Raw genomic sequence first — 111337 nt, forward strand, 5'->3', positions numbered from 1 at the left:
CCAGGACCTCCTGCCGGCCGTCGTGGACCTGTCGCAGAAGGTGAAGGACGCCAAGATGCGCAGCCTCAGCTTCGTGCCGCCGCTGATCAGCACCTCCGACCCCGACTGGTACCTCATCCGCCGCAAGGTCCGCGAGGCCCTGGACGAGGACTCCGCCTCGACGAAGACCGCCGCCGCGCACGCCCCGTCCGCGACCGAGAGCACCGACACCCCGGTCAGCCTCGACTCCACCTGCGGATGACCCCCACCGCGACAGTTCGCGGCCTCTTGCTGCCGATTTCCCTCCCCGGCACACCCGCTGTGGCATGATGGTGATCGTCCAACGGAAACGATTTTCATCCTCACCTGGAGTAGGCAGTGAGAGTGGCGTTCGTCGGAAAGGGCGGCAGCGGCAAGACCACCATGTCGGCCCTGTTCGCCAGGCACGTGGCCGGCCAGGGCGGCCCGGTGGTCGCCATCGACGCCGACATCAACCAGCACCTGGCTCTCGTGCTCGGCCTCGACCGGCAGCCGGAGCCCCTCGGAGCCCACCTGACCGAGATCAAGGACCGCCTGCGCGGCACCAACCCCCGCATCATCTCCGCCGAGACCATGGTCAAGACGACCCCGCCCGGCCGCGGCTCCACGCTGCTGAGCTTCCAGGACCTGGCCGCCGACCCCTACGCCGTGACCACCCCCGACGGCCTGCGCCTGCTGGCCACGGGCCCGTTCAGCGAGGACGACCTCGGCGTGGCCTGCTACCACTCGAAGGTCGGCGCGGTGGAGCTGCTGCTCAACCACCTGATCGACGGCGCGGGCGAATACGTCGTGGTCGACATGACCGCGGGCGCCGACTCCTTCGCCTCCGGCCTGTTCACCCGCTTCGACCTGACCTTCCTCGTCGCCGAGCCGACCAGGCAGGGCGTGAGCGTCTACCGGCAATACCGCGAGTACGCCGCCAAGTACGACGTCGCCCTCGCCGTGATCGGCAACAAGGTGCACGGCCAGTCCGACGTCGACTTCCTGCGCGAGCACGTCGGCGACGACCTGCTCACCTGGATGGAGCACTCGGCCGTCGTCCGCGCCATGGAGCAGGGCCGCCACTTCACGCTGGACGACCTGGAGCCGGTCAACGCCGACGCGCTCACGGTGCTCCGCAAGACCCTCGACGAGCAGGTCAAGGACTGGGCCCGCTTCGGCCGCCAGACCGTGGAGTTCCACCTGCGCAACGCGCGGGCGTGGGCCAACGAGCGGACCGGCGCCGACCTGGCCGAGCAGGTGGACCCCGGCTTCGTCTATGGCCCCTGATCACATGAGTGTCCCCGCCGGGACTCTGGAGCGTTTCCCTTTTGCGACCTAGCGTCAGATTTGACCCCCCTTCGAGAGGAGACAGCATGTCGCTGACCGTTCCGAACGATCTGCTCGACCAGGCAAAAGCCGGTGACGTGGACGACGCGGCGTTCCTCGCCTGCGTCCGCGACTCGCTTCCCTACGCGTGGTCGCTGATCAGCGAGCTGGTCAAGCAGCGTGAGCACACCGGGGCCGAGTTCGCCGACAACCACGTGCCGCCGCCGTCCGAGGAGGCCCGCGGCCAGCTCCTGAGGTGCCTGGCGAGCGACTCGATGCGTGGCGCGCTCGAGCGCCACTATGGAGTGCGCCTGGCCTTCCAGAACTGCCACCGGGTGGCCGTCTTCGACCCGACGGCGACGAAGGCCCTGGCCGACTTCGTCACCCCGAGGGCCCAGCTCCTCAACCAGAGCCCGGAGCTGGTGGACTGCTGACCCCACGTCCGGCGGGCCGGGGCACCGGCCCGCCGGTCACCTCGCCAGCAGCGGCAGCACCTCGGCCCCGAACCGCCGGATGTTCTCCAGCGTCCGCCGGTGCTCCCCCAGCCCCTCGACCATCAGGATGAAGTGCTCGATCCCGGTGGCCTCCGACGTACGCAGCAGCGTCTCCGCGCAGTGCCCGGCCGAGCCCACCGGATGGATCCGGGTCAGCAGATCCACATATCCCGGAACGTCCCGCGACGCCCGCGGCCGCCCGTCCACCGGCACGTAGCCGGCCAGCCCCGGCCCGAGCCACCCCGGCATCGAGGCCTTCAGCTCCCGCACCGCCCGCGCCGTCGAGTCCGCCACGTGGCCGACCGCCGCCGCGACGTGCCCCTTCGCCGTGCCACCGCGCGCGGCGTAGCCGGCGACCAGGTCCGCCTTCTCGGCGTCCCCGACGTGCATCCCGAGCAACATCGGCAGCCCGCGCCCGGCCGCCAGCCCCACGGTGGCCTCCGAGGTGCACGCCACCACGGGCCGCAGCCGGGCGGGCGGCACCATCGCGACCTCCCTGAACCGGAAGAACTCCCCGTCGGCCGCCACCGGCCCGCCGGACAGCGCGCCGAGCAGCACGTCGAGCGACTCCCCGAAGCCCCGCTCGAACCGCTCGACCCCGGTCCCGAACACCTCCAGGTCCACCCACGGCCCGCCTCGGCCCACGCCCAGCGTGAACCGCCCGCCGGACAGGTGGTGCAGCATGGCCGCCTGCTCGGCCAGGGCCACGGGGTGGTGGTTGGACAACACGCTCACGGCCGTGCCCAGCCCGATCCGGGAGGTCCGGCCGACGGCGACCGCGGCCAGCGTCGTGGCGGACGGGCACACGCCGTATGACATGAAGTGGTGCTCGGCGATCCACGCGTCGTCGAACCCGGCCTCCTCGGCCGCCACGATCAGTTCGACCGAATCGGCGAGCACCCGCCCCGGCTCCTGCCCGGGAAACAGCGCCGCGATGATGAAGACCCCGATGCGCACCCGTCGATGATGGCCGATGACCTGGGCGTCCCGGGTCCGTTCAGCCGAAGAGGCTTGCCTGCCCCTCGCCCACGAGCGGATCACGGTGTTGTTTGAGATGCCGCCACTGTGGCAGGTCATCCAGATATGACCACGAGAGCCGATGGTGAGCTGTGGGGCCCAGGCGGGCGAGCGCCTCCTGGTGCGAGGGCGAGGGATAGCCGGCGTTCTCCGCGAAGCCGTACTCCTCGCAGCCGATCGTCGCCATGTACGCATCACGCCGCACCTTGGCCAGGACGGACGCCGCGGCGACCGAGATGCTCGCCGCGTCTCCCTTGACCTCCAGGCGCACCGGCCAGGGGGCACCGATGTAGTCATGCTTGCCGTCCAGGATCACCGCGTCCGGCCGGACCGGCAGCGACTCCAGCGCCCGGCGCGCGGCCCTGCGCAGGGCCTCCGTCATGCCCAGCGAGTCGATCTCCTGGTGCGTGGCCTCGCCGAAGCCGACACCCGCCGCCCACGTGGACAGCTCCGCGGCCAGCGGCGCGCGCCTGACCTCGGAGACCTGCTTGGAGTCGGTCAGCCCCGGCGGCGGCTCGGACAGATCGGTGACCACCGCACACACCGTGACCGGCCCGGCCCACGCGCCGCGGCCCACCTCGTCGACGCCCGCGACCGTGCGGACGCTGGGCTGGGAGAGCAGGAGGTGCTCGATGTCGTACGTCGGCGCCATAGGCGCAGACGTTATCGCGTCGGCGGGCCAGCACGTGCCCGCCGGACGACCATCCCATCACGTCACTCGCCGAACGACCGCCCCACCACGTTGCCCGCCGACCGCACCGGCTCGTCCTCGCCCGGCTCATCGAGCAGGTCGTCCGGCCTGCCGTCCCGCGACGGCTCCGCCGGGCTCACCGGCTCCAGGTCGGCCGCGATGTAGCGGGCGGCCACGTGGATGGCGCGCAGCGTCACGGACACCGACGGCCGGTGCACGCTGGATCCGCGCGCCACGGCGTGCACCTCGCGCCCCACCGGGTTGCCGGGGAACTGCCTGACGGCCAGCCCCCGCACCCCGGCGGCCAGTGCCAGCGCGGGGACGGCGGCTATGCCGATGCCCTTGGCGACCAGCGACAGGATGGTCCCCAGCCCCTCGAACTCCCACGGAGTCGGCCGGGTGCCACCCACGTCCACCAGCAGGCGGTCCACCGCCAGCCGGGAGGGCTCGCCGTCGGGTGTGGCCATCCACGGCTCGTCCCGCAGCTCCCGCAGGTCCAGAGGCACCTCGGGATCGGCCAGGCGGTGCTTGCGCGGCACCACCAGCACGAGGGGATCGCTGAGCAGGGGGAAGACGCGCAGGCTCTCGCTGTCGCGCACCCGCCCGTACCAGTCGTCCACGAGCGCGATGTCCACCTCGCCCGACTGCACCTCGCGCATGCCCCGCCCCGACCTGCTCTGCCCCAGGCGGAGCGTCAGCTCGGTGTGGCGGCGCAGCGAGCGCGCGAGCGCCGGCGCGAACGCCACCGCCGCCGTCGGGAAGGCGGTCACCACGACCCGCCCCGAAGGGGTGCCGGCGTGCGCCGACAGGTCGGACTCGGCCTCCTCCACCATCGACAGGATGCGCTCGGCGTGCATGACGAGCCGGCGCCCCGCGTCGGTCAGCTCGGCGCTGCGCGCCGTCCGGTCGATCAGGGCCGTTCCGGTCTCGCGTTCGAGCGCGACCAGTTGTTGCGAGACGGCCGAGGGACTGTACCCGAGCGACTCCGCGGTCGCCGCGATACTTCCCTTTCTGGCGAACTCGCAGATCAGGACCAAACGCCGCAATTCGAGCATCGGAATTCCTTATGCCTACCCACAAAAAGCCTCGCTTGTGCTGATGCCTTCATCCAACCACCCTGGGAACGTGACAAACATGACCGTAACCCTGTCCGCCACCTTGGCGGCCAACGAGGACATCGAACGAAGACGACGCGCCGGGGAACGTGTGCTGCACCTGGCCTTCGGCGAGGCCGGTCTGCCCGTCCACCCGGCGCTGCGCGACAAGCTGGCCGCCGCGTCAGAGCGCAACGGCTACGGGCCGGTCGCGGGGGCGTCCGGGCTGCGGGCCGCGGCGGCGGGCTACTGGACACGACGGGGGCTCGCCACCGACCCCGAGCTGGTCGTCTGCGGACCGGGCAGCAAGTCACTGCTGTACGGCCTGCTCCTGGCGATCGGCGGGGACATCGTCCTGCCCATGCCCAGCTGGGTCAGCTACGCCGCGCAGGCCGATCTGGTCGGCTCGCGTCCTATCCTGGTGCCCGCACCGCCAGGAGAGGGCGGAGTGCCCGACCCCGATCGCGTCGCCGCCGAAGTACGCCGTGCCAGGGCGCACGGCAGGACGGTCACCTCGGTGCTGGTCACCCTGCCCGACAACCCGACGGGACGGCTGGCCACGCCGGCGACCGTCGCCCGCCTGGTGGAGGTCGCCCGCGAGCTCGACCTGACGATCATCTCCGACGAGATCTACCGTGATCTCCTGCACGACCCGGCCCTGCCGTACACCTCTCCGGCCGACCTCGCGCCCGAGCGCACGATCATCACCACCGGGCTGAGCAAGAGCCTGGCGCTGGGCGGCTGGCGGATCGGCGTGGCCAGGCTGCCCGCCAACGGGCACGCGCTGCGCAGGCGCCTGCTCGCGGTGGCCAGCGAGATCTGGTCGGCGCCCGCGGCGCCCGTCCAGGAGGCCGCGGCCTACGCCTTCGGCGATCCCGCCGAGCTGACCGACCGCATCGTGCGCAGCCGCCGGCTGCACGGCGTGGTGGCGCGGGCCGTACACGAGAGGTTCGCGGAGATCGGGGCCCGCGTGCCCGTCCCGCAGGGCGGCTTCTACCTCTATCCCGACCTGAGCCACCTGAGACTCGGCGGCTCCGCCGAGATCACCAAGATCCTGCTGGAGGAGCACGGCATCGGAGTCCTGCCCGGACACGCCTTCGGCGACGACCCCTCGGCCGCCAGGGTGCGGGTCGCGGTGAGCCTGCTCTACGGCGACACCGCCGAGGAGCGGCTGGCCGCTCTGAGCAGCCCGGATCCCCTCCAGCTCCCGTGGATCGCGGCCAATCTCGACCAGCTCTCGATGGGCCTGAAAGAGCTGTCATTGGTCCGGCACGGCGCGGTGCGCGAACGGCATCCCGCGCTCGTCCCGGCGCCATGTCACGGTTAGGCGAATTTCTTCCCAAGAGCGGGTTTACCATCCCCCAAAAGGGGCCTCCGACCTGCGGAAACACCACGGCCGCGAATCGGTCGGGAAGATGGGCCCAACTGCCTGGTTACGTGCACGCCACGCACCCCCCATCATGTGCTCATGCCCGCTCTTGTCACCCTGTCCGGGCGCCTCGTGCGCCTGGAACCTCTCAGCCTCGCGGCGGTCGATGACCTGGTCGCCGCGGCGGATGAAGACCGTTCCACTTACGGCTTCACTCGCGTCCCGCATGGCCGGGACGAGGTTGTCTCCTACGTGGAGGCCGCCATGGCTGAGCAGGCGGAGGGCCGCACATTGCCCTTCGCCATCCGGTGGCTGCACACCGACCGCGTGGTCGGTGCCACCCGTCTCATGCACCTGGAGTATTGGCAGGGCCCCATGCCCTGGCCTCCGGGTACACGCGGCGCGGTGGGCGACATTCCGTCCGTGGCCGACATCGGTTACACCTGGCTGGGCGCCAGCGCCCAGGGCACAGGTGTCAACCGGGAGAGCAAGTTCCTCATGCTCTCGCTCGCCTTCGAGACCTGGAACGTCCACCGCATCACCCTCAAGGCAGACGTACGCAACACCAGATCCCGGGCCGCCATCGAGGCCCTCGGCGCACACTTCGACGGGGTGCGGCGAGCGGACAGCCGAGGCGCCGACAACACGGTCCGAGATACCGCCTTCTACTCGATCCTGAACTCCGAATGGCCGCTCGTACGCGAGCGTCTGACCATGCGGCTGGGATTGGTCGAGGCAGCCTGAGAACCCGTCCACCACGGCCCCGCCCGAATTCACCGGGCGGGGCCGGTATTTTTTCCTGCCTCGATTCGCTCTACATGACACACGCCCCCGCGATGTGTGTCACGCCTGGCGACACGCCCAGCATCCAAGGGCGGACTCAACACCTGATCAAAGGCGGATCAACGGCTCGGTTAACGATCAGTCTGCATCTAGGTGACGAGCGACGATGGATCTATCATTTGGTAATAAATCATTCCATTGGCTTGGAGACAGACGGCATGGCTGGTCAGAGCGTTGAGGGCGGGCTGCGGTTCGCCGTGCTCGGTCCTGTCCGCGCGTGGCGCGATGGCCAGGAGCTCGACCTGGGCACCCCGCTGCAGCGTTCCATTCTCGGCATGCTGCTCCTTCGGGAAGGTCACGCGGTCACCCCCAACGAGATGATCGACGCGGTCTGGGGAGAGGACGCGCCGCCGCGGGCCCTGGGCGCGCTGCGCACGTACGTCTCCAGGCTCCGCACCGTGCTGGAGCCCGACCGGCCCGCGCGCTCCCGCCCCGAGCTGCTCACCTCCATCGGCAGGGGCTACGCGCTGCGGCTGCCGGACGACGCGCTCGACCTGACCCGCTTCGAACGCGGCATCCACCAGGCCGAGGCCGCGCGCAAGGCCGGCAGGCTCGCCGACGCCGCCCGGGCCCTGCGGGCCGCGCTGGCGCTGTTCGAGGGCGAGCCGCTGGCCGGCACCGTCGGCCCCTACTCCGAGCACCAGCGCGACCGGCTGATCGAGCGGCGCATCAGCGTCATCGAGACGCTCATGGACGTGGACCTGGAGCTCGGCAACCACGCCAGGATCGTCTCCGAGCTGATCGCGCTGACGGCCGACCACCCGCTGCGCGAGCGGCTGCGCGCCCAGCTCATGCTGGCCTACTACCGCTGCGGCCGGCAGGGTGACGCGCTCAACGTCTTCACCGAGACCCGCGAGGCGCTCGTCGACGAGCTGGGCATCGAGCCCGGGCCCGAGCTGACCGCCCTGCACCAGCGCATCCTGGCCGCCGACCCCACGCTGGCCGCCCCCGCGCAGGCCGACGCGGAAGCACCCCAGGAGGACGAGCCCGCGGCAGCCGAGGAGCAGCCGCCGGCGCTGGAGCTGCCGCGCCCCGCGCAGCTCCCGGCCGCCGTCACCGACTTCACCGGCCGCAAGGAGATCGCGGTACGCCTGCGCACGCTGCTGTCGGGCCACTCGTCCGCCCAGCCGCGGTCGGCCCCCGAGGGCGTGCCGGTGGCGGCCATCTCCGGCATCGGCGGCGTCGGCAAGACCGCGCTGGCCGTGCACGTGGCCCATCTGGTCGACGACGTCTTCCCCGACGGCCAGCTCTACGCCGACCTGCGCGGCTACACCGACGAGGCGACCGCGCCCGAGTCGGCGCTCGGCGGCTTCCTGCGCGCGCTCGGCATCCCGCCGGACGTCATCCCCGACGGGCTCGCGGAACGTTCCGCCCTCTACCGCTCCATCCTCGCCGAACGCCGCATCCTCGTCCTGCTGGACAACGCCCGGGACGCCGAGCAGGTCAGCCCGCTGCTGCCCGGCTCCCCCGGCTGCGCGGCCATCGTCACCAGCCGCGGCAAGCTGGCCGACCTGCCCTCGGCCCGGCTCATCGACCTGGACGTGATGGAGCCGAGCGAGGCGCTGCAGCTGTTCGCCGCGGTGGCCGGGGCCGAGCGGGTCTCGGCCGAGCACGGGGCCGCCATGGACGTGGTGGCCGCGTGCGGGTTCCTGCCGCTGGCCGTGCGGATCGTGGCCGCCAGGCTGGCCGCGCGGCCCTCCTGGACCGTGGCCTCGCTGGTGCCCCGGCTGGCCGACGAGCAGCGCCGCCTCGACGAGCTGCGCGTGGGCAACCTGGCCGTGGAGGCCACGTTCGCGCTCGGGTACGGGCAGCTCACCTCCCTCCAGGCTCGCGCCTTCCGGCTGCTCTCCCTGCCCAACGGCCCCGACATCTCCTCCGGCGCCGCGGCCGCCGTGCTGTCGATGAGCGCGTTCGAGGCCGAGGAGGTGCTGGAGTCCCTCGTGGACGCCAGCCTCCTGGAGGCCCCCGCGCCCGGCCGCTACCGCTTCCACGACCTGCTCAAGCTGTTCGCCCGGCGCGCGCTGGAGAAGGGCGAGCGCCCCCAGGCCCGTACGATGGCGCTGCGCCGCCTGCTCGGCTTCTACCTGGCCTCCGCCCAGTCGGCGCACACGCTGGCCTACGAGGGCAGCATGATCCCCGCCAACCTCGTGGTGGTCGGCAGCGGGCGCGTCTTCACCTCCGCCGACGAGGCCGTGGCCTGGCTGATCTCCGAGGGCGACTCGCTGTTCGCGACCATCAACCAGGCCGCCGTGGCGGCGCGTACCGCCGAGCAGCTGCTGCCCGCCGCCGACCTGCTGGTCGCGATGGAGCCGCTGCTGGAGTCGGGCACGCACACGCGCGAGTTCGACCACGGCACCCGCGCCGTGCTGGCGTCGGCGCAGGAGATCGGCGACCAGGCCGGCGAGCTGCGGGCCCGCTACGTGCTGGGCCGGGTGCTGTTCGCGGGCAATCGGCTCAAGGAGGCCGAGGCGCAGTTCAGGATCGTGCACGAGCTGTCCCGGGCCCGCGAGGAGAAGATCGTCACCGGCGAGGTGCTGAACGCCCTGGCCGTCGTCGTCGGCAGGCAGCGCCGCCACACCGAGGCGCTGTCCCTGTTCGACGCGGCGATGCGCTTCTACCGCGAGAACGGCGTGCCGGCCGGCGAGGCGCTGGTCCTCAGCTACTCGGCCCGCGACCACCTGGGGCTGAGCCGGCCCGAGGACGCGATCGCGGCGGCGGAGAAGGGCCTGGCCATCTTCACCGAGATCGGCAGCGGCGCCGGCACCGCCCGGGCCCGCTATCACCTGGGCATCGTGCTGTCCCGCGTCGGCCGCCTCACCGAGGCCGTCCACCACCACGCGGAGTGCCTGGCCTTCTTCCGGGCCGGCAAGCAGCGGGTCTGGGAGCAGCGGGTGTGCTCCAGGCTGGCCGAGACGTTCATCGCCGCCGAGCGCTATCCCGACGCCGTACGCCACGCCGAGGAGGCCCTGACGGTCTCCCGCGAGATCGGCCACCCCTACGGGGAGGCGCTCTCGCTCACCGTACTCGGCAAGGCGCTGCGCGGACTCGGCAGCACGACGAGGAGCCTCGACTGCCTACGCCGGGCCTTCGAGATCTTCTCCCGGCTCGGAGCCCCCGAGGCCGGTGATCTCAAGGTCCTGCTCGACAGCATCCCCGCCGCCGAACCCGTCGGTGACGCCGCCGGGTCCGTCGTCGAGTCCTGAGTACAGCTCGTCGTCCAGACGTGTCATCCACACATGGTTGATCAAGGCTGTCCTTACGGAGTCACGAGATCTTCGTGATCGATGGAGGTTCAGCCCGGCCGGTCATCCTCGCCACCACGCGTCGCTAGGGGGCCCGGTTATCCGGATGCTCCGCGTAGTGGCTAGCCGCCTCACTAAGACGACCGGCCGGACCTGACACGGCCCTCGAACCCCCCAGGTCCGTGTCCTGGCCCAAAGCCTCCACCCTCGGTGTCAACGTCCGATCAACACCGAATCAAAGGAGGAAGTAACCCTCGGCTATGAGGGGTCTGACCGAGTCGGAATTGGCGATCTCGCCGTCGCCGACCAGCTCGGCGATCACGTTGAGCAGCGGCCCGAGCGCCAGCTCGCCGTCGCACACGCCGGCCAGCGCGGCCTCGACCGTGCCGACCTCGCGGCTGCGGCGCAGCCCCTGGGTCTGGCGCAGGACGATGCGGATGGGGTCCTCCGCGCCCGGCAGGCTGATGCGCTCGTCGAGCAGCCCGTCGGCGGTACGCAGCAGCGCGGCGTCCAGCCCCTCGGTCCGGTGCGCGGCGGCGATGGCGTCGATGACGGAGTCGACGTAGTCGCCGACCGGGAGCGAGACCTGGTGCGCCAGGTGCTCCACGCGGACGACCGGGTCGAGCGTGCCGGAGTTGCGCATGGTGATCCAGCCGAACCCGACGCCCTCGACCCTGCGCTCGTCGAACCAGGCCAGCCACCGGTCGTAGTGCTCGGCGTAGCTCCTGGTGCCCTGCTCGGCCGCGTCCTTGAGCCACAGCTCGACGTATTCGGCCGGGTCCTGCACGTCACGCTGGACCACCCACGCGTCGCAGCCGGTCTCGCGCAGCCAGCCGCCCACGCGGTCGTGCCAGTCCTCCCCCTCGACGTGCAGCCAGTTGGCCAGGAAGTGGGCCTGGCCGCCGGGGTTGAGATGGCGGGGCGTCCGGCGTACGAGGTCGCGGCAGAAGTCGTCACCTTCGAGGCCCGACTCGCGATAGGTCAGCTTCCCCGCCCGCGCCGGCGCGACGACGAACGGCGGGTTGCTCACGACCAGGTCGAACAGCTCGTCCTCGACCGGCTCGAACATCGAACCCACACGCGCGTCCACCCCCTCGACGCCGGACAGCTCCCAGCTCAGCGCGGCCAGCTCCAGGGCCCGGGGGTTGAGGTCGGTGGCCACGACGTGCTCGGCCCGGCCGTCCAGGTGGAGCACCTGAACCCCGCAGCCGGTGCCCAGGTCGAGCGCGCGCTCAACCGGGCGGCGGCTGACGAGCTGGGCCAGGTTGGCCGAGGCGCCGCCGGCCCCCACCACGTGGTCGGGCCGCAGCGCGGGGTCGCCGGGGCGTACTTTGCGGTCGGAGACGAGGTAGCCGCCGGTCTCCCAGGGCTGGAGGTGCACGGTGGCGCCGACCTGGTCACCGTCGGCCTTGACCAGCCCGGACTCGAGCACCTCCGGCGCGACGGCCTTGGCGGGGACGGGGACGCCGAGCCACCACAGCCTGATCAGCGTCGCCAGCGGGTCACCGTCCGCGGTGGCGCGAAGGGCCGGCACCAGCTCCTCGCGGGCCAGGGCCGAGGCGGCCATGCTGCCCAGGCGCTCGCGTACGCCGTCGATCGTGTATCCGGTCTCGAGGAGGTGATGGCGCAGTCGTTCCACGAGGCCATCCTTTCACCGCGGGCTCCCTCGCATGATCTGATACCGACAGTGCTCATACTGTTACTTAAGTACCCAAGCATTCTGCAAGCGGCGGACAAGTGCCCAGCGGTATCTCTATGGGTGCCACCACATCTTTATGGGTGCCACCACGTCATCCCGAGGAGCGGACCGTCATGCTGATCCCTTGCTTGGCTTGCGAGTCCCGCTTCGGCCCCGACGAATACTTCAACGCCTGCTCCGACTACAACCGCGGCCTGGACCTGGTCTCGTGGACCTGCCCGCGCTGCGGCAACCGTGACGACCTGCGCGTGTTGCCGGGCGAGCTCGGGTTCGGATATCCGCATCGGGGCAGGTTCGACGTGCACGACCGCGTACGCGTGCCCGGCCTGCGCAGGCAGCGTGGCGACCTGCGGCTGGACATCTCGCTCGACCGGGCGAGCTGGCGGGTGCCGACCCGGATCCGCCAGCCCGCCTGACCCGCGTCACGCCGTGATCGGCGCGTACGCGTGGGCCGGCTCCTCCCCGCGCAGCAGCCGCGCGATGTCCTCCACCAGCGTCTCCGCCAGCTCCTCCAGGCTCTCCCCGGTGGCCTCGCCCAGCCGGGGCGTGAGCACCACGTTCGGCAGCCGGGTCAGGGGATGGGCCCGGTCGAGCCACTCGCCTTCGAAGTGGTCGAGCCCGGCGCCGCCCACCCGGCCCCAGCGCAGCGCGTCGACCAGCGCTCTCAGGTCGTGCAGCGCGCCGCGCGAGGTGTTGAGGTAGATCGATCCCGGGCGCATCGCGCCGAACTCGGTGTAGCCGAAGAACCCCCGCGTCTCCTCGGTCAGCGGCACGTGCAGCGAGACCACGTCGGCCTCCTCCAGCAGCGCCGGCAGCGTGTGGGTGGCCTCGGCCACGAACGGGTCACAGACGATCACCCGCATGCCCAGCCCCTCGCACCGCCAGCGCAGGGCCCTGCCCACGCGGCCGAGGCCCACGATGCCGAACGTCCTGCCGGTCAGCCGGCGGCCGCGGTGGCGCTGCGCGGGAGGCACCCTCCCGTGGTAGACGCGCCCCCTGCGCACCTCTCGATCGGCGCTGACGATGTTCCTGCTCACCGCGAACAGCAGCGCGAGCGTCAGCTCGGCCACCGCCTCCGGGTCGCGGTCGGCCGCGTGCAGGACGGGCACCCCGCGCTCGGCCGCCAGTGCCAGATCCACGTTCGCAGGCGGCCCCATGGTGGCCACGACGTCCAGGTGCAGCCCGAGCACCGACGTGCGCACCTGGTCGCCGTCGGTGATGAGCACGGTCGCGCCGGTCTCGATGACCAGGTCGGCCAGCTGCTCGTCGGTGAAGCCGAGGTTCGGTCGTGCGGGAACCTCGGTCAGGTCGGCGACCTCGCCCAGTCGGGCGAGCGCGCTCTCCGGCAAGGTGGGCAGTACCAGCGCCCGAGGTCGTCTCACATTTGGACAATAACACCACAGACGGTGCTCAGATCATTGCTCCCCGCGCAGGTCAGGCCCGCTCACTCTGCGCTCATTCGGAGCGCTGGCGGAGGCTCTGCCAGGCCGCCTCGCCCAGTCCCTTGATCTCCTCGTCCGTGGGCGTGTGCGCGCCGGCGAACCACAGCCGGCACATCTCCTGCGCCGGCCCCAGCCACAGCACGTAGCACATGGTCGCGTGGACCGGCTGGAGCAGGCCGTTCTTCATGTGCGGCCGCCACCAGTCGGAGACCTTGCGGAAGAACGCGCGCCGGGCCTCGGCCACCTCGGCGCCGCCGGGCTCCTGCTTGCGCGGTGGCCGCTCGCTGATCAGCAGCCTGGCCCGCTCGGGGTGCTCGCCCGCCCACCGCATGTGGAAGGCGACGACGGCCTCGATGCCGTCGCGGGCCTCCTGGTGGCTGACCAGCTCGGCGAGGAAGGCGCTTTGGTACGCGTCGAGGATCTCGGAGTACAGCACGCCGAAGACGTGCTCCTTGCTGGCGAAGTGGTGGTAGAAGCTGCCGACGCTGACGCCGCTTTCTTCACGCAGGCTGGCCAGGGTGGTGGCCGAGACCCCGTCCTGGCTGAAACGGCGGAGGGCGCCCTCGATGATCCGGGTCCGGCCGTCGCGTCCGTTCTTGACACTCTTCACACTGTCAATGGTGTGCTACCAGAACCTTGTTCCGCAAATAGGCCAGCCTGATCGATCATAGCGGTCACTTCCACCGATCCGGAACTGACCTTCATCCGGGCGTGCGGCCAGACCCGCCTGATGAGCCGGAGCACGCGCCGGTTCTCGCCCAGGACGTCCATCCCCACGGACCTGGCTCCGCGCACGAAGGCCCTGAGCAGCAGCGTGTCGATCAGCTTGGGACCCAGACCGCGCCCCTGCCACTCGTCGGTCACGACCACGGCGATCTCCACGTCGGTGCAGCCGCCCCTGAAGCTCATGGCGTGACCGACGATCTCACCCCCGTCCGTGGTGGCGACGATCGCGTCGCGGCGCTCGTCGACCGCCAGCAGCACGCGGACGAGCGCGGGCGCGGGGGCGCTGACGCCGGTGAAGAACCTCAGCGTCTGCGTGTGCAGCGACAGCCCGGAGAGGAAGCGCCTGATCCGCTCCTCGTCGTCCGGGCGGGCCGGGCGGATCTGAGTTCCTTGCATAGACCCAGCGTGCCTGTCACTGCTGAGTCTGTCAACTGAACTCAGGTATAATGCGAAAATGAACGAGCCGTCCCGCATGGGTTTCCGGGTGGACAACTGCTCGATCGAGCGCACCCTGGACATCGTCGGGGAGAAGTGGACCTTCCTGGTGCTGCGCGAGGCGTTCGGCGGCGTCCGGCGGTTCGCCGACATGCAGGCGATCACCGGTGCCCCCCGGCAGGTGCTCAGCGCGCGCCTGGCCCGGCTGGTCGACGAGGGGCTGCTGCGCAAGGTGCCCTACCGCGAGCCGGGGCAGCGGCAGCGCGACGAATACCGGCTCACTGAGAAGGGCCGCGACCTCTATCCCCTGCTCGTCGCCCTCATGCACTGGGGCGACCGATATCTGGCCGAGGAGGGGCCGCCCGTGCTGCTCACCCACCGCGACTGCGGCGCACCCATCGAGCTGCGCTTCCGCTGCGCGGCGGGCCACGAGGTGAGCGGGCCGCGCGAGGTGACGCCGCTCCCCGGGCCCGGCGCCGACCTCAAGAGCGCCTGAACGGGGCGCGTGGGGGAGCACCGCTGCCGGTCCTTAACCTTAGAGGCGTGTACCGGTTCCTGCTGACGCCCCGATGGCTCGCGCTCCACGTGGTGGTGCTGCTGGTCATCCCCGCCTTCGTGTTCCTCGGGCGATGGCAGTTCGGGCGGTTCGAGGAGCGGTCGGCCAACAGCGAGCGGGTGACCGCCAACATCGAGGCCGCGCCCGTGCCCCTGGAGCGGCTGGCCGCCCCCGGGCGGCAGGTCCGGGAGGACGACCGGTTCAGGAAGGTCACCGTCGCCGGCACGTACGACCAGACTCACGCCCTCCTCGTACGCCGCCGCCCCCAGGACGGCCGCAACGGCTACTACGTCCTGACCCCTCTGGTCACCGGCGGCGGCACCGCCGTGATCGTGAACCGGGGCTGGGTCCCCGCCGCCGCCACCGCCGACGCCGCGCCCGAGGTGCCCGCTCCGCCCGCCGGGCAGGTAACTGTAACGGGGCGGCTACGCCTCAGCGAGACCGAGGAATCCAGCGGGATCCAGGAGCGGTCCGGGCTGCCGGCCGGCCAGGTGCTGCTGATCAACGCCGACAAGATCGGGAAGGGCCTGCCGTACCGGCTCGTGGGCGGCTACGTCGAGCTGACCGAGCAGCAGCCCAAGCCCGCCGCGGCCCCCGCGCCGGTGCCCGAGCCCGACGTCGGTGCCGGGGGCGGGCTCAACCTGGCGTACGGCGTCCAGTGGTGGTTGTTCATCGGGATCGCGATCGGCGGGTGGATCCTGCTGATCCGGCGCGAGGTGGCCGAGCGCAGGTCTCGGGAGACTTCAGAGGCGCCCGTGGCCTCGGATGCGAAGACCGCCGCCAATTAATGTGTTGAGGGTGATCCGCCACATTGAGTTCACGAATCTCTGCAACTTCCGCGACGTAGGTGGATATGCCGCCAAGGACGGGCGCACCGTCAGGTGGCAGCGGCTCTACCGGGCCGACTCCCTCGGCTGGCTGGCCGGAGACGACCTGACGGCCTTCCGGGCGCTGCGCGTGCGCAACGTCATCGACCTGCGTCACCCGTTCGAGGTCGAGCGGGCCGGACGGGTCCCCGAGAGCGAGGGGCAGCGCTACCAGAACCTGCCGATCGAGGGCCGCCGCTGGGAAACCGCCGCCTACAGCGAGGAGCTCGGCGTCGCCCGCTACCTCGCCGACCGCTACCTGGAGGTGACCGAGGACGGCGTCGCGAACCTCAGGACCGCCCTGGAGACGATCGCCCTCGCCGACAACGCCCCCGTGGTCATCCACTGCGCCGCGGGCAAGGACCGTACCGGGGTGCTGGCCGCGCTGGTGCTGTCGCTGGCGGGCGTGGGCGAGGACGACATCGTGGCGGACTACGCGCTGACCGGCCTGGCCACCGAGCGCTTCGTCGCCGACTGGAGCAGGAGGCATCCGGGCGCGCCCCTGTGGCCGGGCTTCGGCCTCGCGCCCGCCGAGACGATGCGGCTCTTCCTCGCCGACCTCACGTCCCGGCACGGCTCCGTCGAGGCGTACGTCACCCAGGTGCTCCAGCTTTCCCCCGCCGCGATCGACGAACTTCGCCGGCATTTGCTGACTGAATCGATCTCAGAGGGGTAGTGGCCGACCGGGCCCGCCCCTGCGCGAGCGGGCCTGTCAGTCCCGGGATCGCCAGCCATCCCCCTCCCGGCGGTCCCGGGTCAGAAAATCTCGGATACCCAACGGATACGTCGCAGCTTGTTCGACGTTATCCCGTCGTCGTACGGTTACGTGCGTGACTACGCCGCTGCTCCCCGACCCTGACCCCAGGCGGCGCGACTATGTGATCATCTCAGCCGACGATCACCTGATCGAGCCTCCCGACCTGTTCGAGGACCGCTTGCCGGAGAAATACGCGGAGGTCGCGCCCAAGGTCGTGGAGACGGAGGCGGGTCACCAGGTGTGGCGCTACGGCGGCGCCACCTACCCGTGCGCCGGCATCGACGTGGGCGCGGGGCTGCCGCGCGAGCAATGGACGCTCGAGCCCGTCCGGTTCGAGCAGATGCGCCCCGGCTGCCACGACATCGAGGCCCGCATCCAGGACATGGACGTGGCGGGCATCTGGGCCGCGCTCTGCTTCCCCGGCATGCTGGCCGGGCAGTCGGGCATGCCGTTCGCCAGGACCCGCGACCAGGAGCTGGGCCTGGCCCTGGTGAAGGCCTGGAACGACTGGCACATCGACGTCTGGGCGGGCACCTACCCCGAGCGGATCATCGGCCTGCAACTGCCGTGGCTGCCCGATCCCGACGTGGCCGCCAAGGAGATCCGGGCCAACGCGGCCAGGGGCTTCAAGGCCGTCGTCTTCCCCGAGTTCCCCACCCGGCTGCGGCTGCCCTCGATCCACACCGGCCACTGGGACCCGTTCTTCGCCGCCTGCGAGGAGACCGGCACCGTCGTCTGCCTGCACACCGGCGACTCCTCCTGGTCGCCCGTGCCCTCTCCCGACACGCCCATCGAGGCCATCACCACGTTGATGCCGACCAGCGCCATGTTCGCCTGCGCCGACTGGCTCTGGTCCGGGGTGCCGCTGCGCTTCCCCTCGCTGCGCATCCTCATCGTCGAGGGCGGCGTGGGCTGGCTGCCGATGCTGGCCGAGCGCGCCGACTACGCCCTCGACCACCCCGTCGCCGGAGAGGCGTCGTGGGAGGGCGGGCTCAAGCCCAGCGAGGTGCTGCGCCGCAACTTCTTCTTCGGCACGCTCGACGACCACGCCCTGTCAGGGGTGCGGCTCGCCGTCGGCCTCGACCACGTCCTGCAGGAGAGCGGCTACCCGCACTCGGACTCGACGTGGCCCGACACCCAGAAGTCGGTGGCGCGCAACCTCGGAACGCTCCCGCCCGCCGACATCGCCCGGGTCGCCTACGGCAACGCGGCGCGCCTGTTCGGCCACCCGCTGCCCTCGCGGGCGTGGTTGCGGATGGAGGAGATCTAACCCTCTTCGAGGCGGGCCTGGATGACGTGGCGCTCGTGCTGCACATAGCGCCCGCTCTCGCCGAGCAGCGAGGCCAGGAGCCACAGGAACACGCCGAAGTCGTCGGCCACGCCGATCAGCATGAGGAAGTCGGGCACGACGTCGATCGGTGAGATGAGGTAGACCACGCCGAGGCCGAGCAGGGCGAGCTTGCTCCTGCCCATGCCCGCGTACTGCCCGCGCATGACCGCGCCGATCATCCGCGGGATCGCCCGGACCCTGGTCATCAGTTTGGGCGACCCGGGCCGGGTCACCTCGCGGTAGGTCCGCCATGCCGCCGCCGCCCGTGTTGCCTTCGCCATCATGTGATCCCCCTACCCCCGGCTTTTCACGACATAACGCGTCACCGGGGGTACGAGTTCCCTTCCGTCAGGGCAGGGCCGCGTGCTCGAAGGGCCTGACCTGCTCGATCTGTGCCGCCACCCGTACCAACAGGTCCTCGCGCCCGGGCGCGGCCACGAGCTGGATGCCCACCGGCAGGCCCGCCGCGTTCCTGTGCAGCGGGAGCGACACGGCGGGCTGCCCGCTCGCGTTGACCGGCGAGGTGTAGGCCACGGCGTGCGCGGTCCGCCCCAGGGCGATGCTGAGGTCCCCCGGCGGGATCCAGCCCAGCGGGAACGGCGCCACGCCCAGCGACGGGACCAGCAGCAGGTCGTGTCCCGCCGCCCACCAGGCGGTCATGCGGCGCCGGAAGCCGTCCACCCACTGCGTGGCCAGGATGTGGTCGGCCGCGCTGTGCTCGCGCGCCGCGCTCACCATGGCGGCGTTGCGCGGCTCCAGCTCCTCCAGCTGTACGGGCTTGCCGCGCAGCTCGCCCAGCCCGGCGACCTGCGCGGCCAGGTTGTTGGCCACGATGGCGCCGAAGTGGCGGGGGAAGTGGGGATCGCCCAGCGCCTCGGGACCGCCGGGGGCGACGTCGTGGCCGAGCGACTCCAGCAGCGCGGCGGCGCCGGTCACGGCCTCGGTCACCTCGGGCACCTCCGGCACGTCGCCCCTGGGATGCGCGGCGAGGAACCCGATCCGCAGCCTGCCGGGATCCCGGCCCACCTCGCCGGCGAGGCTCCCGGGGAGGGCCGGGGCGTCGTACGGGTCGCCGGGGTACCGGCCGGAGACGAGGTCGAGCGCCGCCGCCGTGTCCCGCACGGTCCTGGTGACGAACCCGGGGCAGGAGAAGCCGCTCCACCCCTCCCCCATGGCCGGTCCCAGGCTCACGCGCCCGCGCGACGGCTTGAGCCCCACCAGGCCGCACAGGGACGCCGGGATGCGGATCGACCCGCCGCCGTCGCTGGCCGTGGCCAGCGCGACCATCCCGGCCGCCACCGCCGCCGCGGAGCCGCCGCTCGACCCGCCCGCCGAGTACGCCGGGTCGTACGGGTTCCTGGTGGGCCCGAACGCCACCGGCTCCGTGGTGATCGTGCTGCCGAACTCGGGGGTGTTCGTGCGCCCGAGCAGGACGAAGCCGGCCTCGCGCAGCCGCAGGACGCCGTAGGAGTCCTCGGCGTCGTCCAGGCCGTCACGCACGTTCGAGCCCGCGCTGTACGGCTCCCCCGCCTCCCGCCAGCCCAGGTCCTTGAGCAGGATCGGCACCCCGCGGAACGGCGCCTCCGCCGGGATGGCGTCGATCTCGGCCAGCGCCCGCTCGAAGCGGCGGTGGATGACGGCGTTCAGCTCGCCGTCGGCCGCCTCGATGCGCGCGATCGCGGCCTCGGTCAGCTCCCGCGCCGACACCTGGCCGTCCCTGACCGCCCGCGCCTGGCCGACGGCGTCCAGTCCCAGCAACTCGTCCATGCCTACCCTTCCGGAGCCAGATCGCGAACCGCCTGGTCGATGGAGACGTCGCCGCCCGGGATGGGGGCGAGGACGGGGGTGTCGAGGCCGTTGGCGACGTACTCCTGGATCCTCGCCCGGCAGGTGGCGGCGTCGCCGTGCACGATCAGGGCGTCCACCACCTCGTCGGGGATGGCCTTGAGCGCGGCCTGCCGGTCGCCGGCCGCCCACGCCTCGTGCATCGGGCGCAGCACCTCGCCGCGGCCCAGCCAGTCGTGGAAGGCCGCGTACACCGGGACGGTCAGGTAGCTCGCCAGCATCCACCTGGCCATCTCGCGTACGCGGTCGGTGTCCTCGCTGACGCAGACGAACAGGCGGGCGATCAGCTCGGTGTCCGGCCCGATCTCCGCCCGCACCTTCCGCACGTCCTGGGGCGAGAGCCAGTTCGTGATGGCGCCGTCGGCCTCCTCGGCGGCCAGGCGCAACATCCTGGGGCGCAGCGCGGCCAGCACGATCTTCGGCGGCACCTTCGGCGCCCGCTCCAGCTTGAAGCCCTTGACCTCGAACGTCTCGTACTTCTCCGAGACCTTCTCCCCCGCCAGCGCCTTCCGCAGGAAGCGCAGCGTGTCGCGGGTCCGCGCGTACGGCTTGCCGAACGTGCCCGCGTTCCACCGCTCGACGATGGCCGGCGAGGAGGCCCCGATACCCAGCACGAACCGCTCCGGCGCCAGGTCGGCCAGCGTGGCCGCGGACATGGCCAGCAGCCCCGGGCCCCGGGTCGAGACGGGCACGATGGCGCTGCCCAGCCTGACCCCCGGAGCCCGCTGCGCGGCCAGGGCCAGCGGCACGAACCCGTCGACCCCGTTGACCTCCGCCGACCACACGTCGGTGTACCCGAGCGCGGGCAGCTCGGCGATCAGGTCCAGCGAGTTCGCCAGTGAGCGGTCGTAAAAGGGGATCGTCATGCCCCAGTTCTGCGTCATGACGAACAACGTACCAACCGCTCGGTATGTAGCTCTAGGCTCGCAGCTCGTGCACCGCCGCGATGAAGTCCTTCGTGATGCCCCGCAGGCCGGGCAGGTGTGACAGCCCCACCAGCCGGTCCACCAGCGGCACCGTCACGTCGATCAGCCGGTAGGTCCGCTCGCACCCCGGCGACGTGTCGTGCACCCAGAACAGCACCATGCCCATGGACAGCAGCCACAGCAGCTCGGGCAGCTCCTCGCGCAGCTCGGCGTTCATCCGGTCGCGCGATCCCTCCACGACCTGGCGGTAGATGGCGATGGACGCCTCCCGCGCGGGCGAGGACTGCTTGCTGAAGGGGCTCAGCGGGTTGGTCGGCTCGGCGGCGTGCTTGAAGAACTTGACGGCGAACTCGTGGTACGGCTCCGAGACGCGTACCCACTCGCGCAGCACCCCGCTCAGCCTGGCCGCGAACGAGCTCTCCGTGGCCAGGAACGCCCGGCAGGCCGCCTCGTGCTCGGCCTGGGCGCGGTCGTAGTACGCCTGGATCAACGCCTCTTTGCCCTCGAAGTAGTAGTAGGCGTTGCCCACGGAAACCCCCGCCTCGGCGGCGATGGCCCGCATGGTGGTCGCGTCGAAGCCGCGCTCCCGGAACAGTCGCAAGGCCGTCTCGACGATGACCTCTCGGGTGCTCTCCGATCCTCGGTTTCGGGCTTCGGACACGTTCGTCACTTTACGTCGTGCAACGGGGTTAGGTCATGGAGCCGCACGGTGATCACCGCCACAAGGCAAAGTTGCACTCGCGGCATGAGTTATCTCCTGTGAAAGGTGGGATTGTCGTTTCAGGCGGAAGGGCTATTTCCGCGAAAAGGCATCGACATGTGGATACGTGGAACAGTGCGCCTCCTGGTAGTCGCGCTCCTCGGCATTGAGATCACCATAATCGCGCTGGCCTCGGCCGCCTCCGCCGCCACCCACCCCGAAGGGTCGCCGGCTCAGGGCAGCCTGTACGAGGCCGGGCCCTACGGCTGGGAGGACGCCCCGGCGCAGTGGACGCGGGCAGCCATGGACGCGGCCCTCTCCGACGCGTACGAGGTGGAACCGGACATGGCCTACGAACGGCTCATGGCGGCCGGCAGGGAACTCGAGCAGATCAGCGACTGGCCGGCGCTCGACACCCGGTGGCCGCTGGAGCAGGTGGAGCGGGCGCGCGAGGCGCGCGACCGGGCCTCCACCGCAGCCGAGTCCGCCACCCGGTCCGCCACCCGGTCCGCCACCCGGTCCGCCACCCGGTCCGCCTCGGAGGCGCAGGAGGATCTGGCCTGGGCCCAGAAGCCCAAGGCGCGGCGAGAGGCCACGAAGGCGGCGAAGAGCCCCGTACGCACCGGAGTGGCCAAGATGCCCCGGGCGCGGGCGCACGCCGCTCACAGGCGCGCTCAGGTCGATCTGACGCGGGTCCTGCCCAGGAAGGCCGCCATGCAGGTGTCCCACGCGACCGCCACGGGATGGCTGAAGAGCGCGGGGCTGCGGACGAAGTCGACCGGGAACTGCGTCAGCAAGCACATGCACCACTGCACGTCGCTCGACTCGGTGCGGACCGGGACGATCGCCAAGGCCATCGCGCTGAAGCAGCGCAGCGGCTGCCCGATCATGGTCACCGGCGGCACGGAGCGGGGCCACGCCCCCGGCCACTTCAGCCACGGGAACGGCTACAAGCTCGACATCTCCCACAACGCCTGCATCGACCGGCACATCACCAAGAACCATGACAAGGCGGGGATCCGCAGCGACGGGGCCCGGCTGTACAAGTCAGGCTCGGGCACGACGTTCGCCGACGAGGGCGACCACTGGGACATCCTCTTCCGGTGACAGGGCCCCGGCGACACGCCCCGGACATGGGTGTGACGCCGCACGAGACGCACGGCGTCACCCTGATGATCAGAACTTCGGTCAGAACTCGGCAGCGACCAGCTCGGCGATCTCCGCCGCGTTGAGCGCCGCCCCCTTGCGCAGGTTGTCACCGCACACGAACAGGTCGAGCGTGTTGGGGAAGTCCATCGCCTGGCGGATGCGGCCCACGTAGGTCGGGTCGTTGCCCACCACGTCGAGAGGCGTCGGGTAGACCCCGTTGGCCGGGTCGTCCATGAGGACCACCGTCGGCGCCGCCTCCAGGACGCGGTGCGCGTCGGCGACCGTGATCTCGCGCTCGAACCGCGCGTGCACGGCCAGCGAGTGCGTCGTGACCACCGGCACGCGGACGCAGGTCGCGGAGACCTTCAGGTCGGGGATGCCGAGGATCTTCCGGGACTCGTTGCGGAGCTTGATCTCCTCCGAGGCCCAGCCGCCGTCCTTCAGCGAGCCCGCCCACGGCACCACGTTGAACGCGATGGGCGCGGGGAACGGCGACTCCTCCGGCAGCTTGTTCGCCAGCACCTTGCGTACGTCACCGGCGGCCTGCCCGATCGTACGGTCACCGGCCAGCGCCTCGACCTCGTCGTAGAGCCGCGCGGAACCGGCCACGCCCGCGCCGGACACCGCCTGGTAGGAGGCGACGACCAGCTCCGTGAGCGTGAACTCGGCGTGCAGCGCCCCCATGGCCGCCATCATCGACAGCGTCGTGCAGTTGGGGGTCGAGATGATGTTGCGCGGCCTGTCGCGCGCGTCGAGCGGGTTGACCTCGGGCACGACCAGCGGCACGTCGGGCTCCATGCGGAACGTGCCCGACTTGTCGATGACGATCGCGCCACGCTCGGCCGCGATCGGCACCCACACGGCCGACACCTCGTCCGGCACGTCGAAGATGGCCACGTCGACGCCGTCGAACACCTCGGGCGCGAGGGCCTGCACCACGACGTCCTCGCCGCGTACCTGGAGCACCTTGCCCGCCGAGCGCGGGGAGGCGACGAGACGGATCTCGCCCCAGATGTCCTCGCGCGTCGACACGATGTCGCGCATGACGGTGCCCACCGCACCGGTCGCCCCGATCAGGGCCAGACTCGGCCTCTTGCTCATCGTCCTGAACCTCCGTACACCACGGCTTCGACCTGGTCGGCGTCGAGATCGAAGGCACGGTGGGCGGCCGCCACGGCCGCGTCGACACCGTCCTGCTCGACGATCACAGAGATGCGGATCTCCGAGGTGGAGATCATCTCGATGTTGACCCCCGCGTCGGCGAGGGCCGCGAAGAACGTCGCGGTGACGCCCGGGTGCGAGCGCATGCCCGCGCCGATCAGCGACACCTTCCCGATCTGGTCGTCGAACAGCAGCGACTCGAAACCGATCTGGGGCTGGATCTTCTTCAGCGACGTCAGCGCCGTCTGGCTGTCGGCCGTGGGCAGCGTGAACGAGATGTCCGTGCGCCCGGTGGCCGCGGCCGAGACGTTCTGCACGATCATGTCAATGTTGATCTCGGCGTCGGCCAGCGTTTTGAAGATCGAGGCAGCCTCGCCGACCTTGTCGGGGACCCCGACAACGGTGATCTTGGCCTCGCTCCGGTCGTGTGCGACGCCGGAGATGATCGGCTGCTCCATCTCGGTTCCTTCGGTGTAAGGGTCGGAGACGACCCACGTGCCTTCCTTGGTGCTGAAAGAGCTGCGTACGTGAATCGGCAGGCTGAAACGGCGAGCATATTCGACGCACCGCAGATGCAGGATCTTCGCGCCGCAGGCCGCCATCTCCATCATCTCGTCATACGAGATCCTGGGGATCTGGCGCGCCGCGGGCACGATGCGCGGGTCGGCGGTGAAGATGCCGTCGACGTCGGTGTAGATCTCGCACACATCGGCGCTGAGCGCCGCCGCCAGCGCGACTGCGGTGGTGTCGGAGCCGCCGCGGCCGAGCGTGGTGATGTCCTTGGTGTCCTGCGAGACGCCCTGGAAACCGGCCACGATCGCGATGTGGCCCTGGTCGATCGCCTCCTGGATGCGGCTGGGCGTCACGTCGATGATGCGCGCCTTGCCGTGCGTGGAGTCGGTGATCACACCTGCCTGCGAGCCGGTGAACGAGCGGGCCTCGTGACCGAGGTTGGCGATCGCCATCGCCAGGAGTGCCATCGAGATGCGCTCGCCGGAGGTCAGCAGCATGTCGAGCTCGCGGCCCGGAGGCAGCGGCGACACCTGCTCGGCCAGGTCGAGCAGCTCGTCCGTCGTGTCGCCCATCGCGGAGACGATCACGACCACGTCGTTGCCGGCTTTTTTCGTCGCGACGATCCGCTGCGCGACCCGCTTGATGCAGGACGCGTCGGCGACGGACGAACCACCGTACTTTTGCACAACGAGCGCCACGAGAGTCTCCCGGTCTGGACTGTGAGCTGCCAGTCTACTGGGGGCCTCTCATGGGCCTGATGGTTCGTACCACTATGTGGATGATCAGACCGTGGTGGTTTCCTCCGCCACGTCGAGGCGCGAATGCGCCGCCAGGGCCTGCAGCGCGCGCATCGCGGCGCCCGCGTGGTTGCCCCAGGTGTTGAAGTAGGAGTATTGCCACCACCACAGCGCCTCGTGCGGGCGGCCGGCGTGATAGTGGCGCAGCCCGTGGATGAGGTCGGCGGCGACGGCGGTCAGGTCGTCGGACAGCCGGTAGGGGGTGACGCCCGTGTCCTTGTACGGGTCGAACACCTCGGCGTAGTCGTCGACGGCCTCCAGCCGCTCGGCCAGCGCCGTGCGGACCCCGTCGATGTCGGGATCCTCGCTCATCGGCGGCTCGTAGTTGCCGGCGAGAATGACGTCCCGGTTCGCGCCCAGCTTGGCCCCGGCCAAGCTCACCTGGGCGACCTCCACCAGCAGGATCGACCAGATGGCGTCGCCACCCTCGCCGCCCGCCACCCTGGTCAGGCCGTCCACGTAGTTCTGCGCGTGCCCGGAGATCTCTTCCGCCAGCGCGCTCCACTGGTCAGACATCCAGCAGCCTCCGTCCTTCGAACGCGCGGCCCAAGGTCACCTCGTCGGCGTATTCGAGGTCACCGCCCACAGGCAGACCGCTGGCCAGTCGTGTCACTTTGATGCCCATCGGCTTGACCAGACGGGCGAGGTAGGTTGCCGTGGCCTCGCCCTCGAGATTGGGGTCGGTGGCGAGGATGAGCTCGGTGACGCGGCCGTCGGCCAGGCGTGTCATGAGCTCTCGGATGCGCAGGTCGTCGGGGCCGACGCCGTCGATCGGGCTGATCGCGCCGCCGAGCACGTGATAGGTGCCGCGGAACTCGCGCGTCTTCTCGATCGCGACGACGTCCTTGGACTCCTCGACCACGCAGATGACGTGCGTGTCGCGGCGGGAGTCGCGGCAGATGCGGCACTCCTCCTCGGCCGCCACGTTGCCGCAGACCCGGCAGAACCGGACCTTCTCCTTGACCTCCAGCAACGCGTGCGCCAGCCGCTTGACGTCGGCTGGATCGGCCGCCAGCAGGTGGAACGCGATCCGCTGCGCGCTCTTGGGACCGACGCCGGGCAGCAGGCCCAGCTCGTCGATCAGATTCTGGACGACCCCTTCGTACATGCCTAGAACCCTGGCAACTGTCCGAGGCCGCCGCCACCCAGACCCTGGGCCAGCGGGCCGAGTTTCTCCTGCTGCAGGTCGGCCGCCGCGCGCACGGCGTCGCGGACGGCCGCGATCACCAGGTCGGCGATCGTGTCGGCGGTGTCCTGCGCGTCGCCGGCGTCGATCACGCTCGGGTCGATCTTGAGCTCGAGCAGCTCGCCCGAGCCGTTGACGACGGCCGTGACCAGGCCGCCGCCTGATGAGCCCTCGATCTGCGCGTCGTTGAGCTCCTGCTGGGCGCTCACAAGCTGCTGCTGCATGAGCTGGGCCTGCTCCAGCAGCTGCTGCAGGTTGACATCCCCTGGGTTCACCGTCGTGCGCTCCTCGTGGCTCCGCGTTCTTGACTGCCACGAGCCTACGGTGTTTGGGCGGCGTCATGTACTGGGGGGCGTCCCCATGTTTCGCGCCCCGACCCTCGCGCGGGACGGTTGTCCCGCTCACGTGTGCCGCCTGGGGCGGGCGTTTCCTGTTCGACGCCCGTTGTCCTGGCCTGGCATCCGTGTCCGGCACCGGCGTGTTTTGGCCGGGTCTCGGCCCCCCTCCAGCGTCCGAGACCCGGCCAATCACGTCGGCGGAGCGGCCGCACCACGCCGACGCGTTGAACAGGGACGCTAGTCAGCGGAACGTTGCACACACGTTGCGTTCATTCAATCACCCTCTGCAATCCCCCTGAACGGGTTGCGCTATCGAGCGGTAGGACGGATGCTCTAGTTGACTACTTGGAGTGACCGATGAGTTACGCCCATCTCGACGCGTACTCCCGCCTTCTACGCGGAGCGCACGAAGCCGCCGCGACGGGCCGGCCCTGGCCAGAGTCGCCCCGCCGGCTGATCAAGGCGTCCTGGCTCCGTTCGCTGGATGCCGGTATCGACCCGGAAGGCAAGAGTGCCCCACTCGTCTACGACCCATCACGCATCAGGGACATACGTCAGGCACATCCGTTGCAGCCCCTGTTGCCCCTGCTCGCCGGCACTCTATCCGGTCTGGCCGACGAGACCGGACATGTCATGATCGTCACAGACCGTGACGGCCGGGTGTTGTGGCGCGAGGGTAATCGCACAATCATGCGGCGCGCCGACCAGATCGGTCTGGCCGACGGACACCAGTGGGGCGAGCACAACGTCGGAACCAACGGCATAGGCACCGCCCTGGCCACCGGCCGGCCCGTGCACGTCTACTCGGAGGAGCACCTGATGCGCATCCTGCACATCTGGTCGTGCAGCGCCGCCCCGATCACCGACCCCGACTCCGGCCGGGTCATCGGCTGCGTCGACGTCAGCGGCACCGCCCGCTCCCTGCACCCCGCCACGGTCGCCCTGGTCGCCACGACGGCCAAGCTCGCCGAGAAGCAACTCGCGCTGTGCATGCACGAGCGCGACGAGCGCCTGCGCCGCCGATACGAGTCCCTGCGCGGCCACCCCGGCGTCCTGCTGTCGTCCACGGGCCGCGTCATCTCCGGCGACCCGGCCGGCGACCTGGGCGGGCGCGTGCACCTCGGCGAGCGGGCGGGGCAGTTCGCCGGTCAGCGCATGATCCTCAGGGACGGGAGCGTCGCCCTGCTGGAGCCCTTCTCCGACGGCTTCCTCCTGCGCCCCTCGTCGGCCGCCGCGCCGCCGGTCCTGGCCCTGTCGTTCCTCGGCGAGGGCACCCCCTCGGCCGCGTTCGGAGAGGGCGACCGGTCGCTGTCGCTGCGGCACGCGGAGATCCTCACCCTCCTGGCCCTGCACCCGCACGGTTTGACGGCCGAGCAGCTCTCCTTCCACCTGTACGGGGACGCCGGCAACCCGGTGACCATCAGGGCGGAGATCCACCGGCTGCGGGCCCAGCTCGGGGAGGCGATCGCGGCCAAGCCGTACCGCCTGACGTGCCCGGTGGAGGCCGACTTCCTGTCCCTCACCCGGCTGCTGTCGGCGAACGACCCCACGTCGCTGGCGCGGGCGTACCCGGGGCCGCTGCTGCCGCGCTCGGAGTCGCCGGAGATCCGGCGGGAACGGGACGAGCTCGAGGCCCAGGTGCGTGCTTGCCTGTTGCGGCAGGGGTCGCCGGACGATCTGTGGACGTACGCGCAGACGAGCGGCGGGCGGGACGACTACGAGGTCCTGGAGCGCCTGGCCGCCCTCCCACCGACCGACCCCCGCTCAGCCGCCGCCCGCTCCCGCCTCCTCTCCTGACCCTCTGGCCAGGAGGGCGGCGGCCCGCCCCGCCCTTACGGCCGCGCACCCCTTGGGGGCCTACGGCTGCCCTTCTCGATGTGCCGGACTCCCACGATCCGCGCCGCCTTGGGGGCCGCCGGCTGCCCAGCGCGACCTGCCCGACACCCACGATCGGCGCTCCCTTGGGCGCCTCCGGCTGCCCGACGGGGTTGCCCGGCAGCCCAACGCGGCGGCCTGACGCAACTGCCCGGCGGCCCAACGCGCTGCCCCGCGGCCCAACGCAACTGCCCGGCTGCCCGACTCCCGCTTGCACGGCTCCCACGGGACGCACGGCGGTGGGTGCCTCCACTGCCCAGCGTGACCCGGACGGACTTCCACGCCTGGGCGCGGAGGGGTGGGTCAGGTGTGGTCGATCTCGCCGATCACCTGGGCGCCGAGCTCCCGCTCCAGCAGGGCCATGCCCGAGATGGCGTCCACATCCGCGTCCGCGTCGTTGAGCGGGTCCACGTCGTCGGACTCGGGACCCTTGTTACGGCCCGGGACCGTCTCCGGCCACGCGGCAGCGCCACCGCGGGCAGCCGGGACCCCACCGCGGGCGGCCGGGACACGCGGGCCCGCCTGGGCGGCCGCCTTCGCCGCCGATCTGGCGGCGGCCAGGCCCGCGCCCGGGACACCCCCGCCCCCGGAGGCGCCGACCGAAGCACCCGCCGGAGTGCCCGCCGGAGTGCCCGCCGGCGCAGCCGCCGGGGCGCTGACCGTGTGCTGGGCGGCGGTGACGGTACGCGTGGGATCCGGGCTGGGCGGGGAGCCGGGGCTGATGTCGTCAGGGGCGTCGGGCCAGGACTCGTCCGTGGTCTGACGCCCCGGAGAGGCGGCAGCCGGAGGCTGGTCGGGATCCTGACCGCCCTGGTCCTCGTTGGCCGCCCCATGCGACGCCGTACGTCCCTGGGAGCCTTGAGACCCCGGCGTGCTCTGCGAACCTGACATGCCCTGAGCGGCCTGCGCGGCTCCGGGCGCTCCCTGGGCACCGGCCGGTCCCTGACCTTGCGGAGCCGGGTTGTGGGCCGGGGGCCGGGCGGGGCCACGGGAGGACTGCGGGGCGGGCGAACCGCCCACGACCGCCTCCACCCGCCAGGTGCCGCCGAGCACGTCGCCCAGCGCACCGGCCACCACGGCGTCCTTGCCGCCACCCGTGAAGTTCTTCATCGCGCCGACCTGGGTGAAGCCGAGCGTGACCAGGTTGCCTTCCACGCCCACCACCTGGGCGTTGGTGCTCACGTTGGCCCAGACGACGATGCTGCGCTGCTTGAGCGAGGCCAGCACGGCGGCCCACTGGCTCTGCACGGCGCCCGCTCCACCCGCCGCGGGAGCGCCCCCCGATGCCGGGGCGAACCCTCCGCTCGGGGCAGCGGCCTGCGGAGCCTGCTGGTGGGCACTGCCATCGGCCACGTGTTCCCCGCCGCCGGGCGAGGACGCTGCCGGAGCACCGGGACGAGCGGCCTCGGGCCAGTCGTCCCCGCCCTTGCCCGCAGCCGCCGGTGCAGCATGGGACGGCGCGACCGAGGCGGAAGCACCCAGCACGTCACCGCCCGGCGCCGCTCCCGTACCGTGATGACCGCCCGCCTGGCCGGAGCCATGAACACCGCCCTGGCCCCCGCCCTGACCCCCGGCCTGCGCACCCGCGGAAGCGGCACCCGGGCGCGGGATGGTCACCGCGCCGGAACCTGCGGGCGGTGTCCCGGCGGAGGAGGCTCGGGCGGCCATCTGGGCGACGGCGCCGCCGCGTTCGAGGCGCTCCAGGCGGGCCAGCAGCGCGTCCTCGCCCTGCGAGGCCCCCGGGAGCAGGACGCGCGCGCACATCAGCTCGAGCAGCAGGCGCGGCGAGGTGGCGCCGCGCATCTCGGTGAGGCCGGCGTTGAAGATCTCGGCGGCGCGCGTGAGCTCGGCGGGCCCCATCGAGGCCGCCTGCTGGACGAGGCGCTCCAGCTCGTCGGCGGGACGGTCGAGCAGGCCGCTGGAGGCCGCCTCGGGGACGTTCGCCAGGATCACCAGGTCGCGGAAGCGTTCGAGCAGGTCGGAGGCGAAGCGGCGGGGGTCGTGGCCGCCCTCGATCACCCGGTTGACCGTGTGGAAGACCTGGCCGCCGTCACGGGCGGCGAACGCTGCGACGACCTCGTCGAGCAGGTCCCCGTCGGTGTAGCCGAGCAGGGAGACGGCCTTGGCGTAGGTGATGCCGTCGTCCTCCGCCCCGGCGAGGAGCTGGTCGAGGATGGACAGCGAGTCACGGGCGGAGCCTGCGCCGGCGCGTACGACCAGGGGCAGCGCGTTCGGCTCGAAGGGCACGTTCTCGGAGGTGAGGATCTCCTCCAGCAGCGCCCGGAGCGTCGCGGGCGGCATCAGCCGGAACGGGTAGTGGTGCGTGCGCGACTTGATGGTGCCGATGACCTTTTCCGGCTCCGTCGTCGCGAAGATGAACTTCAGGTGCGGCGGGGGCTCCTCGACGAGCTTGAGCAGCGCGTTGAAACCCTCGCGGGTCACCATGTGCGCCTCGTCGATGATGTAGATCTTGTAGCGCGCGGAGACGGGGGCGAAGAAGGCCCGCTCGCGCAGGTCGCGCGCGTCGTCCACACCGCCGTGCGAGGCGGCGTCGATCTCGATGACGTCGAGGTGGCCGGGACCGGTGGGGGCCAGCGCGACGCACGACTCGCACTCGCCGCACGGGTCGGGCGTGGGGCCCTGCTCACAGTTGAGAGAACGCGCCAGAATGCGGGCGCTGGAGGTCTTGCCACATCCGCGGGGGCCGCTGAACAGGTAGGCGTGGTTGATACGGCGCGTCCGCAACGCCTGCCGCAGCGGGTCAGTGACATGTTCCTGACCCTTGACCTCGGCGAAGGTCCCGGGTCGGTACTTGCGGTAAAGCGCAAGGCTCATACGACCATCCCGCCTGCGAGGGGGCTCTCAACGAAGAGACCCCCCGCACACCCGCCAGAGCCCGCTTATCCTTGCTGCCTTCCGGCCCTGGGGAGGTTCACAGGATGACGCCGCGCGAGGGGTCCCTGGACAGTCTAGCCGGACGCCGCAGTGCTCGTGTCACCCTCGGGAACCTCGCGAAAAACATGGTCTGCGGACCCTCTGAAGTCAGGTAAGCTCGTCGACGGAGGATTCGCCTAGTGGCCGAGGGCGCACGCTTGGAAAGCGTGTAAAGGGCAACCTTTCGGGGGTTCAAATCCCCCATCCTCCGCCAGCTCAGAGGGGTTGTGCCGTGATCAGCGGCACAACCCCTCTTGCTTTGGGTCTCAGCCGGCCTTCTCAAGACCTCTTTCCGACGGAATCCGGCAGACCGTGGCAAGGCAAGTCGGGGTCTCATCTGGGAGGCGCGGAGGCCTTGAGCAGGAGGCGGATCTCGTCCCTGTCGTAGGGCTCGATTTCGGTGTCCGTGAGCACCGGGGCCTTCGCCGGCGTCGCCACGTCAGGCATTCAGCGATCTTTGCACGGCGGCGTCCACCAGCTCGTGGATCTCCTGCTCGGTGAAGATGTCGGGCAGTGTCAGCCGCTCCACGATGAGCCAGTTCAGAGCGAGGTAGAGGAGAACCACCGAGGTCGAGTCGCCGGGCAGACCGGAGGCGGCGTGGTGGCCGAGGTTGGCGTCGATGTCCTCTCGGATGCGCTTGGTCAGCACGGCGCGCAGCTCGGGGCGCCGAGTGGACTCAAGCCGGAGCTCGAGCAGGGCCAGGTAGCCGGAGTTGAAGGCGGAGACCCGATCCACCAGTTCGTGCATGAGCTCGGCATAGCGAGTCTGGTCCTGCACGCCCTCCCGGCTGCGGGCGATCGTGGCCTCGTCGGGCAGCAACCGCTCGTAGATACGCCCGCCGACCTGGGTGAACAGGTCGTCGCGGTTGGCGAAGTAGTTGGAGGCCGTGCCCGGGGGGACGGCCGCCTCCGCATCGACGGCCCGGAAGGTCAGCCCCCGCGCTCCTTCCCTGGCCAACACCTCGATGGCCGCGTCGATCAGCGCCTGCCGCCGCTCGGGATTTCTCCGCACTTGACACCACTCCATCTGTAGTACTACGTTCTTACCACTCCACACAGAGTACTACATCGGGAGTTGATCGATATGCGAAAGCTCGTCTACTACGTCGGTGTCTCGCTTGACGGCTACATCGCGGGCCCCAACGCCGAGTTCGACTTCTACCCCCTGTCGGACCAGATGGCCGCCTGGATCAACGACCGCTACCCCGAGACGCTCCCCACCCACGTCCGCAAGCTTGTCGGCCTCGAGGGCGTGCCCAACAAGGTCTTCGACACGCTGGTGATGGGACGCGGCACCTACGAGCCGGCCCTGGACGTCCCCACCACCAGCCCGTACTCCCATCTGCGCCAGTACGTCATGTCCAGCACGCTGACGATCGACGACCCCACGGTGCAGGTGGAGACCGGCGACCCGATCGAGCTCATCCGGCGGCTGAAGGCCGAGGACACCGGCATGGACATCTACCTCTGCGGCGGCGGCAGACTCGCCGCCTCCCTGCTCCCGGAGATCGACGAGATCATCCTCAAGAGCTACCCCGTGGTGGCGGGGACGGGCATCCCCATGTTCTCCGGACAGTTCCGCCCCACCCTGTTCACCCCCACCCGGCGCGAGTCCTTCGACAACGGCGCCCAGGTCACCTGGCTCACCAGGGCTTAGAACCGCAGGAGGAAGCATGCACATCAAACTCCCGGCCTTGACCGACCAGGCCAGGACCAACCGCCAGGCCCGATCCCCGCACCGGGTCGAACACCCGGCGCGCGACCTCAAGCCCACGGGCCGGACCAATCCCTCCCGCCGCCCCACCGCCGCAGCGGGTACTGAGCGAGTCGCCGCTCCGTCCACCACAACGACAAAGCTCCCGTCCGCTCGATCGATCGGACGGGAGCGCGACGGAAGGTCCGTTCGAGATCCTTCGAGAGGAAGCTCCGAGCTTCTCGGACAGCTTCTCGGACAGCTTCTGGCCGCGGTCCGCCGACCGAACCGCCGGCGCCACCTGGCAGAGATCGCCGCCGTCCGTCTTCCTCTGCATCGAGGCGATGCTCGTCAGCTACGCTGACGGGCCGTGGGTACGGATTGGGCGCCCGCGGCCGTACGCGATGTCGCGCGGAGGGATCCCGGCGAGCTCGTACGACTGGCACGCGCCCACGCACGCCTGGCCCACGCACTCGGTCACACACTCCGCACGGACCCTCCTGAAGAGACGAGCCCGCCGGAAGAGATCGACCACGAAACGATCCTCGCGCGGTGGCGGGACATCGACGAGCGGCTGCGCTCGCTGCTGGTCCTCGATATGGACAACCCCCGCCGTGTCTCCGTCGTCGGCGCCAACCCCCTCTTCCCGCCCGAGTGGCGGCAGGCGGCCTGGGCGACGTTCCTCCCCGACGAGCTGGCAGAGTGGTCGGTCAGATGGCGACACTGGTATGCCGAGAGGACTGCCGGCGGGTTCCGCCACTACCGCGACCGGCTGCGCACATGGGACACGAGCCACCTGCTCGCCGAAACCCAGGCTCATCTCCTCGCCACGGCTCGGGCCACCGTGGACCGCACGAACGCCTGGACCCGCGAACCCGCCTTCATCGAGGCCCGCCGTCGCGTGTTCGCTCTGCCGCCCGCACCCGTCGTGCCCGCCCCCGGCCCGCCGCCGCGCGCGACGGACGACGACAGGCCGACGCCCGGACAGCAGGAGCACCATGAGGCGGTGAGGAGGCACGGCGTGCTGCTGGATCAGGCCGCGCGCGAGTTCAGCCGTACGGTGCCGGGCGCTTTCAAACGCAACCCGCAGCCGTCGCCGGCCCTGGAGGAACCCCCGCGAGACACATGGGTGGAGGAGTTCTTCGACTGGCTGGACCCGGTCGTACGAGCCGGTCACGGCCTGTACCTCTGGCTCTGAGCGTCCTCACTGCCCCAGGGGCCGAACGGCTGTCCCTCCTGTCCCTGAACGATGACGGCTCCCTGAACGATGACGGCTCCCTGAATGATGACGGCGACGTCGACCGCTGAAGCCGGCCCGCCATGACGTGCCGGGAGGGTCAGAGCATGTTCCTGATCGGCTGGGGTGTTTCCGGCACGGGCCGGGCGAGGATTTCGGCGGCCTCCCCCGGCGTGAGCAGGCGGGCGTCGCGCAGGAGGCGGATGGACTCCTCCCACTGTTGCCGTGCTTCGCCGTGCCGTCCGAGGTCGTGCAGCGTGGTGCCGAACCACCATCGGGACACGGCTTCCTTCAGGCGGTATCCCGACTCGCGGAGCAACCGCACGGCGGTCGTGTAGCTGTCCACCGCCTCGGTCAGCCGGCCGGCATGACGGTAGGCGTCGCCCAGCGATCCTTGTGCGATGCCCGCATCGGCGAGCGGGCCCGCCTTCGGCCCCAGCCCCACCAACTGGCGTGCCTCCGCGATGGCCTCGTCGAAGCGTCCCTGACGGTAGTGGACATGCACCCGGTTGTTGCGGATCGTGGCCGTGGCCCCGGGGCGTTCGGCGTCGTCGTTGAGCTCCAACGCGGACTCCAAGTAGCCGAGTGCCTCGTCGAGACGGCCCGCGATCGTGTTGATGACACCGAGGTTGTTGAGCACACCGGCCTTCCGCCGAGGCAGGCCGGCACGGTCCCAGTCGGTGAGAGCCGTCTTCAGATGCGCGATCGCGGCGTCATAGCGGCCCTGGTCCCGGTGGACCCAACCGAGGAAGCTGCGGAGCTGGGCCTTGTCCTCCCATGCCGCGGTGCGGTCGGCCACCTCGATGGCGCGCGTGTAGATGTCGGCCAGTTGCGTGTGCCAGCCCTGGTAGCAGAAGGGCCAGTGGAGTCCGATGGCCAGGCCGATGGCGGTCACCGGGTCGGGGCCGTCCAGCGCCTGATGCGCGGCGGCGAGCAGGTTCTCCCGCTCGTCCTGGACCCAGCGTTCCGCCTCCGCCAGATCCTTGAAGGTGCTGTCGGGCAACTCGACGGGGCATCGCAGTACGGGATCGCTGTTGATCGTGGTGCTCGCCATCCACAGGGTGGTCAGGTAGTGGTGCAGCGCCCGGCGTACGGCGGTGGTGCGTTCCTCCTCCGGCAGGTCCTGGTTTGCGCGTTCGCGGGCGTACAGGCCGACCAGGTCGTGGAACTGGTAGCGGTCGGGTCCGGCGGCCTCAAGGAGGCGGGCGTCCTGGAGGCGTTCCAGGGCGGCTTCGGCGCGGTGGAGGGGCCAGCCGGTCAGGGCGGCGGTGGCGGCGGGGGTGTGGGTGGGCAGGCCGAGCAGGCCGAGCAGGGGCAGGACGTGGGCGGCGTCACGGCCGGCGGGTTCTTCCCGGAGGTGGTGGTGGCTGACCGCGATGCTGGCGCGGACGGCCAGGTCGGCGTACTCCAGCACGTCCAGGCGGCGGGTGGCGTCGGCCAGCCGCGCTTCCAGGTCGGACAGGGTCCAGTCGGGGCGGGCGGCCAGCCGGGCGCCGGCGATCCGCAGGGCGAGGGGGAAGCCGCCGCACAGGCGGACGATCCGCTCGGCCGCCTCCGGTTCGGCGCGTACCCGGTCGGGTCCGGCCAGACGGGACAGCAACGCGGCGGCGTCGGCGGCGTTCAGGTTGCCCAGGTGGAGGTGGCGGGCGTTGTCCAGGGTGGCCAGCGGGTTCCGGCAGGTGATCAGGACCCGGCAGCCGGGTCCCGCGGGGATGAGCGGGCGGATCTGGCGGACGTCGCGGGCGTTGTCCAGGATGACCAGCAGGTTGCAGGTCGCGGTCAGCGAGCGGTAGCGGGCGGCGGCCTCACCCGGGTCGGCGGGCACGGCGGCCCCGTCCAGGCCGAGGGAGCGCAGCAGGTGGCGCAGGGCTTCGGCCGGGGTCAGCGGGTCGAGTCCGGGGGTGGCGCCGTGCAGGTTGACGTAGATGACGCCGTCGGAGAACCGGGTGGCCATGGCGTGCGCGACATGGACGGCCAGCGCGGATTTGCCGATGCCGCCGGGTCCGTCGATCACGGTGACGGCAGGTCCGTGGGTGGGTCCGTCGGGGCCGAGTGCGTTGCGCAGGCTGTGGATCTCGGTGGCGCGGGCGGTGAAGGCGTGGGTGTCGGCGGGCAGTTCGGCAGGGATGTACGGTCCGCCGACCGCGACCTGCTGGGCCGGGCTGGTCAGGTCCAGGACGGGGTCCTTGACCAGCACGGCCTGGTGCAGTCGGCGGAGTTCGGCGCCGGGTTCGACGCCGAGCTCGGAGACCATGATCCGGCGGGTTTGCTGGTAGACGGCCAGCGCTTCGGACGGGCGGCCGGCCCGGTGCAGGGCGAGCATGAGCTGGGCGGCCGGGCGCTCGCGCAGCGGGTGGGCCCGCACGTGGGCGGCCAGGTCGGCGGCCACCGCGTGGTGGTCGCCGGCGGCCAGGCGCAGATCGGCGTGGTCCTCCAGGACGGTGCGGTGTTCCTCTTCCAGCCGGGTGGCCTCGATGCGCGCCCACGGGGCGGTCAGTCCGGCCAGCGGCTCGCCTCGCCACAGCTGCAGGGCTGTGCGGAACAGGGCGTCCGCGGCCTCCCTGGCCCCCTGTGACTGGGCGGTGCGGGCGCGTTTGACCAGGCGGGTGAACAGGTGGGCGTCGACGTGGTCGGGTTCGAGCGCGAGCCGGTAGCCACCGGGCACGGTCTGGATGATCTCTTCGGTGGTGTGCGGTCCGAGGGTTTCCCGGATCTTGGAGACCACGATGTGGAGCTGTTTGGTCGCGGTCGCCGTGGAGCCGTCTCCCCAGATGTCGGTGAGGATCCGTTCGGCGTGTACGGCCTGCCCTGTGTCCAGGGCGAGTCTGGCCAGCACACCGATTCGTCGATGCCCGGCGAGCCGGACCGGCTCGTCACCGGCCAGTACCTGCCACGGGCCGAGGAATCTGATCTCCAGCGTCACTAGGAGCGCTGCCCTCCTTCAAGGAAGTCGGCATTGAAATGGATGATCGAACTATTTGTGATGTTTTTCGGTAAAACGCCGCCTTCGTCCGGGCTTCCGGCGTTTTGCTTCACATGTGCATGTCTAGACGTGCGGGCTTACAGGTGCCTTACAGGTGACTCGCCGGCCACACGGGCGGGATCGGGCCTCCAGGTGAAGGCGATCTGCAAGTCGTTCATCGCCGCAGGAATGCCGCGCTCATCGGGGAGGCGAAGCTTGTCGGGTGTTCACCTGACACCGTCATATTCCTGCCGTACATAGGCTCGTACCCCAGCCTGATAGGGAGGATTGTGTCGCGATCTATGGGTCCAATACGATCACGCCTCCATCTTCGTATCGCCCGGGAGGTCTCGTGACACACGTCAGACTGCTCAAGAAGCTCGCCGTCGTGGCCGCAGCCGGCCTGATCGCGCTCGGCCTCGGCGCCGCGACAGCCTCTTCCGCCTCCGCCGCGGAGAAGATCTCCAGAACCAACCCCTCCGGCGAGATCTCCTCCGGCCTTCAGTGGTGACTCCACGGTGCCGCCGGTCTCCGACGCCGGCCAACCCGCCGTGACTACAGACCCGCTCGTTCATACGAAGCGGAGGGAACTGGTCGGATCCTCGTCGCCCCTGGAGCCCCGCCGGGGGCCCGTCCCCGTCACGACGGCCGGCCGGACGAGCCCCCGCTCCATCGGGAGCTTGACCCCCGGGACAGGGACCCGGGGTGTACCCACCGGGTGCGGCGCATGCCACGCGCGTCCACGCCCCTGGAACAGCGTGTGAACATACCGGCGACATGCCGGTTCATATCGCTACACTTCGACCTTCGTTGACGGAACGGGGGGCGCCCCTCATGGGTCTGGAGATCAGGTTTCTCGGTCCGTGGGAGATCGCCGGTGACGCCGGGGCGGTCATGATCGCCGGGCATCGGCGGATCGGGGTGCTGGCCAGGCTCGCGCTCGACACCGGGCAGGCCGTGCACGCCGACCGGCTCCTCTCCGACGTGTGGGGGCAGAGCCCGGCGGTCACCGCGGCCAAGCAGCTCCACATCGTGATCTCCAAGCTGCGCGAGACGCTCGTCCCGCACGGAGGTGCGGAGATCATCCAGACCGTGCCCGGCGGCTATCGGCTCGCCCTCGATCGTGACCGCATTGACGCCCACCTGTTCGACCGCCTGGCCAGACGGGCTCGCACCGCCCGCGCGCAGGGGGCGACGGCCGCCGCCGACGCGTCGTTCCGCCAGGCGCTGGGCCTGTGGCGCGGCCCCGCGCTCGCCGGGGTGACCGCCCTCTGGGCCAGGGTCGAGGCGACCCGGCTGGAGGAGGAACGGCTGACCGTCTTCGAGGACCACCTCGACCTGCGCCTGGCCGCCGGAGACCACCACGCAGCGGCCGCCGAACTGGCCGCGCACGTCGAGTCCCACCCGCTGCGCGAGCGGTCCGCGGCCCAGCTCATGCTCGCCCTCTACCGATCCTCGCGGATATCGGAAGCGCTGGCCGTCTACCAGCGCACACGCCGGATCATGGTCGAGGAGCTCGGCCTCGAGCCCGGTGCGGAGCTGCGCCGCCTCCATCAGGCCGTGCTCGTCAAGGATCCCGTGCTGGACCTGCGTACCCCGAAGCAGGAGATCTCGGTGGGTGAGCCGATCGTTCCCGCCGAGTTTCCCGCCGACACCCTGGTGTTCACCGCCCGAGCCCTCGAGGTGGAGCGGCTGCGTGCCGCGCTCGGCACGGACGGCGGACCCCCTGTCACCGTGATCGACGGTCCCGGCGGGATCGGCAAGTCCGCGCTGGCCGTCCACGTCGCCCACGCCGTCGCTGGCCGCTTCACCGACGGCGTCGTCTACGTCAACCTGCACGGATCCACTGCCGGGCGGGCCCCGCTGACGCCCATCGAAGCGCTGCGCCACCTGCTTCGCTCGCTGGGTCTCGACGGCACCGCCGTGCCCGCGGATCCCGACGAGGCGGCAGCCCGCTACCGGTCACTCACCGCGACGTGCAACCTGCTGGTGATCCTCGACAATGCGCGCGACGTGCGCCAGGTCCGCCCGATCATCCCCGCGGGTCACGGCTGCCGGGTCATCGTCACCAGCCGCGAGCCGCTCACCAGCCTCGACAACGCACGGCACCTGCACCTCGGCGCGCTCGCCGACGCCGACGCCGACGCGCTGCTCAGCCGTGTCGCCGGGCTCGACCGGGTGCGGGCCGAGCCGGAGGCAGCCGAGGAGATCGTACGGCTCTGCGGTGGTTTCCCCCTCGCCCTGCGCATCGTCGGCGCCCGGCTGGCCGCCCGCCCCGACGGCACCCTGGCCGACCTCGCGGCACGGCTCGCCGACGCCACCCGCCGCCTGGACACACTGGAGTACGGCGACCAGGCCGTACGCGCCGGCATCGCGGTCAGCCACCAGCACCTGCACGACGAGCCCACCGGCGGGGACGCGGCCCGCCTGCTCACCCTGCTCGGCCTGCTCGACCTGCCCACGCACACGCCCGTCGCCACGGCGGCCCTCACCGGCTGGCCGGAACACCGCGCCGAGGCCGCCCTGGAACACCTGCTGGACGCCCGCCTGCTCGAACCCGCCGGCCCTCACCGGTACCAGTTCCACGACCTGGTCGGCCTCTACGCCCGGGAGCGGGCACACGAGGACCTCGCCGAAGAGGAGCGCGCCGCCGCGATCCGCCGCGCGCTCCATCACTACCTGGCCGCCCTCTATATGGCGACCCCGATCCTCAACCGCGACACCGTGCCGCGGCCACCCATCGAGGTGCCCGATGCCACCTTCAAAGACGCGGCAGAGGTGGGACGGTGGGTCGAGGCCGAGCGGGAGAACCTGCTCGCGGCCGCGCAACAGGCGTTGGCGGGCGCCGACCCGGCAACTGCCGTCGGCCTGGTCATCGGACTCCACTGGCCCTTCTGCTACCAGGGCTGGCACACGCAACTGGCCGACATCTACGCGCGCGCCATCGAGGTGGCCGACCGCATCGCGGCATGGGAGGACAAGGCCCAGCTCCGCGCCTTCCTCACCTGGGCCCATCGCGACCAGGGCCGCTACGAGGCCGCGACCAGGCAAGGGGAGCTCGCTCTCGCGGACTGGGATCGCGCGGGCCTGCCCCGAAGGAAGGTGGCGGTGCTCAACCACCTCGGTGTCATCCACACGATCGAGGGCCGTCTCGACCACGCGCTCCCCTACTTCGAAGCTGCCTTGACGCTCAACGCTGACGCCGGGCGCCCGGGGGCCACGGCCGCACTTCTTACCAACCGGGCTCACGTCTATTACCGGCAGGGACGCTTCGACGAGGCGATCGAAGAAGCACGCGAGGCGATGGAGTTGTGGTCACAGGGGGGCAACCACGTCGGTGTGGGTACGGCACACGACTCACTGGGCGACATCTACCGCCACGCCGGCCGTCTGGTCGAGGCGGTGGAGAGCTACACGGTGGCCGTGCGGCTGCTCCAGGAGTCGGGATACCGTCTCGGAGAGGCCGTGTCACGTTGGTGGCTCGGCACCGCCCTGCACGACCTCGGACGGCACGGCGAAGCGCGCAAGCAGTGGGAAGAATCCGTCCGCCTCCTGCGCGAAGCCCGGCTCCTCACCCCGGGCGAGGCGGCGGCCCTCCTTTCCCAGCCGGTCCCCGACACCCCCGAGCCCGTCAGGAACCATCTCTGATCCACGCATCGCGTCGCGCCGTACCGAGTGGACGTCGTGGCCTACGGCGTCGGCCCTATGGGACTGACCTGAGCCGGCACTCCGCTCATCGTCGTCGTGGACGCAGGGGACGGGCTCGGCGCGGGTGGCGGGGGCGAGCGCTTCGGAAAGCCCGCCGCCATGTCATGCCACTTCGGCTTTTCGGCCTATCGCGTACATGACCATGCGGGGCGACCCTATGCTCGGCGCGTCAATCGCTGCCTCTGAATCGGGAGGCTCGCAATGTCCGAGCCTTACAGCGTCGAGGCGATGCCCCAGTCCGTGTCCGTGGCCAGGACCTGCATGTGGGTCCAGGCCGTCTTGGGGCTGGTGGGCCTGTTCCTGCTGTTCATACTGCTGGGGAGCGCCCCGGTGGGCGCCGTGGGCGGGGCCTTGCTGGCCGCGCTCGCCGTCCCGCTGGCGACGATCCTGCTGATCGGGTACCTGGCGATGCGGATGCCGTCCCGGCGTGGCTGGGTACGCACTTTCGGGCTGGTCGTCGAGTTCCTGCTCGTCCTGCTGGGCGTGTGGCAGCTCACCGACGGTGCCAGCTTCGGCAACGTGCTCGGCGTGGTGCTGGCCGGGGTCGTGTTCGCGCAGTTGTGCAGGTCTTCGTCCGCGATGTGGTTCGACCGGTGAACCGGTGGACGGTCCCCGGGAGTTCCCCGGGGCCGTCCGTTCAGGCGCTGACCAGGGCCTTGGAGCGGTCGGTCGCCATGTTGACGGCGAAGATGCCGAGGATCGTGCCGGTGACGTAGCGCTGCACGCGCATCCAGATCGGCCGGCGGGCCAGGAAGGCGGCCAGGCCGGCCGCCGTGAGCACGAACATGGCGTTGACCAGGGTGCCGACGGCGATCTGGACCGAGCCGAGCGCGAGGCTCTGCAGCAGCACGTCGCCCATCGCCGGGTCGATGAACTGCGGGAGCAGCGACAGGTACATGATCGCGATCTTCGGGTTCAGCAGACAGGTCAGCAGGCCCATCGAGAACAGCTTGCCGGGACCCTCCACAGGGAGCTCGCGCGGCTGGAAGGCGGACATGCCGCCGGGCTTGATCGTGTTCCAGGCCATCCAGAGCAGGTACGCGGCGCCGGCCAGCTTGAGAGCCGTGTACGCGGCCGGCACGTACGCGAAGACCGCCGTCAGCCCGAGACAGGTCGCGGTGAGATAGACGGTGAAGCCGAGGAAGACGCCCGCCAGCGAGATCAGCCCGGAGCGGCGTCCCTGCGTGATCGAACGTGAGACCAGATAGATCATGTTCGGCCCGGGCGTGAGAACCATGCCCAGCGAAACCAGTGCAACTCCGATCAATCCAGCCGTCATATCGGCAGATTATCTGACAAATCCGAAAAAATCATGTGCCAACCGATTGCGGTGCGTATTCGATCCGCTACGGGGGAGAACTGCGTCGGGGGGACACATGCAGTTCGACGACGACAAGCCACTCGACCCGTCGCAGGTCGAGGACGTGCGAGCCTCCGGTCCGCGCCCGGGCGGCGGCGGTGGCGGCGGCTTCGGCGGGATGCCGGGCGGCTGCATGCTGCCCATCGGCGGCCGGGGCGGCGGCTGCCTGCTGCTGGTCCTGGCCGTGGGGGCGATGTTCGTGTTCGGGATCGTGCCCACACCCTTCACCGGCGACGAGGGCGGCCGGCAGGGCGGCGGGCGGCAGCCGAGCGCCCCTCCCCCGCTCTCCCCCGGCGGCAACCTCGCCGAACGCTGCAAGACCGGCGCCGACGCCGACCAGTCGGAGGACTGCCGCGTCGTCGGCACGGTGAACAGCATCCAGTCCTACTGGCGGCAGGCGTTCGAGGATCGCGGGCGCAAGACGTACACGCCGGCCAAGACCGTGCTGTTCACCCGGGCCGTCAACACCGGCTGCGGCGCGGCCGACTCGGCGGTGGGCCCGTTCTACTGCCCGGCCGATCGCAAGGTCTACCTGGACCTGACGTTCTTCGACACGCTCCAGCGCGACTTCGGGGCCGAGGGCGGGCCGTTCGCGCAGGCGTACGTGATCGCCCACGAGTACGGCCACCACGTCCAGAACCTGCTCGGCACCATGAACCGGGTCGGCCGCGACAACCGCCCCGGCGCCGACAGCCCCTCGGTCCGCCTCGAGCTCCAGGCCGACTGCTATGCCGGGGTCTGGGCGCAGAACGCGGTCAAGACCGGCTTCTACCAGGAGCCGTTCTCCCAGACCGACATCGACCAGGCGCTCAGCGCGGCCGCGGCGGTCGGCGACGACAGCATCCAGCGGCGCTCGCAGGGCCGCGTCACTCCCGACGCCTTCACGCACGGCACCTCCCAGCAGCGGGAGAAGTGGTTCAGCGTCGGCTACGACAGCGGCGATCCCCTGAAGTGCGACACGTTCTCCGGAGGGATCTAGCCGGCGGTCCCGTCTCCTTTGGGAAATTCGGGGAAGTTGTCCTGCGGGCAGCGCCCAGAAGGGACGTCAGCATGGACTTCAGGGACCAGGTCGATCTCGACCCCTCGCAGGTGGAGGACGCCGGAGGCAGCGGCGGTGGCGGCGGCTTCTCCGGCCTCCCCGGCGGGATGATCATCGGTGGCGGCGGGATCGTCAGCCTGATCGCGCTCGTGCTGGTGTTCGTCCTGAACAACGTGGGCGGTGGCGGCGAGCCCGCCCAGCGGCAGCCCCCGTCCAACCTCTCCGAGCAGTGCCAGACGGGCAAGGACGCCGACCAGTCCGAGAAGTGCCGGGTGGTGGGCGTGGTGAACAGCATCCAGGACTACTGGAAGCAGGAAATTTCCGAATATCGGGTGGCCAAGACCGTCCTGTACTCGGGCCGCTTACGTACCGGCTGCGGCTCCGCCAGCTCGGCCGCCGGCCCGTTCTACTGCCCCGGCGACCAGCGCGTGTACCTCGACCTGAGCTTCTTCGACCAGCTCCACACCGAGTTCGGCGCCAGGGGCGGCCCCTTCGCCCAGGCGTACGTGATCGCCCACGAGTACGGCCACCACGTCCAGAACCTGCTCGGCACCCTCGACCAGGGCAGCTCCGTCCCCATCGAGCTCCAGGCCGACTGCTACGCGGGAGTCTGGGCGCAGAACGCGACCAGGACCGGCTTCTACGACAAGCCCTTCACCCGGGCGGAAATCTCCGAGGCCCTGGACGCCGCGGCGGCGGTGGGCGACGACAGAATCCAGGAACGCACCACCGGCAGAATCGATCCTGAATCGTTCACCCACGGCAGCTCCGAGCAACGCGTCAACGCCTTCCAGCGCGGTTACGAAAAGGGTTCGCCCGCCGACTGCGATCTCGGTGAACTGCGCTGACCGGCGCCGGACAGCGCGAGGAATCGGATTCTCTCCTAAAATCAGGGGGGTGATCTTCAAGCTTGTCGGCGACGGACGCCCTTATCCCGAACACGGTCTGACGCACCGAGAGTGGGCGCAGATCCCTCCACGGCAGGTCCGGCTCGACTCGTTGATCACCACGAAGGCCATGCTGGACCTGCACTCGCTGCTCGCCGCCGACTCCACCTTCTACGGGGACCTTTTCCCGCACGTGGTGCAGTGGCAGGGCGAGCTCTATCTGGAGGACGGCCTGCACCGCGCGTTGCGGGCCGCACTGCACCAACGATCGATCCTGCACGCCAGGGTCCTGGAGCTGCCCAACTGAGAAAGGAAAAAGGGGGAGCCGGCGCATCACGGCTCCCCCTTTTTCTTATGCCGGGGACGGTTTTCAACATCGTTCCGGAGAATGCCCGGCGAATACGGTTACGGTTGTCAGCCCGCACCCCGGGCATGCGAAAGGGCCCCCGAGATCTCGGAGGCCCTTCGGCGGATGGCGGTGGTGGTGGGATTTGAACCCACGGATGAGTTGCCCCATCACACGCTTTCGAGGCGTGCGCCCTCGGCCACTAGGCGACACCACCGCGCACGAGCTTACCGGATCCTGCGAGTGGCGAAGAACCGCTTTAGTACGTCGCCGCACTCCTCGGCGAGCACACCCATGACGACCTCGGGCCGATGGTTGAGCCGGCGATCGCGTACGACGTCCCACAGCGACCCCACGGCCCCGCCCTTCTCGTCCGTGGCGCCGTACACGATCCGCTCCACCCTGGCCAGCACGGCGGCCCCGGCGCACATCGTGCAGGGCTCCAGCGTCACCACGAGCGTGCAGCCGCTCAGCCGCCACTGCCCGCGCAGCGCGGCGGCCCGCCGCAGGGCGAGCACCTCGGCGTGGGCGGTCGGGTCGGCCGCCGACTCGCGGTCGTTGCCCGCCGCGGACAGCACCTCGCCGAGCGGGTCGAGCACGACCGCGCCGACGGGGATCTCGCCCCTGGCGCCGGCCGTGACGGCCTCGGCCAGGGCCAGGCGCATGGCGTCCTCGGGAGTCACCGCGAGCCCCGGGAGGCGGGATGCGTCACCGCAGCCGGTCGAGCTCGTCGGCGAACGACAGCCGCTCGGCGATCACCGACAGGATGTCGGCGGGCAGGCCCTCTTCCATGCTGAGCTCCAGCAGCTCCTCGGAGCTCACACCCAGGTCGCTGAGCAGCTCGAAGTCGCCGGCCGGGCGCACGCCGAGTCCGTTGCCCTCCTTGTCGGGGGCCACGCCGGCGAACTCGGCGAACAGCTCGCCGAGGCTGTCGGCCAGGACCGCGTGCACGTCGGAGAGGAACACCCTCGGCTCGTCCTCGCCCCGGTATCGGGCGATGGCGAACCATTCGTCCTCGACCTCGACGCACAACAGGGCCAGCTCGTCGCCGGTGAGCCCCAGCGCCTCGGTGACCGCGTCACCGAAGTCGTCGACGATCTCGGCGCCCCCGAGATCGACCTCGGCACCGCTCCAGCCGTCGGAGGTCCTGACAAAAGCCGCAGAGAAGGTGTTGGACGCCATGTCCGCGCTCCAGGGGGGTCAGCCGAAGACCGATTCGATGGCACGCTCGAACGGCTCGGAGAAGCCGAGCCGCGCGGCGATGCTGGACAACACATCTTCGGGCAGCAGATCAATGTCGCCGGAGAGGATGCCCAGCTCCATCTCGTCCAACCCGAGATCAGCGAAGATCGACAGATCGCCCGCCGGCAGCACGGTCTCCTCGTCCTGGAGGATCTCGTCGAGCTCCTCCTCGTCCGGCACGGGCACGTCGAGGTAGTGGAGGACCTGGCGCGCCAGCGGGAAGTCCCACGAGGCGGCGATGTCGGACAGGAACACGTCCACCCGGTCGCCCAGCACCCGCAGCGCCACGAAGAACTCGTCGCCGACCGCGACCAGCCCGATCGTGCCGCTCTCGCTCGGCTGCTGTTTCAGGGCATGGATGAGCCCCTGCAGGTCTGATGTGAGCGTGACCGGCAGGAGCTCGGCCTGCCAGCATTCGTCCTCGCGATAAACCACGATGGCGAAGTCGAGAGCGTCTTCGTCTGTCATCGCCATCCCCACCCGACCTCTGACACGACAGATATCACCAGCACCCAATCGTTCCAGAACCGGCCACTGGGCGTGTGCCTCTCGGGCCAAATTGTGATCAAAACCAGAGATGTGAGATCACGGTGACCCTGTGTCACGTTCCATCGGCACCCGCCGCGACCTACCCCGCCGCCTGCGTTCGCCGCAGGTGGCGACGGCTGCGGCAGCGTACGCCAGGAGATAGCGTGGTGTCCCATGGAGACCCTCGTCGTCGATCATCCGCTCGTGGCCCACAAGCTCACCACGCTGCGCGATGTCCGCACCGACTCGCCGACCTTCCGCAGGCTCGCCGACGAGCTGGTGACGCTGCTCGCGTACGAGGCCACGCGCGACGTGCGGGTCACCGAGGTCACCGTCGAGACGCCGGTCTCCCCGGCCCGCGGCATCCGCCTGGCCAAGCCCGTGCCGCTGGTCGTGCCCATCCTGCGGGCGGGGCTCGGCATGCTCGACGGCATGATGCGGCTGCTGCCGACGGCCGAGGTCGGGTTCCTCGGCATGATCCGCAACGAGTCCACGCTCCAGGCCGAGACGTACGCCACGCGGCTGCCCGACGACCTGTCGGGCCGGCAGTGCTACGTGGTGGACCCGATGCTGGCCACCGGCGGCACGCTGGCGGCGGCCGTGCAGTTCCTCTTCGAGCGGGGCGCCGTCGACGTCACGGCCCTGTGCCTGCTGGCCGCGCCCGAGGGGCTGGCCCACATGGACAAGGTGTTCGCCAACTCCGGCAAGCCGATCCGCGTGGTCACCGCGGCGCTCGACGAGCGGCTCAACGAGAGCGGCTACATTGTGCCGGGCCTCGGCGACGCGGGCGACCGGCTCTACGGCGTGGTCTGAAAAGTACCGTTCCCGTCACGCGTAGTCATCACTTCGTTACATACTGTGGTTGGGTGGGTACGAAGAGATGGAAGGCAACTTCCGCATGCGCGTGGGGGAGCACGATGAGCGATCACACCGAGGCGGATCCGACTCCGTACGCGGACGTGGAGACGGTGCTGTGCGACGAATTCGCCGGTGTCCACTCCGCGACCACCGTAACGCGCTGCGTGGAGGCGGCGCACTACGGCGCGCTGGAGGTCACCGGCTACGCCCATCCGAGCCTTGTTGAGCGCATCGCGCGCAAGCACCTTCACGTGCTGGCTCTGGTGGCCAGCGAACGCGGCTAAGCAAGATCAGAACTAACCGGCCAAGTTACCTTTACCCCGGCATCGAGGTGGGTAATGTATACGGCGGGTGGAGTGGGTAAGTGGCACGGAGGCGACGGTGCAGGTCAAAAAGGTCCTCACATACGGTGGTATCGCATTTGTTGCGTACTACCTGTTCGCGCGACCAACTGATGCCGCAGACGCGGTGAGAGGGGCGTTCGACACGGTGTTCAACGCGGCCGACTCGCTGGCTCAATTTGTGAACAGCCTCTCATGAGACTTGTGACCCACGGGGACTCAGCTCCATCGTCGGTCAACCGCTACCTCCTCCCCCACGAGCAACAGGTCATCATGGTGCGGCGGCATCCCGCGATTCTGCTGCGCCCCGTCGCCGAGGTGCTCGGCGGCCTGATCATCGCCGGACTGCTCAGCAGGTTCTTCGGCGGCGGCGAGGCCGGCGGCACGGCGCTCGTCGTCGTGTGGTGGCTGTGGCTCCTGCTTCTGATCCGTTTTGTATGGAAAGTCGCGGAGTGGTCGGTCGATTACTTTGTGGTGACTTCGAAGCGTATGTTGCTGACCACGGGGCTCATCACGCGCAAGGTCGCGATGATGCCCTTGGGCAAGGTCACCGACATGAGCTTCCAAAGATCGCTGCTCGGGCGCATGCTCGGTTACGGCGAGTTCATCCTCGAGTCGGCCGGTCAGGATCAGGCTCTGTCAACGGTCGAGTACATTCCGTATCCGGAGACCTTGTACCTCGAGGTCTGCCAGATGCTTTTCCCAGGCAAGGACGACAGCGACGATTAATCTCCGCGTGGCAAATTCTTCACGCGGGGATACCAGATTCGGCTACTTCATGCAATCATTGCGTGTTGTTGACCCTTCCCCGCCTTGAGAGATGAGATGCCGAGTCAGGGAACCATCGGTGACCGCGTCCGAGGACTGCGGCTGAACAGGCGGATGTCTCAGGCCCAGCTGGCCGGACCCGACCTGTCTGACAGTTATGTCTCGCTCATTGAGTCGGGTAAGCGCACGCCGACTCCTGTGGTGGCCCGGCTGCTGGCCGAGCGGCTGGGATGCACGACCGAGTTCCTCCTTCACGGGATCGAGCCTCGGCAGCGCATCGACACCGAGCTCGGGCTGCGGCACGCCGAGCTCGAGCTGCAGCACGGCGACCCGGCCGTCGCCGCCGACCGCTTCACGGAGATCGTGAAGGCGGCCGACGAGGAGAACGCCATGCTGACCGCGCAGGCGCGGTTCGGCCGGGCGCGCTCGCTGGAGGCCCAGGGCCGGTTGGGTCAGGCGGTGGAGGCGTTCGAGCGCCTGCGCCGCGAGGCGGCCGCCCACCCCGAGCGGCTGGCCGACCTGCCGCTCACCATCGCGCTGAGCCGCTGCTACCAGCGGGCCGGCGACCGCCTGCGGGCCCGCGACCTGGCCGCCGCCGCGCTGTCGCAGGCCGAGCGGCTGTCCATCACGCAGGGCGAGCTCGCCACCGACCTGGCCGCCGTGCTGGTCGAGGCGCGCAGCGAGCAGGAGACCGACTCCCCCGAGCTGACCTACGCCAAGCGGGTGCTGGACGCCACTGGCGTACCTGAAGTTGTGGACCGTTCCGGAGAGATCCGGGCGCTGTGGCACGCGAGCGCCGCGGCGGCGGCGGGCGAGGACTCGGCCCTGGCCGTGCGCCTGGCCGACGACGCGATCATGGCGGGCCGGGAGACCCGGCTGGCGCTGCAGCTGGCACGCGCCGCCATGCACTGGTCCAGGTTGTCCACGGCGCCGATCGGCGAGGCCGAGGGGCTCGTCTCGGCGGCCGTCAAGGCGTTCGCCGTGTTCCCCGCCACCACGCGCGAGCACGGTGAGAGCCTCATCGTCCACGCGCGGGTCAAGCTGCGCGCCGGTGACCCGGCGGGCGCGGGCGAGCTGGCCGTGGTGGCTCTGGGGCTCGCGCACGACCGTTCTGGCACGACTCCCGCCGAGGCTCACCTCGTGCTGGCGACCGTCGCACTCGACCAGGGCGGCGACGCCGCGACGCACCTGCGAGAGGCGCACGAGCTGCTCCAGACGCTCGACCGGCCGGTGTTCGGATCCGACCGGCAGGCCGCCCGCTGCTGGCGCGAGCTGGGCGACCTCTACGGCAGGGTCGAGGCGAGAGCACCGCAGACAGCCGCATATCGTAAAGCCCTCGAAGCTGCCGGAGTTCGCTCCGCCATGGCAGGGGTGACGATTGACGCCACAGTGTCTCGCTGATCCTCCGGGAGCTCCAGATTTGGCTTTTTGAGTCTGGAATAATTAGGGTCGACCAGTCATTGACTCATAGGATGATTGGTTTCCCGGAGGAGGCGGACTGTGAGTCTGCGTACGGCTCAGCGGGCTTCGCTCGTCGACCAGGTGATCGATCAGCTCAAGGAGCAGATCACCTCAGGGTCGTGGCAGATGAACGGCAAGATCCCCACCTAGACGGTGCTCGCCGAGCAACTCGGGGTGGGTCGCAACACGGTTCGTGAGGCCGTACGCGCGCTCACGCACGCGGGGCTGCTCGAGTGCCGTCAGGGGGACGGCACTTACGTCCGGGCGACCAGCGAGCTGTCCGGCGCGATGCTGCGGCGGCTGCGCCAGGCGGAGCAGCTCGAGATCCTTGAGGTACGCCGTGCGCTGGAGGTCGAGTCCGCGCGGCTGGCCGCCACCCGGCGTACCGACGAGGACATCCGGCGGATCGAGGCGGCGCTGGCCGAGCGCGACCGCGCCTGGGAGCTGGACGACCCCGACTTCTTCGTCGAGGCCGACCTGGCCTTCCACATGGCCGTCGCGCACGCCACGCACAACCTGGTGCTGATCGACCTGTACGAGGACTTCTCGGCGGCGCTGCGGGCCAGCATCACGGCCGCCGGGACATCGCTCAACAAGAGTTACATCCCGCACGACGCGATCGCGCGGGCCATCGCGGCCGGCGACGCGGCGGCGGCCGAGCGGGCGGGGCACGCCTGCATGGAGCACATCCTCATCGCGCTCACCGACGCCTGACCCTCCGGTCCCTCCCGTGAGGGTGCGGGCCCTCCCCCGGCGCGCCGTGCAGGGCCGGGTCGCGCACCCGGTGACCTCAGCACGGCTCGGCCGCACCGCCGGTCACTGGCTGGTCCCCTCCTCGCTGGAGACAAGCTCGTCGATCAGGTCGAAGAAGGCCCGGATGCCGGGCAGGTTGCCGCCCTTCGCGCGAGAGTCGGCGAAGTCGGCGCTCGATCGCCACTCCACGATGTCCAGCCACTCGTCATCGGACACGCGGACCAGCTTGGCCCCCAGGAACCCGGCCCTGTCGGCCTCGAAGTCAGCGATCATCCCGGCCCGCGCCGCGAGCAGCTCGCCGGCGCGGTCAGGGGCCACCCGGAATCTGGTGAGTTCCACTGTCGTCGTCATACCACGGACATTATAGTAAGAATTAGTGACAATCAAGATTAGTGACCATGTGGAGAGTGCGTGGTGCGCAGGAGCCAGCGCAAGCAGCAGGATCCCGATCTCGGCGTGCTGTCCGGGCGGACACTTTTCAGCCTGCAGCGGGAGTTGTTCGCCGAGCTGGCCGAGCAGGGGCACCCCCGGCTGCGGCCCCGGCACGGCGCGGTGCTGGCCTACCTGGACGAGGAGGGCAGCCGGGCCACGGACCTGGCCGCGCAGTCGGGCCAGCACAAGCAGGTGATCGGGACGCTGGTGGACGAGCTGGTCGAGCTCGGCTACGTGGAGCGGCAGCCCGATCCGGCCGACCGGCGCGCCAAGCTGATCGTGCCCACCGAGAAGGGGCTCGACCACATGGCCAAGTCGGACGTCATCCTCGCCGACATGGAGGCGGCCCACGCGCGGGCCGTGGGCGAGCAGGCGTACGCGGAGTTCAAGCGGGTGTTCCGGCTGGTCGCCGAGCGCCAGACGGGGACCGGCGCATAGGGCTCAGGTCTGGCGCAGCGACATGACCAGGTAGCGGAAGGCGGGCTGGGCGTCGCCCGGCACGTCCTGGATGAGGGCGGGCCTGGTGGGCGACTCAAGGTTGATCCGGGCCAGCTCGGTCTCGATGCCCGTCAGCCCGTCGAGCAGGAACTGCGACTGGAAGGCGATCTGGATGTCGTCACCGCGCAGCTCGCACTCCACCACCTCGGCTCCGCGCCCGACGTCGCCGCCGCCGGCCTGGATCAGCACCTGACCCTGGCTGAACGACAGCCGGATCGCGGTGTTGCGCTCGGCCACCAGGGCCACCCGCTTGATCGCGCCGACGAACGGCGCCACGGCCACGTCGGCCCTGATCGACCAGTCGGAGGTCAGCCTGGCGCGGTAGTCGATGAACTGCTCGTCGAGCAGCCGCACGGTGGTGCTGCGCCCGACGCTCTCGAACCCGGCCACCCCGTCGCCCATCGCGATCGAGACCTCGCCGCCGCGCAGCGACTTGGCCACCTCGACCAGGACCCGCGCCGGGACCATGGCGGAGACGGCGGCGTCGGGGACAGCCGGGCGCCAGGTGAAGTCGCGGGCCGCGATGCGGTAGCGGTCGGTCGCCGCCATGGCCACCGACTCGCCCTCGATGTCGACCCTGATGCCGGTGAGCATCGGCAGCGTGTCGTCGCGGCTGGCCGCCGGCGCGACCTGGCCGACGGCCGAGGCGAACACGCCCCCACCGATGGCACCGATGCTCGGCGGCATCGTGGGCAGGGTCGGGAAGTCCTCGACCGGCATCGTGATCAGCCCGAACTCGGCGCTCCCGCAGGTCAGCACAGCCTCGGGGCCCTCGGTGACGATCTCCACGTCGTCGCCGGGCAGGCTCCGGCTGATCTCGGCCAGCAACCGGCCGGGGATCAGCACGCGCCCCTCCTCGGCCACGTCGGCGTCGATCGCGGCCCGCGCCGAGACGTCGTAGTCGAACGCGGACAGCGTCAGCTCCTCGCCCGCCTCGAGCAGCAGCCCGGCCAGGACGGGCACCACGGGACGGCTGGGCAGCATTCGGGCAGCCCATGCCACCGCATCTGCCAGAACATCGCGGTTAACCCGGATTTTCACCTGATACCACCTCTTCGTCGCGCCGTGCCTCTATGAAAATAGCCGGTACCACCGACAAGTCAGGGCGCTTCGAAGCAGGCTAACGGCTGTTGAGGTAGGCGAGAACGGCCAGTACGCGCCGGTTGTCGTCGTCGGACGGGACGAGACCCAGCTTGGCGAAGATGGCGGCCGTGTGCTTGGCCACAGCGCTCTCGCTGAGGTAGAGGCGCTGCGAGATCGCGGCGTTGGAGCGGCCCTCGGCCATGGCCTCCAGCACCTCGCGCTCGCGCGGCGTGAGCTCGGCCAGCGGCTCGTGCCTGGCGTTGCTGGCCAGCAGTTTGGCGATGACCTCCGGGTCCATGGCCGTGCCGCCCTGGGCCACCCTGCGTACGGCGTCGATGAACTGCTCGGCGTTGAAGACGCGGTCCTTCAGCAGGTAGCCGATCGCGCCCGAGCCGTCGGCCAGCAGCTCGCGGGCGTACAGCTGCTCGACGTGCTGGGACAGCACGAGGACGGGCAGCCCCGGCAGCTGCTTCCTGGCCGCGAGCGCGGCCTGCAGGCCCTCGTCGGTGAACGTGGGCGGCAGCCGCACGTCCACGATCGAGACGTCCGGGCGCAGCTCCAGCAGCCCCTTCAGCAGCTCGGGCCCGCTCTCCACGGCCGCCACGACCGTGAACCCGTGGGCCTGGAGGAGGTGGACCAGGCCGTCCCTGAGCAGGTAGAGGTCCTCGGCGATCAGTACGCGGTTCATCGGCACCAGGGCTTCACGAGGGTTCCCTCCGCCATGAGGCTGTCGCGGTCGTGCATGGTCGGAATGCGGTGGGCCATCACGTACATGATGACGCCGAGCGAGATCATGCCAAGGATCACCGGCCACTGCCAGACCTCGGGGAGGTGCAGGGCCAGGAACCAGGACTTCTCGTCAAATCCGATGATCTTGAAAATGGCGGGCACGATTCCCTGCGGGAAAGTGGGGCACCAGGCCGTGGCCCAGAAGAGGACGACCGTGGCCGCCTTCCAGCGCGGCAGGTTCGGCAGGGTGCTCGTCCAGTGCACGGGAAGCACGCGCGGCAGCTGCATGGTCACGGTGGTGGGGCCGCCCGGCGGGCTGTTCAGGGCCATCAGGCCGTCGAAGGCGGCCAGCCGCCGTTCGATCCCGGCCAGGCCGCTGCCCCTGGCCGGGTCGGCGCCGCCGAGGCCGTCGTCGGAGACCGTGACGCGCAGGTCGGAGCCGTTGGAGCTGATGTCCACGACCGCCTTGGACGCGCCCCCGTGCCGGGCGGCGTTGGACAGCAGCTCGCTGACCGCGAAGTACACCGCCGCCTCCACGGGCGCCTCCGGCCGGTGCGGCAGGTCGACGTCCACGGTCACCTGCAGCGGGCTGTCCATGGCCAGCGCCCGGACGGCGTCGGCGAGGCCGCGCTCGGCCAGCACCGGCGGGTGGATGCCGCGGATGACCCGGCGCAGCTCCGTGAGCGTCTCCGAGGAGGCGTCCCTGGCCTTGGCGAGCAGGGCCTTGGCCGCCTCCGGGTTGGTGTCGACGAGCTGCTCGACCGCGCCGAGCGTCATGCCGATCGCCACGAGCCTGGCCTGCGTGCCGTCGTGCAGGTCGCGTTCGATCCTGCGCATCTCGGCCGCCTGGGAGTCGGTGGCCAGGCTGCGGGTGCGCCTGAGCTGGATCACCTGGCCGGCCAGGCGGCTGGCCGCGGTCGCGCCGAGCAGCAGGTCGCTCCAGAGGCCGTACACGCGCAGGCCGCGCTCGGGGATCACCAGGAACAGCGGCGCCAGCGCCACCTTCACCACCGGGTCGAGCAGCAGCCAGGCCTCGTCCCGCCAGGTCGCCGGGTCGCTGATCAGCCACTTCCACCGGTTGTTCCAGGCCGGCATGCGGGGCGTCTTGTAGAGCGTGCGCTCCGACCGGTACATCCCGTCGGCCTGCGGGACCGGAGGCGGGGGCGGGGGTACGTAGGGGGGCTCGACCTCGATGCCGGACCAGCGCGACACCAGCCGCCGGTTGTGCTCCGCGAGCCGCCTGACCATCATCACCTGCGGCGGGAACAGGAAGACCATGCCCAGCGCGAAGGTCAGGAGCAGCATGACAGCCGTCAGGGCGATCAGGGGCACCTGGACGAGGACGAGCGCGAGCAGCGTCGCGATCTGGCCGTACCTCCGAAGCATGCTCTCAGTCTGCGTCACCGGGGCGGCGGCGGTCACTGCACCTAGGTACACCCTTGCCGGGCAGCTAGCGAGATTCCGGGACAGGAGGCGTGTTCCTAGCGTCTAAGACATGAAAATCATCGAGGTCAGGAACCTGCGCAAGCAGTACCCGAACCACCTCGCGGTCGACGACGTGTCGTTCGAGGTGGCGGAGGGCGAGATCTTCGGCATCCTCGGCCCGAACGGAGCCGGGAAGACCACCACCGTGGAGTGCGTGGCCGGCCTGCGGTCACGCGACGGCGGCACCGTACGGGTGGCCGGGCTGGACCCGCAGACGGACCGGGACGGGCTGCGCCAGGTGCTGGGCATGCAGCTCCAGAGCGCGGCGCTGCCGGACAAGATCAAGGTGTGGGAGGCGATGGACCTGTACGCCTCCTTCTACCCCGACCCCGCCGACTGGGGGGAGCTGCTGGACAAGGTGGGCCTGGCGGACAAGCGCCACACCTATTTCAGGCAGCTGTCCGGCGGCCAGCGGCAGCGGCTGTCCGTGGCGCTGGCCCTGGTGGGCCGGCCCCGCGTGGCGGTGCTCGACGAGCTGACGACCGGGCTGGACCCGGCGGCCCGCAGGGACACGTGGGAGCTGATCGAGCAGGTACGCGACACAGGCGTGACCATCGTGCTGGTCACCCATTTCATGGAGGAGGCCGAGCGGCTCTGCGACCGGCTCGCCCTCATCGACGCCGGCAAGGTGGTCTCCACCGACACGCCCGCCGGGCTGATCAGGCAGGTGGGCTCGGAGCAGCGGCTGCGGTTCCGGCCGTCCGCGCCCATCGACGACGCCGTGCTGCTGGCCCTGCCCGAGGTGCGGGACGTCACCAGGAGCGGCGACCAGATCGTGGTGAGCGGCTCGGACAACCTCGCGACCGCCGTCACCCTCACCCTGGCCAACCACCAGGTCGTACCCGCGAACCTGCGGATCGAGCAGGCCACCCTCGACGACGCGTTCCTCGCGCTCACCGGAAGGAAGCTGTCATGAAGTTGCTGATCGTGGAGGCCAAGCTGCACCTGCGGGACTGGCCGTCCCTGCTGTTCACCATCGGGCTGCCGGTCGGGCTCCTGCTCGTGCTGGGGCTCAGCATCCCGACCATGACGCAGCAGCAGGAGTCCGGCCAGCGGGCCGTGGACACGCAGATGCCGAGCATGATGACGCTCCTCGCGCTGCTGACGCTGGCCTGCACCGTCCTGCCCGGGGTGCTGGCGTCGTACCGGGAGCAGGGGGTGTTGCGGCGGATGTCCACCACGCCCGTGCACCCGGGGCGGCTGCTGAGCGTGCAGTTAGTGATCAACCTGGCGGTCGGGGCCGTGTCCACGACCATCCTGATCGTGACGGCCGCGGCGGTGTTCGGCTCGTCGCCGCCGAAGCAGTGGGTGGGGTTCGTCCTGGTCTTCCTGCTCGGCACCGCCGCACTGATGGCCATCGGGCTGGTGATCGCCGCCCTCGCGCCGAACGGCAAGGTCGCGCCCGGGATCGGGTCGGCCGTGATGTTCCCGCTGATGTTCCTCGGAGGGATGTGGCTGCCGCGCGACTTCATGCCGGACGCGCTGCGCACGGTCAGCGACTATTCCGTGGCGGGGCCGTTCGCCCAGGCGCTCCAGGACACCTGGGCGGGCCACGCGCCGCAGCTCGGGCACCTGGCGGTGGTGGCCGCGGGGCTGGTGATCTTCGGCGGGCTGGCGATCCGGTTCTTCCGGTGGGAGTGAGCCCCTGCGACGGCCCGCCGTCACAGGGGCACGGCGGGCCGTCGTCAGCGCCTGGCCCAGACCGGGCGCGCTCCCGTGACGTTGGTCATCAGGGAGTAGAGCGAGGACGACGCCGTGATGAACACCCGGTTGCGCTTGGGCCCGCCGAACACCAGGTTGGCGGTGGACTCGGGCAGCCGCAGCCGGGCGATCAGGGTGCCGTCGGGGTCGTAGCAGAGCACCCCCTTGCCGGCCGCGGTCCAGACCCGGCCGGCATCGTCAAGCCGCAGGCCGTCGAAGTTGTCCTTCTCGGCCCCCTCCGCGAAGACCTTGCCGCCACCCAGCGTGCCGTCGTCGCCCACCTCGAACACCCGCAGGTGCCTGGCCTTCGTGTCGGCGATGTAGAGCCGGCGCTCGTCCGGCGAGAAGGCCAGGCCGTTGGGCCGGACGAAGTCGTCGGCGACGATGCGCACCTCGCCCGTGACCGGGTCGGCCCGATAGACGTGGCAGCCGTCGATCTCCTGCTCGGCGGCCACGCCCTCGTAGTTGCTGAGGATCCCGTAAGGCGGGTCGGTGAACCAGACGGAGCCGTCGGAGTGGACGACCACGTCGTTGGGGCTGTTGAACCGCCTGCCCTGCCAGCGGTCGGCGATCACCGTGATCGAGCCGTCGTGCTCGGTGCGGGTCACGCGGCGGTTGCCCTGCTCGCAGGAGATCAGCCGGCCCTCGCGGTCGAGCGTGTTGCCGTTGGTGTAGCCGGAGGGCTGCCGGAACGGGCCCACCGCGCCGGTCATCTCGTCCCAGCGCAGCATCCGCTCATTGGGGATGTCGCTCCAGACGAGGAAACGGCCGGCCGGGAAGTAGACAGGGCCTTCCGCCCAGCGGGTGCCGGTGTAGAGGATCTCGACCTTGTCGTCTCCGCCGAACCCGGAGGCCCGCTCGTCGAGTACCTCGAACTCTGTGGGGATCGTGTCCGTCATAGCGCTAACCATACGTGGTTTGGTTCGACTGGCATATCTCCAGATAACATTTGGCCGTGGATGAAATCGACAGGATGTTGGTCGGGTTGTTGCAGGAGGATGCGACGCGGTCCTACGCGGTGCTCGGCAAGGCGGTGGGGTTGTCCAGCGGGGCCGCGCACGAGCGGGTGCGCAAGCTGCGGGAGCGTGGTGTGATCAGGCGCACCACGATCGAGGTGGACCAGGCGGCGCTGGGGCGACCCGTGACGGCGTACGTGCTGGTCGACGGGGGGTCGTGGATGGGCGGCAGCGCGGAGGGGCTGGCGGGGATCCCGGAGGTGGAGGAGGCGCACGTCATCGCGGGGCCCGCGTCGGTGTTGCTGAAGATCCGTACGGCCGGCACGCGGGAGCTCCAGGACGTGCTGCGCCGGGTCTTCGAGGTGGAAAGCGTGACCGGGACGCAGACGATCGTCGTACTGGAGACGTTCTTCGAGCGGACCCTCAAGTAATCTCCAGGTATGACGAAGGTCGCCTGGAACACCAAGGAACTCACCGTCGGCCAGCTCGCCGAGCGCAGCGGCGTCGCCGTCTCGGCCCTGCACTTCTACGAGGCCAAGGGGCTCATCAGCAGCCGGCGCACGGCCGGCAACCAGCGCCGTTACCCCCGTGACAGCCTGCGCAGGGTCGCCTTCATCAGGCTCGCCCAGCGCATCGGCATCCCGCTCAAGGTCATCAAGGACGCCCTGGCCGAGCTGCCGGACGAGCGCACGCCCACCAGGGACGACTGGGCCAGGCTGTCGGCGGCCTGGCGCGGCGAGCTGGACGACCGGATCGAGCAGCTCCAGCGGCTGCGCGACGACCTCACCGACTGCATCGGCTGTGGCTGCCTGTCGCTGGACCGGTGCCCGGTGGCCAACCCGCACGACCGGCTGGGCGAGGAGGGGCCGGGCGCGCGGCGCATCGACACCCGGCTGGCCCCGCCCCAGAACTGCTGCGCCACCGCTTCCTAGCCTGTCCGGCTGTTCCTCTGGCTGTCTCTAGCCTTTCCTGGCCTGGTCCTTGGCCGGCGGGACGATGAGGGTCGGCCGGTGGGCGTGGTGCAGCACGTGGTTGGAGACGCTGCCGAGCAGCACCGACCGGACCCCGGCCAGGCCACGCGAACCCGTGACGATCAGCGAGGCGTCGATCTCGTCGGCCACGTCCACGATCGTCTTCCAGATCGACTCGTTGTCGGCCACCGCCCGGTAGGTGACGTCGGCGAGCCCGGAAGCGATCGCCAGGTCGGCGCCTTCCCGGGCGTGCTGCTCGGCCTGGGCGTGCGACTGGTCCTCCGTGTCCTGGTCGAGCACGCCGGCGGCCAGCGGGTATTTCTTGAGCTGGACCAGCAGCGGCTCCCACACCGTGACGACGACCGTGGGCTCGGCGGCGAGGTGCTTGGCGGCGAACTCGATGGCGGCGCGCGAGTCGGCCGAGCCGTCGTAGGCGACGAGGATGGTCATGGCGTTCTTCCCTTCGCTTCTCTCCCTCGTTAGAGCACCGGAGAGATCACCTGCCATCCCCGTGGCGAATGTCTACTTCGTCACATGCAGGGTTCCGCGACCTGGCCATCAGGCCTCACCAGTTGTCCCATCCATGGTGGCCGAACCAGCGACCACCGACGTGGCGGTACTCGTCGTCGACGGTCTCCGCCTCCGGTTCTCCATGAGGCACCAAGAGGAAGCCGGTGTTACTGTCGATGACCCATTCTTCGGTTCCCAGGTAGGCCGAGCCCGGGACCGGTTCCGACTCGACGTAGTGCGGAGCCGAGTAGCACACCCGATACAGACCGACCCACTCGCAGGGCGCGTCGAACCGCGACTGCTCCTTCACCGTCGCGGCATACGCCTCCATCTCGGGAAGGGAGATCGCGAACCTCAGCTGGAAGGGCGCGTTCGTGACGATCGCGAGTATCACGGCCAGGACAAGCAGCGGGGCTACCAGCCATCGCCATGGACGACCGCTGACCTGGCCCTGCAGCGAGGCCGCAATGAGGCGGCCGATGTAGATCAGCGGGCCCAAGATGAAGACCCCGAGCACGAACATCTCGATGCCATACCAGAACGGCACGCTGGCCCAGTAGAGCACGAGCAGGCAGGGAGCCAGCAGTCCGCTCAGGAAGATCCACCCCGGCGGCTTGGTGATCACGGAGATCATTGCGACACCTTAGCCAGATCGCCACCTACGCTGACGCCCCCGGGCGAGCCGTCTCCGTCAGTCTTGTCACCAGGGTGTTCGCCTGGTGAGAAGATCGGGGGTGCTCCGAATAGCAAACGCAGTACGCGCAAGACTGCCGGAACCGCTGCACGCACTTGCACTGAAGCACCGTGAACTGCTGAAGTTCGCGGTGGTGGGTGGAACAGCGTTCTTGGTGGACAACACGGTGTTCTATGGGCTGAAGCTGACCGTTCTGGAACCGAAACCGGTGACCGCGAAGGTCATCGCGGTGCTCGTGGCGACGATCGTGTCTTACGTGTTGAACCGCGAATGGTCGTTCCGGACCAGGGGCGGCCGCGAGCGCCGTCACGAGGCGGCGCTGTTCTTCCTGGTCAGTGGCGTCGGTCTGGTGCTCAGCTCCGCGCCGCTGTGGATCTCCCGGTACGCGTTCCGCCTGGAAACCCCGGACGTGAGCCTGGTGACCCAGGAGATCGCCGACTTCGTGAGCGCGCAGATCATCGGCACGCTGATCGCCATGGTCTTCCGCTTCTGGGCGCTCCGGAAGTGGGTCTTCCCCGACGAGAAGGCCCGGTCCGGCCGCGTGCGGCTGGCTCCCGCTCCCGATCCCGCGGACAAAGCGGCTTGATGGCCACGAATCCGGAAGCCGTTTCGGCGGTCGACTGAGTTCATGCCGCTGCTGCGCCCCACGGGTGCAGGGACCGCGGAACCCACAGCCGACGCTAGTGCTGGGCCATGTCCACGAAGCGGCTGTAGTGGCCCTGGAAGGCCACGGTGACGGTGGCGGTGGGGCCGTTACGGTGCTTGGCCACGATCAGGTCGGCCTCGCCGGCCCTCGGCGACTCGCGCTCATAAGCGTCCTCGCGGTGGAGCAGGATGACCATGTCGGCGTCCTGCTCGATCGATCCGGACTCACGCAGGTCGCTGACCTGGGGGCGCTTGTCGGTGCGCTGCTCGGGACCACGGTTGAGCTGTGAGATCGCGATGACCGGGACCTCGAGCTCCTTGGCCAGCAGCTTGATGGCACGCGAGATCTCCGAGACCTCGTTCTGGCGGCTCTCGGTCTTCTTCGGCGAGCTCATCAGCTGGAGGTAGTCGATGACCACGAACCTCAGGTCGTTGCGCTGCTTGAGCCGCCGGCACTTGGCCCTGATCTCCATCATCGACATGTTGGGCGAGTCGTCGATGAACAGCGGCGCCTCCGCCACCTCGCTCATCCGGCGGGCCAGGCGGGTCCAGTCGTCGTCGCCCATCATGCCCGAGCGCATGGCGTGCAGTGCCACGCGGGCCTCGGCGGACAGCAGACGCATGGTGATCTCGTTGCGGGACATCTCCAGGGAGAAGATGACCGTGGTCATCCCGTGCTTGATCGCCGCGGAACGGGCGAAGTCGAGGCCGAGCGTCTGTTGTGGGTGGGGATGCACGCCCTGCTCGCGAGGTAGAGGTGGTCGGCGTTGTCGACCTCGACGCAGCGGACGGGACGCGACGGGATCGGGCGTACGGCCACGATGTGGTGGACCGGCGTGGCGGGGTGCTCGGACTCCTGGGGGACCGCGAAGTCGATCACGTGGCGGCTGCGGCCGCCGGCCGCCTGCTCGGTGCGCATCGTCGCCCGGTGCCCGAGGGTCAGGACGAGCTCCAGCGCGTCGTCCGCCAGGCGCCGGCCGGTCAGGGCGAGCTGGACCTGCCCGCCGGTGCTGCCGGGTTCCGGGCCGAGCAGCCCTGCCAGCAGGTCGAGCCGCTGCTTCTCCGAGGCGCGCAGGTAGCGCTCGGGGATGTGCTTGTCGTGGCGGACGCCCAGCTCGCGTAGGAGGTCCTGAACAGCTCTGTCGCCCTCGCCGGCGGCCAGCCAGGCGCCGAGCGAGTACGGCGGCAGCGGTAGGTCCTGCTCGGCGAGCTCGAAGGGGGCCGCGACCGCCACGGCGTGGCCCGGCCGGTCGTCAGGTGTCGGGCCGCGGAGCGAGGCGGCGAGCTCCTCGGTGGTGAGCACGCTCCGGTGAGCGGCCGTCGTGCGCCACTGGTGCTGGGCGTCGGCGACGATCACCGTACCGTCGTCGAACTCCACCTCGTAGCACGGCCGCCCGTGCAGCACCTCGGTCGCCGCGACCACCCTGGTCGGTCTCCCGTCGGCGCCGATGAGCCGGTCGCCCACCTCGACCTCGCCCATCGTCGTCCAGCCGGTCGGCGTGGGCAGCGGGGTGTCGAGGTCGAGGGCCTTGCCGATCGCGGGCCGGGCGGCCACGACGATCATCTGGCCCGGGTGGAGGCCGTTGGTGAGCTGGTCGAGGTCCGCGAAGCCGGTCGGCACGCCGACCATCTGGCCGCCGCGGCTGCCGATGGCCTCCAGCTCGTCGAGGGCGCCGGGCATGATGTCGGCCAGCGGCGCGTAGTCTTCCGAGGTGCGGCGCTCGGTGACCTTGTAGATCTCCGCCTGCGCGCGGTCGACGAGGTCGTCGACCTCTTCGTTCTGGCCGCCGTAGCCGTAGGAGACGATGCGGGTGCCGGCCTCGATGAGGCGGCGGAGGATGGCCTGCTCACGGACGATCTTGGCGTAGTAGCCGGCGTTGGCGGCCGTGGGCACGACGGCGGTGAGGGTGTGGAGGTAGGCGGCGCCGCCCACCCTGGCCATCTCGCCGCGCTTCTGCAGCTCGTCGAAGACCGTGACCGCGTCGGCGGGCTCGCCCCGGCCGTAGAGGTCGGTGACGACGTCGTAGACCATCTGGTGCGCCGGGCGGTAGAAGTCGTCGGAGCGCAGGATCTCCACGACGTCGGCGATGGCGTCCTTCGACAGCAGCATGCCGCCGAGGACCGACTGCTCCGCCTCGATGTTGTGGGGAGGTGTGCGTTCGAAACCTGGGCCTCCGCCGGCCTCTTCGTCAATGCTCACCGCGCCCCCTCAACAAACTTGCAGGCGGTCGCACCACCCCCACTTGTAGTCGACCGGTCTGACAGTTTCGCGGAGTCGCGGCTCGTCGGCAACGTGGCCTGTGGACAACCCTGTGGTCAAGCTGTGCACTATCGCGCCGAGGGTGTGAACGGCCTGTGGACGGGCCTGGGGATAACTCTTGCGGATATCCACCGAAGCCAGTGTGAGCAGGGCGAACGGTGTCCACCGGCTGTGGAGGAAAGAAAGTTGGCCCGACACGCCGTGTAATGGCCATAATGGACAAATGCCCATTACATCCAGAGACCGGGAGATCCTGCGGCTGGCCGTGCCGGCGTTCGGGGCGCTGGTGGCCGAGCCGCTCTTCCTGCTCGCCGACTACGCCATCGTGGGCCACGGACTCGGCACCACGGCCGTGGGCGCTCTGGGCGTGGCCGGCACGGTGCTGGCGACGTTGGTGAACCTGTGTGTCTTCCTCGCCTACGGCACGACGGCGTCCGTGGCGCGCCAGACGGGTGCGGGCAACCACGCACGGGCCATGCGCAGCGGTGTGGACGGCATCTGGCTCGCGCTGGCCATCGGAGTCGCGCTGATCGTGGTGTGCTGGCCGCTGGCGCCGGCGATCGTGGAGCTGTTCGGGGCGGTCGGGACGCAGGCCGCGCAGGCCGTGACGTACCTGCGGATCAGCCTGCTCGGCACGCCCGGCATGCTGGTCGTGCTGGCCGGGACCGGGGTGCTGCGCGGGCTGCAGGACACGGTGACGCCGCTGGCGGTGGCCGTGGGGTCGTTCGCGGTGAACGCGGCGCTGAACGCCTGGTTCGTGCTGGGGCTGGGGTGGGGCATCGCGGGGTCGGCGTGGGGGACGGTGCTGGCGCAGACCCTCGGCGCGGCCGTCTACCTCGTGGTGGTGGCGCGCGGGGCGCTGCGGCTGGGGACGCCGCTCATGCCCAGCATGAACGGGGTCAGGCAGGCCGGTACGGCCGGGTTCGCGCTGCTCATCCGTACCCTTTGCCTGCGAATCGTGCTGCTGGTGGCCACCGTGATCGCCACCAGGATGGGCCAGGCCGAGCTGGCCGCGTACGCCCTGGCCACCCAGGTGTGGACGCTGCTCGCCTTCGCCCTGGACGCCATCGCCATCGCGGGCCAGGCCATCACCGGGCGCTCGCTCGGCGCGGGGGACGTCGCCGCCACCAGGGCCGCGACGAAACGGATGGTGCAGTGGGGCATCTGGTCCGGCGCCGTGCTCGGTCTGCTCGTCCTGGCCGCCAGGCCGCTGCTGCCCGGCCTGTTCGACGCCGATCCGCGGGTCGCCGAGCTGCTGCTGGCCCTGTTGTGGCCGGTTGCGCTGTTCCAGCCGGTGTGCGGGGTGGTGTTCGTGCTCGACGGCGTGCTGATCGGGGCGGGCGACCAGCGTTACCTGGCCTGGGCGGGGGTGTGGACGACGCTCGCGTACCTGCCGGCCGCCCTGCTCGCCGCCGGGCTGGGGGTCGTCGCCCTCTGGTGCGCGCTGGGCGTGTGGATGGTGGCACGCCTGATCACCCTCGTCCGCCGCGCGGCCGGCCCTGCCTGGCTGGTGACCGGGGCGTGACTGTTTCGTGCTTGCCGTTGTCCAAGGGGTGAGACATTGTGGGCGAGTTCCCTGAGCGGGGTGTGTCCCTTGTCCACGATTCTGCGAAGACTGCCACCTTCTGAAGCGACCGGCCTGCGCACCGGCGCGCGGCACAGCCTCGCCGAGCTCTACCGCCCGGCCGACCTGGTGGTTCTCGGTCTCGGCGTGATGATCGGCGCCGGCATCTTCAGCATCGCCGGGGAGCAGGCCGCCACCGCGGCCGGCCCCGGGGTGATCCTCTCCTTCATGATCGCGGGCATCGCCTCTCTGCTCGCCTGCCTCTGTTACGCCGAGCTGTCGTCCACGATGCCGACCTCCGGCAGCGCCTACACCTTCACCTACGTCATCTTCGGCGAGGTCTGGGCGTGGATCATCGGCTGGGCGCTGATCCTCGAGCTGCAGTTCGCCGCCGCGGTGGTGGCCAGGGCCTGGGCCGGAATCGCGGTCGGGGCGGTCACCGCCTTCGGCGTCCGCGTCCCCCAGGAGGCGCTCGTCCAGGACCTCCTAGTGCTCGCCATCCTGGTGCTGCTCACCGGCATCGTGGCGCTGGGCGCGCGGATCGGGCTGCGGGCGCTGTGGATCATGGTGTCGGCCAAGCTGCTGGCGATCGGCGCGGTCATCGTCGTCGGGCTGGCGTACGTCGACGTGGCGAACTTCGGCGAGTTCTACGTGCCGCCGAAGCCGCTCGACACCGCGCCGGCCACCGTGCTGGGGATTTTCGTCGGGGAGGGTCAGGCGTTCGGCTGGTTCGGGATCTTCGCGGCGGCCTCGGCCATCGCGTTCGCGTACATCGGGTTCGACATCGTGGCCACCTCCGCCGAGGAGACCGTGAACGCGCCCAGGGCCGTGCCGAAGGGCATGATCCGCAGCCTGGTGATCGCCACGGTCATCTACCTGGCGGTGGCGCTGGTCATGGTGGGCATGGTGTCGTACACGAGGATCTCCGCGCAGGCGCCGCTGGCCAGCGCGTTCCGGGCGGTCGGCGTGGACTGGATGGTGCACGTCATCGACGTCGGGGCGGTGCTCGGGCTCACCACGGTGATCCTGGTGCTGATCGTGGGGCAGACGCGGGTGCTGTTCTCGATGGCCCGCGACGGGCTCATCCCGCGCGGACTGGCCTCGGTCAGCCGCCGCTACCACACGCCCACGCGGGTGACGCTGGTGATCGGGCTGGTGGCGATCGTGCTGGCCGAGTTCGTACCGGTGATCCAGATGCGGGAGCTGGTGGTGATCGGGACGCTGTTCGCGTTCGCGTTCGTGGCCGCGGGGGTGATCGTGATGCGGCGGCGGATGCCGCACCTGGAGCGGGGGTTCCGGGTGCCGCTCTCGCCGCTGCTGCCCGCGCTGTCGCTGGCGGCCACGCTCTGGCTCATGGTCAACCTGCGCGTGCTGACCTGGGCCTGGTTCGCCCTGTGGATGGCCTTCGGCCTGGCCGTCTACCTCGCGTACGGCCGCCGCCACAGCCTCCTGGCCCGCCCGCGCACCCCGGAGAGGCCGGCACACGGGCGGCACCGCCGGTAAGAGCCACCCGGATCGCACCGGCGCCGGACACCGCCCATACGGACGCCCTAGAACCGCCGGGACTCCAGCACGCTGCGCAGGAAGTCCTGGGTCCGCTCGTGCTCGGGTGCGGTGAAGATCTGCTCGGGCGAACCCTTCTCCAGGAGCACGCCGCCGTCGAGGAAGCACACCGTGTCGGAGATGTCCCGGCAGAAGCCCATCTCGTGGGTCGTGAGGATCATCGTCATCCCCGACTCCTTGAGCTCCCTGATGATGCCCAGCACCTCCACGACCAGCTCGGGGTCCAGCGCCGAGGTGACCTCGTCGAGCAGCATCAGCCTGGGCTGCGTGGCCAGCGCCCTGACGATGGCCACCCGCTGCTGCTGCCCGCCGGAGAGCTGGTCGGGGTAGGCCCGCGCCTTCTCCGCCAGCCCGAACTTGGCCAGCAGGTCGTACGCCTGCTCCTCCGCCTGGCCCCGCGCCACCCGGTGCACCTGCCGGGGCGCCAGCGTGATGTTGTCCAGCACGGTCATGTGCGGGAACAGGTTGAACGCCTGGAACACGATGCCCAGCCGCTTGCGCACGTCATCCACGTTCGTGCGGGGGGCGGTGATCTCCTCGCCCTCCAGGTGGATGGCGCCGTCGTCCACCGTCTCCAGCAGGTTGACGCAGCGCAGGAGCGTGGACTTGCCCGACCCCGAGGCCCCGATCAGGCTGACCACCTCATGCGGGCGCACCTCGAGATCGATGCCGCGCAGCACGTGGTGGCCGTGGAAGTTCTTCCACACCCCCTCGATCGTCAGCAGGCTGTGTCCGATTGCCGGCTCGCTCATGCTCCGCGCCTCCTGCGGGTGCGGGCGGCCAGGTGGTCGGTGAACCTGGCCAGCGGGATCGTGAGCAGGATGAACAGCAGCGCCGCGGCCAGATAGGCCGTGTAGTCGAACGTCCTGGCCACGTGGATCTGCGCCTGCCTGAGCGCCTCCAGCGGCCCGATGGTGGCCACCAGCGCGGTGTCCTTCTGCAACGAGACGAACTCGTTCAGCAGCGGCGGCACGACCCTGCGGGTGGCCTGCGGCAGGACCACGAACCGCATGGTCTTGGCGTGGCTCAGCCCGAGCGAGCGGGCCGCCGCCACCTGGCTCGGGTGCACGGACTCGATCCCGGCCCGGAACACCTCCGCCACGTACGCGCCGTACGAGAGCGTCAGCGCGATGATGGCCAGCGTCACCAGATCGGTCGGGATGCCCTGGAGCCGGAGCGCCGGCAGCCCGAACCCGATGAGGTACACCACCAGGATGGTCGGCACGCCGCGGAAGATGTCGGTGTACAGCGTGGCCAGCGCCCGGATCGGGAAGAACGCCGGCGTCCTGATGCCCCTGGCCAGCGCCACCAGCAGGCCCACGACGAGGATCAGCGGCTCGGCGATGAGGAAGATCTCGATGTTGACCAGGAAGCCTTCCAGCACCTTGGGCAGCGCCTCGGCGAACTCATCGGCGTCGAAGAACGTCTCCTGCACCCGGGGCCAGCCCGGCGAGCTGGTGGCCACCCACACGACCAGGACGACGAAGATCACCGTCGAGGCCGTCGCGATCGAGGCCGAGCGGCGACCGTGCGACCTGCGTACCCGCTCCCGCTCGGCCTGCCGCTCCGACTTGACCCACTCGCTCATCGGAGCTCGGGAGCGCCCGCCGCCGAGCCGAGCCACTGCTGCTCGATCCTGGCCAGCTCACCCTTCGACTTCAGCGCGTCGACGGCCTTGTCCACGCACGGCTTGAGCGCGCTGCCCTTCTCCATGACCAGCCCGAACTCCTCCGGCGTGCCACCCGTCGAGCTGAACTGGCCCACGATCCTGGAGTTCTCCACCTGCGCGGCCGTCACGTAGAACGCCGTCGGCAGGTCCACGACCAGCGCGTCCACCTGATTGTTCTTCAGCGCGTTCACGGCGTCGATCTGCTCGTTGTAGACGTTGGGGTCGTCGGCGGGCTTGATGACGTTCTGCACCGCGTCGAGCGAGGTGGTGCCGACCTGTACGCCGATCTTCGCGTCCTTCAGCTCGGCCAGGCTCTTCGCCCCCGCGAACTTGCCGCTCTCGACCGTCACGACGGCCTGCTTGACCGTGTAGTAGCCCTTGCTGAAGTCGACCGCCGTGGCCCGATCAGGCGTGATCGAGACCTGGTTGACGTCGAAGTCGAACTGCTTCTCCCCCGGCGCGAACGCGGCGTCGAACTTCACCGTGTTCCACTGCACCTCGCTGCGGTCGAAGCCGAGCTCCCCCGCCACCGCGAACGCCACCGCGCTCTCGAACCCCTGCCCGTTGCTCGGGTCGTCGTCCTTGAACCACGGCTCGTACGCCGGCTTGTCGGTCCCGATGGTGAGCTTGCCCGGGGTGATGAGCTGGAGTTGCTCCTTGGTGCACGCGGTGGACGTCGTGGGGGCGGCGGCCGTGGTGGCCGGGTCGTCGACCGGTGCGCAACCCACCAGGGCCACGGCCAGCGCGAGCAGCATCAAGGGACGGGCCATGGCCGTGCCTCCAGGGGGAATGCCGAAAGAACGAGGGCATTCTACGCCGCCCGGATAGGGAATTACGTCCCCGGGTGCCCGCTCGCCACGGCGATCGGCCCACGTGGGCTCGCGTGACGGCGACCGGCCGGTGAAGGGTCAGAGGCCGTTTCCTGGAAGGCGCTCAGCCGAAGTGCGGCGGGTGGGTGGCCACGGCCCGCCGTGATGAATGGTTGGCCCGGACGCCCAGAACGGCGCGACGAGCCGGCCGCGAGCACTGCGAAGACCGCGAGAACCGGCTCGGAAGACTGCAAGAACCGCGAACATCCGCGACAACCGGCTCGGAAGACCGCGAGGGGCCGGCGAAAGCCCCGGGAAAATGAAAGGCCCCCGCGCGGAGCGGGGGCCTTCCGGTCGAACTCAGCTGGCGACGACCTCGACGTCCACGGAGGCGGAGACCTCCGGGTGGAGCTTGACGGTCACGCGGTGGGAACCGACGCTCTTGATCGGGTTGACGATCTCGATGCGGCGGCGGTCGAGGATCGGGCCACCGGCGGCCTTGACGGCGTCGGCGATGTCGCCCGTGGTGATCGAGCCGAACAGGCGGCCGGAGTCGCCCGCACGGGTGGCCAGGCGGACGCGCAGCGCGCCGAGCTGGCCGGCGACCTCCTTGGCGGTGCCGAGGTCGCGGATCTCGCGAGCGTCGCGAGCCTTGCGGATGGTCTCGATCTGCTTCTCGGCGCCCCGCGTCCAGCGCATGGCGTAGCCGCGCGGGATGAGGTAGTTACGGCCGTAGCCGTCCTTGACCTCGACGACGTCGCCAGGGGTGCCGAGGCCGGAGACCTCGTTGGTGAGGATGAGCTTCATATCGACAGGCCTCCTTAGCGCGCGGTGCTCGTGTAAGGCAGCAGGGCCACCTCACGCGCGTTCTTGATCGCGGTCGCCACGTCGCGCTGGTGCTGGGTGCAGTTGCCCGTCACCCGGCGCGCACGGATCTTGCCGCGGTCGGAGATGAACTTCCGCAGCAGCGCCGTGTCCTTGTAGTCGACGTAGGAGATCTTGTCGTGGCAGAACAGGCAAACCTTCTTCTTGGGCTTGCGCAGTGCCGGCTTTGCCATCGTGGTGCTCCTTTCAGAGCCCCGCCTTCAGGGCGGGAATGGACTCGGGCTTGTGGACTGGATTTAGAAAGGCGGTTCGTCGCTGAAGTCGTTGCCGCCGCCGCCGAAACCGCCGCCGCCGCCACCGCTCTGCTGACCGCCGCCGCCGCCGAAGCCGCCGCCACCGCCCTGGTAGCCGCCGCCCTGGGGCGGGGCGGGCGACGCGGAGGCCCACGGGTCGTCGGCCGGACCGCCGCCGAAGCCGCCGCCCCCGCCGCCGCCTTGGCGGGAGGTGCGGTTGACCTTGGCGGTGGCGTTGCGCAGAGACGGGCCGACCTCGTCGACCTCGACCTCGTAGACCGTGCGCTTCTCGCCTTCCTTGGTCTCGTAAGACCGCTGCTTGAGCCGCCCCTGCACGATGACCCGCATGCCGCGCTGGAGGCTCTCAGCGGCGTTCTCCGCCGCCTGCCGCCACACGTTGCAGGTCAGGAAGAGGCTCTCGCCATCCTTCCACTCGTTGGTCTGTCGATCCATGAACCGCGGAGTGGACGCGATGCGGAATCGAGCCACCGCTTGCCCCGTCGGGGTGAAGCGCAGCTCCGGGTCGTCGACCAGGTTGCCGACGATGGTGATTACGGTGTCGCCTGCTGCCATGGCTAGCGCTCGCCTTCCTGCACGCCTTCGCTTGGGTTACGGCTCAGAGTACGGGGCTTCCCCGACAAAAGCCGGAGGTTAGTGCACGTCCGGACGCAGGACCTTGGTGCGCAGAATGCCCTCGTTGAGGTTCATCTGCCGGTCGAGCTCCTTGACCGTCGCGGGCTGCGCGGACAGGTCGATGACGGCGTAGATGCCTTCGGACTTCTTGTCGATGTCGTAGGCAAGACGGCGACGGCCCCAGACGTCGACCTTCTCCACGGTGCCGCCGTCGTTGCGGACCACGGTGAGGAACTGGTCGAGGGACGGCGCGACGGTGCGCTCATCGAGCGAAGGGTCCAGAATGACCATTACTTCGTAACGACGCATGCGGGACTCCAACCTCCTCTGGACTCTTGCGGTCACGACACTCTGCCGTGACAGGAGGACGCTGACGTCTGAACCCGGGCGGCCCCTTTCGGCACCCCGGGGCGATGGATCACCCATCACAACGCAGCTTGCCCAGGTTACCAGCCGCGAGTAGGTGGGAAGGCCTGTAGGAAACCAAGGGGGTGATGGTTGTGCCACACGTGCTTCAACCCTCCGAGAGGGAGCGGTTCAAGCTCACGCTCAACACCGACGGACGCCCACACCCGGTCGAGAACATGCTGGCCGTCGCCACGCTCGTGTGCGGTGTGGTCGCTTTCGTCGCGACGTTCTGGTCCTCGGCCCACATGATCGCGTCGTGGTTCGGCACGCTGGGTTTCGGTATGGGTCTCTATTCGCAGTACGTCTCGGCGACCACGCCGCAGCGCTCGCTCAACGTCGTCGGGCTCGTGGGCTCGTTCGTGGGCGCCGCGCTCGGCATCGCCCACGGCGGTTTCCTTCCCCACCCGTAAGCCCGCCCGCCCGTGAGCCCGTCCGTAAGTCCGCCCGTAAGTCCGCCCGTAAGTCCGCCCGTGAAGCTCGGCTCGCACAGCGACGGCCCCGGTGTACGTTCCCCGGGGCCGTTTGATATGTGACTCATCCACCGATGTGCAGATCTATCCCGAGCAGTACCAGGAACCACAGGAAGACCGCGAGCAACGCCTCCGCGAGATCCCTGAGCAGGCCCGGCGTGATGTAGTCGTACACCCAGGCGACATAGATGCCGATGATGACGTAGACCAATACGATCAGCGCTCGTAAGCGCCAGCGACTCATATGGCTTCTCCTCGGTAGGGGGTGCCAGCCGACTGCCCGTGGGCGCCCCCGCGAAACGGATAAGCTCGTTGACATGGTGCGCATCGGAGCTCATGTCGGTCAGGACGACCCCGCCGCCCACGCCGCCGAGGTGGGGGCCGAGGTGGCGCAGTTCTTCCTCGGCGATCCCCAGGGCTACGACAAGCCCGTGCTGCCCGCCAAGCCGGTCGAGGGCGTCGACATCTACATCCACGCCCCCTACCTGGTCAACGTGGCGACCACCAACAACCGCATCAGGATCCCCAGCCGCAAGCTGCTCGAGCAGCACCTGAAGGCGGCGGCCGGGCTCGGCGCCAAGGGCCTGATCGTGCACGGCGGCCACGTCAACAAGAGCGACGATCCGCAGATCGGCTTCGACAACTGGCGCAAGGTGTTCGAGCGCATGGAGTGCCCGATCCCCGTGCTGATCGAGAACACCGCGGGCGGCGGCAACGCGATGGCCCGCAAGCTGGATCGCATCGCCCGCCTGTGGGAGGCGCTCGACGGGTTCGACGTGGGCTTCTGCCTCGACACCTGCCATGCCCACGCCGGCGGCGAGGAGCTGATCGACGTGGTCGACCGGGTCAAGGCCATCACCGGCCGCATCGACCTCGTCCACTGCAACGACTCGCGCGACGACTTCGACTCGGGCGCCGACCGCCACGCCAACCTCGGCCAGGGAAAGATCGACTCCGAGCTGATCCTGGCCGTGTGCCGGGCCGCGGGGGCGCCGATCGTGGTCGAGACGCCCGCCGAGGGCCAGGCGGACGACATCGCCTTCCTGAGGAAGAACCTCTAGCGAATACACACAGCCTGTGGATAACTTCCCTGGATTACCAAGACGAGGAAGCGGGTATAGAGATCAGCCCGCCCACGCGCCATCCAGGAACCTCAGGGCGTTCAGCAGCATGAGCGGCCCGGAAACAGCCGCATAGAGGACGAAGACCCACGCCCTCCTGGTCCCGACCTTGGCGAGCAGCACCCACAGCGGAAACCACAGCAGCAGCGAGCGCGGGATCGACAGGTAATAGGCCGACGTCATCAGGGCCGCCGCCTGCGTGCCGGTGTAGACGGCCTCGCTCCACCGCCGCAGGACCAGCAGCCACACCAGCGCGGCCACGACCACCACGACGCCGACGATCTCCATCCGGAAGGCCACCGAGAAGTCGTCGGAGCCCATGGCCGAGCGCCAGGTCGTCCGCCACGCCTCCCAGGGCCAGGCGAAGTCGCGTCCCCAGCCGGCCTCCTGGGCGTGCTTCCAGGCCAGCCAGTCGCCGGTCCGGCCGTACTGGTAATACGAGTACGCGGCCAGCGGCAGCACCGGCACGACCAGCCACCCGGCCCGCCGCATCGGCTCCGCCCGCATGACGAACTCCACCACCAGCGCCGCCGCGAGGAACAGCCCGGTGATCCGCACGCACGACGCCCCCGCGGCCAGCAGCACCGCCGCCGGCCAGCGCCCCTGCCGGGCGGCCAGCCACGCCGGGATCGCGAAGGCCAGGAAGAGCGACTCGCTGTAGCCCGCCGACAGGAACACCGCCATCGGGAACAGCAGCAACCCCAGCACGGCCATCCAGCCGTTCGCGCCCTCCAGCTCGGTCAGCCGGGCCAGGGCCACCATGGCCACCGCCCCCGCGACCAGCGAGACCAGCAGCCCGGCCGCCGCCCAGTCGTCCACCACGAGGTGCACGACCCGCAGCGCCATCGGCAGGCCGGGGAAGAACGCCGGCAGCCCGTCGTCCACAGGCCGGCCGGGCTCGCCGTCGTAGCCGTACTGGGCGATCGTGATGAACAGCGTGGCATCCCACTTGCGCCACCTGTCCGCGTACCCGGCCAGCGTCACGCCGAGCAGCGTGGCCACCAGCAGGCCGAACCGCGATCCGAACCAGAGCAGCAGCGCGTCCCGGCCGGCCGAGCGGGTGATCATTTGGTGACGGAGGCCAGCGTGAACCGGTCGGGGGCGTCGTCGAACACGCCACCCGCCTGGTCGTCGATGTCGGCCTGGCGTACCACGTCCTTCTCGGGACGCAGGATGTCACGCACCACGAACGCCATCATGATCCCGATCGTGATGATCCGGCCCCAGACGGCGGTGAAGTAGGTGTCGTCACCGATGCCCAGGTCGTCGCGGTCGAGCGGCGGCTGGGAGAGCAGGTAGAGCCAGATCGCGGCGAAGTACCAGACCTCGGCGAGCTGCCACAACGCCAGCGGCTTCCAGTTGGGCCTGGCCAGCACGGCGAAGGGCACCAGCCACAGCACGAACTGCGGCGACCACACCTTGTTCGTGATCATGAAGGCGGCCAGCGCCAGGAAGCAGATCTGCGCCAGCCGGGGCCGGCGCGGCGCGGCCAGCGTGAGCACGGCGATGCCCAGGCACAGGAGGGCGAGCGACACCATGCCCATCGTGCTCACGTCGCCCTCGCCCAGGACCGGCGTGCCCTTGGTCTGGAAGAACAGCCAGGCCGAGCCCCAGTCCACCCCGCGTTCCTGGGAGAAGACGTAGAACCTGCTCCAGCCCTCCCACGCGAAGATCATGAACGGCAGGTTGACCACGAGCCAGGCGACCGCGGCCGACCCCATCGTGACCAGGAACGGCCGCCATCGCGCGGTGCGCAACGTCAGCAGGAACAGCGCCCCCACGAACATCAGCGGGTAGAACTTGGTCGCGATCGCCAGCCCCAGCAGCACCCCGGCCGGCACCTGCTGACGCCGCTTCCAGGCCAGCAGCATGCCCATCGACAGCGCGCCGGCGACCAGATCCCAGTTGATGTAGGCGGCCAGCACCACGGCGGGCGAGATGGCGTACCAGAGCGGGTCCCACCGCCGCGTCGGCCCCGCCACCGCGGCCATCAGCAGCACGCCCACCACGAGGCAGATGCCGAGCAGGATCACCGTCAGGTCGTAGAACCGGACCGCCTGCGCGACCTTGTCCGGCGTCAGCGCCCGCGCGATCCAGCTGATCACCTGCATGACCTCGCCCAGGACCACCGGGTACTCGACCTGCTTGTCGAACGGCACCTGGGCGAAGTACGGGTTCTGGGTGTCCAGCGCCCGGTCGAAGTAGAGCGGGTAGATGTCGGTGTAACAGAAGTTGGTGTAGGTGGAGACCTGGTCGTTCCACCCGCCGGTGCGGCACGGCAGCCGCACCACGTACGCCAGGCTCGCCCCCAGGGCGGCGATCAGTCCCAGAGGCAGGTAGGGCACGGCACGCGCCACCCAGGGGGCGCGTGCCTCAGTGCTCGTCACTGGACTTGTCACTGGTCCTCTGGCCTGGTGGACCTCGGCTGCGTGCCGCTGGTTCTCGGGTCGGGCGCGGAGCCGCCGCCCGCGACCCCCGAGTCGTCGGCGGTCTGCGGGAAGCCGCCGCCGTCGTCGGTGGTCACGTCCTCGTCGGGAACGGTGGCGTCGCTGTCGTCACAGCCGATGAGGCAGTCGCCGTCGGTGCCGTCGTCGAACGGGTTGTCGCTGTCGAACGGGTTCTCGTCCGGCGTCGGCGTCGGCGTGGGCGTCGGGCTCGGCACGATGTTCTCCGGCACGCCGACCTCGGCCCGGTCCGGGAACTGCTCGACGGGCAGGCCCTCGTGGGCGAGCTGCATGAACTTCTGCCACACGATCGTGGGCGGGCCCGCGCCCTCGAAGCCCAGGGAGACCTCCTTGGGCATGGTGTACGGGTTGGTCGGGCCGTACTTCTTGCTGCCCTTGCGGCTGCTCGGGCAGTTGGAGTGCTGGGGCGGGACGACCTTGCCCGCCTTGGTCACGCACTGCTCGCGGTAGAACCCGACGGCGGTGGAGATCTGCGGCGTGTAGCCGACGAACCAGGCCTCCTTCTCGTCGTTGTTCGTGCCGGTCTTGCCGGCGGCCGGCCTGGAGCCCAGGCCCTTGCCCGCCGCGGTGCCCGACTTGAGCACCTCCTGCATGGCGATCGTGGAGTCGGCGGCGACGCCCGGGTCGATGACCGACTTGGCGGCGAGCTGCTCACCGTAGGCGAGCTTGCCGTTCAGCTTGACTTCCTTGACCACGTGGTAGCGGGTGTACTTGCCGCCGTTGGCGAAGATGGCGTAGCCCGCCGCCTGTTCCACCGGCGTCACCAGCGCGCTGCCGATGGCGAACTGGTAGTGGTGCACCTTGACGTCGTCCTGCATGCGCTTCTCGTTGAAGCCGGCCGCCTCGACCAGGTTCCTGACGTCCTTGAGCTGGTTCGGCAGCGCGTACGCCATCGACACGAACGCCGTGTTGACCGACTGGGCGGTGGCCTTGATCACGTCCACGGCCGCGCCGACGTTGTGGCTGTTCTTGATGCCGCCCTCCTGCTGGCCCGGCAGCTCCTTCGGCACCGTCTGGTTGCCCGGCACGTAGCTCTTGAGCGAGTAGCCGGCCTGCAGCCAGGCCGCCAGCACGTACGGCTTGAACGCCGAGGCGGCCTGCTTGGTCGACTGGAAGGGCTCGTTCCAGGGGTCGGTGAGGTAGTCGTCACCGCCGTAGAAGGCCAGCACGCGCCCGTGCTTCGGGTCCACCGCGGCCAGGCCGGCGTGGAACTCCGTGGACATGTTGTAGGCCTGCATCGTGCTCTTCACCGCGGTCTTCGCGGCCTGCATCAGCTCCCTGTCGAAGGTCGAGATGATGTCGTAGCCACCGCTCCTGACCTCGTCACGGGTCAGGCCGCGCCCCTCCAGCTCCTTCAGGACCTCCTCGACCATGTAGCCCTTCATGCCGGCCATCTCGTTGTTGCCGGCGGACTTGCGGGTCTTCGGGAACTGGGCGGTCTGCGGGAGGTTGCCGTACTTCTCCGGCCACTGCTCGGCCATGTACTGGATGACGGTCTTGAACCGTTCCTTGAGCTCGGGGGCGTCGTGGTCCCAGTTCGGCTGCTGGATCCGCGCGGCCAGGTAGGCGCCCTGCTCGGGGGTCAGCTTGGCGGCGGTGACCTTGTCGCCGAAGTACGCCTTCGCGGCGGCCTCGACGCCGTACGCGCGGCCGAAGTTGATGGTGTTGAGGTAGTTGGCCAGGATCTCGTCCTTGGTCAGGGTCTCGTCGAGCTTGACCGCGACGAAGATCTCCATGACCTTCCGCTTGATGGACACTTCCTGGCTGAGGCCGTCGTAGTAGTTACGGGCCATCTGCTGGGTGATGGTGGAGGCGCCCTGGAGCTGCTGCCCGGTCGCGGTCATCCACACGGAGCGGAACATGCCGGAGATGGAGATGCCGGAGTCCTCGTAGAACGTCTTGTTCTCGATGGCCACCGCGGCGTCCTTGACGTTCTGGGACATCCTCGAGATGGGCACGATCTCGCGCTTGAAGCCCAGCTGGGCGATCTCGTGCTTGCCGTCCCGGAAATAGATGGTGCTCTGCTGGGCCGTCGCCTCGGCCTGGGCGGTGGTCGGGACCGGGGTGTTGGCGTACGCCACCATGATCATGCCGAAGAAGCCGGCCGCGAGCACCACGACGCCGACCACGACGATCTTCCAGCTCGGGACGAATCTGCGCCAGCCGCCCCGGCCGCCGCCGCCCTTCTTCGTCGGGGGCCCCGGGGGGACGGGTGGCTCACCCTGCCCGCGCCGGCGCGACCGCCGCGGGGCGTCGCTGACGATCGTCTCCTGGTTACTCACCGTGTTCGTGTCCTGCCGGGCGCGGGAGCGCGCCGGCGGCTGCTCGGCGTGGCGCTGCGGCGGCTCCGGGCGGACCGGATATCGCTCGGTGCGGCCAGGCTGCTGCTCCTCGCGCCTCGGCGGCTGCTGGTCATAAGGCTGCGCGGCCATGGCGCCGGTCTGCTCATAAGCGGCTTCCGGACGACGCGGCGGGGCCGCCGCACCCCAACCCGACTCGCCGGTTTGGGGTGCTGGACCCTGGGGCAAAGAACGGGATGAGCTGGAGCGACGGCGCCTCCCCGGGCGAGCCGTCCCCTCGTTCATGCTGTTACTCACACGTCCTCGCAACGTCGTCGGAACAAAAACGGCGGTTGGGCGTGAGGTTTCTCGCCGCCCTCGATCTTCACGCTTGGCCGACGAGGTCAGGCGGTCCGTTCCCGAGGACGTACGAAACCGTCAGGTGATTCCAGGAACAACCTTGGCAGACCTCGACAACGTACACCCGGAACTCATCGTAATCATGAGCCATGGCGACGAGTTCTGATGTGACCTTTGCCTGACCGGCATGCCGTCCGAGGGACTCCCCGTAGACATAGGTCACGTTGGTGACGTTCTCCTTTTCGCAGACCGGGCAGAGGCGTTCGGTCGGCTCGCCGAAGTGGCGCGCCGCGCGAAGGAGGTAGGGCTGTGCGTCGCAGATGTCGCCGCGCGAGGCGTACCCCGCGCGCAGGGATCGGACCACCGCCCGTTTCGCGAGGCCGTAATCCACCACCCCTCTCTGTGACCACATGAGCGCCAGACTACGGCGTTTTACGGGTTCATCCCAACGGCTTGGCAGATTCGTAGATTGCGGCCATATAGCGACTCGACGTATCCTCAGGATGTATCGGCTCGATACATCGACGCGAGAGGGGGCGGTTCCATTGGCCAGCGGACAGGGCAGGGTCTTGGAACTGGCCGTGCTCGGGTCGCTGCACGAGACGCCGCTCCACGGCTATGAGCTGCGCAAACGGCTCAACGCCCTGCTGGGGATGTTCCGTGCGTTCTCCTACGGGTCGCTGTACCCCTGTCTGCGATCACTTCTGGCTCAGGGCCTCATCGCGGAGGAGCAACCCGCTCCCGCCACGATCGTCGGCGGCAGGTCGAAGATCGTCTACAAGCTGACCGCCGAGGGCAAGGAACGGCTGCAGGACATGCTGACCCAGGCCGGTCCCTCCGCCTGGGAGGACGAGAGCTTCGGCGTGCACTTCGCCTTCTTCCGGCACACGGAGGCCGAGGTGCGGCTGCGCATCCTCGAGGGCCGTCGCAGCCGGCTGGAGGAGCGCCTCGACGCGGTGCGCACCGCGCTGGCGCGCACCAGGGAGCGGCTCGACAGCTACACGCTCGAGCTGCAACGTCACGGGCTCGAGTCCGTCGAGCGCGAGGTGCGCTGGCTGAACGAGCTGATCGCAACAGAGCGTCGGGCCTCGTCAGAGGAGAGGCCCGAAAGAGATACCACGTCAACTGATGAGTAAGGGAGCGAGTGCGATGGGTTCGGTTCGCGTGGCCATTGTCGGTGTCGGCAACTGCGCGTCGTCGCTGGTCCAGGGCGTTCACTACTACAAGGACGCCGACCCGGAGACACGGGTGCCGGGCCTGATGCACGTGAAGTTCGGCGACTACCACGTCGGCGACCTCGAGTTCGTCGCGGCGTTCGACGTGGACGCCAAGAAGGTCGGCCGCGACCTGTCCGAGGCGATCGTCGCCAGCGAGAACAACACCATAAAGATCACGGATGTGCCGCCCACGGGGGTGACGGTCCAGCGTGGCCACACCTTCGACGGCCTGGGCGAGTACTACCGGGAGATCATCGAGGAGTCCGACGAGGAACCCGTCGATGTGGTCCAGGTCTTGCGTGACAACCAGGTCGACGTCCTCGTGTCGTACCTGCCCGTGGGTTCGGAGGAGGCCGACCGCTTCTACGCGCAGTGCGCGCTGGACGCGAAGGTGGCGTTCGTCAACGCGCTGCCGGTCTTCATCGCCTCCGACCCGGTGTGGGCGGAGAAGTTCACCCAGGCCGGGGTGCCGATCGTCGGTGACGACATCAAGTCGCAGGTCGGCGCCACCATCACGCACCGGGTGATGGCCAAGCTGTTCGAGGACCGCGGGGTGGAGCTGCTGCGCACGTACCAGCTCAACTTCGGCGGCAACATGGACTTCATGAACATGCTGGAGCGCACCCGCCTCCAGTCGAAGAAGATCTCCAAGACGCAGTCGGTCACCTCGCAGATCCCGCACGAGATGAGCAAGGCCGACGTGCACATCGGGCCGTCGGACCACGTGCCGTGGCTGGACGACCGGAAGTTCGCGTACGTGCGGCTGGAGGGCCGGTCGTTCGGTGACACCCCGCTGAGCCTCGAGTACAAGCTGGAGGTCTGGGACTCGCCCAACTCGGCGGGGATCATCATCGACGCGGTACGGGCGGCCAAGATCGCCCTCGACCGCGGGACCGGCGGGCCGATCCTGTCGGCCTCCTCCTACTTCATGAAGTCGCCGCCGAAGCAGTTCTCGGACGACGAGGCCCGTGACTACGTCGAGAAGTTCATCCGGGGTGAGGTCGAGCGCTGACCCCCTGCCGGCGGCGCGTCCTCAGAGGCGCGCCGCCGGGGGCAGCTCGTCCCGGGAGGCGGGCTGCCAGGTGAGCGGGTCGCAGCCGAGCTCCGCCAGCAGCGGCACCTGCTCCCGGCACCACGGCGAGATCGCCAGCAGCCCGTTCTGCGCCGCCTCGGCGAACTCCTTCCACGGCATCCACCACGTCTCCCCCACCTCCTCGGGGTTGGGCGAGACGGGCGAGTCGACGACGACCCGGTAGACGGGGCACAGCTCGTGCTCCACGATGCCGTTGGCCATGACGGCGCGGTAGGAGAAGGTGGGCAGCAGCAGGTCGGCGCCGCCGGCGGTGAGCCCCAGCTCGTAGGAGAGCCGGCGCACGACCGCCTGGTCCAGCGGCTCGCCGGGCATCGGATGGCCGCAGCAGCTGTTGGTCCAGACACCCGGCCAAGTGATCTTGTGATCCGCCCTCCTGGTGAGCAGCACGCGGCCTTCACGGTCGAAGACGTAGCTGGAGAACGCCAGGTGGAGGGGGGTTTCCCGGCCGTGCACCGAAGTCTTGGGCGCGGTGCCAAGTGCGTGGCCGGCACGGTCAACCAGCACAACGTGTTCCTCGATCGTCACGCTATGAAGCGTACGAGATCATGGGCACCGCTCGGAACCCGTTGTTCACCTGCCGCACCAACCTCCGCGGATCCTGAAGGACTGGTACGGAGCTAGGCTGACGGCGTGTCTTTTGTCGCCGATCTCCGCGTCGTCCTGCGGGGCAGGGACTTCAAGCGGCTGTTCGGCACCCGGCTGGTCTCCCAGTTCTCCGACGGGATCTTCCAGTTCGGCGTGACCGGATTCGCCTTCTTCAGCCCTGAGAACCAGACGACCGCGCTGGAGGTCGCCGCCGGCCTGGCCGTGCTGCTGTTGCCGTACAGCGTGCTCGGTCCCTTCGTCGGCGTCTTCATCGACCGATGGTCGAGGCGGCAGATCCTGGTGGTGGCGCCCTTCGTACGCGGGCTGCTGCTGCTCGTGGCCGCCGGGCTGGTCGCCGCCGACGTGCCCGATCCGGCGTTCTACGCGGCGGCGCTGCTCGTGCTCGGCGTCAACCGGTTCTTCCTGGCCGCGCTCGGCGCCTCGCTGCCGCACGTGGTGCCCGCCGAGCGGCTGATCGCGGCCAACGCGGTCACGCCGACCTCGGGGACGGTGGCCACGTTCATCGGCGCGGGCGTGGGGTTCCTGCTCCGGGAGGTCCTGGGCGGCGGCGACCTGGGGGTGGCGCTGCTGCTGGCCACGTCCGGCGTGGTGTTCACGCTGAGCGCGCTGGTGGCGCGGACGATGGACCGTCAGCTCCTCGGCCCGTGGCCCGATCCGAACCGGCCGCAGGCGCGCCAGGCCCTGCGCAACGTGCTCACCGGCCTGACCGACGGCGCCAAGCACCTGGTGGGGCACCGGGTGGCCGCCGCGACGATGGGCGCGATGGCCACTCACCGCTTCCTGTTCGGCATGTCCACCGCGCTCGGCATCATTCTCTACCGCTACTACTTCACCGACGGTGACGCCGAGGCGGCGCTGCGCGGGATCAGCCTGGTGGTGATCGGCGCCGGCATCGGCACCGCCCTCGCCGTGATCATCACCCCGTACACGACCGAGTGGTTCGGGATCGAGCGGTGGGTGCAGATGGCGCTGGCCGGGGCCGGGGTCCTGACGGCGGCGCTGGTGCTGCCGTTCCAGGAGTGGGGCCTCCCGGTGGCCGGGTTCGTGCTGGGGCTGGCCGGGCAGAGCGTCAAGATCTGCGCCGACACGACCGTCCAGCGCGACGTGGAGGACATCTACCGGGGCCGCGCGTTCTCGATCTACGACATGCTCTTCAACGGCATGTACGTGCTCGCCGCGGCCCTGTCGGCGACCATCCTGCCGGCGGACGGCAAGTCGTACGTCGCCGTGGCGATCATCTCGCTCGGCTACCCCCTCGCGGCGCTGGGCTACCGGATGATCACTACGGCGTCACGTGCCAAGGCTGTTTGACCTGGCCCACTCCAGCAGCGCCTCGGTGGCCGCCTCCTTGCCGATCATGCCCTTGTCGAGCCTGAGGTCGAGCAGGAACTTGTAGGCCCGCCCCACCACCGGCCCCGGCCCGATCCCGAGCACCCGCTGGATCTCGTTGCCGTCGAGCTCGGGGCGGATCTTGGCCAGCTCCTCCTCGTCGGCGAGCCGGGCGATGCGCTCCTCGAGCTGGTCGTAGGTACGCGACAGCGCCGCCGCCTTGCGCTTGTTGCGGGTGGTGCAGTCGGCCCTGGTCAGCTTGTGCAGCCGGGCCAGCAGGTGGCCGGCGTCGCGCACGTAGCGGCGCACGGCGCTGTCGGTCCACTCGCCGGTGCCGTAGCCGTGGAAGCGCAGGTGCAGCTCGACCAGGCGGGAGACGTCGGCCACCACGTCCTTGGGGAACTTCAGCTCCGTCATCCGCTTCTTGGTCATCTGCGCCCCGACCACCTCGTGGTGGTGGAACGAGACCCGCCCCCCGGCCTCGTGGCGGCGCGTCTTGGGCTTGCCGATGTCGTGCATGAGCGCCGACCAGCGCAGGATCCGGTCGGGCTTGCCGTCCTCCTCCAGCGCGATGGCCTGGTCGAGCACGGTCAGCGTGTGGTCGTAGACGTCCTTGTGGCGGTGGTGCTCGTCGATCTCCAGGCGCAGCTTGGGCAGCTCGGGCAGCACGTGCGCGGCCAGGCCGGTCTCCACCAGCAGCCGCAGGCCCTCGCGCGGGTTGGCGCCGCAGATCAGCTTGTCGAGCTCGTCACGGATGCGCTCGGCCGAGACGATCTCGATGCGGTCGGCCATCGCGGTCATCGCCGCCAGCGCCTTGCCGTCCACGGCGAAGCCGAGCTGCGAGGCGAACCTCGCGGCCCGCAGCATGCGCAGCGGGTCGTCGTCGAAGGAGCGCTCGGGGGTGCCCGGCGTGCGCAGCAGCCTGGCGCGCAGGTCGTCGAGACCGCCGTACGGGTCGACGAACTCGTGGCCGGGCAGGCGTACCGCCATCGCGTTGACGGCGAAGTCGCGCCGCTCCAGGTCGGCCTCGAGCGTCTCGCCGTACATGACCTCGGGCTTGCGCGACTTGGGGTCGTAGGACTCGCTCCGGTAGGTCGTGATCTCGATCAGCCAGCTCCCCTTGCGCAGGCCGACCGTGCCGAAGTCGATGCCGATCGTCCAGACGGAGTCGGCCCAGTCCCTGACGATCTCGAGCACCCGCTCCGGGCGGGCGTCGGTGGTCAGGTCGAGGTCATTGCCGATGCGGCCGAGCAGGAGGTCGCGCACGGGCCCGCCGACCAGGGCCAGCTCGTGGCCCTGCGCGGCGAACAGGCGGCCGAGCTCGTCGGCCACCGGGGCGATCTTGCGGAACAGGTCGGTCATGGCCTGCTGCTGGCTTTCGGTCAGAGTTGAGTCGGACAAACTCAGTCGGTCCTTTTGCTTCCGGAACATATCCCCCGAGCCACACCAGGTCCGGGTTACCGTCGGTCAAGGGACCGTCGGGGGCCATGGAACAAGGCAAGGAGGACTATATGAAGGACGCCCTCGCGATCCACCGCTGGCTCCTCGCACACCAGGTCCATCATGAGATCGTACGCCTTCCGCGTCCCATGACATGCGCGGAAGAGCTGCCGGAGACGGTCTCCGCAGCACCCGAGAGGTGCCTGATGGTCACGGTGCTCGAAGTCACCACCAGGGTCGGCAGCGAGGTCGTCGTCGGGGTCACCTCCCCCGTCTCGTCGCCGCCCACGCCGGGAGCCGTCGGAGGGTTGCTCGGCGCGCGCCAGGTACGTCCCGCACCGGCACACGTGGTCAACACGACCACCGACTACGCCGACGGGCTGGTGTGCCCGCTGCTCCTGCCGGAGTCGCTCCAGATGCTCATCGACGATCGGCTGTCCATGGACACCGAGCCGATCTTCACCGCCACCGGCGAGCGGCACACGGCCCTGTGCATACGTGCGCTCGACCTGCTGGCCTTCCTGCCAGGCAAGATGGTCGACCTGAGCGGATCGCGCCCGAGAGGATCACGTGGGGCGGTCGCGCGACGGCACTGAACCCGTACCATTGCGGGCGTGCGTCGTCGTAGTCAAGCCCGGGCATCCGCGTGATCCGTAAGGCCACGCTGCTCGCCGCGCTGTCCGTCGCGTTGCTCGCCCCGGTGGTGGCGGCGGCGCCAAGCACCGCTGCCACGAAGGCGAGCACCGCCGCTCGGCAGACGCTCTCCGTGGCGATCACGTCGATCACGCCGGAGGTGCCGAAGAACCTGACCGATGTGATCAAGTTCACCGGCACGCTCCGCAACGACACGGGCTCGCCCCTCTACAACGTCTTCGTACGCCTGCGCTACGACGCGCAGCCGTTCACCGACCGCGCCGCCATGGCCGCCTACCAGGCCGACCAGAACACCGCGACCCTGCCGCGCAGCGTCTCCTCCAACTCGTCGACGGTGATCGCGTCGCTGGCCCCCGGCGCCTCGGCGCGCTGGGAGTTCACCGCGACCCCCGTGCAGCTCGGCTACCGCTCGTTCGGCGTCTACCCGGTCGCCGTCGACGTGGCGCCCAACGGCGTGTCCATGCAGACCCAGCGCACCTACCTGACGTACGCGCCGGCCACGGTGCCGAAGCCGCCGCGCAACAAGCTGGCCGTCGCGCTGCCCGTCATCGACCAGCCGCACCGGGCCACCGACGACGCCGTGTTCGTGGACGACAAGCTGAGCCAGTCGCTGGCCGGCAAGGGGCGCCTGGCCGACCTGGCGACCATCGCGCAGTCCGCCCCGAGCAGCGTCACCTGGGTCGTCGACCCGGCGCTGCTCGACGACCTCAACATGATGACCAAGGGCTACAAGGTCAAGACCAAGGACGCCGAGGAGGCCAAGCCGGCCAGCACGGCGGCCTCGCAGTGGCTGACGACCATGCGCACGGCGCTGGCCTCCTCTCCCGTGGTCGCGGTCCCGTACGCCGACCCCGACGTCGCGGCGCTGGCCCACCAGGGGCTGGACACGCAGACCAGCCGGGCGATCGAGCTGGGCGGGCAGACCGCCAAGGCGCTGCTCAGCGACAAAGCGAAGACCAACGTCAACTGGCCGGCCGCGGGCGTGATCGACGCCGACGCGCTCGACCTGCTCTCGGTCAGCAAGGTCGACACCGTCCTGCTCAACTCCACCAACCTGCCGCCGCAGCAGCCCGTCACCACCACGCCCGACGCCGCCGCGCGGCTCGACTCGGTGACCGGCCCCGTCACCGCCCTGGTCGCCGACGCCGAGCTGAGCCGCCTGTTCGAGCCGGCCTCCAGCACGTCGGTGCTGCTCAGCACGCAGCGCTTCATCGCCGAGACCGCGATGATCGCCACCGAGCCCGGCCAGACCAGGCCGCGGTCGCTGGTCGTCGCCCCCTCGCGGCGCTGGGACCCCAACCCGGCGCTCGTCACCGCCCTGCTGAAGGCCGCCACCCGACTGCCGTGGCTGCAGCTCACCACGCTGGAGTCCATCAAGCCGAGCAAGGCGTCCGTCCCGCGCGCCGGCCTGGCCTACACCGAGCAGAACCGCGGCGAGGAGCTGACCCGCAAATATCTGGCGCCGGTCAAGGACGCCTGGTCGAAGGCGCAGCTCACCGCGCTGATCAAGGAGGTGAAGACGAAGTCCGCCTTCGACGCGGCGGTGCTGCGGCTGACCTCCTCGGCCTGGCGCAACAGCACGCGCGCGGGCCGCGCGCTGACCAAGACGGTCAGCGCGGCCGTCAACGCCAGGACCGCCGCGATCCAGATCACCGGCCCCGACCGGCCACGCACGCTGGCGGGGAGCAACGGAGTGGTGCCCATCAGCGTGAAGAACTCGCTGAGCACCTCCGTCGAGCTCTACATCGACGTCAAGTCCAACAACCCCGACCTGCTGCAGGTCGACTTCGTGCAGGAGGAGCCGCTGCCGATCGGCGGCGGGCAGAGCGGCACCGTCCAGGTGCCGATGAACGCCTCCATCAGCGGCGACGCGACGGTGACCGTGCAGTTGCAGACCGCCGACGGCCAGCCGTACGGCGAGCCGCAGCGGCTGACCATCCGCACGACCGGCTACACCGGCATCGCGCTGGTGATCGTGGGCGCGGCACTGACCGTGATGCTCGCCGCCGTGGTCACGCGGCTGCTGCGGCGCAGGTCGGAGCGGAAGGTCGCGCGGGCCGCCAGGAACCGGGAGAGTGAGACCGTATGAGCCGCATGCTTCGGGCCAGCGCCATCATGGCGGCGGGCACCATGGTGTCCAGGGTCACGGGGTTCGTGCGGACGATGGTGCTCGCCTACGCCATCGGCACGGCGGCGCTGGGCGACGCCTACAACGCGGCCTACGCGATCCCCTACAGCATCCTCGACCTGCTGCTCCTGGGCGTGCTGAGCAGCGTCGTGGTGCCGATGATCGTGCGCGCCCAGCAGCACGACGAGGACGGCGGCCGGGCCTACGAGCAGCGGCTGCTGACGATCTCCACGGTCGCGCTGGTCGTGGTCGCGGCGGCCGCCGCGCTGGTCGCCCCGCTGCTGATCGACCTCTACACCGACTGGGACGCGGGCAGCAGGAGGTTCGAGGTCGCGGTCACGCTGGCCCGGTTCATCCTGCCGCAGCTCGCCTTCTTCGGCGTGGGCGCGGTGGCCGGCGCCATCCTCAACACCCGCGACCGCTACGGCGCCCCCATGTGGGCCCCGGTGGTCAACAACCTGGTCGTCATCGTGGTGTTCGTGATCTACGCCGTGATCGGCACGGGCGGCGACATCGACAAGGTGACCGACGGCGACCTGGCGCTGCTCGGCCTGGGCACCACGGCCGGCATCGTGGCCCAGGCGGTGGTGCTGATCCTGGCGCTCAGGCGGGCCGGGTTCTCCTTCGTGCCCCGGTTCGACCTGCGCAACGCGCGGCTGGGCGAGATGGCCAAGGCCGGCGTCTGGACGATCGGCTACGTGGTGGTCACGCAGCTCGGCTTCGTGCTGACGACCAACCTGGCCAGCTCGGCGGGCAACGTGGTCGATGGGCACGGCATCAGCCCGTACACGCTGGCGTTCCAGCTTTTCCAGCTCCCGTACGGCGTCATCGGCGTCTCGGTGATCACCGCCATGCTGCCGCGGATGAGCCGGGCGATCGCCGAAGGGCGGTTCGGGGACGTGCGCGGCGAGTTCGGGTCCAGCGTCCGGCTCGTCTGCTCGCTGATGGTGCCCGTGTCGCTGCTGCTGATGGTGCTCGGGCCGGCGATCACCGTGCCGATCTACGGCCACGGCGCCAACAGCGTGGCCGACGCCGTCTACATCGGCAACGTGCTGCAGGTCTACGGGCTGGCGCTGGTGCCGTTCGCGGTGTTCCAGCTCCTGCTCCGGGTGTTCTACAGCTTCGGCGACACCCGCACCCCGGTGTTCATCGGGGCGGGCACGACGGCGGTCAACGCGATGCTGATGGTGCTGTTCTACGTGGCGCTGCCGGCCCGGTACGCGGTGATGGGGCTGGCCCTGGCGTACGCGATCGCGTACGCGCTCGGCGCGGTCCTGGCCTGGTGGCTGGCCAGCCGCCGCGTCCAGGGGCTGGGCGGCTGGACCGTCGGCATGGCGCTGACCAGGATGTACATCGCGTCACTGCCCACGGCGGTGCTGGCGCTGGCGGCGGTCTGGGTGGTCACCGGGGTGTTCGGCGGGCTCGGTTTCCTCAACTCGATCATCGTGCTGGCGATCGGCGGCGGGCTGGGGATGTTGCTCTATCTCGGCGTAGCCCACAGAATGCGCATCCCGGAGGTCAACTCGATCGTTGGGATGGTCGCGAGGCGGGTAGGTCGGTAAAGAACGCGGGCGGAATCTACTCGGCACTACCATGGAGCCCGACACGCGCGAATGGAAGCAGGAGGGGCGTGGGCGGATCCACCCGGCATAGCGTGCCTTCGTGGGACACCACGCAGGTGAGACGAGTCATGAACACGCCCGATCGGCCTAGCGGAGTGAGCCAGTGAGCAGCACGTCGGCCGTGGAACCCGGCACCCGTCTCGCCGAGCGCTTCAGGCTCGAGGACCGCGTCAGCGAGTCCGACGGCGCCACGTTGTGGAAAGCCATCGACGAGATCCTTGCCCGCCCCGTGGCGGTGCACACTTTCGGACCCGACTTCCCGCGCGTCCACGAGGTCGTCACGGCCGCCCGTGCGGCGAGCAGGCTGACCGACCCGCGCCTGACCCAGGTCTTCGACGCAGCCGAGGACGACAAAGCCTCCTACGTCGTCAGCGAGTGGGTCACCGGCGAGTCGCTGACCGACCTGCTGAGCTCGGGCCCGCTGGAGCCCGAGCGTGCCGCCGGCCTCGTCGCCGAGGCCGCCGAGGCGCTCACGCACGCCCACGAGGCCAACCTCTACCACCTGTGCCTGCGCCCCTCCCACCTGGTGTGGACGACCGGCAACACGGTCAAGGTGCTCGGCGTCGCCGTGGACGCGGCGATGTACGGCCTCACCACCGACCAGCCGGCCCTCGACGACGCCGAAGGGCTGGGGCGGCTGCTGTACGCCGGGCTCACCGGTCACTGGCCGGGCGACGAGGAAGAGGGCGGCCTGCCCGCCGCTCCCATGATCGACGGCCACTTCTGCTCGCCCCGGCAGGTCACCGCCGGCGTCCCCAGCTATCTCGACACGGTCACCGTGCGGGCCTGCCTGCCCGAGTCCCGCCGTGGGCAGAGCGCGCTGGCCAGCCCGTCAGACGTCGCCGAGGCGCTGGCCGACGTGGCCAGGCCCATGCCGATCCCGATCTCCTACCCCTCGACCCCCGCGGTGGCCTCCGCCTCCCACACCGAGGGCCTGGACATCGCCCACCGGCAGAAGTCCTCCTCTCCCCCGCGGCCGCCCTTGCCGCCGCGCCGGGTCTCCAACGGCGGTGGCGGCAGCACGCTCAACCGGGTGCTCATGACCCTCGTGGTGCTGCTGGTCATCGCCGCCGTCGGCGTCGGCGCCTGGACGATCGGCCGCAGCCTGGGCAGCCCGACCGCCTCCCAGACGGCCAGCGCCAGCCCCACGTCCTCCGCGTCGTCCTCGGCCGCCGCGGAGTCCGTCAAGCCGGACAAGGCCCAGGGCTTCGACCCGCTCGGCGATGGCGACGAGAAGTCAGACATGGCGAAGCTGGCCATCGACGGCAAGCCCAGCACACTGTGGAAGACCGAGACCTACACCAGCGCCGACCTGGGCCGCCTCAAGGACGGTGTAGGTCTGCTGGTCGACATGGGCAAGTCCATGCAGATCAGCGATGTGGTGGCTACGCTGTCGGAAGCCCAGGGCGCGACCGTCGAGCTCAAGGTCGGCGATTCCCCCGAGCTCAGCGCGCTGAAGACCGTGGCGACCAAGAAGAACGCCGCAGGTAAGACCACTCTCACGCCTGAACAGGCGACCAGCGGTCAGTACGTTTTGATCTGGTTTACGCGTGTTCCGACGGATGCAGGCACTTTTCATGGCACCATCTATGAGGTAGTGGTGCACTCTCCCGGATCGGCATAATCAGGAATCTCTCTTGTGAACTCCCCACCCGAGACACCCTCAGCAGCGGAGCGGCCGGCGGTCACAGACGCCGAGCTGCTCACCGCGCATATCAACGGGGATCCACACGCCTTCAGCGAAATCGTCAAGAGACACCGCGACCGCATGTGGGCGGTCGCCCTGCGTACGCTCGGTGACCCCGACGAGGCCGCCGACGCCGTGCAGGACGCCTTCGTCTCCGCATACCGCAAGGCCGCCACGTTTCGCGGCGAGGCGGCCGTAACCACCTGGCTGCACCGGATCGTGGTCAACGCCTGCCTCGACAGGATGCGCCGCAAATCGGTCCGCCCGGTCGCCGACGACGAGCTCATCGAGGCCGCGGAACGCGAGACCCCGCTGCCGGACCAGACCGTCGAGCGCGAGGTCTCGATGGAGGTTTCGGCTGCTCTCAAGCTGCTGCCCCCCGACCAGCGGGCAGCGTTGGTACTGGTGGACATGATGGGCTATTCAGTCGAAGACGCAGCTCAGGTGCTCCAGGTGCCGAGCGGCACGGTGAAGAGCCGGTGCGCCCGAGGGCGCGCGAAACTTGCCCCAATTCTTTCGCATCTGCGGAACCGAACGGACCTCAACCGCGTCTCATCCGCGAAGGGAGCAGAACTTCGTGACGGGTGATACGCACTACGATCTTGAGATCCTCGCCGAGTTGGCCGAGGACCTCTTGGACGTCGACACGGCGCGCCAGGTCCGCGAGCATCTCGCGGTCTGCGACCCCTGTGGGGAGCGGCTGGCCGACCTGGCGGCGGTTCGCGAGGTGCTGGCAGCGACCCCCACTCCGGCAATGCCGATGGGTGTCGCACTGCGCATCGACAAGGCCCTGGCCGCCGAGGCGGAGTCCAGGCGGGGCGGGGGTGTCGGCCTCGCGGAAACACCGGACTGGGATGAGCTCATGCGGGACGCCCCGTGGGAGCGGTCGGTTCCCGAGCCCGCGCGGCTCGGCTCCGACGAGGTCCACGAGCCGGTGCGCCTGGGCGTGGTCTCCGACGACGGCACCATCGTCCCGGCCAGGAGCCGTACATCGCGGCGACGCCGGTGGGCGATGCCCGCGGTCGCGGCCGCGGCGGCAGCCGTCGTGGTCGGCACGGCCGTGGCCTCCGCCAACCTGCTGCTGGCCAGCGGTGGTGACGGCGGCAGCACGAGCGTGGCGCCACCGGTCGCCCAGCCGCAGTCGTCCGAGCCGGCCAAGTCGCCGCTGAAGGCCAGGGCGTACGCGCTGACGGACAGCGGCCACAACTACAGCGACCCGGAGCTGCGGCAGCCGCTGGGGAGCTACCTGGCTCCCGCGCCCGCCATCCAGGGCGGCTCCGGCGACGCCGACCAGGTCGCCAAGTGCGTCACCGCGGTCTCCAACCGGTCCAAGCTCGACGTGTTCGCGGTGGACCAGGGGCAGTACAACGGGCAGGAGGCGCTCATCGTCGCCTCCTGGAAGCAGCAGGCCGCCAAGAGGGTCCGCATCGACATCGTCGATCCGTTCAACTGCAAGAACCTGCGTAAGCCCACCCTGGGCCGCTGGTAACGAAAGCCCACGTCAGAGCCCGCTTCGGCGGGCTCTTTCGTTTTGTCTCGGCGTCGGTTGAGCGTTGCTGGGTAGGGCTGGGAATCACGGCGGCCTAGGATCTGTTGACGCCGGTGCAACAGCAGACGAGGAAGGCGTGGAGCGTTGAGCGACGTTCGTAACGTGATCATCATTGGGTCCGGCCCAGCTGGCTACACCGCGGCCGTCTACTCCGCGCGCGCCGAGCTCCAGCCGCTGGTCTTCGAGGGCTCCGTCACAGCCGGCGGGGCACTCATGAACACCACCGACGTGGAGAACTTCCCGGGGTTCCCCGACGGGATCATGGGCCCCGACCTCATGGACAACCTGCGCAAGCAGGCCGAGCGGTTCGGTGCCGAGCTGGTGGCGGACGACGTCATCGAGGTCGACCTCAACGCCAACCCCAAGGTCGTCAAGACCCACTCCGAGACCTACTACGCCAAGTCGGTCATCCTGGCCATGGGCTCCGGCTACCGCGAGCTCGGCCTGGACAACGAGAAGCGGCTGTCCGGTCACGGGGTGTCCTGGTGTGCGACCTGTGACGGGTTCTTCTTCCGCAACAAGGACATCGTGGTCGTCGGCGGCGGCGACACCGCGATGGAGGAGGCCACGTTCCTGACCAGGTTCGGGCGCATGGTGACGGTGGTGCACCGCCGCGACACGCTGCGGGCCAGCAAGATCATGCAGGACCGGGCCCTGGCGAACGACAAGATCCGCTTCGTGTGGGACTCCGAGGTCGTCGACGTGCTCGGTGACACCAAGGTCGAGGCCGTGAAGCTGCGCAACGTCAAGACCGGCGAGGAGTGCGAGCTGGCGACCGACGCGCTGTTCCTGGCGATCGGCCACGATCCCCGTACGGAGCTGGTCAAGGGCCAGATCGACCTCGACGAGGACGGCTACATCAAGGTGGCCGCCCCGACCACGGCGACCAACATCGACGGCGTGTTCGCCGCGGGTGACGTCGTGGACCACACCTACCGCCAGGCCATCACCGCGGCCGGCACCGGCTGTGCGGCCTCGCTCGACTCCGAGCGCTGGCTCGCCAACAACGAGAAGTAAAGGAGCGCACCGTGAAGGCTGTCACTGACGCCACTTTCGAGTCCGAGGTCCTCAAGAGCGACAAGCCCGTGCTGGTCGACTTCTGGGCCGAGTGGTGCGGCCCGTGCCGTCAGGTCTCGCCCATCCTGCAGGAGATCGCCAACGAGCACGGCGACAAGCTGGAGATCGTCAAGCTGAACATCGACGAGAACCCCGAGGTCCCGCGCCAGTACGGTGTGCTGCAGATCCCGACGATGAACGTCTACAAGGGCGGCGAGGTCGTGAAGCAGATCATCGGTGCCAAGCCGAAGGCCATGCTGCTGCGCGAGCTCGAGGGCATCATCTAACGGTGATCTCTTTTCGGGCGCGCTTCGACCCGTAGGTCCTCACATGCGAAGAGGCCCCGGCCCATTGTGGCCGGGGCCTCTTCGCGTCTTTCATGAGGTCATCCGGTCCGGGTCTCGTAGGCGGTTCTGCTGGCCTCGATGTCCGAGATGTGGTCGATGGCCCAGCTGGCGAGGGCCAGCGCGGGCGGGATGAGGCTCCGGCCGGTGGGGGTCAGCGCGTACTCGACCCTCGGGGGAACCTCCGCGTATGCCGTGCGGGAGACCAGGCCGTCGCGCTCCAGGTTCCGCAGCGTCAGCGTCAGCATCCGCTGGGAGATCCCGGGGATCTGCCGATGCAGGTCGGTGAACCGCAGCCGCTCCTCGTCGAGCGTCGCCACGACCAGCAGGGTCCACTTGTCGCAGATCCGGTCGAGGATCGTGCGGATCGTCCGGCCGCCGTCTCCGCGGATCATGCAGGTGTGCTCGTACTGCGACATGACAGCCCCTTGTGCCTGACGCACACGCGTGTGCCTTTTGTAAGGCTCTCAATAGTGACGCATCATGAGGCAACTTACGAACGGTAACCAACTACCTCGGAGCCCACATGAACGTCGCTTACTGGATCGTTGCCGCGCTTCTGGCGGTGATGTACCTCTACGCCGGAGGCAAGAAGGTCGTCCAGAGCAAGGAACGGCTCCAGCCGATGATGGGCTGGGTCGACCGCGTTCCCATGCCGCTCGTCCGGACCATCGGCGTGCTGGAACTCCTCGGCGCCATCGGTCTCATCCTGCCGCCGCTCACCGGGATCGCGCCCTGGCTGGCCGTCGCCGCGGCGATCGGCCTCTTCCTGATCCAGGTCGGCGGCATCGCCCTGCACCTCTCCCGCGGGGAGGCCCGGCTGATCGGGCTGAACATCGTTCTGCTGGCCGCCGCGGGCGCGGCCGTCTGGCTGGGGACCACCTGGCTCTGAGCCGGTTCCTGGCCGGTGGCAGCGCTCCCCCGGCCAGGATCTTGGTCCGTGCGGCTCTGAGCGGCTCTCAGACGGGACGTAGGGCGCGTTCCGGGCTCATGGACCCCAGGAGCCGCTCCAAGGCCACCTCGACGTCCTCGCGCCATGAGACGGCGCTCTTGAGTTCCAGCCGGAGCCGCGGAAATCGCAAATGCGGACGAACGGTCTTAAACCCCACAGAAAGCAAGTATTCCGCTGGTACTACGCAACTAGGCTCTTCCCACTTGAGGTCCCCAAAAGCTTCAATGGCTTTCACCCCGCGCCGCGTGAGGTCTTTGGCCACTCCCTGGATCAGCATCCGCCCGAGCCCGCCACCCGAGAACTCGGGAATGATGTGCGCCGTCATCAACAGCACCGCGTCGGCGCTGACCGGGGAGGTGGGAAATGCCACGGAACGCGGCGTGTACAGCGGCGGGCTGTAGAGGACGAACCCCGCCGGCACCCCGTCGACGTAGGCGATTTTCCCGCAGCTCCCCCACTCCAGCAGCGTGCCGGAGAGCCAGGCTTCCTTCTCCAGCGTGGGATCGCCCGACTCCACCGCGCGTTCGCCGCTCATAGGATCGAGCTCCCAGAACACACACCTACGGCAGCGGCGGGGTAGATCTTCAAGATTGTCCAGGGTTATGTTGACCAGCCGGCGCGACAACTACGGCCCCTATCGTTGACCCGGAAAAGCGCGCGAAAACCGCGTCTACAGGTGGCATCGTAGCTCAGTGAAGATGCCGCCAGCGGACACCACGACGGTCGAGCCCGGTCACGTGCGACATGTCCGTCTGGCGTAATCTGGTATTTCAGTCCGATATGACACCTAGGAGGTGGGCCGTGACGGAAGAGCTGGATCACGGTCAGACACCCGCGACCCAAGGGTCGCGCATCGACGCATACGTCGATCGGTACGCCGCGCGAGCTACCGGGATGGTCGCCTCCGAGATCCGAGCTCTCTTCGCCGTCGCGTCGAGGCCCGAGGTGGTCTCGCTCGCCGGCGGCATGCCGTACGTCACGGCTCTTCCCCTCGACATGGTCGGCGAGCTGGTCTCCGACCTCGTCACGCGGCGCGGCCCGGTCGCGCTGCAGTACGGCTCCGGCCAAGGTGATCCGCATCTGCGGGAGCAGATCTGCGAGGTCATGCGGCTTGAGGGGATTCACGCCGGGGCGAACGACGTGGTCGTCACCGTCGGTTCGCAGCAGGCCCTCGACCTGATCACCCGGATCTTCATCGACCCGGGCGACGTGGTGCTGGCCGAGGGGCCCTCGTACGTGGGGGCCCTGGGGACGTTCTCCGCTTACCAGGCCAAAGTCGTACATGTCGCCATGGACGATCAGGGCATCGTGCCCGAATCTCTGGCGCAGACGATCTATGCCCTGGAGACGGCGGGCGCGCCCATCAAGTTCCTCTACACGATCCCGACCTTCCACAACCCCGGCGGCGTCACGCTGAACATCGCCCGCCGGCAGCAGGTGCTCGACATCTGCCAGCGGGCCGGGATCCTGATCATCGAGGACAATCCGTACGGGCTGCTCGGTTTCGACGGGGAGCCCATGCGCGCTCTGCGGGCCGACAACCCCGACGGCGTGGTCTACCTGGGCTCGTTCTCCAAGACGCTCGCCCCCGGCTTCCGCGTCGGCTGGGCGCTGGCGCCGCACGCCATCCGCGACAAGCTCGTGCTGGCCATGGAGTCCGCGGTGCTGTCCCACTCCTCGTTCACGCAGCTCGCCGTGGGCCAATACCTGACCACGCAGCCGTGGCAGGAGCAGATCAAGACGTTCAGGGAGCTCTACCGCGAGCGCCGGGACGCGTTGCTCGACGCGCTCGAATCGCTGATGCCGCCCGAGGTCACGTGGACGCGACCTGGGGGCGGCTTCTTCGTCTGGGCGACGCTGCCGGAAGGGCTCGACTCGAAGGCGATCCTGCCGCGGGCCGTGGCCGAGCGGGTGGCGTTCGTGCCCGGGACCGGGTTCTTCTCCGACGGCAGCGGGGCCCGGCACATGCGGCTGTCGTACTGCTACCCCGAGCCCGACCGCATCCGCGAGGGGGTGCGCCGGCTGGCCGGCGTGATCGACCAGGAGATGCAGCTCAGGGACACGTTCGGGACGGCCACCGCGCGCGACCACCAGGGCGTGGACACGCCGGGGCCTGACCTGGCCTAGCCACCCACCGCCTCTCAGGGCCGGCGTCGCGCAAACCGCACGACGCCGGCCCTCTTTCACTGACGAACTTTCCCGGTGAACTCCAAGAATCCCTCTGCCGTATGGCTGAGATGGGCTGGGATCGCCGGAGAAAGCACCTCCCGTACACCATTCGCCCCCGACGCCGGTACGGTTGGACAGCGTGCGATCAGCGAAGGAGATGTGATGAGCGATCTGGGCCACGTGCTCGTGCTGGCCGGAGGCCTCTCCTATGAGCGAGAGGTTTCCCTGCGCTCGGGTCGCAGAGTCAGTGAGGTGCTGCGCGCGGCGGGCGTCGACGTCGAGGCCCGCGACACCGACGCCTCCCTCGTCCCCTCCATCCTGGCGGACCCGCCGGACGCGGTGTTCGTGACGCTGCACGGCGGCGCCGGTGAGGACGGCGCCATCCGTTCCGTCCTGGAGCTCCTCAACGTCCCCTACGTGGGGGCCGACCCGGACGCCTGCCGGGTGGCCTTCGACAAGCCCACCGCCAAGGCCGTCGTCCGCTCGGTCGGCCTGCGTACGCCCGAGTCCGTGACGCTGCCGAAGGAGACGTTCCACGATCTCGGCGCCACGGTGGTCCTCGGCCGCATCGTGGAGCACCTCGGCCTCCCCCTGTTCGTCAAGCCGGCGCGCGGCGGCTCGGCGCTGGGCGCCTCGTTCGTCCGCACGGCCGAGGAACTGCCCGCCGCCATGGTCGGCTGCTTCGCGTACGGCGACACGGCGCTGATCGAGCGGTACGTCGAAGGCGTGGAGGTGGCCGTCTCCGTCGTGGACCTCGGGAACGGCCCGGTGGCCCTGCCCGCCGTGGAGATCGTCCCCGACGAGGGCGTCTACGACTACGCGGCCCGCTACACCGCCGGCCACACGGAGTTCTTCGCCCCCGCCCGCCTCTCGGCCCAGGCCGCGGCCGCCTGCGCGGAGACCGCGGTAACCGCCCACACCGCTCTCGGCCTGCGGGACATCTCCCGTACGGACCTGATCGTCGACGGTGACGGGGTGCCGCATTTCCTGGAGGTCAACGTGGCGCCCGGCATGACGGAGACCTCCCTCCTGCCGATGGCCGCCGAAGCCGCCGGCCGGGATCTGGGCGAGCTCTGCCGTACCCTCCTCCAGATCGCCGCCACCCGCACCCACACCACCTCCTGACCCTCGGCTCTGACGCGGGCCCGCGCCCGCGGTACACGGCGCCATTTTCGGCACGCGCCACACCCCAACGCGCGGATCCAACACTCGGGTCGCAGAGCTAGGGCAACACCACGCAAGCAGCCACCGCGAACAACCCACCGCCCACCGTCCACCGCCCACTGCTCCCCAGCCGCCCAACCCGAGCCTTCCCACCGCCCACCACCCCAGCCACCCAACCCGAGCTTCCCACCGCTCCGAGCGTTCCGCCTCCGCCGCCCCCGCCTTCCGCCGACCTCAGCTCGCCTACCCGCCTCCCCTGCGTCTCCAATTCTGCGACTCATCCCCCCGCCGCCACCTCGCGCCACCGCCACAAGCCACCGGCCCCCTCTGCCGTCGTAAGCCACCGCCCCATCCGCCGCTCCAATCCACACTGCCATCTGCGCCCTAACCCACCGGCCCCAACCCCCCACCAAAGCCTTCCGCCAGCGACCAGACTGACTTGCGCTTGCCCGCCGCTTCCATCTCGCGACCCCCGCGACCTCGCTACCCACCACCACCCAATTTCCGTCACCACCGATTCCCCGCAGCCCAACCCCGCCACCGCCCGATGCCTCTCCCCCACACCCCCTTCGGCCGCCACCAAAGCTCCGCACGGCGCCGCATCCAACTCCGCCGCCACCTCTCCCACACCGGCGACTGCCACCCATCCCCCGTCGTCTCCCACCGCTACGCCAACCCACCAGCACCGGTCGGTCACCAGGGCAGGAGGCACCTGCCAGGACCGGCAGCCGCAGAGGTGCAAGCCACACCTCTGTAAGTAGCCTTACCGTGTGCTGATCGATTCGATGTACCCCAAGAGCTTCGCCAGCGACAACCACGCAGGCGTACACCCGGCGATCCTCGAAGCCATGGCCGCGGCGAACCACGGAGACGCGCCGGCCTACGGCGATGACAGTTGGACGTCGGCGTTCGAAGCCAAGATCAAGGAGACGTTCGGCCCAGGCGCGGACGGTTTCGCGGTCCTCAACGGCGCAGGCGCCAACATGGTCGGTCTGGCCCTGATGCTCGGCCGCTACGACGCCATCATCTGTGCCGACAGCGCCCACATCGCCACCCACGAGGCCGGCGCGGCGGAGCGTCTCCTCGGGGTGAAACTCATGACGGTCGCGACCCACGACGGCAAGCTCCGCCCCGCCGACATCACGTCACGCCTGGGCGGGATCGGCAACCCCCACGAAGTGCAGCCGACGGTCGTCTCCATCTCCCAAGCCACGGAACTCGGCACCTGCTACTCCCCCGCCGAGATCGCCGCCCTCGCCGAAGCAGCACACGAGTCGGGCCTACGCCTCCACGTCGACGGCGCCCGGCTCGCCAACGCCGCCGCCTACCTTGAGTGCGACCTGAGGGCGATCACCACGGACGCCGGGGTGGACGTGTTCAGTTTCGGCGGCACCAAGAACGGCGCCCTGGCCGCCGAGGCCGTGGTGGTTCTCGATTCGTCGCTCGCACACGCCGTGCCGTTCCTGCGCCGCCAGTCTCTTCAACTCGCCTCGAAGATGCGCTTCATCTCGTCCCAACTCTCCGCTCTCCTGACGAACGACCTGTGGCGCCGCAACGCGCAGCACGCCAACCAGATGGCCGTACGCCTCGCCGATGGACTGGCGGACATCCCTGGCGTCTCGCTGGCGTACCCGGTCGAGTCCAACGCCGTCTTCGCGACCCTCCCGCCCGCCGTCGCCGAGACGCTCAGACAGCGTTACCTGTTCCACTACTGGGACGAGGCCGCCGGCACGGTTCGCTGGATGACCGCCTTCGACACGACCCCGGAACACGTGGACGACTTCCTCGACGACATCCGCAAGGCCGTCGCCGTGTAACCCAGCCACCCTCTCCGCCGCCCACCAACCCCGCTGTTTCACGTGAAACACGCCGCCTTCCAAGGGCCGCTCTCCCACCGCGGCCACCACTTCCGTTGGCACACCAACAACGCCCCGACCCGGCCCAGCGACCGCGAACTTCGTCGCCCTCCACGCGCCCGGCCACTCCGCATGTTTCACGTGAAACGCCTCCACCTCATCAGGCCGAGAAGGTGGCGCACAGCCGTCCAGCTCTACAGCGAAGGCACCCAGCAGATCCCACGAGAGGGACCCGGCACGCGCGAGTCAGCAGATGCGCCCGCCCGCCAGCGAGCCGAGCTCCCGCGCAACTCGCAACTCGCTCGCGCCATACCTCGCATCCCCGGCGAGTTACGGCGTCCGCCGTGAGGGATTGATCCACCGGGAGAGCCGTGGCATCCGAAAGTCCATTGCGTTCGGCCATCATCCGGTGGGGGTGAGCCGTAAGCCAAAGCACCTCAACCCACGTCCCTCGGCAAGGCATAACAACTGCCGAGCTACGCCGTTCCCGGTCGGAGACGCGGCACCCGACCGAAACGCGGCACTCGACCAGAACGCGGTACCCACCGGGACGCGACGCCCCGACCGGGACGCGACGCTCGGCGAGATCCGCGACGCCCGGTGAGGGGGTGCAGCTGCAGACAAGAGACGCGGCTCCCGGTGAGACGTTGCCATCCGCCGAGATGCTTGGCCCCAGAACTCATCGACCGGTAACGCGGGGAAGCGTCGCCAGACAACAACAGGGCAACCAACCCAACAACCACTGACGAAGAACCCTCATCCACGGCGACACTCGGGCCGGGGCGACTTGGCGGCGTGTTTCACGTGAAACAACGGAAAGCCGACCCCAGCCCACTAGCTAACCAGCCCGCCCGCCAGTCCCATCAGCGCACCCACCCATCACCACATCAACCGCCGCATCAGCCGCCCGCTTCGTCAGCCCGCCAACCCACCCACCCATCGACTCACCCCACACCGGTCAATCAGTCCTCGGTTTCCCGCATCGCTCGAACTGCTTCCGGTGCCATGGTGCCGATGATGCGCTCAAGGTCGTCAATCGTGGCGAACTCCACGACGATGCGGCCCTTCCTCCGCCCCAGATCCACCTTGACCTTGGTCTCGAAGTGATCCGAGAGGCGGTCGGCGAGATGGGTGAGGCCCGGCGCCGTGGGCTTGGCCGTCTGGCGCTCACGAGGCGCCTTCTGAGCCGCCTCGGCACTGCCCATGGCAACGATCTCCTCCACCGCCCGGACCGAGAGAAGCTCCGCCACGATCCGCTTGGCGAGCTTGATCTGCTCTTCCGGGCTGTTGAGCCCCAGGAGCGCCCGGGCGTGGCCGGCGCTGATGACCTGTGCGGCAACCTTGCGCTGGACTTCAGGGGGGAGGTTCAGAAGGCGGAGAGTGTTGGTGATGTGGGAGCGAGAGCGACCGACCTTCTTGGCAAGCTGATCGTGGGTTGCCTGAAAGTCGTCAAGAAGCTGCTGATACGCCGCCGCTTCTTCAAGAGCGTTCAGCTGCTCGCGCTGAAGGTTCTCGATAAGCGCGTCCCGGAGAAGGTCAGTGTCCTGGGTGTTGCGGACGATCGCGGGAACCGGATCCAAGCCAACCCGCTGGCACGCCCGCCAACGCCGCTCCCCCATGATCAGCTCATACTGCCCGCCACCCACAGACCGGACCACGATCGGCTGCAGAAGACCGACCTCTTCGATGGATGCCGCCAACTCCTTGAGGCGCTCCTCATCGAAGACCTGACGCGGCTGGCGCGGATTGGGGACGATCGCTGCTAGAGCAACCTCCTTGAAGTACGCACCCGCAATCGGCTTCGGACCAGTCTCCCCCGTTGAACCGTTAGCCGGAGACGGCACCGCCCCCGTGTCGTCAACGATAGGACCGGTCGGGATGAGCGCCCCGAGTCCTTTGCCCAATCCCCGCCGCTGCTGACTCACTGCGTCTCCTCATCCACCCGGTCGATTCCGGTCACTCCAGGAGAGGTTACCGTCGCAGACCCGACGAGGCGTCTTCTCGCCACACACCGTCCCGTTGGATTTACACCGACACGGTCACAAATCTGCCCAACTCGTGACTGAGCCCCAAGATGCCCCGCCCTCGACCCAGCCATGCCCCAAAACCACCCCCCGCTCCGCAACTCCCACCATCCACCTTTGGGCCGACCTACGAAGGTTGGGTTGGCCTGAGCGGACGGTGCGGCGCCCGAGAATGGTGGGTGTGAGGCGATTGGAGTGGTCGGCACTGGTGGGATGGTGCGCTGATGGTGGGCCAGTGTCGAGGCGTCAGGACGGCGGGGGCGTCAGGACGGCGGGGCGTCAGGACGGCGGGATTGCTAGGACAGTGAGGCGTTAGGACGGTGGGTGTGGCAGGGCGGTGGGTGTGGCAGGGCGGTGGGTGTGGCAGGACGGTGGGTGTGGCAGGACGCTCAGTCCGCTCGGGCCGACGCGCCATCTCCCCTCTCCTACCGCCCCACCATCTCCCGGGACGGGCCGCCGCCCCTTGTTCCAACGCACCGGCCCAGCCTGCTCGCCCCCATCCCGGCTCGGTTCTGTCGTGCGAGGGGCCGGTTCGTGGCTGCCAGGCTGTGACCGCGCTCCGGTTCCCCTTTCATCCGCCGACTGCACACGCCGCACCCGGCGATGCACCGCCCCGCCCACTGCCAGCCACCCGACCAGTCGACGGCCGGCTGGGGCGGTACGTGCCCGCTCCGACCGTCCGGCGGATCACGGTCGGATGCCCCCGTCCAGACAAACGCAGCCAGCCAAACGCGGCGGGGGCGCGGCAACCGCGCGGAAGCGGCCGGACGGGAGCAGCCGGGCAAGGGCAGCCGGGTAGGGGCAGCGGGGCAGGGGCAGTCGGAACGGCTACAGCCGCGCGGGAGTGGCCGAGCAGGGAGAGCCGCAAGACACAGCCGCGCAGGAGCGGCCGGATGGGGCAACTGAACGGAGGCGGAAGTTGGAGGGGAACGGCCGGATGAGAGTAGCCCGGCTGACGTTGCTGGGCTGCCGGCCGTGCGCATGTCAGCACAAGTCCTGGATGATCGACGCACTGCCCTTGTGCCGTCGCGCAGCCTGACCCCGGCCTCGCAAGGCCCCTGCCAACGACAATGACCGCTACGCGCCTCCATGGTCACCACCATCAGCACCACCATCGACACCGCGAGCACGCAAGCTCACTCGACGACGCTCTACCCGTCACCACCCAGCGCAGCCCGGTATCGCTCCGGCTCGGTTCGTCGTGCCCCTGCGATTCACACCATCCGTCACGCGTGGCAGACAGCACCTCACGACGCCCCCGCGGCAGGCGTCCAGCTCCGGCGCCGCCCGGCCTCACCAGTTACGGGTCGGCCAGACCGCCGTACTCCCCCGCCCCGTCGCAAGCGTCAGGCAGGTCACGTGAGACCGCCGCCCGTCGTGGGCGTGCCGGCCAGGGCGCCCAGTCCTCCGTACACGCCCGACTAGCCTCGCCTTGCTCCCCCGCCACACCTCATCGCCGTCGCCGAGCCCAACCCCTCTGAGCCAACCCCTCGGGCATGCCCGCACGACACCCCGCGTCCCGGCCACCGACCGAGACCGGACCGAGAGAAGGCCTGAGGCAGGCTCGACGGCCGAAGCGTTCAGGCCGTCGCCGAAGCCGCCGTGCGGCCTGCCCAGAGGGAGAAGTGACAAGATCGGCTCAGAGAAGGATCCCCGCAGAAAGGTCAGGCGACCATGGCGCGGTGGGCGATCTCGCGGGCCGCGTCCATGTACGCCATCGCCCCGCTGGACCCCGGATCGTACGTCATCACCGACTGCCCATAGCTCGGCGCCTCCGACAGCCGGACGCTGCGCGGGATCACCGTGTTGAGCACCGTGTCCCCGAAGTGCGCCCGCACCTCGTCCGCCACCTGCGAAGCCAACCGGGTACGGCCGTCGTACATCGTCAGGACGATGGTCGAGAGCCGCAGCGTCGGGTTGAGGTGGGCCTTGATCAGATCCACGTTCCTGAGGAGCTGGCCGAGGCCCTCCAGGGCGTAGTACTCGCACTGGATCGGGATCATGACCTCGTCCGCGGCGACCAAAGCGTTGACGGTCAGGAGGCCGAGGGAGGGCGGGCAGTCGATGATGATGTAGTCGAAGTCCATCGCTTCGTACGCCGCCAGCGCGCGCCGGAGGCGGGCCTCTCTGGCGACCAAGGAGACCAGCTCGATCTCGGCACCCGCCAGGTCGATCGTGGCAGGCGCGCAATAGAGGTTCGGCATTTCCGGCACCTGCTTGACGATGTCCGCCATGGGCAGGTCGTCAACAAGCACCTGGTACACATCTGGAACGTCGCCACGGTGCTCCGTGGCCAGAGCCGTGGAGGCGTTGCCCTGCGGGTCGAGGTCCACCACAAGGACGCGCTCGCCATGCATGGACAGGGCGGCGGCGATGTTGACCGAGGTGGTCGTCTTGCCCACGCCACCCTTCTGGTTGGCCACCGCGATCACTCTCGTCTTGGACGGGCGCGGCCAGGTGCCGTCTCCGTCGCCAGCTGTCTCGCCGGGCTGGGCGGCCGTCTGGGTTGCAGATGTTTCACGTGAAACCACTGAGCTGAGCGCCTCTCGTACCAACGGCGAATCACCGGGGTTCAGGGGGGTCTGGGTCACGATGGCCATCCTTTCAACCAGTGGTGTGCCGGTGCCGGGAATTTGCTGTCGCGACACGCCCATTTCGGGCCAGCCAACCCCGGTTGGACTCTCAGACGGACGGCTGTCCGGCCAGCCAAGACCGCTTGACGCGACTGGCATAACCGTCACCTCCTTCGTCGCCGCCTATCTCGCTCCGGCGCGCGACCCGCTACCACCCGAACCAATGTTGCAGGCGGCTCGACCTTACCGTGCCCGACGGTCACAAGCTCGGCCGTTCGGGCTCCGCTGGCCCGCAATTGCGCCTCCGCCTCGGCGAGCTCGCCGGCGGCCCGCTCCCCCTTCATGGCGATCAGCTCGCCGCCCTCACGGAGCAGCGGCATGGCCCAGGTCAGGAGGCGGTCGAGTGGCGCCACCGCACGAGCGCTGGCGACGTCGAACTCACGTTTGCCCGCCAGCTCCTCGGCCCGGCCGCGCAACACCTCGACGTTGTCCAGCTTGAGCGCCTCGACGCATTCCTCCAGGAACACGGTACGGCGCAGCAACGGCTCCAGCAGCGTCACCCTGATGTCCTGCCGGACGATGGCCAGGACCAACCCGGGCAGCCCGGCACCGGAGCCGATGTCCACCAGCTGTACGTCCGGCGGCACGACCTCGGCCACGACCGCGCAGTTGAGCAGATGGCGATCCCAGATCCGCGGCACCTCCCGCGGACCCAGCAGCCCGCGGACGACACCGGGGCCCGCCAGCAGCTCGGCGAACGCGTGGGCACGATTCCAAGCCTCCCCCGCGAAGACGTCCCGCGCTATGTCCGGCGGCTCCGGAAGCTGATCGCTCACTGGTCGGTGGCCCTTTCTGGGGCTGGTGGCCCTTTGATCGGCGTGTCGGCACGGGATCGTCGCCCGGCTTCGATGATTCAGGGACAGGTCTAAGGATTCGAGTCCGGTCTCTACCCAAGGCTAAGGGTGAGATCACAAGGGAAGACTAGCGGGCCGGGGTAAAGGTGGCCGGTGAGCGCGCCGTCCGCACGGCTCCGCGCGGGAGCGTTAACAACGACATGTCAGCATTTAAGAGAGCATGAGCACAGAAAGCGCCTTGCATGGGGACGAAGGCCTACAAATGCGAAACGGCCGTCTACCCCGCGCGACGGCGGGCAGACGGCCGGATCGAAGACAGGTGGCGGGCATCGAGTGGAGCCACCACGCCCTCAGTCGACGAGGCGAACCACCGGCCCTCAGGCCGGCATCACCACGACGTACCGCTGCGGCTCCTCGCCCTCGGACTCGCTCCGGAGCCCGGCGGCGGCCACCGCGTCGTGGACGATCTTGCGCTCGAACGGGGTCATCGGGTGCAGCGACTTCGGCTCCCCCCGCTCCTTGACCTGGCTGGCGATCTCGGTGCCGAGCTTGGTCAGCTCCGCCCGCCGGCGCTCGCGGTAACCGGCCACGTCGAGCATCAGCCGCGAACGCTCCCCCGTCTGCCGGTGCACGGCCAGACGGGTCAGCTCCTGCAGCGCCTCCAGGACCTCTCCCGCGGGCCCGACCAGCTCAGTGCCCTTGAGCCCCACGACGGAGACCAGCGCGCGGTCGCCCTCGACGTCCATGTCGATGTCGCCGTCGATGTCGGCGATGTCGAGAAGGCCCTCGACGTAGTCGGCAGCGATCTCGCCCTCCTGCTCCAGCGCAGTGAGATCAGGAGCCTTCTCCTGCTCGGCCTCGGTCATGGCCGGCCTCTCCTTCGTGTTCAAGACTTCTTGCTGCCGGTGCGCTTGCTGCGGGACTGCCTGCTCGGCTGCTGCCTGATGATCTTAGGCTCCGGAGGGGGCGGAGGGGCCTGTTCTTCCGGAGTGGTCTTGCGAAGTTTCGCGAGCAGACCGGGCTTCTCCTCAACCGGGATCACGTTGCCCTTGGCGTCGTACTGCGGCATCGGGTGCCGGCTGTAGAACCAGTGCTGCTGACCGAGCGTCCACACGTTGGTGGTGACCCAGTACAGGATCAGACCGAGCGGGAAGTTCAGGCTGAAGAACGCGAACAGCGGCGAGATGTACATCAGGATCTTCTGCTGTTGCGCCATGGGGTTGTCCGGCATCTGGGCGATGGAGCGGGTGACGCTCTGCCGAACGGTGAGGAACGTGGTCAGCGAGCTGACCGCGACGAAGATCGCCAGGACCACCTTGGTCTGTACGACGCCCGCGTCGAAGCCCGCGATGTCCGCGGAGGACATGAAGAAGTTGGCGGGCAGCGGCGCGCCGAAGATGTGCGCGGACCGGGCGCTGTCGACCAGCTCCTTGGTCATGCCGTACTTGGCGTGACCGTTGGCCATGTTCTGCAGCACAGTGAACATGGAGATGAAGATGGGGAACTGGGCGACGACAGGGAGGCAGCCGCCGAGCGGGTTGGCGCCCGCGCCCTGGTAGAGCGCCATGACCTCCTGGTTCATGCGCTGCTTGTCGTTCTTGTAGCGCTTACGCAGTTCCTGAACCTTGGGGGCGAGCTCCTGCATCTTCCGCGACGAGCGCATCTGCTTCAGGAAGAGCGGGAAGATCAGGATCCGCATGAACACGGTAAGCGTGATGATCGTCAACGCCCAGGTCAGCCCGCTGTCCGGGTTGAGGACCGTGCTGTATGCAGTATGGATCCAGATGATGACTTGGGCTACGGCTTGGTACAGCCAGCTCAGCCAGGACAGCTCCACCGAGCTATCTCCCTTGCGTTTCGTGGGACCGGACCGGGCGTGGGGGCACCGGGTCTATACCTCCGGGATGGAATGGGTGGCACCGCCCGATGCGCCGGACAGTCAGCCATGTGCCGCGCAATGCTCCATGTACGGCAATCGCCTCGAGTCCGTAAGCACTACACGACGGATAGAACCGGCAGCGTGGACCGAGCAGCGGGCTGATGAACGCCCGATAGAACCGGATGGGGATGATGAGCACCCGAGCAGCGATGCTCGGTGCCACCCCTAGCGGTTGCTCCGTCATATTTGTCCACCCGTCGAGGACTCGCGCCGCCTGAGCAAACGATCCAGCGCGACGTCGAGTTCGGCGGCCAGTTGCTCGAATCGCGCGGACGCGGCCGGTGGGTTGGCGCGTACCACAAGCAGGCTACCTCGCGGCAGCCGGTCGAGACGGTCCCGCATCAGGTGTCGGAGCCGTCGTTTGACCTTGTTCCGGGTCACGGCGCCACCGACGGCCTTGCTCACCACGAAACCCACCAGAGGTTGGTCTTCCCCGGAAATGGTGAAATGCACCACGAGAGTCGGGCGACCGGCGCGCTTGCCGCGCCTGACCGCCGCCTCGAACTCCTCCCCGCGTCGCATGCGGGATTGACGGGACAGCACCGTATACGTCTAACGCCCGCCGGCGTGAACCGCCGGCGGGCTGTTGTCGCGCAGGGCGATCAGGCCGACAGCTTCTCGCGGCCCTTACGGCGACGAGAGGCGAGGATGGCGCGACCGGCCCGGGTGCGCATCCGCAGCCGGAAGCCGTGGGTCTTCGCGCGGCGACGGTTGTTCGGCTGGAAAGTACGCTTGCTCACGGGTGGGCTCCAGGCTTGATGGTGCGCCGCAGGGGCGCCTAACACACATGGGTGGCCTGCCAAAGAAGCGAGGGCACGCGAAATAGCCGTCGCGTGACAAGCCGACCGTCGTACGTTACGGGCCAAGCACCGCCCAGGTCAAACCGGACGGGTCATCCACTATTCCACAGGCCACTTTTCCACCGGTGGCCCCACGTCCACAGTATGTGCACCCTCGTGCCACTAGGCTGTGGACAACGTCTTGAACACAGCTGTGCACATAGATACTGTCGGCCCTTTCGGGCCCGCTCAACCCCTGTGGACAGCTTGTGGATCTCCTGTGGAGGGCGTGGGCGGGAAGCCCGGCCGCCACGTGTGGACGAAGGGGTCGCCGAGCATCGTGGGCGGCCGTGCCATGTGGATAAACGATCGCGGGGGGCCGCGAGAGGAAGGAGGGGGAGCCGCACCATGAACGGTGTCGACCTCGGCACGGTATGGGCGAGGGCCCTGGGCAACTTCCTCAACGAGAACGTGCCGATCCAGCAGCGCACCTGGCTGTCGATGGTGCGTCCGATCGCGCTGGCCAACGACACGATCGTGCTCGGCGTCCCCAACGACTTCCTCAAGGACCTCATCGAGGGCAAACTGCGCCCGCTGGTCGCGCACGCGCTGTCGCAGGAGCTTGGCCGGACCATGCGGCTGGCCGTGATGATCGACACGACGGCCCCCGAGCAGCCGGCCATTGACCCCCATCAACAGCCTGTGACTCAGAGTTATCCCCAAGGTGTGGAGAGTCAGCTGCGTTATGCACAGCCGGTGCAACCGCAGCACAACCAGGCTTCGGAGCCGCCGCAGTTCTATTCTCCACAGCCGGAGCCACCCCAGATATCCACCGAATATCCACAGCCGGGCTTCTCTTTTGAACAGGCGCAGCCGTACACACCGCCTGTGGAGAAGGCGCCGGAACCGGCGCCGAACCGGTGGGAGGCGAAGAGCAACAAGCCCAGCGAACCGGCCAGGCTCAATCAAAAGTACACATTTGAGACATTCGTCATCGGTGCCAGCAACCGGTTCGCCCATGCGGCGGCCGTGGCCGTGGCCGAGTCGCCGGCGAAGGCGTACAACCCTCTCTTCATCTATGGAGACTCGGGGCTGGGGAAGACGCACCTGCTGCACGCGATCGGGCACTACGCCCAAAGCCTGTACGACGGCGCGCGGGTCAGATACGTGAGCTCCGAGGAGTTCACCAACGACTTCATCAACAGCATCCGCGACCACAAGGCCGACGGGTTCCGCGGCCGCTACCGGGCGATCGACATCCTGCTCGTGGACGACATCCAGTTCCTGGAGGGCAAGGAGCAGACGCAGGAGGAGTTCTTCCACACCTTCAACACGCTGCACAACGCCAACAAGCAGATCGTCATCTCCAGCGACCGGGCGCCCAAGCAGCTCATCACGCTGGAGGACCGGCTGCGCAACCGGTTCGAGTGGGGCCTGATCACCGACGTCCAGCCGCCGGAGCTGGAGACCCGCATCGCCATCCTCAGGAAGAAGGCCATCCAGGAGGGCCTGGCCGCGCCGCCCGAGGTGCTCGAATACATCGCCAGCCGCATCTCCACCAACATCCGCGAGCTCGAGGGCGCGCTGATCAGGGTGACCGCGTTCGCCAGCCTCAACCGGCAGGGCGTCGACCTGCAGCTGGCCGAGGTGGTGCTCAAGGACCTGATCACCTCGGAGTCCGACACCGAGATCACGATCGCGGCCATCATGAGCGAGACCGCCCAATACTTCGGCATCAGCATCGACGACCTCTGCGGCACCTCGCGCAGCCGGGCGCTCGTCAACGCCCGGCAGATCGCCATGTATCTGGCGCGCGAGCTGACCGAGCTGTCGCTGCCCAAGATCGGCCAGCAGTTCGGCGGCCGCGACCACACCACCGTCATGCACGCCGAGCGCAAGATCCGGTCGCTCATCGCGGAGCGCAGGTCGATGTACAACCAGGTCAACGAGCTGACAATGCGGATCAAGCAGACACAGCGTGGATCTTGAAGTCATACACAGCCTGTGGAAAACACTGTGGACCAGCGCAAACGCGAAAAGACGGCCGACGTTCGCCCCACAATGCCGGGAAAAATCCGTCCACATTGGCTGGGGACAGTGCTGGGGACATCCTGGGGAGAACTTGGGGACTACCAGTGGACAACGTGTGGACGGACTGTGAACAGTCGATCTGGGGCTCCAAAAGCGCCCCTTTTACCCCGTGGACAACCTGTGGAAACCTCGTGGATAACCCCCGGTTGGCCGTGGATGAAGGCACCAAGATCTGGGGACGGCCTGTGGGCGAAGAATCTCCATCCCCAGGCGCGAGAGTTCTCCCCAGGCTTCACCCACATCCCCAGTGGATGAAAATAGGGCCGCTGACCAGCCAGGACGCCGGTTGTCCACAGTTCCCACAGCCCCTAGTGTGATGACCTCTTATCTCTCTAACTAAGAAACTCAAAGACCCATAGAGGGGTTCTCCCGGAGCGCGAGTCCGGGAGGGTGGATCCTTGAGATCCTTGAATCAACGACGAACCCAGGAGGCTGATGACCGTGATGTTCCGAATCGAGCGAGACGTCCTCGCTGAGGCGGTGGCATGGACGGCACGCAGCCTCCCGGCGCGTCCGTCGGTGCCCGTACTCGCCGGCATGCGCCTGGAGGTCACGGAGGAGCAGCGGCTCAAGCTGTCCGGCTTCGACTACGAGGTCTCCGCCGAGGTGACGCTCGAGCTCCACACCGGCGAGCCCGGCGTCGTCCTGGTCTCGGGCAAGCTGCTCGCCGAGATCACGCGCGCGCTTCCCGCACAGCCTGTGGATTTCGTGGTGGAAGGCGCCAAGGCGGTCGTCACGTGCGGCAGCGCGCGATTCACACTCCTCACCATGCCTGTGGAGGACTACCCCTCCCTCCCGGCCATGCCGCCGGCCGCGGGCCGGGTCGGGAGCGACGTGTTCGCCTCGGCCGTGGGCCAGGTCGCCGTCGCCGCGGGCCGGGACGACACGCTGCCGATGCTCACGGGCGTACGCATGGAGATCGAGGGCGACACGGTGACCCTCGCCGCGACCGACCGCTACCGCCTGGCCGTACGCGAGCTGAAGTGGCAGCCGGGCCAGCCCGACTTCGCCGCCATCGCGATGATCCCCGGCAAGACGCTCGCCGACACGGCCAAGGCCCTGGGCGCGACCGGCGCCGAGGTGGAGGTCGCGCTCAGCTCGGCCGGCGGCACCGGCGAGGGCATGATCGGCTTCTCCAGCGCCGGACGGCGTACGACCACCCGCCTGCTCGACCCCGAGTTCCCCAAATACCGCTCGCTGCTGCCCACCGAGTTCTCCGCCCGCGCTGACTTGTCCACAGGCCCGTTCGTCGAGGCGGTCAAGCGCGTGGCCCTGGTCGCCGAGCGCAACACCCCGGTACGTCTGGCGTTCAGGAGCGGCGAGGTCGTCCTGGAGGCCGGCAGCGGCGACGAGGCGCAGGCCGTGGAGGCGCTGCCGGTGGACTACGAGGGCGAGGAGATGAACATCGCCTTCAACCACCAGTTCCTGCTGGAAGGGCTGGGGGCGATCGACTCCGACGTCGCGCGGCTGCAGATGACCACATCGACGAAGCCCGCTATCCTCACCGGTGGCAAGCCTGTGGAGGACGGAGCCGTTACCGACTACCGTTACCTGATCATGCCCATCCGCCTGTCAGGCTGAACCTGTCATCGGGGATGATGGAAGTCTGACAAGGGGGTAGGAGACATGCAGATCGGCATGGTCGGACTCGGCAAGATGGGCGGCAACATGGCCGAGCGCCTGCGCCGCGGCGGTCACGACGTCGTCGGTTACGACCGCGATCCCGCCATCAGCGACGTGGGCAGCCTGAAGGAGCTCGTGGAGCGCCTGGAGGCGCCGCGCGCGATCTGGGTCATGGTGCCCGCCGGCAAGCCCACCCAGACCACCGTCGACGACCTCGGTGAGCTGCTCGACGAGGGCGACATCGTCGTCGACGGCGGCAACTCCCACTACGTCGACGACCAGAAGCACGCCGCCGAGCTGTCCACGAAGGGCATCGGTTTCGTCGACTGCGGCGTCAGCGGCGGCGTCTGGGGCCTGAAGAACGGCTACGCGCTCATGTGCGGCGGCGACAAGGCCAACGTCGACCGGCTCATGCCGATCTTCGAGACGCTCAAGCCCGAGGGCGAGGACGGCTTCGTCCACGCGGGCGAGGTCGGTGCCGGCCACTTCGCGAAGATGGTCCACAACGGCATCGAATACGGCATGATGCAGGCGTTCGCGGAGGGTTGGGAGCTGCTCGAGGCCTCCGACGTCGTCAAGGACGTCAAGGGCTCGTTCAGCAGCTGGCGCACCGGCACCGTGATCCGTTCCTGGCTGCTCGACCTGATGGTGCGGGCGCTGGACGACGACGAGCACCTCGAACAGCTCCGCGGTTACGCACAGGACTCCGGCGAGGGCCGGTGGACGGTCCAGGCGGCCGTGGACCACGCGGTCCCGCTGCCGGTCATCACCGCCGCGCTCTACGCGAGGTTCGCCTCCCGCCAGGACGACTCCCCGGCGATGAAGGTCGTGGCGGCGCTGCGCAACCAGTTCGGCGGCCACGCCATCACCTCGGCGGAGGGCAGCACCGGCAAGGGCGCCGACGCGCCCGGCGCTGACGTGACGCCGCCGCGCGAGATCGATCGCTAACGGTTTTCCACAGGAACGCATGCCGGTGACCCCGGTGACCCGCGGGGCCCACTAACCTTCGTGGGGTGCATGTCGCCCACCTCTCGCTGACCGACTTCCGGTCCTACGCGTCCGTGGAGCTCGGCCTGGAGCCGGGCGTCACGGCGTTCGTGGGGCCCAACGGCCAGGGCAAGACCAACCTGGTCGAGGCCCTCGGCTATGTCGCGACGCACTCCAGCCACCGGGTGGCGAGCGACGCGCCGCTCGTGCGGCAGGGGGCCGCGCGGGCGATCGTGCGCTGCGCCGTCCAGAGGGACGACCGGCGGGCGCTGATCGAGCTGGAGATCAACCCGGGCCGGGCCAACCGCGCCCGGCTCAACCGCTCCCCCGTGCCCAGGGCCCGCGACGTCGTCGGCCTGCTGCGCACGGTGCTGTTCGCCCCCGAGGACCTGTCGCTGTCCAAGGGCGACCCGTCCGAGCGCCGCCGCTTCCTCGACGACCTGCTGGTGGCCAGGACCCCCAGGTTCGCCGGCGTGCGCGCCGACTACGACCGGGTGCTCAAGCAGCGCGGCGCCCTGCTGCGCACGGCCGCGCAGGCCCGCAGGGGCGCCAGGAGCCCCCGGCGGCAGGAGAGCGACAGCGGGTTCGCCTCGGCGGGCGCGGGAGACGTGCTGAGCACCCTGGAGGTGTGGGACGCCCACCTCGCCCGGCACGGTGCCGAGTTGTTGCGGGCGCGGCTGGAGC

The 111337-nt window shown here is 69.5% G+C and carries 110 protein-coding genes, 2 tRNA genes, 1 other RNA gene and 1 pseudogene (2 of these 114 only partly in view); 57 read left to right on the forward strand and 57 right to left on the reverse strand.

The window, feature by feature from the left end; genetic code table 11:
• The 3 genes from ACTWPW_RS16005 to ACTWPW_RS16015 all read left to right on the forward strand — a co-directional run.
• Positions 1-241, forward strand: partial view of an LCP family protein gene (locus tag ACTWPW_RS16005; protein WP_375110527.1) — the final stretch only. The gene continues 1139 nt to the left of window position 1, outside the view; the window shows 241 of its 1380 coding nt (coding positions 1140-1380); its start codon lies off the left edge, out of view; its stop codon occupies positions 239-241.
• Between the two features lie 116 nt (positions 242-357).
• Positions 358-1287 (forward strand): ATP-binding protein, encoded by a 930-nt coding sequence (locus ACTWPW_RS16010; protein WP_375110525.1) that lies wholly within the window; start codon positions 358-360, stop codon positions 1285-1287.
• Between the two features lie 86 nt (positions 1288-1373).
• Positions 1374-1760 (forward strand): SCO5389 family protein, encoded by a 387-nt coding sequence (locus ACTWPW_RS16015; protein WP_375110524.1) that lies wholly within the window; start codon positions 1374-1376, stop codon positions 1758-1760.
• A gap of 36 nt (positions 1761-1796) precedes the next feature.
• On the opposite strand, the gene ACTWPW_RS16020 is transcribed toward ACTWPW_RS16015, so the two are convergent.
• The 3 genes from ACTWPW_RS16020 to ACTWPW_RS16030 all read right to left on the reverse strand — a co-directional run bounded on the left by ACTWPW_RS16020 (position 1797) and on the right by ACTWPW_RS16030 (position 4583).
• A complete protein-coding gene (locus tag ACTWPW_RS16020) occupies positions 1797-2777 on the reverse strand; it encodes an LLM class flavin-dependent oxidoreductase (protein WP_443169142.1) in 981 nt (326 codons plus the stop codon).
• A gap of 40 nt (positions 2778-2817) precedes the next feature.
• A complete protein-coding gene (locus ACTWPW_RS16025; protein ID WP_443169143.1) occupies positions 2818-3489 on the reverse strand; it encodes a ribonuclease HII in 672 nt (223 codons plus the stop codon).
• 62 nt (positions 3490-3551) lie between these two features.
• Positions 3552-4583: a LysR family transcriptional regulator gene (locus ACTWPW_RS16030; protein WP_375110520.1), complete on the reverse strand. Its 1032-nt coding sequence runs from the start codon at positions 4581-4583 to the stop codon at positions 3552-3554.
• 79 nt (positions 4584-4662) lie between these two features.
• Here ACTWPW_RS16030 and ACTWPW_RS16035 point away from each other — a divergent pair, with 79 nt between their 5' ends.
• The 3 genes from ACTWPW_RS16035 to ACTWPW_RS16045 all read left to right on the forward strand — a co-directional run bounded on the left by ACTWPW_RS16035 (position 4663) and on the right by ACTWPW_RS16045 (position 10037).
• Positions 4663-5949 carry a pyridoxal phosphate-dependent aminotransferase gene (locus ACTWPW_RS16035; RefSeq protein WP_375110518.1) on the forward strand — a complete coding sequence of 429 codons (1287 nt, stop codon included), beginning with the start codon at positions 4663-4665 and terminating at the stop codon, positions 5947-5949.
• A 141-nt stretch (positions 5950-6090) separates the two neighbouring features.
• Entirely contained in the window at positions 6091-6735 is a 645-nt protein-coding gene (locus tag ACTWPW_RS16040) for a GNAT family N-acetyltransferase (protein WP_375110517.1), read from the forward strand.
• A gap of 257 nt (positions 6736-6992) precedes the next feature.
• Complete coding sequence (locus tag ACTWPW_RS16045; RefSeq protein WP_443169144.1) at positions 6993-10037, forward strand: AfsR/SARP family transcriptional regulator; 3045 nt, start codon at positions 6993-6995, stop codon at positions 10035-10037.
• A gap of 274 nt (positions 10038-10311) precedes the next feature.
• Here ACTWPW_RS16045 and ACTWPW_RS16050 read toward each other — a convergent pair whose 3' ends face one another.
• The gene (locus ACTWPW_RS16050; protein WP_375110515.1) at positions 10312-11715 is read right to left on the reverse strand and encodes a DUF7059 domain-containing protein; all 1404 of its coding nucleotides are present in this window, start codon (positions 11713-11715) and stop codon (positions 10312-10314) included.
• A gap of 173 nt (positions 11716-11888) precedes the next feature.
• Here ACTWPW_RS16050 and ACTWPW_RS16055 point away from each other — a divergent pair, with 173 nt between their 5' ends.
• Positions 11889-12191, forward strand: a complete 303-nt coding sequence (locus tag ACTWPW_RS16055) for a hypothetical protein (protein ID WP_364111754.1) — start codon at positions 11889-11891, stop codon at positions 12189-12191.
• A 6-nt stretch (positions 12192-12197) separates the two neighbouring features.
• On the opposite strand, the gene ACTWPW_RS16060 is transcribed toward ACTWPW_RS16055, so the two are convergent.
• The 3 genes from ACTWPW_RS16060 to ACTWPW_RS16070 all read right to left on the reverse strand — a co-directional run bounded on the left by ACTWPW_RS16060 (position 12198) and on the right by ACTWPW_RS16070 (position 14339).
• On the reverse strand, positions 12198-13157 hold the full coding sequence (locus tag ACTWPW_RS16060; RefSeq protein WP_375110514.1) for an NAD(P)-dependent oxidoreductase: 960 nt from the start codon (positions 13155-13157) through the stop codon (positions 12198-12200).
• A 73-nt stretch (positions 13158-13230) separates the two neighbouring features.
• A complete protein-coding gene (locus ACTWPW_RS16065) occupies positions 13231-13827 on the reverse strand; it encodes a TetR/AcrR family transcriptional regulator (RefSeq protein WP_375110513.1) in 597 nt (198 codons plus the stop codon).
• On the reverse strand, positions 13824-14339 hold the full coding sequence (locus ACTWPW_RS16070) for a GNAT family N-acetyltransferase (protein WP_375110512.1): 516 nt from the start codon (positions 14337-14339) through the stop codon (positions 13824-13826). Before ACTWPW_RS16070 ends, ACTWPW_RS16065 begins: the two co-directional genes overlap by 4 nt.
• 58 nt (positions 14340-14397) lie before the next feature.
• Here ACTWPW_RS16070 and ACTWPW_RS16075 point away from each other — a divergent pair, with 58 nt between their 5' ends.
• The 4 genes from ACTWPW_RS16075 to ACTWPW_RS16090 all read left to right on the forward strand — a co-directional run bounded on the left by ACTWPW_RS16075 (position 14398) and on the right by ACTWPW_RS16090 (position 17827).
• Positions 14398-14874 (forward strand): winged helix-turn-helix transcriptional regulator, encoded by a 477-nt coding sequence (locus ACTWPW_RS16075; protein ID WP_375110511.1) that lies wholly within the window; start codon positions 14398-14400, stop codon positions 14872-14874.
• A 47-nt stretch (positions 14875-14921) separates the two neighbouring features.
• Complete coding sequence (locus ACTWPW_RS16080; protein ID WP_443169145.1) at positions 14922-15722, forward strand: SURF1 family cytochrome oxidase biogenesis protein; 801 nt, start codon at positions 14922-14924, stop codon at positions 15720-15722.
• Positions 15723-15732: 10 nt separating this feature from the next.
• On the forward strand, positions 15733-16476 hold the full coding sequence (locus tag ACTWPW_RS16085) for a tyrosine-protein phosphatase (protein ID WP_375110509.1): 744 nt from the start codon (positions 15733-15735) through the stop codon (positions 16474-16476).
• A 154-nt stretch (positions 16477-16630) separates the two neighbouring features.
• On the forward strand, positions 16631-17827 hold the full coding sequence (locus tag ACTWPW_RS16090; RefSeq protein ID WP_375110508.1) for an amidohydrolase family protein: 1197 nt from the start codon (positions 16631-16633) through the stop codon (positions 17825-17827).
• Here the strand turns inward: ACTWPW_RS16090 and ACTWPW_RS16095 are convergent.
• The 4 genes from ACTWPW_RS16095 to ACTWPW_RS16110 form a co-directional block, all read right to left on the reverse strand.
• Positions 17824-18171, reverse strand: coding sequence for a YkvA family protein (locus ACTWPW_RS16095; protein ID WP_443169146.1), 348 nt, complete (start codon positions 18169-18171; stop codon positions 17824-17826). The two genes, ACTWPW_RS16090 and ACTWPW_RS16095, sit on opposite strands and share 4 nt — an antisense overlap.
• A 64-nt stretch (positions 18172-18235) precedes the next feature.
• Positions 18236-19654 carry an amidase gene (locus ACTWPW_RS16100; protein WP_443169147.1) on the reverse strand — a complete coding sequence of 473 codons (1419 nt, stop codon included), beginning with the start codon at positions 19652-19654 and terminating at the stop codon, positions 18236-18238.
• Positions 19655-19656: 2 nt separating this feature from the next.
• On the reverse strand, positions 19657-20616 hold the full coding sequence (locus tag ACTWPW_RS16105; protein ID WP_375110504.1) for an LLM class F420-dependent oxidoreductase: 960 nt from the start codon (positions 20614-20616) through the stop codon (positions 19657-19659).
• A gap of 34 nt (positions 20617-20650) precedes the next feature.
• A complete protein-coding gene (locus tag ACTWPW_RS16110; protein ID WP_375110503.1) occupies positions 20651-21319 on the reverse strand; it encodes a TetR/AcrR family transcriptional regulator in 669 nt (222 codons plus the stop codon).
• A 174-nt stretch (positions 21320-21493) separates the two neighbouring features.
• Between ACTWPW_RS16110 and ACTWPW_RS16115 the strand changes: the two genes are divergently transcribed.
• Positions 21494-22465, forward strand: a complete 972-nt coding sequence (locus ACTWPW_RS16115) for a hypothetical protein (protein WP_443169148.1) — start codon at positions 21494-21496, stop codon at positions 22463-22465.
• A gap of 81 nt (positions 22466-22546) precedes the next feature.
• On the opposite strand, the gene ACTWPW_RS16120 is transcribed toward ACTWPW_RS16115, so the two are convergent.
• From ACTWPW_RS16120 to ACTWPW_RS16140, 5 genes are all read right to left on the reverse strand, one after another.
• Positions 22547-23608, reverse strand: coding sequence for an aspartate-semialdehyde dehydrogenase (locus ACTWPW_RS16120; protein ID WP_375110501.1), 1062 nt, complete (start codon positions 23606-23608; stop codon positions 22547-22549).
• Complete coding sequence (locus ACTWPW_RS16125; RefSeq protein WP_375110500.1) at positions 23605-24879, reverse strand: aspartate kinase; 1275 nt, start codon at positions 24877-24879, stop codon at positions 23605-23607. The genes ACTWPW_RS16120 and ACTWPW_RS16125 overlap by 4 nt, the downstream gene beginning before the upstream one ends.
• Before the next feature lie 84 nt (positions 24880-24963).
• Complete coding sequence (locus tag ACTWPW_RS16130; RefSeq protein WP_364111724.1) at positions 24964-25494, reverse strand: DUF5063 domain-containing protein; 531 nt, start codon at positions 25492-25494, stop codon at positions 24964-24966.
• Positions 25487-26086 carry a recombination mediator RecR gene (gene recR, locus ACTWPW_RS16135; RefSeq protein WP_364111722.1) on the reverse strand — a complete coding sequence of 200 codons (600 nt, stop codon included), beginning with the start codon at positions 26084-26086 and terminating at the stop codon, positions 25487-25489. Before recR ends, ACTWPW_RS16130 begins: the two co-directional genes overlap by 8 nt.
• A gap of 2 nt (positions 26087-26088) precedes the next feature.
• Positions 26089-26439 carry a YbaB/EbfC family nucleoid-associated protein gene (locus tag ACTWPW_RS16140; RefSeq protein WP_139629532.1) on the reverse strand — a complete coding sequence of 117 codons (351 nt, stop codon included), beginning with the start codon at positions 26437-26439 and terminating at the stop codon, positions 26089-26091.
• A 696-nt stretch (positions 26440-27135) separates the two neighbouring features.
• On the opposite strand from ACTWPW_RS16140, the gene ACTWPW_RS16145 reads away from it, so the two are divergent.
• Positions 27136-28299, forward strand: a complete 1164-nt coding sequence (locus tag ACTWPW_RS16145) for a GAF domain-containing protein (RefSeq protein WP_443169149.1) — start codon at positions 27136-27138, stop codon at positions 28297-28299.
• Between the two features lie 381 nt (positions 28300-28680).
• On the opposite strand, the gene ACTWPW_RS16150 is transcribed toward ACTWPW_RS16145, so the two are convergent.
• Together ACTWPW_RS16150 and ffs are read right to left on the reverse strand one after the other, a co-directional pair.
• Positions 28681-31212 (reverse strand): DNA polymerase III subunit gamma and tau, encoded by a 2532-nt coding sequence (locus tag ACTWPW_RS16150; RefSeq protein WP_443169150.1) that lies wholly within the window; start codon positions 31210-31212, stop codon positions 28681-28683.
• Positions 31213-31243: 31 nt separating this feature from the next.
• Positions 31244-31339, reverse strand: an RNA gene (ffs, locus tag ACTWPW_RS16155) — signal recognition particle sRNA small type.
• Positions 31340-31437: 98 nt separating this feature from the next.
• Between ffs and ACTWPW_RS16160 the strand changes: the two genes are divergently transcribed.
• Positions 31438-31525 (forward strand) — tRNA-Ser (locus ACTWPW_RS16160).
• 225 nt (positions 31526-31750) lie between these two features.
• Here ACTWPW_RS16160 and ACTWPW_RS16165 read toward each other — a convergent pair.
• The gene (locus ACTWPW_RS16165; RefSeq protein WP_375110497.1) at positions 31751-32323 is read right to left on the reverse strand and encodes a TetR/AcrR family transcriptional regulator; all 573 of its coding nucleotides are present in this window, start codon (positions 32321-32323) and stop codon (positions 31751-31753) included.
• A gap of 72 nt (positions 32324-32395) precedes the next feature.
• Between ACTWPW_RS16165 and ACTWPW_RS16170 the strand changes: the two genes are divergently transcribed.
• Together ACTWPW_RS16170 and ACTWPW_RS16175 are read left to right on the forward strand one after the other, a co-directional pair.
• Positions 32396-32968 (forward strand): dihydrofolate reductase family protein, encoded by a 573-nt coding sequence (locus ACTWPW_RS16170; protein WP_443169151.1) that lies wholly within the window; start codon positions 32396-32398, stop codon positions 32966-32968.
• A gap of 406 nt (positions 32969-33374) precedes the next feature.
• On the forward strand, positions 33375-34202 hold the full coding sequence (locus ACTWPW_RS16175; protein ID WP_443169152.1) for a hypothetical protein: 828 nt from the start codon (positions 33375-33377) through the stop codon (positions 34200-34202).
• A gap of 139 nt (positions 34203-34341) precedes the next feature.
• Here ACTWPW_RS16175 and ACTWPW_RS16180 read toward each other — a convergent pair whose 3' ends face one another.
• Complete coding sequence (locus ACTWPW_RS16180) at positions 34342-37164, reverse strand: BTAD domain-containing putative transcriptional regulator (protein WP_443169153.1); 2823 nt, start codon at positions 37162-37164, stop codon at positions 34342-34344.
• A gap of 391 nt (positions 37165-37555) precedes the next feature.
• Between ACTWPW_RS16180 and ACTWPW_RS16185 the strand changes: the two genes are divergently transcribed.
• The 3 genes from ACTWPW_RS16185 to ACTWPW_RS16195 all read left to right on the forward strand — a co-directional run bounded on the left by ACTWPW_RS16185 (position 37556) and on the right by ACTWPW_RS16195 (position 41508).
• On the forward strand, positions 37556-37714 hold the full coding sequence (locus ACTWPW_RS16185; RefSeq protein ID WP_375110491.1) for a hypothetical protein: 159 nt from the start codon (positions 37556-37558) through the stop codon (positions 37712-37714).
• A gap of 299 nt (positions 37715-38013) precedes the next feature.
• The gene (locus ACTWPW_RS16190; protein ID WP_443169154.1) at positions 38014-40851 is read left to right on the forward strand and encodes an AfsR/SARP family transcriptional regulator; all 2838 of its coding nucleotides are present in this window, start codon (positions 38014-38016) and stop codon (positions 40849-40851) included.
• Positions 40852-41112: 261 nt separating this feature from the next.
• The gene (locus ACTWPW_RS16195; protein WP_375110489.1) at positions 41113-41508 is read left to right on the forward strand and encodes a hypothetical protein; all 396 of its coding nucleotides are present in this window, start codon (positions 41113-41115) and stop codon (positions 41506-41508) included.
• Positions 41509-41548: 40 nt separating this feature from the next.
• On the opposite strand, the gene ACTWPW_RS16200 is transcribed toward ACTWPW_RS16195, so the two are convergent.
• Positions 41549-42148 carry a LysE family translocator gene (locus ACTWPW_RS16200; RefSeq protein WP_443169155.1) on the reverse strand — a complete coding sequence of 200 codons (600 nt, stop codon included), beginning with the start codon at positions 42146-42148 and terminating at the stop codon, positions 41549-41551.
• A gap of 139 nt (positions 42149-42287) precedes the next feature.
• Between ACTWPW_RS16200 and ypfJ (ACTWPW_RS16205) the strand changes: the two genes are divergently transcribed.
• From ypfJ (ACTWPW_RS16205) to ACTWPW_RS16215, 3 genes are all read left to right on the forward strand, one after another.
• Positions 42288-43250: a KPN_02809 family neutral zinc metallopeptidase gene (gene ypfJ, locus ACTWPW_RS16205; RefSeq protein ID WP_443169156.1), complete on the forward strand. Its 963-nt coding sequence runs from the start codon at positions 42288-42290 to the stop codon at positions 43248-43250.
• Between the two features lie 71 nt (positions 43251-43321).
• A complete protein-coding gene (ypfJ, locus tag ACTWPW_RS16210; protein WP_443169157.1) occupies positions 43322-44158 on the forward strand; it encodes a KPN_02809 family neutral zinc metallopeptidase in 837 nt (278 codons plus the stop codon).
• Positions 44159-44207: 49 nt separating this feature from the next.
• On the forward strand, positions 44208-44504 hold the full coding sequence (locus tag ACTWPW_RS16215; RefSeq protein ID WP_195897211.1) for a type II toxin-antitoxin system VapB family antitoxin: 297 nt from the start codon (positions 44208-44210) through the stop codon (positions 44502-44504).
• A 166-nt stretch (positions 44505-44670) separates the two neighbouring features.
• On the opposite strand, the gene ACTWPW_RS16220 is transcribed toward ACTWPW_RS16215, so the two are convergent.
• The 4 genes from ACTWPW_RS16220 to ACTWPW_RS16235 all read right to left on the reverse strand — a co-directional run bounded on the left by ACTWPW_RS16220 (position 44671) and on the right by ACTWPW_RS16235 (position 46259).
• A tRNA-Ser gene (locus tag ACTWPW_RS16220) sits at positions 44671-44760 on the reverse strand.
• Positions 44761-44770: 10 nt separating this feature from the next.
• Positions 44771-45208, reverse strand: a complete 438-nt coding sequence (locus ACTWPW_RS16225; RefSeq protein WP_443169193.1) for a nucleoside deaminase — start codon at positions 45206-45208, stop codon at positions 44771-44773.
• A 43-nt stretch (positions 45209-45251) separates the two neighbouring features.
• Positions 45252-45725, reverse strand: a complete 474-nt coding sequence (locus ACTWPW_RS16230; RefSeq protein WP_364111692.1) for a tRNA adenosine deaminase-associated protein — start codon at positions 45723-45725, stop codon at positions 45252-45254.
• Between the two features lie 18 nt (positions 45726-45743).
• A complete protein-coding gene (locus tag ACTWPW_RS16235) occupies positions 45744-46259 on the reverse strand; it encodes a tRNA adenosine deaminase-associated protein (RefSeq protein WP_443169158.1) in 516 nt (171 codons plus the stop codon).
• Between the two features lie 228 nt (positions 46260-46487).
• Between ACTWPW_RS16235 and upp the strand changes: the two genes are divergently transcribed.
• The 6 genes from upp to ACTWPW_RS16265 all read left to right on the forward strand — a co-directional run bounded on the left by upp (position 46488) and on the right by ACTWPW_RS16265 (position 50455).
• Entirely contained in the window at positions 46488-47126 is a 639-nt protein-coding gene (upp, locus tag ACTWPW_RS16240; RefSeq protein ID WP_364111688.1) for a uracil phosphoribosyltransferase, read from the forward strand.
• A 104-nt stretch (positions 47127-47230) separates the two neighbouring features.
• Entirely contained in the window at positions 47231-47455 is a 225-nt protein-coding gene (locus tag ACTWPW_RS16245) for a hypothetical protein (RefSeq protein WP_043615032.1), read from the forward strand.
• 97 nt (positions 47456-47552) lie between these two features.
• Positions 47553-47711 (forward strand): hypothetical protein, encoded by a 159-nt coding sequence (locus tag ACTWPW_RS16250; protein WP_364111685.1) that lies wholly within the window; start codon positions 47553-47555, stop codon positions 47709-47711.
• Positions 47708-48241, forward strand: a complete 534-nt coding sequence (locus ACTWPW_RS16255) for a PH domain-containing protein (RefSeq protein ID WP_360652319.1) — start codon at positions 47708-47710, stop codon at positions 48239-48241. The genes ACTWPW_RS16250 and ACTWPW_RS16255 overlap by 4 nt, the downstream gene beginning before the upstream one ends.
• A gap of 96 nt (positions 48242-48337) precedes the next feature.
• Positions 48338-49681: a helix-turn-helix domain-containing protein gene (locus ACTWPW_RS16260; protein WP_375110483.1), complete on the forward strand. Its 1344-nt coding sequence runs from the start codon at positions 48338-48340 to the stop codon at positions 49679-49681.
• 213 nt (positions 49682-49894) lie between these two features.
• Positions 49895-50455, forward strand: coding sequence for a FadR/GntR family transcriptional regulator (locus ACTWPW_RS16265; protein ID WP_443169159.1), 561 nt, complete (start codon positions 49895-49897; stop codon positions 50453-50455).
• A 102-nt stretch (positions 50456-50557) separates the two neighbouring features.
• On the opposite strand, the gene ACTWPW_RS16270 is transcribed toward ACTWPW_RS16265, so the two are convergent.
• Positions 50558-50845 carry an antibiotic biosynthesis monooxygenase family protein gene (locus tag ACTWPW_RS16270; protein ID WP_375110481.1) on the reverse strand — a complete coding sequence of 96 codons (288 nt, stop codon included), beginning with the start codon at positions 50843-50845 and terminating at the stop codon, positions 50558-50560.
• A gap of 60 nt (positions 50846-50905) precedes the next feature.
• Between ACTWPW_RS16270 and ACTWPW_RS16275 the strand changes: the two genes are divergently transcribed.
• Positions 50906-51364: a MarR family winged helix-turn-helix transcriptional regulator gene (locus tag ACTWPW_RS16275; RefSeq protein WP_375110479.1), complete on the forward strand. Its 459-nt coding sequence runs from the start codon at positions 50906-50908 to the stop codon at positions 51362-51364.
• A gap of 3 nt (positions 51365-51367) precedes the next feature.
• Here ACTWPW_RS16275 and dnaN (ACTWPW_RS16280) read toward each other — a convergent pair whose 3' ends face one another.
• The 3 genes from dnaN (ACTWPW_RS16280) to ACTWPW_RS16290 form a co-directional block, all read right to left on the reverse strand.
• Entirely contained in the window at positions 51368-52465 is a 1098-nt protein-coding gene (dnaN, locus tag ACTWPW_RS16280) for a DNA polymerase III subunit beta (RefSeq protein WP_375110478.1), read from the reverse strand.
• A 79-nt stretch (positions 52466-52544) separates the two neighbouring features.
• A complete protein-coding gene (locus ACTWPW_RS16285) occupies positions 52545-53195 on the reverse strand; it encodes a response regulator transcription factor (RefSeq protein WP_375110477.1) in 651 nt (216 codons plus the stop codon).
• A complete protein-coding gene (locus tag ACTWPW_RS16290) occupies positions 53192-54622 on the reverse strand; it encodes a sensor histidine kinase (RefSeq protein WP_443169160.1) in 1431 nt (476 codons plus the stop codon). The genes ACTWPW_RS16285 and ACTWPW_RS16290 overlap by 4 nt, the downstream gene beginning before the upstream one ends.
• 109 nt (positions 54623-54731) lie before the next feature.
• On the opposite strand from ACTWPW_RS16290, the gene ACTWPW_RS16295 reads away from it, so the two are divergent.
• Together ACTWPW_RS16295 and ACTWPW_RS16300 are read left to right on the forward strand one after the other, a co-directional pair.
• Positions 54732-55637, forward strand: coding sequence for an ABC transporter ATP-binding protein (locus ACTWPW_RS16295; protein ID WP_375110475.1), 906 nt, complete (start codon positions 54732-54734; stop codon positions 55635-55637).
• Positions 55634-56362 carry an ABC transporter permease gene (locus ACTWPW_RS16300; protein WP_375110474.1) on the forward strand — a complete coding sequence of 243 codons (729 nt, stop codon included), beginning with the start codon at positions 55634-55636 and terminating at the stop codon, positions 56360-56362. The genes ACTWPW_RS16295 and ACTWPW_RS16300 overlap by 4 nt, the downstream gene beginning before the upstream one ends.
• Before the next feature lie 44 nt (positions 56363-56406).
• On the opposite strand, the gene ACTWPW_RS16305 is transcribed toward ACTWPW_RS16300, so the two are convergent.
• Entirely contained in the window at positions 56407-57321 is a 915-nt protein-coding gene (locus tag ACTWPW_RS16305; protein WP_375110473.1) for an SMP-30/gluconolactonase/LRE family protein, read from the reverse strand.
• A gap of 56 nt (positions 57322-57377) precedes the next feature.
• Between ACTWPW_RS16305 and ACTWPW_RS16310 the strand changes: the two genes are divergently transcribed.
• Both ACTWPW_RS16310 and soxR read left to right on the forward strand, forming a co-directional pair.
• Positions 57378-57809: an Lrp/AsnC family transcriptional regulator gene (locus tag ACTWPW_RS16310; protein ID WP_375110472.1), complete on the forward strand. Its 432-nt coding sequence runs from the start codon at positions 57378-57380 to the stop codon at positions 57807-57809.
• Between the two features lie 9 nt (positions 57810-57818).
• Entirely contained in the window at positions 57819-58310 is a 492-nt protein-coding gene (gene soxR, locus ACTWPW_RS16315) for a redox-sensitive transcriptional activator SoxR (RefSeq protein ID WP_375110471.1), read from the forward strand.
• A 27-nt stretch (positions 58311-58337) separates the two neighbouring features.
• Here soxR and ACTWPW_RS16320 read toward each other — a convergent pair whose 3' ends face one another.
• Entirely contained in the window at positions 58338-58799 is a 462-nt protein-coding gene (locus ACTWPW_RS16320; protein WP_443169161.1) for a universal stress protein, read from the reverse strand.
• A gap of 115 nt (positions 58800-58914) precedes the next feature.
• Positions 58915-59493, reverse strand: a complete 579-nt coding sequence (locus ACTWPW_RS16325) for a hypothetical protein (RefSeq protein WP_443169162.1) — start codon at positions 59491-59493, stop codon at positions 58915-58917.
• An 85-nt stretch (positions 59494-59578) separates the two neighbouring features.
• Here ACTWPW_RS16325 and ACTWPW_RS16330 point away from each other — a divergent pair, with 85 nt between their 5' ends.
• Positions 59579-60139 (forward strand): GtrA family protein, encoded by a 561-nt coding sequence (locus ACTWPW_RS16330; RefSeq protein WP_375110468.1) that lies wholly within the window; start codon positions 59579-59581, stop codon positions 60137-60139.
• 94 nt (positions 60140-60233) lie between these two features.
• On the opposite strand, the pseudogene dnaB reads toward ACTWPW_RS16330, so the two are convergent.
• Positions 60234-62398, reverse strand: a pseudogene (gene dnaB / locus ACTWPW_RS16335) (replicative DNA helicase).
• 283 nt (positions 62399-62681) lie between these two features.
• Between dnaB and ACTWPW_RS16340 the strand changes: the two are divergent.
• Together ACTWPW_RS16340 and ACTWPW_RS16345 are read left to right on the forward strand one after the other, a co-directional pair.
• Positions 62682-63983: an MATE family efflux transporter gene (locus ACTWPW_RS16340; protein ID WP_443169163.1), complete on the forward strand. Its 1302-nt coding sequence runs from the start codon at positions 62682-62684 to the stop codon at positions 63981-63983.
• 69 nt (positions 63984-64052) lie between these two features.
• Positions 64053-65525, forward strand: a complete 1473-nt coding sequence (locus tag ACTWPW_RS16345) for an APC family permease (RefSeq protein ID WP_375110465.1) — start codon at positions 64053-64055, stop codon at positions 65523-65525.
• 47 nt (positions 65526-65572) lie between these two features.
• Here ACTWPW_RS16345 and ACTWPW_RS16350 read toward each other — a convergent pair whose 3' ends face one another.
• The 7 genes from ACTWPW_RS16350 to rpsF form a co-directional block, all read right to left on the reverse strand.
• On the reverse strand, positions 65573-66337 hold the full coding sequence (locus ACTWPW_RS16350; protein ID WP_443169164.1) for an amino acid ABC transporter ATP-binding protein: 765 nt from the start codon (positions 66335-66337) through the stop codon (positions 65573-65575).
• Positions 66334-67173, reverse strand: coding sequence for an amino acid ABC transporter permease (locus ACTWPW_RS16355; protein ID WP_375110463.1), 840 nt, complete (start codon positions 67171-67173; stop codon positions 66334-66336). The genes ACTWPW_RS16350 and ACTWPW_RS16355 overlap by 4 nt, the downstream gene beginning before the upstream one ends.
• On the reverse strand, positions 67170-68024 hold the full coding sequence (locus ACTWPW_RS16360) for an ABC transporter substrate-binding protein (protein ID WP_443169165.1): 855 nt from the start codon (positions 68022-68024) through the stop codon (positions 67170-67172). Before ACTWPW_RS16360 ends, ACTWPW_RS16355 begins: the two co-directional genes overlap by 4 nt.
• Before the next feature lie 399 nt (positions 68025-68423).
• Positions 68424-68870, reverse strand: a complete 447-nt coding sequence (rplI, locus tag ACTWPW_RS16365) for a 50S ribosomal protein L9 (protein WP_364111643.1) — start codon at positions 68868-68870, stop codon at positions 68424-68426.
• Between the two features lie 14 nt (positions 68871-68884).
• Positions 68885-69121, reverse strand: a complete 237-nt coding sequence (gene rpsR, locus ACTWPW_RS16370; protein ID WP_020543048.1) for a 30S ribosomal protein S18 — start codon at positions 69119-69121, stop codon at positions 68885-68887.
• Positions 69122-69184: 63 nt separating this feature from the next.
• Positions 69185-69754: a single-stranded DNA-binding protein gene (locus ACTWPW_RS16375; protein ID WP_443169166.1), complete on the reverse strand. Its 570-nt coding sequence runs from the start codon at positions 69752-69754 to the stop codon at positions 69185-69187.
• 78 nt (positions 69755-69832) lie between these two features.
• A complete protein-coding gene (gene rpsF, locus ACTWPW_RS16380; RefSeq protein ID WP_106242878.1) occupies positions 69833-70123 on the reverse strand; it encodes a 30S ribosomal protein S6 in 291 nt (96 codons plus the stop codon).
• 200 nt (positions 70124-70323) lie between these two features.
• Here rpsF and ACTWPW_RS16385 point away from each other — a divergent pair, with 200 nt between their 5' ends.
• Positions 70324-70632, forward strand: a complete 309-nt coding sequence (locus tag ACTWPW_RS16385) for a hypothetical protein (protein ID WP_375110460.1) — start codon at positions 70324-70326, stop codon at positions 70630-70632.
• Between the two features lie 124 nt (positions 70633-70756).
• Here the strand turns inward: ACTWPW_RS16385 and ACTWPW_RS16390 are convergent, their stop codons facing one another.
• Complete coding sequence (locus ACTWPW_RS16390; RefSeq protein ID WP_375110459.1) at positions 70757-70936, reverse strand: hypothetical protein; 180 nt, start codon at positions 70934-70936, stop codon at positions 70757-70759.
• Between the two features lie 73 nt (positions 70937-71009).
• Between ACTWPW_RS16390 and ACTWPW_RS16395 the strand changes: the two genes are divergently transcribed.
• Positions 71010-71753 carry a deoxyribonuclease IV gene (locus tag ACTWPW_RS16395; RefSeq protein ID WP_443169167.1) on the forward strand — a complete coding sequence of 248 codons (744 nt, stop codon included), beginning with the start codon at positions 71010-71012 and terminating at the stop codon, positions 71751-71753.
• Between the two features lie 63 nt (positions 71754-71816).
• On the opposite strand, the gene ACTWPW_RS16400 is transcribed toward ACTWPW_RS16395, so the two are convergent.
• The 4 genes from ACTWPW_RS16400 to ACTWPW_RS16415 all read right to left on the reverse strand — a co-directional run bounded on the left by ACTWPW_RS16400 (position 71817) and on the right by ACTWPW_RS16415 (position 77329).
• Positions 71817-72881 carry a mannosyltransferase family protein gene (locus ACTWPW_RS16400; RefSeq protein ID WP_443169168.1) on the reverse strand — a complete coding sequence of 355 codons (1065 nt, stop codon included), beginning with the start codon at positions 72879-72881 and terminating at the stop codon, positions 71817-71819.
• The gene (locus tag ACTWPW_RS16405) at positions 72878-74200 is read right to left on the reverse strand and encodes a glycosyltransferase family 87 protein (protein WP_364111630.1); all 1323 of its coding nucleotides are present in this window, start codon (positions 74198-74200) and stop codon (positions 72878-72880) included. The genes ACTWPW_RS16400 and ACTWPW_RS16405 overlap by 4 nt, the downstream gene beginning before the upstream one ends.
• Before the next feature lie 8 nt (positions 74201-74208).
• Positions 74209-76710, reverse strand: coding sequence for a transglycosylase domain-containing protein (locus tag ACTWPW_RS16410; protein ID WP_375110456.1), 2502 nt, complete (start codon positions 76708-76710; stop codon positions 74209-74211).
• A gap of 232 nt (positions 76711-76942) precedes the next feature.
• Positions 76943-77329 (reverse strand): DUF5318 family protein, encoded by a 387-nt coding sequence (locus ACTWPW_RS16415; protein WP_375110455.1) that lies wholly within the window; start codon positions 77327-77329, stop codon positions 76943-76945.
• A 133-nt stretch (positions 77330-77462) separates the two neighbouring features.
• On the opposite strand from ACTWPW_RS16415, the gene ACTWPW_RS16420 reads away from it, so the two are divergent.
• Entirely contained in the window at positions 77463-78053 is a 591-nt protein-coding gene (locus ACTWPW_RS16420; protein ID WP_364111624.1) for a PadR family transcriptional regulator, read from the forward strand.
• A gap of 13 nt (positions 78054-78066) precedes the next feature.
• Entirely contained in the window at positions 78067-79146 is a 1080-nt protein-coding gene (locus tag ACTWPW_RS16425; protein WP_375110453.1) for an inositol-3-phosphate synthase, read from the forward strand.
• Positions 79147-79167: 21 nt separating this feature from the next.
• On the opposite strand, the gene idi is transcribed toward ACTWPW_RS16425, so the two are convergent.
• Positions 79168-79752 carry an isopentenyl-diphosphate Delta-isomerase gene (idi, locus tag ACTWPW_RS16430; RefSeq protein WP_443169169.1) on the reverse strand — a complete coding sequence of 195 codons (585 nt, stop codon included), beginning with the start codon at positions 79750-79752 and terminating at the stop codon, positions 79168-79170.
• Positions 79753-79857: 105 nt separating this feature from the next.
• Between idi and ACTWPW_RS16435 the strand changes: the two genes are divergently transcribed.
• Complete coding sequence (locus ACTWPW_RS16435; protein WP_375110451.1) at positions 79858-81144, forward strand: MFS transporter; 1287 nt, start codon at positions 79858-79860, stop codon at positions 81142-81144.
• Here ACTWPW_RS16435 and ACTWPW_RS16440 read toward each other — a convergent pair.
• Entirely contained in the window at positions 81124-82524 is a 1401-nt protein-coding gene (locus ACTWPW_RS16440; RefSeq protein ID WP_375110934.1) for a CCA tRNA nucleotidyltransferase, read from the reverse strand. The genes ACTWPW_RS16435 and ACTWPW_RS16440 overlap by 21 nt on opposite strands.
• A gap of 149 nt (positions 82525-82673) precedes the next feature.
• Between ACTWPW_RS16440 and ACTWPW_RS16445 the strand changes: the two genes are divergently transcribed.
• The 8 genes from ACTWPW_RS16445 (at position 82674) to trxA (ending at position 91585) form a co-directional block, all read left to right on the forward strand.
• Positions 82674-83198, forward strand: a complete 525-nt coding sequence (locus tag ACTWPW_RS16445) for an aminoacyl-tRNA deacylase (RefSeq protein WP_364111614.1) — start codon at positions 82674-82676, stop codon at positions 83196-83198.
• Positions 83199-83248: 50 nt separating this feature from the next.
• Positions 83249-85345 carry a DUF6049 family protein gene (locus tag ACTWPW_RS16450; RefSeq protein WP_375110450.1) on the forward strand — a complete coding sequence of 699 codons (2097 nt, stop codon included), beginning with the start codon at positions 83249-83251 and terminating at the stop codon, positions 85343-85345.
• Positions 85342-86946, forward strand: a complete 1605-nt coding sequence (murJ, locus tag ACTWPW_RS16455) for a murein biosynthesis integral membrane protein MurJ (RefSeq protein ID WP_375110449.1) — start codon at positions 85342-85344, stop codon at positions 86944-86946. The genes ACTWPW_RS16450 and murJ overlap by 4 nt, the downstream gene beginning before the upstream one ends.
• 163 nt (positions 86947-87109) lie before the next feature.
• Positions 87110-88630: a protein kinase family protein gene (locus ACTWPW_RS16460; protein WP_443169170.1), complete on the forward strand. Its 1521-nt coding sequence runs from the start codon at positions 87110-87112 to the stop codon at positions 88628-88630.
• 15 nt (positions 88631-88645) lie between these two features.
• Entirely contained in the window at positions 88646-89281 is a 636-nt protein-coding gene (gene sigM / locus ACTWPW_RS16465; protein WP_375110447.1) for an RNA polymerase sigma factor SigM, read from the forward strand.
• Positions 89271-90182, forward strand: a complete 912-nt coding sequence (locus ACTWPW_RS16470) for an anti-sigma factor family protein (RefSeq protein WP_375110446.1) — start codon at positions 89271-89273, stop codon at positions 90180-90182. The genes sigM and ACTWPW_RS16470 overlap by 11 nt, the downstream gene beginning before the upstream one ends.
• A gap of 144 nt (positions 90183-90326) precedes the next feature.
• The gene (gene trxB, locus ACTWPW_RS16475) at positions 90327-91259 is read left to right on the forward strand and encodes a thioredoxin-disulfide reductase (protein WP_443169171.1); all 933 of its coding nucleotides are present in this window, start codon (positions 90327-90329) and stop codon (positions 91257-91259) included.
• Positions 91260-91270: 11 nt separating this feature from the next.
• Positions 91271-91585: a thioredoxin gene (gene trxA / locus ACTWPW_RS16480; protein WP_364111600.1), complete on the forward strand. Its 315-nt coding sequence runs from the start codon at positions 91271-91273 to the stop codon at positions 91583-91585.
• A 98-nt stretch (positions 91586-91683) separates the two neighbouring features.
• On the opposite strand, the gene ACTWPW_RS16485 is transcribed toward trxA, so the two are convergent.
• A complete protein-coding gene (locus tag ACTWPW_RS16485) occupies positions 91684-92061 on the reverse strand; it encodes a winged helix-turn-helix transcriptional regulator (RefSeq protein WP_364111598.1) in 378 nt (125 codons plus the stop codon).
• A gap of 107 nt (positions 92062-92168) precedes the next feature.
• Between ACTWPW_RS16485 and ACTWPW_RS16490 the strand changes: the two genes are divergently transcribed.
• Positions 92169-92534, forward strand: coding sequence for a DoxX family protein (locus ACTWPW_RS16490; RefSeq protein WP_375110444.1), 366 nt, complete (start codon positions 92169-92171; stop codon positions 92532-92534).
• A gap of 67 nt (positions 92535-92601) precedes the next feature.
• Here ACTWPW_RS16490 and ACTWPW_RS16495 read toward each other — a convergent pair whose 3' ends face one another.
• Complete coding sequence (locus ACTWPW_RS16495) at positions 92602-93129, reverse strand: GNAT family N-acetyltransferase (RefSeq protein WP_443169172.1); 528 nt, start codon at positions 93127-93129, stop codon at positions 92602-92604.
• A gap of 245 nt (positions 93130-93374) precedes the next feature.
• Between ACTWPW_RS16495 and ACTWPW_RS16500 the strand changes: the two genes are divergently transcribed.
• From ACTWPW_RS16500 to ACTWPW_RS16510, 3 genes are all read left to right on the forward strand, one after another.
• Complete coding sequence (locus ACTWPW_RS16500; protein WP_443169173.1) at positions 93375-94721, forward strand: aminotransferase-like domain-containing protein; 1347 nt, start codon at positions 93375-93377, stop codon at positions 94719-94721.
• 204 nt (positions 94722-94925) lie between these two features.
• Positions 94926-95888 carry a D-alanine--D-alanine ligase family protein gene (locus ACTWPW_RS16505; protein WP_443169174.1) on the forward strand — a complete coding sequence of 321 codons (963 nt, stop codon included), beginning with the start codon at positions 94926-94928 and terminating at the stop codon, positions 95886-95888.
• Between the two features lie 809 nt (positions 95889-96697).
• Positions 96698-97744 (forward strand): threonine aldolase family protein, encoded by a 1047-nt coding sequence (locus tag ACTWPW_RS16510; RefSeq protein ID WP_443169175.1) that lies wholly within the window; start codon positions 96698-96700, stop codon positions 97742-97744.
• A 1001-nt stretch (positions 97745-98745) separates the two neighbouring features.
• On the opposite strand, the gene ACTWPW_RS16515 is transcribed toward ACTWPW_RS16510, so the two are convergent.
• The 8 genes from ACTWPW_RS16515 to rpmH form a co-directional block, all read right to left on the reverse strand.
• Positions 98746-99708: a ParB/RepB/Spo0J family partition protein gene (locus ACTWPW_RS16515; RefSeq protein ID WP_443169176.1), complete on the reverse strand. Its 963-nt coding sequence runs from the start codon at positions 99706-99708 to the stop codon at positions 98746-98748.
• Between the two features lie 1763 nt (positions 99709-101471).
• Positions 101472-102407, reverse strand: coding sequence for a ParA family protein (locus ACTWPW_RS16520; protein ID WP_375110933.1), 936 nt, complete (start codon positions 102405-102407; stop codon positions 101472-101474).
• A 137-nt stretch (positions 102408-102544) separates the two neighbouring features.
• Positions 102545-103216, reverse strand: coding sequence for a 16S rRNA (guanine(527)-N(7))-methyltransferase RsmG (gene rsmG, locus ACTWPW_RS16525; RefSeq protein WP_375110439.1), 672 nt, complete (start codon positions 103214-103216; stop codon positions 102545-102547).
• 395 nt (positions 103217-103611) lie between these two features.
• Positions 103612-104100, reverse strand: a complete 489-nt coding sequence (locus ACTWPW_RS16530) for a Jag family protein (RefSeq protein WP_364111584.1) — start codon at positions 104098-104100, stop codon at positions 103612-103614.
• A gap of 20 nt (positions 104101-104120) precedes the next feature.
• On the reverse strand, positions 104121-105071 hold the full coding sequence (yidC, locus tag ACTWPW_RS16535) for a membrane protein insertase YidC (protein WP_375110438.1): 951 nt from the start codon (positions 105069-105071) through the stop codon (positions 104121-104123).
• A gap of 4 nt (positions 105072-105075) precedes the next feature.
• Positions 105076-105357, reverse strand: coding sequence for a membrane protein insertion efficiency factor YidD (gene yidD / locus ACTWPW_RS16540; RefSeq protein WP_375110437.1), 282 nt, complete (start codon positions 105355-105357; stop codon positions 105076-105078).
• On the reverse strand, positions 105354-105716 hold the full coding sequence (gene rnpA, locus ACTWPW_RS16545) for a ribonuclease P protein component (protein ID WP_364111578.1): 363 nt from the start codon (positions 105714-105716) through the stop codon (positions 105354-105356). Before rnpA ends, yidD begins: the two co-directional genes overlap by 4 nt.
• A 59-nt stretch (positions 105717-105775) precedes the next feature.
• Positions 105776-105913, reverse strand: a complete 138-nt coding sequence (gene rpmH, locus ACTWPW_RS16550) for a 50S ribosomal protein L34 (RefSeq protein ID WP_020547366.1) — start codon at positions 105911-105913, stop codon at positions 105776-105778.
• Between the two features lie 447 nt (positions 105914-106360).
• On the opposite strand from rpmH, the gene dnaA reads away from it, so the two are divergent.
• The 4 genes from dnaA to recF all read left to right on the forward strand — a co-directional run.
• Positions 106361-107941, forward strand: coding sequence for a chromosomal replication initiator protein DnaA (dnaA, locus tag ACTWPW_RS16555; RefSeq protein WP_375110436.1), 1581 nt, complete (start codon positions 106361-106363; stop codon positions 107939-107941).
• Positions 107942-108484: 543 nt separating this feature from the next.
• Entirely contained in the window at positions 108485-109624 is a 1140-nt protein-coding gene (gene dnaN, locus ACTWPW_RS16560; RefSeq protein ID WP_364111874.1) for a DNA polymerase III subunit beta, read from the forward strand.
• A 45-nt stretch (positions 109625-109669) separates the two neighbouring features.
• Positions 109670-110614, forward strand: coding sequence for a phosphogluconate dehydrogenase (NAD(+)-dependent, decarboxylating) (gnd, locus tag ACTWPW_RS16565; RefSeq protein WP_375110435.1), 945 nt, complete (start codon positions 109670-109672; stop codon positions 110612-110614).
• A gap of 65 nt (positions 110615-110679) precedes the next feature.
• Positions 110680-111337, forward strand: the 5' portion of a protein-coding gene (recF, locus tag ACTWPW_RS16570; protein ID WP_375110434.1) for a DNA replication/repair protein RecF. 587 nt of this gene lie beyond the right edge of the window; the window shows 658 of its 1245 coding nt (coding positions 1-658); the start codon lies at positions 110680-110682; its stop codon lies beyond the right edge, outside the window.

The organism is Nonomuraea sp. KM90 (assembly GCF_052246675.1).
Taxonomy (GTDB): domain Bacteria; phylum Actinomycetota; class Actinomycetes; order Streptosporangiales; family Streptosporangiaceae; genus Nonomuraea.

What these genes read in the sequence shown, in the direction of transcription:
- ACTWPW_RS16015 (WP_375110524.1), top strand. Translation starts at nt 1,374, where the DNA reads ATGTCGCTGACCGTTCCGAACGATCTGCTCGACCAGGCAAAAGCCGGT.
- ACTWPW_RS16025 (WP_443169143.1), bottom strand. Translation starts at nt 3,489, where the DNA reads ATGGCGCCGACGTACGACATCGAGCACCTCCTGCTCTCCCAGCCCAGC.
- ACTWPW_RS16030 (WP_375110520.1), bottom strand. Translation starts at nt 4,583, where the DNA reads ATGCTCGAATTGCGGCGTTTGGTCCTGATCTGCGAGTTCGCCAGAAAG.
- ACTWPW_RS16035 (WP_375110518.1), top strand. Translation starts at nt 4,663, where the DNA reads ATGACCGTAACCCTGTCCGCCACCTTGGCGGCCAACGAGGACATCGAA.
- ACTWPW_RS16040 (WP_375110517.1), top strand. Translation starts at nt 6,091, where the DNA reads ATGCCCGCTCTTGTCACCCTGTCCGGGCGCCTCGTGCGCCTGGAACCT.
- ACTWPW_RS16045 (WP_443169144.1), top strand. Translation starts at nt 6,993, where the DNA reads ATGGCTGGTCAGAGCGTTGAGGGCGGGCTGCGGTTCGCCGTGCTCGGT.
- ACTWPW_RS16055 (WP_364111754.1), top strand. Translation starts at nt 11,889, where the DNA reads ATGCTGATCCCTTGCTTGGCTTGCGAGTCCCGCTTCGGCCCCGACGAA.
- ACTWPW_RS16070 (WP_375110512.1), bottom strand. Translation starts at nt 14,339, where the DNA reads ATGCAAGGAACTCAGATCCGCCCGGCCCGCCCGGACGACGAGGAGCGG.
- ACTWPW_RS16075 (WP_375110511.1), top strand. Translation starts at nt 14,398, where the DNA reads ATGAACGAGCCGTCCCGCATGGGTTTCCGGGTGGACAACTGCTCGATC.
- ACTWPW_RS16095 (WP_443169146.1), bottom strand. Translation starts at nt 18,171, where the DNA reads ATGATGGCGAAGGCAACACGGGCGGCGGCGGCATGGCGGACCTACCGC.
- ACTWPW_RS16100 (WP_443169147.1), bottom strand. Translation starts at nt 19,654, where the DNA reads ATGGACGAGTTGCTGGGACTGGACGCCGTCGGCCAGGCGCGGGCGGTC.
- ACTWPW_RS16105 (WP_375110504.1), bottom strand. Translation starts at nt 20,616, where the DNA reads ATGACGCAGAACTGGGGCATGACGATCCCCTTTTACGACCGCTCACTG.
- ACTWPW_RS16120 (WP_375110501.1), bottom strand. Translation starts at nt 23,608, where the DNA reads ATGAGCAAGAGGCCGAGTCTGGCCCTGATCGGGGCGACCGGTGCGGTG.
- ACTWPW_RS16130 (WP_364111724.1), bottom strand. Translation starts at nt 25,494, where the DNA reads ATGTCTGACCAGTGGAGCGCGCTGGCGGAAGAGATCTCCGGGCACGCG.
- recR (WP_364111722.1), bottom strand. Translation starts at nt 26,086, where the DNA reads ATGTACGAAGGGGTCGTCCAGAATCTGATCGACGAGCTGGGCCTGCTG.
- ACTWPW_RS16145 (WP_443169149.1), top strand. Translation starts at nt 27,136, where the DNA reads ATGATCGTCACAGACCGTGACGGCCGGGTGTTGTGGCGCGAGGGTAAT.
- ACTWPW_RS16150 (WP_443169150.1), bottom strand. Translation starts at nt 31,212, where the DNA reads ATGAGCCTTGCGCTTTACCGCAAGTACCGACCCGGGACCTTCGCCGAG.
- ACTWPW_RS16170 (WP_443169151.1), top strand. Translation starts at nt 32,396, where the DNA reads ATGCGAAAGCTCGTCTACTACGTCGGTGTCTCGCTTGACGGCTACATC.
- ACTWPW_RS16195 (WP_375110489.1), top strand. Translation starts at nt 41,113, where the DNA reads ATGTCCGAGCCTTACAGCGTCGAGGCGATGCCCCAGTCCGTGTCCGTG.
- ACTWPW_RS16200 (WP_443169155.1), bottom strand. Translation starts at nt 42,148, where the DNA reads ATGGTTCTCACGCCCGGGCCGAACATGATCTATCTGGTCTCACGTTCG.
- ypfJ (WP_443169156.1), top strand. Translation starts at nt 42,288, where the DNA reads ATGCAGTTCGACGACGACAAGCCACTCGACCCGTCGCAGGTCGAGGAC.
- ypfJ (WP_443169157.1), top strand. Translation starts at nt 43,322, where the DNA reads ATGGACTTCAGGGACCAGGTCGATCTCGACCCCTCGCAGGTGGAGGAC.
- ACTWPW_RS16225 (WP_443169193.1), bottom strand. Translation starts at nt 45,208, where the DNA reads ATGCGCCTGGCCCTGGCCGAGGCCGTCACGGCCGGCGCCAGGGGCGAG.
- ACTWPW_RS16230 (WP_364111692.1), bottom strand. Translation starts at nt 45,725, where the DNA reads ATGGCGTCCAACACCTTCTCTGCGGCTTTTGTCAGGACCTCCGACGGC.
- ACTWPW_RS16235 (WP_443169158.1), bottom strand. Translation starts at nt 46,259, where the DNA reads ATGGCGATGACAGACGAAGACGCTCTCGACTTCGCCATCGTGGTTTAT.
- upp (WP_364111688.1), top strand. Translation starts at nt 46,488, where the DNA reads ATGGAGACCCTCGTCGTCGATCATCCGCTCGTGGCCCACAAGCTCACC.
- ACTWPW_RS16245 (WP_043615032.1), top strand. Translation starts at nt 47,231, where the DNA reads ATGAGCGATCACACCGAGGCGGATCCGACTCCGTACGCGGACGTGGAG.
- ACTWPW_RS16255 (WP_360652319.1), top strand. Translation starts at nt 47,708, where the DNA reads ATGAGACTTGTGACCCACGGGGACTCAGCTCCATCGTCGGTCAACCGC.
- ACTWPW_RS16260 (WP_375110483.1), top strand. Translation starts at nt 48,338, where the DNA reads ATGCCGAGTCAGGGAACCATCGGTGACCGCGTCCGAGGACTGCGGCTG.
- ACTWPW_RS16270 (WP_375110481.1), bottom strand. Translation starts at nt 50,845, where the DNA reads ATGACGACGACAGTGGAACTCACCAGATTCCGGGTGGCCCCTGACCGC.
- ACTWPW_RS16285 (WP_375110477.1), bottom strand. Translation starts at nt 53,195, where the DNA reads ATGAACCGCGTACTGATCGCCGAGGACCTCTACCTGCTCAGGGACGGC.
- ACTWPW_RS16290 (WP_443169160.1), bottom strand. Translation starts at nt 54,622, where the DNA reads ATGCTTCGGAGGTACGGCCAGATCGCGACGCTGCTCGCGCTCGTCCTC.
- ACTWPW_RS16295 (WP_375110475.1), top strand. Translation starts at nt 54,732, where the DNA reads ATGAAAATCATCGAGGTCAGGAACCTGCGCAAGCAGTACCCGAACCAC.
- ACTWPW_RS16300 (WP_375110474.1), top strand. Translation starts at nt 55,634, where the DNA reads ATGAAGTTGCTGATCGTGGAGGCCAAGCTGCACCTGCGGGACTGGCCG.
- ACTWPW_RS16305 (WP_375110473.1), bottom strand. Translation starts at nt 57,321, where the DNA reads ATGACGGACACGATCCCCACAGAGTTCGAGGTACTCGACGAGCGGGCC.
- soxR (WP_375110471.1), top strand. Translation starts at nt 57,819, where the DNA reads ATGACGAAGGTCGCCTGGAACACCAAGGAACTCACCGTCGGCCAGCTC.
- ACTWPW_RS16320 (WP_443169161.1), bottom strand. Translation starts at nt 58,799, where the DNA reads ATGACCATCCTCGTCGCCTACGACGGCTCGGCCGACTCGCGCGCCGCC.
- ACTWPW_RS16325 (WP_443169162.1), bottom strand. Translation starts at nt 59,493, where the DNA reads ATGATCTCCGTGATCACCAAGCCGCCGGGGTGGATCTTCCTGAGCGGA.
- ACTWPW_RS16340 (WP_443169163.1), top strand. Translation starts at nt 62,682, where the DNA reads ATGCCCATTACATCCAGAGACCGGGAGATCCTGCGGCTGGCCGTGCCG.
- ACTWPW_RS16350 (WP_443169164.1), bottom strand. Translation starts at nt 66,337, where the DNA reads ATGAGCGAGCCGGCAATCGGACACAGCCTGCTGACGATCGAGGGGGTG.
- ACTWPW_RS16355 (WP_375110463.1), bottom strand. Translation starts at nt 67,173, where the DNA reads ATGAGCGAGTGGGTCAAGTCGGAGCGGCAGGCCGAGCGGGAGCGGGTA.
- ACTWPW_RS16360 (WP_443169165.1), bottom strand. Translation starts at nt 68,024, where the DNA reads ATGGCCCGTCCCTTGATGCTGCTCGCGCTGGCCGTGGCCCTGGTGGGT.
- rplI (WP_364111643.1), bottom strand. Translation starts at nt 68,870, where the DNA reads ATGAAGCTCATCCTCACCAACGAGGTCTCCGGCCTCGGCACCCCTGGC.
- rpsR (WP_020543048.1), bottom strand. Translation starts at nt 69,121, where the DNA reads ATGGCAAAGCCGGCACTGCGCAAGCCCAAGAAGAAGGTTTGCCTGTTC.
- ACTWPW_RS16375 (WP_443169166.1), bottom strand. Translation starts at nt 69,754, where the DNA reads ATGGCAGCAGGCGACACCGTAATCACCATCGTCGGCAACCTGGTCGAC.
- rpsF (WP_106242878.1), bottom strand. Translation starts at nt 70,123, where the DNA reads ATGCGTCGTTACGAAGTAATGGTCATTCTGGACCCTTCGCTCGATGAG.
- ACTWPW_RS16390 (WP_375110459.1), bottom strand. Translation starts at nt 70,936, where the DNA reads ATGAGTCGCTGGCGCTTACGAGCGCTGATCGTATTGGTCTACGTCATC.
- ACTWPW_RS16395 (WP_443169167.1), top strand. Translation starts at nt 71,010, where the DNA reads ATGGTGCGCATCGGAGCTCATGTCGGTCAGGACGACCCCGCCGCCCAC.
- ACTWPW_RS16400 (WP_443169168.1), bottom strand. Translation starts at nt 72,881, where the DNA reads ATGATCACCCGCTCGGCCGGCCGGGACGCGCTGCTGCTCTGGTTCGGA.
- ACTWPW_RS16410 (WP_375110456.1), bottom strand. Translation starts at nt 76,710, where the DNA reads ATGGCCGCGCAGCCTTATGACCAGCAGCCGCCGAGGCGCGAGGAGCAG.
- ACTWPW_RS16415 (WP_375110455.1), bottom strand. Translation starts at nt 77,329, where the DNA reads ATGTGGTCACAGAGAGGGGTGGTGGATTACGGCCTCGCGAAACGGGCG.
- ACTWPW_RS16425 (WP_375110453.1), top strand. Translation starts at nt 78,067, where the DNA reads ATGGGTTCGGTTCGCGTGGCCATTGTCGGTGTCGGCAACTGCGCGTCG.
- ACTWPW_RS16440 (WP_375110934.1), bottom strand. Translation starts at nt 82,524, where the DNA reads ATGACCGACCTGTTCCGCAAGATCGCCCCGGTGGCCGACGAGCTCGGC.
- ACTWPW_RS16445 (WP_364111614.1), top strand. Translation starts at nt 82,674, where the DNA reads ATGAAGGACGCCCTCGCGATCCACCGCTGGCTCCTCGCACACCAGGTC.
- murJ (WP_375110449.1), top strand. Translation starts at nt 85,342, where the DNA reads ATGAGCCGCATGCTTCGGGCCAGCGCCATCATGGCGGCGGGCACCATG.
- ACTWPW_RS16485 (WP_364111598.1), bottom strand. Translation starts at nt 92,061, where the DNA reads ATGTCGCAGTACGAGCACACCTGCATGATCCGCGGAGACGGCGGCCGG.
- ACTWPW_RS16490 (WP_375110444.1), top strand. Translation starts at nt 92,169, where the DNA reads ATGAACGTCGCTTACTGGATCGTTGCCGCGCTTCTGGCGGTGATGTAC.
- ACTWPW_RS16495 (WP_443169172.1), bottom strand. Translation starts at nt 93,129, where the DNA reads ATGAGCGGCGAACGCGCGGTGGAGTCGGGCGATCCCACGCTGGAGAAG.
- ACTWPW_RS16500 (WP_443169173.1), top strand. Translation starts at nt 93,375, where the DNA reads ATGACACCTAGGAGGTGGGCCGTGACGGAAGAGCTGGATCACGGTCAG.
- ACTWPW_RS16505 (WP_443169174.1), top strand. Translation starts at nt 94,926, where the DNA reads ATGAGCGATCTGGGCCACGTGCTCGTGCTGGCCGGAGGCCTCTCCTAT.
- ACTWPW_RS16520 (WP_375110933.1), bottom strand. Translation starts at nt 102,407, where the DNA reads ATGGCCATCGTGACCCAGACCCCCCTGAACCCCGGTGATTCGCCGTTG.
- ACTWPW_RS16530 (WP_364111584.1), bottom strand. Translation starts at nt 104,100, where the DNA reads ATGACCGAGGCCGAGCAGGAGAAGGCTCCTGATCTCACTGCGCTGGAG.
- yidD (WP_375110437.1), bottom strand. Translation starts at nt 105,357, where the DNA reads ATGACGGAGCAACCGCTAGGGGTGGCACCGAGCATCGCTGCTCGGGTG.
- dnaA (WP_375110436.1), top strand. Translation starts at nt 106,361, where the DNA reads ATGAACGGTGTCGACCTCGGCACGGTATGGGCGAGGGCCCTGGGCAAC.
- gnd (WP_375110435.1), top strand. Translation starts at nt 109,670, where the DNA reads ATGCAGATCGGCATGGTCGGACTCGGCAAGATGGGCGGCAACATGGCC.